The 115343-nt window shown below is 45.3% G+C and carries 90 protein-coding genes (2 of these 90 running past the window's edge); 37 read left to right on the forward strand and 53 right to left on the reverse strand.

Annotated elements, in window-relative coordinates; all coding sequences use genetic code 11:
- From H8S84_RS05470 to H8S84_RS05480, 3 genes are all read right to left on the reverse strand, one after another.
- Positions 1-887, reverse strand: the 5' portion of a protein-coding gene (locus H8S84_RS05470) for a DmpA family aminopeptidase (RefSeq protein ID WP_187066234.1). It extends 250 nt beyond the left edge of the window; only the first 887 of its 1137 coding nucleotides appear in the window; it begins with the start codon at positions 885-887; its stop codon lies off the left edge, out of view.
- 152 nt (positions 888-1039) lie between these two features.
- Entirely contained in the window at positions 1040-1378 is a 339-nt protein-coding gene (locus tag H8S84_RS05475; RefSeq protein WP_187066235.1) for a hypothetical protein, read from the reverse strand.
- 198 nt (positions 1379-1576) lie between these two features.
- Positions 1577-1882, reverse strand: a complete 306-nt coding sequence (locus H8S84_RS05480; protein ID WP_187066236.1) for a hypothetical protein — start codon at positions 1880-1882, stop codon at positions 1577-1579.
- 411 nt (positions 1883-2293) lie between these two features.
- Between H8S84_RS05480 and H8S84_RS05485 the strand changes: the two genes are divergently transcribed.
- The 3 genes from H8S84_RS05485 (at position 2294) to H8S84_RS05495 (ending at position 7352) form a co-directional block, all read left to right on the forward strand.
- On the forward strand, positions 2294-5530 hold the full coding sequence (locus H8S84_RS05485; protein WP_187066237.1) for a T9SS type A sorting domain-containing protein: 3237 nt from the start codon (positions 2294-2296) through the stop codon (positions 5528-5530).
- A gap of 137 nt (positions 5531-5667) precedes the next feature.
- Positions 5668-6834: a putative sensor domain DACNV-containing protein gene (locus H8S84_RS05490; RefSeq protein ID WP_317175425.1), complete on the forward strand. Its 1167-nt coding sequence runs from the start codon at positions 5668-5670 to the stop codon at positions 6832-6834.
- On the forward strand, positions 6831-7352 hold the full coding sequence (locus H8S84_RS05495; protein WP_187066238.1) for a GreA/GreB family elongation factor: 522 nt from the start codon (positions 6831-6833) through the stop codon (positions 7350-7352). The genes H8S84_RS05490 and H8S84_RS05495 overlap by 4 nt, the downstream gene beginning before the upstream one ends.
- A 131-nt stretch (positions 7353-7483) precedes the next feature.
- Here the strand turns inward: H8S84_RS05495 and hemA are convergent, their stop codons facing one another.
- The 5 genes from hemA to H8S84_RS05520 all read right to left on the reverse strand — a co-directional run bounded on the left by hemA (position 7484) and on the right by H8S84_RS05520 (position 13357).
- Positions 7484-8758, reverse strand: coding sequence for a glutamyl-tRNA reductase (gene hemA, locus H8S84_RS05500; protein ID WP_187066239.1), 1275 nt, complete (start codon positions 8756-8758; stop codon positions 7484-7486).
- A gap of 209 nt (positions 8759-8967) precedes the next feature.
- Positions 8968-10032, reverse strand: coding sequence for a response regulator (locus tag H8S84_RS05505; RefSeq protein WP_187066240.1), 1065 nt, complete (start codon positions 10030-10032; stop codon positions 8968-8970).
- 83 nt (positions 10033-10115) lie between these two features.
- Positions 10116-11339, reverse strand: coding sequence for an ATP-binding response regulator (locus tag H8S84_RS05510; RefSeq protein ID WP_187066241.1), 1224 nt, complete (start codon positions 11337-11339; stop codon positions 10116-10118).
- 16 nt (positions 11340-11355) lie between these two features.
- Positions 11356-11802, reverse strand: coding sequence for a response regulator (locus tag H8S84_RS05515; protein WP_187066242.1), 447 nt, complete (start codon positions 11800-11802; stop codon positions 11356-11358).
- Between the two features lie 10 nt (positions 11803-11812).
- Positions 11813-13357: a PAS domain-containing sensor histidine kinase gene (locus H8S84_RS05520; RefSeq protein ID WP_187066243.1), complete on the reverse strand. Its 1545-nt coding sequence runs from the start codon at positions 13355-13357 to the stop codon at positions 11813-11815.
- A 239-nt stretch (positions 13358-13596) separates the two neighbouring features.
- Between H8S84_RS05520 and H8S84_RS05525 the strand changes: the two genes are divergently transcribed.
- Complete coding sequence (locus tag H8S84_RS05525) at positions 13597-14082, forward strand: universal stress protein (RefSeq protein WP_187066244.1); 486 nt, start codon at positions 13597-13599, stop codon at positions 14080-14082.
- 87 nt (positions 14083-14169) lie between these two features.
- On the opposite strand, the gene H8S84_RS05530 is transcribed toward H8S84_RS05525, so the two are convergent.
- From H8S84_RS05530 to ccoG, 4 genes are all read right to left on the reverse strand, one after another.
- Positions 14170-15093 (reverse strand): universal stress protein, encoded by a 924-nt coding sequence (locus tag H8S84_RS05530; protein ID WP_187066245.1) that lies wholly within the window; start codon positions 15091-15093, stop codon positions 14170-14172.
- A 49-nt stretch (positions 15094-15142) separates the two neighbouring features.
- Positions 15143-15874, reverse strand: a complete 732-nt coding sequence (locus H8S84_RS05535) for a sulfite exporter TauE/SafE family protein (RefSeq protein WP_187066246.1) — start codon at positions 15872-15874, stop codon at positions 15143-15145.
- Positions 15875-15876: 2 nt separating this feature from the next.
- Positions 15877-16347: a FixH family protein gene (locus H8S84_RS05540; RefSeq protein ID WP_187066247.1), complete on the reverse strand. Its 471-nt coding sequence runs from the start codon at positions 16345-16347 to the stop codon at positions 15877-15879.
- A 102-nt stretch (positions 16348-16449) separates the two neighbouring features.
- A complete protein-coding gene (gene ccoG, locus H8S84_RS05545; RefSeq protein WP_187066248.1) occupies positions 16450-17856 on the reverse strand; it encodes a cytochrome c oxidase accessory protein CcoG in 1407 nt (468 codons plus the stop codon).
- Between ccoG and H8S84_RS05550 the strand changes: the two genes are divergently transcribed.
- Positions 17855-18010: a hypothetical protein gene (locus H8S84_RS05550; protein WP_187066249.1), complete on the forward strand. Its 156-nt coding sequence runs from the start codon at positions 17855-17857 to the stop codon at positions 18008-18010. The genes ccoG and H8S84_RS05550 overlap by 2 nt on opposite strands.
- 226 nt (positions 18011-18236) lie before the next feature.
- Here the strand turns inward: H8S84_RS05550 and H8S84_RS05555 are convergent, their stop codons facing one another.
- The 6 genes from H8S84_RS05555 to hemN all read right to left on the reverse strand — a co-directional run bounded on the left by H8S84_RS05555 (position 18237) and on the right by hemN (position 26621).
- Positions 18237-19445, reverse strand: a complete 1209-nt coding sequence (locus tag H8S84_RS05555; protein ID WP_187066250.1) for a c-type cytochrome — start codon at positions 19443-19445, stop codon at positions 18237-18239.
- Positions 19442-19636: a hypothetical protein gene (locus H8S84_RS05560; protein ID WP_187066251.1), complete on the reverse strand. Its 195-nt coding sequence runs from the start codon at positions 19634-19636 to the stop codon at positions 19442-19444. The genes H8S84_RS05555 and H8S84_RS05560 overlap by 4 nt, the downstream gene beginning before the upstream one ends.
- An 85-nt stretch (positions 19637-19721) precedes the next feature.
- Positions 19722-21911, reverse strand: coding sequence for a cytochrome-c oxidase, cbb3-type subunit I (ccoN, locus tag H8S84_RS05565; protein WP_222621575.1), 2190 nt, complete (start codon positions 21909-21911; stop codon positions 19722-19724).
- A gap of 143 nt (positions 21912-22054) precedes the next feature.
- Positions 22055-22237, reverse strand: a complete 183-nt coding sequence (gene ccoS / locus H8S84_RS05570; RefSeq protein ID WP_187066252.1) for a cbb3-type cytochrome oxidase assembly protein CcoS — start codon at positions 22235-22237, stop codon at positions 22055-22057.
- 38 nt (positions 22238-22275) lie between these two features.
- Complete coding sequence (locus tag H8S84_RS05575; protein WP_187066253.1) at positions 22276-24678, reverse strand: heavy metal translocating P-type ATPase; 2403 nt, start codon at positions 24676-24678, stop codon at positions 22276-22278.
- A 569-nt stretch (positions 24679-25247) separates the two neighbouring features.
- Positions 25248-26621, reverse strand: coding sequence for an oxygen-independent coproporphyrinogen III oxidase (gene hemN / locus H8S84_RS05580; RefSeq protein ID WP_187066254.1), 1374 nt, complete (start codon positions 26619-26621; stop codon positions 25248-25250).
- A gap of 278 nt (positions 26622-26899) precedes the next feature.
- Here hemN and H8S84_RS05585 point away from each other — a divergent pair, with 278 nt between their 5' ends.
- Complete coding sequence (locus tag H8S84_RS05585; protein ID WP_187066255.1) at positions 26900-27931, forward strand: SDR family oxidoreductase; 1032 nt, start codon at positions 26900-26902, stop codon at positions 27929-27931.
- A gap of 63 nt (positions 27932-27994) precedes the next feature.
- On the opposite strand, the gene H8S84_RS05590 is transcribed toward H8S84_RS05585, so the two are convergent.
- Positions 27995-28879, reverse strand: a complete 885-nt coding sequence (locus H8S84_RS05590; RefSeq protein WP_187066256.1) for an MBL fold metallo-hydrolase — start codon at positions 28877-28879, stop codon at positions 27995-27997.
- Between the two features lie 189 nt (positions 28880-29068).
- On the reverse strand, positions 29069-30751 hold the full coding sequence (locus H8S84_RS05595) for a T9SS type A sorting domain-containing protein (protein ID WP_187066257.1): 1683 nt from the start codon (positions 30749-30751) through the stop codon (positions 29069-29071).
- 649 nt (positions 30752-31400) lie between these two features.
- Here H8S84_RS05595 and H8S84_RS05600 point away from each other — a divergent pair.
- Positions 31401-32279, forward strand: a complete 879-nt coding sequence (locus tag H8S84_RS05600; RefSeq protein WP_187066258.1) for an O-antigen ligase family protein — start codon at positions 31401-31403, stop codon at positions 32277-32279.
- 11 nt (positions 32280-32290) lie between these two features.
- On the opposite strand, the gene H8S84_RS05605 is transcribed toward H8S84_RS05600, so the two are convergent.
- The 11 genes from H8S84_RS05605 to H8S84_RS05655 all read right to left on the reverse strand — a co-directional run bounded on the left by H8S84_RS05605 (position 32291) and on the right by H8S84_RS05655 (position 48530).
- Positions 32291-33043: an ABC transporter ATP-binding protein gene (locus H8S84_RS05605; protein ID WP_187066259.1), complete on the reverse strand. Its 753-nt coding sequence runs from the start codon at positions 33041-33043 to the stop codon at positions 32291-32293.
- A 6-nt stretch (positions 33044-33049) separates the two neighbouring features.
- On the reverse strand, positions 33050-33844 hold the full coding sequence (locus tag H8S84_RS05610; protein ID WP_187066260.1) for an ABC transporter permease: 795 nt from the start codon (positions 33842-33844) through the stop codon (positions 33050-33052).
- A 5-nt stretch (positions 33845-33849) separates the two neighbouring features.
- Positions 33850-36024 carry a glycosyltransferase gene (locus tag H8S84_RS05615; RefSeq protein WP_187066261.1) on the reverse strand — a complete coding sequence of 725 codons (2175 nt, stop codon included), beginning with the start codon at positions 36022-36024 and terminating at the stop codon, positions 33850-33852.
- Entirely contained in the window at positions 36009-38114 is a 2106-nt protein-coding gene (locus H8S84_RS05620; protein ID WP_187066262.1) for a glycosyltransferase, read from the reverse strand. Before H8S84_RS05620 ends, H8S84_RS05615 begins: the two co-directional genes overlap by 16 nt.
- A gap of 154 nt (positions 38115-38268) precedes the next feature.
- Entirely contained in the window at positions 38269-39297 is a 1029-nt protein-coding gene (locus tag H8S84_RS05625) for a glycosyltransferase (RefSeq protein ID WP_222621576.1), read from the reverse strand.
- A gap of 83 nt (positions 39298-39380) precedes the next feature.
- Entirely contained in the window at positions 39381-41393 is a 2013-nt protein-coding gene (locus tag H8S84_RS05630; RefSeq protein WP_222621577.1) for an HAD family hydrolase, read from the reverse strand.
- A 38-nt stretch (positions 41394-41431) separates the two neighbouring features.
- Positions 41432-43078, reverse strand: coding sequence for a glycosyltransferase (locus H8S84_RS05635; protein ID WP_187066265.1), 1647 nt, complete (start codon positions 43076-43078; stop codon positions 41432-41434).
- The gene (locus H8S84_RS05640; protein ID WP_187066266.1) at positions 43078-43455 is read right to left on the reverse strand and encodes a hypothetical protein; all 378 of its coding nucleotides are present in this window, start codon (positions 43453-43455) and stop codon (positions 43078-43080) included. Before H8S84_RS05640 ends, H8S84_RS05635 begins: the two co-directional genes overlap by 1 nt.
- Before the next feature lie 27 nt (positions 43456-43482).
- The gene (locus H8S84_RS05645) at positions 43483-44604 is read right to left on the reverse strand and encodes a glycosyltransferase (RefSeq protein WP_187066267.1); all 1122 of its coding nucleotides are present in this window, start codon (positions 44602-44604) and stop codon (positions 43483-43485) included.
- A 150-nt stretch (positions 44605-44754) separates the two neighbouring features.
- Positions 44755-45570, reverse strand: coding sequence for a glycosyltransferase (locus H8S84_RS05650; protein WP_187066268.1), 816 nt, complete (start codon positions 45568-45570; stop codon positions 44755-44757).
- Positions 45571-45692: 122 nt separating this feature from the next.
- Positions 45693-48530: a glycoside hydrolase family 3 N-terminal domain-containing protein gene (locus H8S84_RS05655; protein WP_187066700.1), complete on the reverse strand. Its 2838-nt coding sequence runs from the start codon at positions 48528-48530 to the stop codon at positions 45693-45695.
- A 595-nt stretch (positions 48531-49125) separates the two neighbouring features.
- On the opposite strand from H8S84_RS05655, the gene H8S84_RS05660 reads away from it, so the two are divergent.
- From H8S84_RS05660 to H8S84_RS05670, 3 genes are all read left to right on the forward strand, one after another.
- Complete coding sequence (locus tag H8S84_RS05660; RefSeq protein WP_187066269.1) at positions 49126-51192, forward strand: M13 family metallopeptidase; 2067 nt, start codon at positions 49126-49128, stop codon at positions 51190-51192.
- Positions 51193-51458: 266 nt separating this feature from the next.
- Complete coding sequence (locus tag H8S84_RS05665; protein ID WP_187066270.1) at positions 51459-52718, forward strand: DUF819 family protein; 1260 nt, start codon at positions 51459-51461, stop codon at positions 52716-52718.
- 71 nt (positions 52719-52789) lie between these two features.
- Positions 52790-53992, forward strand: coding sequence for a C40 family peptidase (locus tag H8S84_RS05670; protein ID WP_187066271.1), 1203 nt, complete (start codon positions 52790-52792; stop codon positions 53990-53992).
- Positions 53993-54085: 93 nt separating this feature from the next.
- On the opposite strand, the gene H8S84_RS05675 is transcribed toward H8S84_RS05670, so the two are convergent.
- From H8S84_RS05675 to H8S84_RS05685, 3 genes are read right to left on the reverse strand one after another with little or no spacing between them, the layout of a single operon-like run.
- The gene (locus H8S84_RS05675) at positions 54086-55159 is read right to left on the reverse strand and encodes an aminotransferase class I/II-fold pyridoxal phosphate-dependent enzyme (protein ID WP_187066272.1); all 1074 of its coding nucleotides are present in this window, start codon (positions 55157-55159) and stop codon (positions 54086-54088) included.
- Positions 55160-55168: 9 nt separating this feature from the next.
- The gene (locus H8S84_RS05680) at positions 55169-56197 is read right to left on the reverse strand and encodes a dipeptide epimerase (RefSeq protein ID WP_187066273.1); all 1029 of its coding nucleotides are present in this window, start codon (positions 56195-56197) and stop codon (positions 55169-55171) included.
- A 39-nt stretch (positions 56198-56236) separates the two neighbouring features.
- Entirely contained in the window at positions 56237-57577 is a 1341-nt protein-coding gene (locus tag H8S84_RS05685; RefSeq protein WP_187066274.1) for a D-alanyl-D-alanine carboxypeptidase, read from the reverse strand.
- Positions 57578-57870: 293 nt separating this feature from the next.
- On the opposite strand from H8S84_RS05685, the gene H8S84_RS05690 reads away from it, so the two are divergent.
- Complete coding sequence (locus tag H8S84_RS05690; RefSeq protein ID WP_187066275.1) at positions 57871-59283, forward strand: MBL fold metallo-hydrolase; 1413 nt, start codon at positions 57871-57873, stop codon at positions 59281-59283.
- 53 nt (positions 59284-59336) lie between these two features.
- Here H8S84_RS05690 and H8S84_RS05695 read toward each other — a convergent pair whose 3' ends face one another.
- On the reverse strand, positions 59337-60203 hold the full coding sequence (locus H8S84_RS05695; RefSeq protein WP_187066276.1) for a pirin family protein: 867 nt from the start codon (positions 60201-60203) through the stop codon (positions 59337-59339).
- A 402-nt stretch (positions 60204-60605) separates the two neighbouring features.
- Between H8S84_RS05695 and H8S84_RS05700 the strand changes: the two genes are divergently transcribed.
- Positions 60606-60983: an anti-sigma factor antagonist gene (locus H8S84_RS05700; protein WP_187066277.1), complete on the forward strand. Its 378-nt coding sequence runs from the start codon at positions 60606-60608 to the stop codon at positions 60981-60983.
- Positions 60984-61034: 51 nt separating this feature from the next.
- Here the strand turns inward: H8S84_RS05700 and H8S84_RS05705 are convergent, their stop codons facing one another.
- Positions 61035-61682, reverse strand: coding sequence for a hypothetical protein (locus H8S84_RS05705; RefSeq protein ID WP_187066278.1), 648 nt, complete (start codon positions 61680-61682; stop codon positions 61035-61037).
- Positions 61683-61828: 146 nt separating this feature from the next.
- A complete protein-coding gene (locus H8S84_RS05710; RefSeq protein ID WP_187066279.1) occupies positions 61829-62194 on the reverse strand; it encodes a hypothetical protein in 366 nt (121 codons plus the stop codon).
- 599 nt (positions 62195-62793) lie between these two features.
- Here H8S84_RS05710 and H8S84_RS05715 point away from each other — a divergent pair.
- Both H8S84_RS05715 and H8S84_RS05720 read left to right on the forward strand, forming a co-directional pair.
- Positions 62794-63426 (forward strand): outer membrane beta-barrel protein, encoded by a 633-nt coding sequence (locus H8S84_RS05715; protein ID WP_187066280.1) that lies wholly within the window; start codon positions 62794-62796, stop codon positions 63424-63426.
- Between the two features lie 10 nt (positions 63427-63436).
- The gene (locus tag H8S84_RS05720) at positions 63437-64141 is read left to right on the forward strand and encodes an outer membrane beta-barrel protein (protein ID WP_187066281.1); all 705 of its coding nucleotides are present in this window, start codon (positions 63437-63439) and stop codon (positions 64139-64141) included.
- Between the two features lie 72 nt (positions 64142-64213).
- Here H8S84_RS05720 and H8S84_RS05725 read toward each other — a convergent pair whose 3' ends face one another.
- A complete protein-coding gene (locus H8S84_RS05725) occupies positions 64214-64954 on the reverse strand; it encodes a (Fe-S)-binding protein (RefSeq protein ID WP_187066282.1) in 741 nt (246 codons plus the stop codon).
- A 2-nt stretch (positions 64955-64956) separates the two neighbouring features.
- On the reverse strand, positions 64957-65802 hold the full coding sequence (locus H8S84_RS05730; RefSeq protein WP_187066283.1) for a hydroxymethylglutaryl-CoA lyase: 846 nt from the start codon (positions 65800-65802) through the stop codon (positions 64957-64959).
- 253 nt (positions 65803-66055) lie between these two features.
- Between H8S84_RS05730 and H8S84_RS05735 the strand changes: the two genes are divergently transcribed.
- From H8S84_RS05735 to xseB, 4 genes are all read left to right on the forward strand, one after another.
- Positions 66056-66448: a hypothetical protein gene (locus H8S84_RS05735; protein WP_187066284.1), complete on the forward strand. Its 393-nt coding sequence runs from the start codon at positions 66056-66058 to the stop codon at positions 66446-66448.
- Between the two features lie 30 nt (positions 66449-66478).
- Complete coding sequence (locus H8S84_RS05740; RefSeq protein WP_187066285.1) at positions 66479-67534, forward strand: hemolysin family protein; 1056 nt, start codon at positions 66479-66481, stop codon at positions 67532-67534.
- A gap of 185 nt (positions 67535-67719) precedes the next feature.
- Positions 67720-69279 (forward strand): exodeoxyribonuclease VII large subunit, encoded by a 1560-nt coding sequence (gene xseA / locus H8S84_RS05745; protein ID WP_187066286.1) that lies wholly within the window; start codon positions 67720-67722, stop codon positions 69277-69279.
- The gene (gene xseB, locus H8S84_RS05750; protein WP_187066287.1) at positions 69272-69535 is read left to right on the forward strand and encodes an exodeoxyribonuclease VII small subunit; all 264 of its coding nucleotides are present in this window, start codon (positions 69272-69274) and stop codon (positions 69533-69535) included. The genes xseA and xseB overlap by 8 nt, the downstream gene beginning before the upstream one ends.
- Before the next feature lie 107 nt (positions 69536-69642).
- Here xseB and H8S84_RS05755 read toward each other — a convergent pair whose 3' ends face one another.
- Positions 69643-71862, reverse strand: a complete 2220-nt coding sequence (locus tag H8S84_RS05755; RefSeq protein ID WP_187066288.1) for a bifunctional alpha,alpha-trehalose-phosphate synthase (UDP-forming)/trehalose-phosphatase — start codon at positions 71860-71862, stop codon at positions 69643-69645.
- Positions 71863-72161: 299 nt separating this feature from the next.
- Between H8S84_RS05755 and H8S84_RS05760 the strand changes: the two genes are divergently transcribed.
- Positions 72162-73250 (forward strand): mechanosensitive ion channel family protein, encoded by a 1089-nt coding sequence (locus H8S84_RS05760; RefSeq protein ID WP_187066289.1) that lies wholly within the window; start codon positions 72162-72164, stop codon positions 73248-73250.
- A 39-nt stretch (positions 73251-73289) separates the two neighbouring features.
- Positions 73290-73889, forward strand: a complete 600-nt coding sequence (locus tag H8S84_RS05765; RefSeq protein WP_187066290.1) for a DUF2179 domain-containing protein — start codon at positions 73290-73292, stop codon at positions 73887-73889.
- Between the two features lie 132 nt (positions 73890-74021).
- Here the strand turns inward: H8S84_RS05765 and glgB are convergent, their stop codons facing one another.
- The 3 genes from glgB to H8S84_RS05780 are packed head-to-tail and all read right to left on the reverse strand — an operon-like array spanning position 74022 to position 81786.
- Positions 74022-76412, reverse strand: coding sequence for a 1,4-alpha-glucan branching protein GlgB (glgB, locus tag H8S84_RS05770; protein ID WP_187066291.1), 2391 nt, complete (start codon positions 76410-76412; stop codon positions 74022-74024).
- Complete coding sequence (gene treS / locus H8S84_RS05775) at positions 76405-79740, reverse strand: maltose alpha-D-glucosyltransferase (protein WP_187066292.1); 3336 nt, start codon at positions 79738-79740, stop codon at positions 76405-76407. The genes glgB and treS overlap by 8 nt, the downstream gene beginning before the upstream one ends.
- 24 nt (positions 79741-79764) lie before the next feature.
- Entirely contained in the window at positions 79765-81786 is a 2022-nt protein-coding gene (locus H8S84_RS05780; RefSeq protein WP_187066293.1) for an alpha-1,4-glucan--maltose-1-phosphate maltosyltransferase, read from the reverse strand.
- 213 nt (positions 81787-81999) lie between these two features.
- Between H8S84_RS05780 and treZ the strand changes: the two genes are divergently transcribed.
- The 5 genes from treZ (at position 82000) to H8S84_RS05805 (ending at position 91169) form a co-directional block, all read left to right on the forward strand.
- Positions 82000-83844, forward strand: coding sequence for a malto-oligosyltrehalose trehalohydrolase (gene treZ / locus H8S84_RS05785; RefSeq protein ID WP_187066294.1), 1845 nt, complete (start codon positions 82000-82002; stop codon positions 83842-83844).
- Between the two features lies 1 nt (position 83845).
- Complete coding sequence (locus H8S84_RS05790) at positions 83846-86272, forward strand: DUF3536 domain-containing protein (protein ID WP_187066295.1); 2427 nt, start codon at positions 83846-83848, stop codon at positions 86270-86272.
- A gap of 2 nt (positions 86273-86274) precedes the next feature.
- Positions 86275-88983 carry a malto-oligosyltrehalose synthase gene (gene treY / locus H8S84_RS05795; protein ID WP_187066296.1) on the forward strand — a complete coding sequence of 903 codons (2709 nt, stop codon included), beginning with the start codon at positions 86275-86277 and terminating at the stop codon, positions 88981-88983.
- Positions 88980-90521, forward strand: coding sequence for a 4-alpha-glucanotransferase (malQ, locus tag H8S84_RS05800; RefSeq protein WP_187066297.1), 1542 nt, complete (start codon positions 88980-88982; stop codon positions 90519-90521). Before treY ends, malQ begins: the two co-directional genes overlap by 4 nt.
- 90 nt (positions 90522-90611) lie before the next feature.
- Positions 90612-91169, forward strand: coding sequence for a thioredoxin family protein (locus H8S84_RS05805; RefSeq protein ID WP_187066298.1), 558 nt, complete (start codon positions 90612-90614; stop codon positions 91167-91169).
- On the opposite strand, the gene H8S84_RS05810 is transcribed toward H8S84_RS05805, so the two are convergent.
- Positions 91150-91986: a murein L,D-transpeptidase catalytic domain family protein gene (locus tag H8S84_RS05810; protein ID WP_230407048.1), complete on the reverse strand. Its 837-nt coding sequence runs from the start codon at positions 91984-91986 to the stop codon at positions 91150-91152. The genes H8S84_RS05805 and H8S84_RS05810 overlap by 20 nt on opposite strands.
- Positions 91987-92191: 205 nt before the next feature.
- Here H8S84_RS05810 and H8S84_RS05815 point away from each other — a divergent pair, with 205 nt between their 5' ends.
- On the forward strand, positions 92192-93499 hold the full coding sequence (locus H8S84_RS05815) for a peptidoglycan DD-metalloendopeptidase family protein (protein WP_230407049.1): 1308 nt from the start codon (positions 92192-92194) through the stop codon (positions 93497-93499).
- Between the two features lie 202 nt (positions 93500-93701).
- Here the strand turns inward: H8S84_RS05815 and H8S84_RS05820 are convergent, their stop codons facing one another.
- Both H8S84_RS05820 and ppk1 read right to left on the reverse strand, forming a co-directional pair.
- Positions 93702-94601 carry a Ppx/GppA phosphatase family protein gene (locus tag H8S84_RS05820; protein ID WP_187066300.1) on the reverse strand — a complete coding sequence of 300 codons (900 nt, stop codon included), beginning with the start codon at positions 94599-94601 and terminating at the stop codon, positions 93702-93704.
- A 328-nt stretch (positions 94602-94929) separates the two neighbouring features.
- Positions 94930-97032 carry a polyphosphate kinase 1 gene (gene ppk1 / locus H8S84_RS05825; protein WP_187066301.1) on the reverse strand — a complete coding sequence of 701 codons (2103 nt, stop codon included), beginning with the start codon at positions 97030-97032 and terminating at the stop codon, positions 94930-94932.
- Positions 97033-97254: 222 nt separating this feature from the next.
- On the opposite strand from ppk1, the gene H8S84_RS05830 reads away from it, so the two are divergent.
- Positions 97255-98196 (forward strand): DUF5996 family protein, encoded by a 942-nt coding sequence (locus tag H8S84_RS05830; protein WP_187066302.1) that lies wholly within the window; start codon positions 97255-97257, stop codon positions 98194-98196.
- Positions 98197-98268: 72 nt separating this feature from the next.
- Here the strand turns inward: H8S84_RS05830 and H8S84_RS05835 are convergent, their stop codons facing one another.
- The 5 genes from H8S84_RS05835 to H8S84_RS05855 form a co-directional block, all read right to left on the reverse strand.
- Positions 98269-98916, reverse strand: a complete 648-nt coding sequence (locus H8S84_RS05835) for a transglycosylase domain-containing protein (RefSeq protein WP_187066303.1) — start codon at positions 98914-98916, stop codon at positions 98269-98271.
- A 267-nt stretch (positions 98917-99183) separates the two neighbouring features.
- On the reverse strand, positions 99184-99507 hold the full coding sequence (locus tag H8S84_RS05840; protein ID WP_187066304.1) for a 2Fe-2S iron-sulfur cluster-binding protein: 324 nt from the start codon (positions 99505-99507) through the stop codon (positions 99184-99186).
- Positions 99507-100514, reverse strand: a complete 1008-nt coding sequence (locus H8S84_RS05845) for an NAD(P)/FAD-dependent oxidoreductase (protein ID WP_187066305.1) — start codon at positions 100512-100514, stop codon at positions 99507-99509. Before H8S84_RS05845 ends, H8S84_RS05840 begins: the two co-directional genes overlap by 1 nt.
- 551 nt (positions 100515-101065) lie before the next feature.
- Positions 101066-103027, reverse strand: coding sequence for a DNA topoisomerase (ATP-hydrolyzing) subunit B (gene gyrB, locus H8S84_RS05850; protein ID WP_187066306.1), 1962 nt, complete (start codon positions 103025-103027; stop codon positions 101066-101068).
- Between the two features lie 253 nt (positions 103028-103280).
- Positions 103281-103913: an SIMPL domain-containing protein gene (locus H8S84_RS05855; protein WP_187066307.1), complete on the reverse strand. Its 633-nt coding sequence runs from the start codon at positions 103911-103913 to the stop codon at positions 103281-103283.
- 126 nt (positions 103914-104039) lie between these two features.
- Between H8S84_RS05855 and H8S84_RS20090 the strand changes: the two genes are divergently transcribed.
- The 7 genes from H8S84_RS20090 to H8S84_RS05890 all read left to right on the forward strand — a co-directional run bounded on the left by H8S84_RS20090 (position 104040) and on the right by H8S84_RS05890 (position 109169).
- Entirely contained in the window at positions 104040-104225 is a 186-nt protein-coding gene (locus tag H8S84_RS20090) for a DMT family protein (RefSeq protein ID WP_230407050.1), read from the forward strand.
- A gap of 283 nt (positions 104226-104508) precedes the next feature.
- A complete protein-coding gene (locus H8S84_RS05865) occupies positions 104509-104973 on the forward strand; it encodes a DUF2267 domain-containing protein (protein ID WP_230407051.1) in 465 nt (154 codons plus the stop codon).
- A 188-nt stretch (positions 104974-105161) separates the two neighbouring features.
- Positions 105162-106094, forward strand: a complete 933-nt coding sequence (locus tag H8S84_RS05870; RefSeq protein WP_187066308.1) for a phosphate/phosphite/phosphonate ABC transporter substrate-binding protein — start codon at positions 105162-105164, stop codon at positions 106092-106094.
- Positions 106095-106350: 256 nt separating this feature from the next.
- Complete coding sequence (locus H8S84_RS05875; protein WP_187066309.1) at positions 106351-106791, forward strand: hypothetical protein; 441 nt, start codon at positions 106351-106353, stop codon at positions 106789-106791.
- Positions 106775-107455 carry an SCO family protein gene (locus tag H8S84_RS05880; protein ID WP_187066310.1) on the forward strand — a complete coding sequence of 227 codons (681 nt, stop codon included), beginning with the start codon at positions 106775-106777 and terminating at the stop codon, positions 107453-107455. The genes H8S84_RS05875 and H8S84_RS05880 overlap by 17 nt, the downstream gene beginning before the upstream one ends.
- A complete protein-coding gene (locus H8S84_RS05885; protein ID WP_187066311.1) occupies positions 107442-107855 on the forward strand; it encodes a c-type cytochrome in 414 nt (137 codons plus the stop codon). Before H8S84_RS05880 ends, H8S84_RS05885 begins: the two co-directional genes overlap by 14 nt.
- 147 nt (positions 107856-108002) lie before the next feature.
- Positions 108003-109169 (forward strand): sigma-54-dependent transcriptional regulator, encoded by a 1167-nt coding sequence (locus tag H8S84_RS05890; RefSeq protein WP_187066312.1) that lies wholly within the window; start codon positions 108003-108005, stop codon positions 109167-109169.
- A 106-nt stretch (positions 109170-109275) separates the two neighbouring features.
- Here the strand turns inward: H8S84_RS05890 and H8S84_RS05895 are convergent, their stop codons facing one another.
- Positions 109276-110196, reverse strand: a complete 921-nt coding sequence (locus tag H8S84_RS05895) for a zinc-dependent peptidase (RefSeq protein ID WP_187066313.1) — start codon at positions 110194-110196, stop codon at positions 109276-109278.
- Between the two features lie 287 nt (positions 110197-110483).
- On the opposite strand from H8S84_RS05895, the gene H8S84_RS05900 reads away from it, so the two are divergent.
- Positions 110484-111074, forward strand: a complete 591-nt coding sequence (locus H8S84_RS05900; protein ID WP_187066314.1) for a hypothetical protein — start codon at positions 110484-110486, stop codon at positions 111072-111074.
- 73 nt (positions 111075-111147) lie between these two features.
- On the opposite strand, the gene H8S84_RS05905 is transcribed toward H8S84_RS05900, so the two are convergent.
- Entirely contained in the window at positions 111148-113556 is a 2409-nt protein-coding gene (locus H8S84_RS05905) for an alpha-ketoacid dehydrogenase subunit alpha/beta (protein WP_187066315.1), read from the reverse strand.
- Between the two features lie 195 nt (positions 113557-113751).
- On the opposite strand from H8S84_RS05905, the gene H8S84_RS05910 reads away from it, so the two are divergent.
- Both H8S84_RS05910 and ald read left to right on the forward strand, forming a co-directional pair.
- Positions 113752-114534: a DUF1573 domain-containing protein gene (locus H8S84_RS05910; protein WP_187066316.1), complete on the forward strand. Its 783-nt coding sequence runs from the start codon at positions 113752-113754 to the stop codon at positions 114532-114534.
- A gap of 240 nt (positions 114535-114774) precedes the next feature.
- Positions 114775-115343, forward strand: the 5' portion of a protein-coding gene (gene ald, locus H8S84_RS05915) for an alanine dehydrogenase (protein ID WP_187066317.1). 544 nt of this gene lie beyond the right edge of the window; only the first 569 of its 1113 coding nucleotides appear in the window; it begins with the start codon at positions 114775-114777; its stop codon lies off the right edge, out of view.

The following is a 115343-nucleotide window of genomic DNA, read 5'->3' on the forward strand; positions in this document are numbered from 1 at the left end:
ATGACATAGTCGCCGCTGCCGTTAGAGGCAATGCCGCCTGTTTTAGCCAATCCCATCATAGCGCGCTTTGCCATACGCTCCAGGTTACGGGCATCGACGGGCGCATCGGTGGCTACCACAATCATGCAGGAACCATCAGCTTTTTCTGTTATCTGCTGCTTAAAAGAAAACTGGTTCAGCTCTTCTCCTACAGGCACGCCGTCTATTTGCAGCACACCTCCAAAATTACTCTGCACCAGCACCCCTACAGTATATCCGCCAAGGCTCGACGGTAGTTTTCGCGAAGAAGTACCAATGCCCCCTTTAAAGCCGAAACAAACTGTTCCTGTGCCTGCTCCAACATTTCCCTCGGCCACAGCGCCGTCCTTCGCCTGCCTGATGGCCTCCAGCACGTGCTCCTCTTTTACATGCCTGCCGCGTATGTCGTTCAGAAATCCGTCGTTGGTTTCGCCAACGACTGCGTTTACCGACTGCACCTGCTCATTTCCAGGCTGTTGCAAAGTATAACTTACCACTGCATTTATACCTGTGCCCACACCTAGAGTATTAGTAAGTATAATCGGTGTTTCGAGGTTGCCAAGTTCCTGCACCTGCGTGGTGCCAGCGAGTTTGCCAAACCCATTGCCTACATAAACCGCAGCAGGCACCTTGTTCTGAAACACATTGCCGCCATGTGGAAGTATGGATGTTACGCCGGTGCGGATGTTGCTGCCTTGTACCAGCGTTGTATGCCCTACCAGAACACCCTGCACATCTGTAATAGCGTTTTGCTTTCCGGTTGGCAGCACACCAATTTTCACACCGTGTTCCCGGGCTCTTTTACGGTTTTGCGCCCATGTTTGCGTTGTTACCAGCACCATCAGAAATAACAGTATTGTAAGTCTCATAACTTTGCTTTGACCGATATAAAAGTATACTATTTTTCTTAAAGGCAAAGAGAAAATGAGCGCAACTGCCTGCCTGGTAGTAGGAAAAGGTATAAAACAAAAGCAGGCAACAGTAATTTTATGCCTGTTGCCTGCTTGTTTGGTTAGTGCTATTATATAGAGTTCCTGTCGATATCTTTGCCAAGGCTTTTTATCTTCTTCATGAAATTCTCCACGGTGTCGTCGGAGTATGTGCCATAAGCGTCAGATATAGTGCCTTTGTGGCCAGTGGTTGTTTCGATTACATAAAGTATGGCCATGTCGTCGGGGTTGCTCTCGCCCTCGAAACGGTAAAAATTAACGATCCGCACCTGCTCGGGCTCAAAAATCTCTTGCCCGTTGATAGTGCACATGTTTCCGTCTTCTGTTATTTTATAGTCTTCGGTGTAGCCTTCCTTGCGAAGTTGGGCCAGTACATTTATCATCGAAGTCAATTCATCTCTGTCCTGCATATGCTTGTTCTATAGTTTTATTTACTAGGTATACGGCCACCTGCAGAAATTGAAGAAAGTGTAATAGCAAGATTACAAAACATCAATCCTAATCTGCAACTGCAACCTAGCTTCAGTTAAATTGGCAATTACTGGTTATCAAATCTATCTGGATTTATTAAACTGAAAAGAGTTTGCAAGCGGTAAGCTATAGATCATTTACCAGTTGTTGTGCATGTTTGTATTTACTTCCCGTATCTTCTGTTCGTGTTCTGCTGTGCTATCTGCTCCGCCGGAATAGTGGCTAATTGCCTGCTCATTATACTTTGCTTGTACTTTGTTCTGGTCTCCTGCTCCCTTTCCATTACCAACGCCTGGGTTTTCAGTGTGAGAGTTTGTTTTGCTAACATTACTTTCTGCCCCGTTCTTGTTTAATCCTGCTGCTCTTAGCTCACTTCTAGTTAGCGAGTATTTCCCAAAGCCAGGTTCATAAGCTTCGTTCGGTTTAAGGTTAAGGCAGGTCATAAGAGGTTTTTCTCCTCTGATACTATGGTTTTGGTTTGTTTTCTTTCGCTTCTGCATACGTCCTCCTACTATGTATGATGTTCTATTTAAAGTTTACGGATGTATAAATAATATGGAGGAATGAGTATCTCTTGATAGAATGGAACTTTGAGCTGGAAACAACTTGGACAATACAATTTAGTCAGCACCTTCATCCAGTAGGGATAGTATAAATTCTACTTAAATAAGAAGCTACGCATTAATAAGTATAATTATAGCTAAAATAATTTAAGTGCAACATAACTATCTCACTATAAGTATACTTTAGAGTTTTACAGCTGCTGCTTATACAGTTTGTGTGTATACGGCTTAGATATAATTTTAGATTATAAATCAGCTGATTTTACCCATTCAATTACCACAACCTACGCTATGGCACAAACTTTACACGCTACATCAATAAGGCAACTATGTTTCATTTTATGCAAAATTGATGCATTTCCTCCAAGAATAACCCTCAAACTACTATTCTCACTGTTTCTACTTGTACTGGCTGCCAACAGCACTTTTGCCCAGTTCAGTGAAGCGTGGGTAACGCAGCCACTTAAAAGCGGGGCTGAGTACAATGATGCATTTGATCAGGCCATCGATAACAACAATAATCTAATCACAGCAACCTTTACTGGTATATCCCATCAAAATACCCGTATTGCTCTTTTTAAATACAGCCCGAGCGGGCAAAAGATATGGAACAGAAGCTACAGCGACGGTGCCTCTATCTGGGACACACCTACAGCTGTCAAGTTAGACAAGAACGGTAACATATACTTGCTTGGTTATAGCCAGATAAATGATACGGAAGGCAACTCTTTTATCGCCAAGTTTTCTGCCTCTGGTGAGCAGGTTTGGACAAAGCCAATAGGCTATAGACGCGGGGAAGAGGGTTTTGAGGTATCCGGTAACGGAGAAGTTTATGTGATAGTAACTGAAGCCGCAGGCACTGGCTCAGAAACGCGTATCAAAAAACTGGATGCAGCCGGCAACACTGTCTGGTCTAAAGATTATATCGGCACAGATGGGAAAGGAGGTTCACCTACTGTCATGGCCTTAGACGGTAACGGTAGCCTTTATGTGGGAGGTACGCTATATGAATTTCCCGGGTATCCTACTTCACCATACTATGTGGCACGCCTGGTAAAGTATAGCACGCAGTCGGGTACCAAAACTTTTACCGGTGAGTATTCCTCGTCAAGTATACAAATCCAAAGTGACTACGAAAGAATGGACCAGGTACTTGTTGCCCCATCCGGAAATATATACCTGGTTACACAGCGCTCCGGATTGTACGTATACCAGACAATACTTTACAAGGTAACCCCGAACGGAGACTTAGACTGGGTAAAAGCCGTAGGCAACACCAATGAGTCTTCTCATATGAAGGCGGTACTAAGTGCAGATGAGCAGGTAACATTGCTTTGCTTAGAGATGAAGTACAGAGATGTGTGGGATTATTTTATAACCGCATTTAACAGCTCCGGACAGCGGCAGTATTATCACACCTACAACGAGTACATCCCCCAGACAAGCAACATACGTCGTGTGGTGCCAACTGATCTAGGGCTTTCGCCGGATGGTAGTGTGGCTGTTATTGGCTCCAGGGATTTTGTACAAAGGCCTCCGGCCTGGTATGTCAGTCCAACTGTTATTGAACCGGCCAGAGAAACTATAATTACCTATAGCACAACCGGAGAGGAGTTGTGGAAAGAAACCAGCAGTAACGAAGCAGGCGCACGCTCAACGGGACATGCCTTAGATTATATGTCTGCTTCAAGCTTTTATATAGCCGGCATACAGGTTAACGACCAGCAATTGGTTTCCGCACGGTATACCAACTGCGCAGGCTTTACTGTAAGCGCCGGCGAGAATAAAACCGTCTGCCAGGGTAGTGAGGTGAGGCTGGAAGCAAGCACTTCGTCTGCCGCCAATTCTTACTCCTGGTCGCCGGCAGCGGGCCTGAGCAGTACCTCAGTGGCCAATCCGGTGGCATCCCCTGGTCAAACCACGACCTATACTGTTACTGCTACCACTGCCGATGGCTGTACCGCCACTGCACAGGTAACCGTTACGGTTACCCCTCTACCGAATGCAAGTATAACTACCACCGGCGCTACAACAGTTTGTCAGGGAGGCAGTGTAACACTTAATGCTAATACAGAAACAGGTATAAGCGGCTACCAGTGGTTTAGAAACGGACAAGAAATAAGTGGAGCCACTGCAAGCAGTTATGCGGCAAGTATAGCCGGCGCATACACGGTTCGCACCTCAAATGGCAACTGCACGCGCACGTCATCCCCTACCGAGGTTTCTGTGATTCCGACTATAGCCAACAACAGTATCATGCAAAACCAGACCGTTTGCACCGGCACTTCTATATTTGTACTAACAGGCGAAACACCATCCGGCGGAACAGGCACTTATGTGTATCAATGGCAAAGCAGCAGCAACGGAACCGATTTTAATAATATAACCGGGGCCACGAACAAAAACTATGAGCCGGGAGTACTGCAAGCCACCACCTGGTTTAGACGCATCGTAACCTCCGGCGCCTGCTCCTCTACCAGCGAAACCACAAAGATCACCGTTAGTACAGTGCCAACCGCAAGTATAAATGTTGCTGGAGCAACCATTTTTTGCCAGGGAGGCAGTGTGCAACTTAACGCGGGTACTAGTGCAGGCATAACAGCTTACCAGTGGCTGCGAAACGGAGCGGAAATTAACGGCGCTACCTCTGCCAGTTATCTGGCAAATACAGCCGGTGCTTATACCCTACGTACCTCTAATGGCAGTTGTACCAGCACTTCTTCTGCTATCGAAATTACTGTGCAATCCACCATTTCGGATAACCTCATTTTTAGGGATCAGACCATTTGTACCGGTACCGGGGCAGCAGTTATCGTAGGTGAAACACCTAAAGGCGGAACGGGCAGCTATACTTACCAGTGGCAGCGCAGCACCAACGGAACAGATTTTACTAACATTGCCAATGCCAACAGCAAGAACTACGAACCCGGTGCAGTGCAAAGCACCACTTGGTTCAGGCGAAGCGTTGTTTCCGGCTCTTGCTCATCTACCAGCGAAGCTATAAAAGTAACAGTAAGCCCAATGCCGTCAGTTAGCATGAGCACTTTTGAGCAAACCTGCCAGTCTGCTGCAGCCTTTGCGCTAACAGGAGGCTCGCCTGCCGGAGGCACTTATACCGGTCCGGGAGTTGTAAACGGAATGTTTTACCCTGCTGAGGCCGGACCCGGTTCGCATACCATCACGTATACCTATACTTCTGCAGCCGGATGCCAGGCCAGTACCACGCAAACTATAGTGGTTGCCAACTGCTCTGTAACAAGTATAGATAAAGATGAGCTCAAGCTTCCGGTTAGCATTTATCCTAACCCTACAAACGGCAAAGTATACTTGGAGATGGAGCTGCCAACCAGCTCTGAAGTAGAACTCAGGGTGACAGATGTAAGCGGCCGTGTGATCTACAGCAAAACTTATAAGCAACAGCTTAAAGTATCAGAAACATTGCTTCTGAACAAGCAGCCAAGAGGCATGTACCTGCTGCAGGTAACGACAAAAGAAGGTACGCTGCAACGCAAAATAATCCTGAACTAAAGTATAGCCGGTGTCTGGTAGCAGCATAATTCATTAGTTATACCAGACACCGGCTTATAAATTGTGCATGCCGTTTAACACCATGGCTACAGATACAACGTAAAGACAGGTGAACATAGTTGAATGCCCGAGCCACTGTGGCTACACAAAAGAACATGCAGGCTATCCGCTCCACCACATACCAGGCAGCTCAGTTGGTTGCACACACCATCGAAGCGCATTTCTCTAAGCTGCTGGAGGCAGAAATGCAAAACCAGTCGGAAGACCTGGCACCTGAGCCACCTGCTGACCATATCGAGCTTATACTTGATACTGCCTTCTGGGCCAGCCTCAGACACGAAGAAGGTATATCACCCAAAATCTCTTTAGCCTACGTATCGCCGGAACAGCTAACCAACCCCATGGTTTTTGAGAATCGTATGCCGCTTGCCTCAGCCATACTTACTAAAATTGCCCCTGGCGTAGAACGGCCGGGCATTCACCTGGGGGTGTGGCACGAAGACAACAGCCTGTACATCTGGGGCACCACCACCTCTATACCCAGCTTATGCATGGTAGTGGATGTGTCGGAGCCGGGTTTGCTGGTGATAAAGCACCGCCGCACTGACGGGTTTGGTAAGTTTGCGAATGTGGCTGTTTTGAAAGGGGATGAAGTAAAGCTAGTTGATGAGCAGGCGGCTCATATTCCTGACTGCCCTTCTGTGCTTACTTCGTTGCTCAGGTTCAGGCCTTCTATCACATTAAACAACAACTACAATGTGCTGGTGCAATTGGCTGTGTCGATGCGTGCGCATAAACGCGGAGGCATGCTGTTAGTGGTTCCTGCCGACTCCGACTCCTGGCAGTACTCTATGGTACAACCGATGCTTTATACGGTACAGCCTGCTTTTTCTGTGCTTGCCAAGCTGGTGCGCGAAGCAGAGAATGATGAAAATAAACTGTACATACAGGAGGCCATCCGCAGAGAAGTTGATCTGATTGCAGGGCTAACTGCCATAGACGGAGCCACTGTTATAAATGACAAGTATGAGCTGCTTGCCTTTGGCACCAAAATAGGTCGCCTGCAGGGAAATGAGTCTGTAAAAGAGATTGTTATAACCGAACCAGTTGTAGGCGGAGAAGCAACCACGGCACATCCGTCAACCAACGGCGGCACCCGACACCTGGCTGCCGCACAGTTTGTGCACGACCAGCGGAACGCTTTTGCCCTTGTCGCATCACAAGACGGCCGCTTTACCATTTTTTCCTGGTCTGTTTGCGAAGAAGTAGTGCAGGCGCACCGTATAGATGCCTTATTGTTATGAGCAGAGCATTTGTAAAAGAAGACGACGCGGGACAGCCGCCGATTATACCGCCACGGGCCGCTTTGCCGCCAGGCGTTACCAACTATGTAACACCCCATGGACTGGAGCAACTGCGCACAGAGCTGACAGAACTGGAGACTGCACGAACAAAGGCAGAAGCCACCCGCGACGATGACGCAGAACGCACCCGACGCTTAACCATCCTTAACGGGCAGATTAGTGCCCTTACTCAGCGTATATCCTCTGCCAAAGTAATAGATCTACGCGAACAGCCTGCCGATGAAGTTCGTTTTGGTGCCACCGTAAGCCTCAAAACTGTAAGTGGTGGCAAATCCGGCTTTACCCGCACTTTTACAATAGTAGGTGTAGACGAGGCTTCTGTGGAAAAAGGACTGATCGCTTTTGTAGCCCCGATAGCACGCGCTGTTCAGGGATTGAAGAAAGGAGAAAAAGCCACCCTGCAACTAGGCAGAAATCAGGAAACAGTAGAGGTTACAGAGATCAAGTATGAGACTTAATCAAGTAAAGTATAACCTCAACCTGCTAAACTTTTAACGCAGTTTTATACTTAGATCAGGTACAAAAGGAAAAGCCCATACATCGTTTCCAACGTACAGGCTTCCGTCTTTCCACCTTTAATATTTTTATACTAGCTCTTCGGGCAGGTTTCCTTTTCCAGGTTAAACAGTGCTACCAGGCTTTCGCTTAATTCGGAAATGTTGCCTCTCTGGCAGGCTGCTTTCAGCTCAACGGCTGGCAGCTTTATGATCTTGTTCAGCATACTTTGCGTAACTGCCTCCACCAACTGTGCTTCCTCGGGGTTCAGCTTTTTAACGTACCGCGCTAACTCCTGCTGCCTTATCTGCTCCAAGTGGTTTTTAAACTGCTGAATGATCGGGGTAAAAGCATGGTCGTTTACCCAGGTCTGAAATTCCGCTATTGCCTCTGCCACAATCTGCTCCACCGCCGGGATAGACGCCAAGCGTAATGCTAAAGCCTCGGTTGTGCGGTTGTGGATGGCATCGATGTTATAAACGGCCACACCAGGAATGTTCTCCAGCACCACATCTATACTTCGGGGCATCGACAGGTCTAGGAAGATTCTTTCTCGGCCGGCAGCAACTGTGTTTTTAATTTTATCTTCAGAGATGAAGAAGCAATCGCCGGGCACGCTGCTTATCACCACATCCGCTTTATCCATTTCTTGCCACACATTCTCCCAGTAAGCTGTGCTTGCTCCCACTCTTTGGGCCAGCTCCACAGCTTTGTGGTGTGTTCTGTTTACAATGGTAATGTGGCTGATGCGCGACTTCTGAAAGTTCAGGCACACATCGCGTCCAATGTCACCCACCCCAATAAGCAGCACGCGTGGTTCTTCGATATGTGCCGTCAGTTCCTCCACCATCTCCACGGTGGCGTACGATACAGAGGCAGCGCCGTCGCGGAAGTTAGTGCTGTTAACTGCTTGTTTGTTTGCGTTGAAAACTGAGTGAAGCAATCGGTGCAGAAAAGATCCCACCGCATTAGACTCAATGGCCCACTGGTAAGCATTCTTGACCTGGTTTAAAATCTGCACATCTCCCACCACCTGCGACTCTAGCCCAAGTGCCACCCTGAACAGGTGCGTCATAGCCTCCTCCTGGTTATTTAGCGCTTTAAAGTATGGGCGTATCTTTTTAGTGGCAACAAAGCCTTTTTCAAGGGCAATAAGTTTTATCAGCTCATTTGTATGCTCCTTCTCAGCAACATAATACACCTCTGTGCGGTTGCAGGTAGACAGCACCATTGCCTCTGAACATGTTGTAAACTCCTTCACTTTATCCAGCAGGTTTCGGCAGCCAATCTCGTTAAGGGCTACTGCCTCTCTAACAGCTATAGGTGCGTTTTTGTAGGATAACGTTAGTGCTCTGAACTTGCCTTGCATCTTTCTTTTCAGTTTAACAGATACAAAATTCGGCAAATAAGGAGGTTAAAAACATGACTTAAGTCACTTTTGGAGATGATCTTGCGCAGGTGGGGTGGTTGGGCCACAATAGCTGTAAAACAACAACAGCCGCCTCTAATGAGACAGCTGCAGTTTATACTTATGTATCAGAAAGAATCTGTTTCAATCTGCCCCTTTAATCGATGGTTCTAGTTGCGCATTTTCCGGAGCTTTTCGCTATTGATGATGGTGATTTTACTTCCCTGGCTTTTGATCAGGTTCTCATCTTTAAAATCTGCCAGTGTACGGATGACAGTCTCTTTAGAAGCTCCTACTATACTTGCCAGATCTTCGCGGGAAATGGATACCTGTGTTGCAGCCTGATCCGGGACTCCGACATACTGCTTCTCTACAAACAGCAATGCCTCTGCCACTCTTTTTCTTACCGAGTTATAAGCCAGCTTTAACAGGCGCTCTTCCCTATCTGCCAGGTTATCAGACAATATTTTAATAAACTGGTTGGCCACTAAACGGTTGTTGTGCAATAGCAGGAAAAAGTCTTCCTTTGAAATTACATAAATCTCAGAATCCTCCATTACAGCAGCAGACTCACGGTAGGCCTTATCCTCTATCAGGTCGAGGTACCCTATAAAATCACCGGCCTTGTACAGGTTTGTAATGTACTCGCGGCCTTCCTCATTTGATTTGTAGGTTTTAACCTTACCCTTGTTTAAGAAGTACAACGCGTTAGGATAGTTTCCTTCCAGAAACAGAGTTTGTTTTTTCTTGTAATGCTGTAGCTTGTGCTTATCCGAGGTAAGTTTCTCGAGGTTCTCCTGCCCTTTAGCCTCTTGCAGAAAATCGCTAAGTCCTTCAGCGTTTTTCTGGAAGCCTGCTTTCAGGCTTTCATTCTTTTTCAAGCGCATCTCTACCGCATCCAGCAGCTCAAGGTCATCGAAGGGTTTGATTAGGTAGTCGTCGGCACCCAGGTTCATGCCTTTTCTAAAGTCCTCTTTCTCTGATTTAGCTGTCAGGAAAATGAACGGTATACTTGCCGTGGAGGTATTGCCGCTCAGCATACGCAATACACCATAACCGTCCAGTTGTGGCATCATGATATCACAGATGATCAGGTCAGGCAGTTCTCGCTTAGCAAGGTCTACACCAACTTTACCGTTCTCAGCCTCCAATATTTCGTAATTGGCCAGCGTAAGAATTTCAGATATGTTTTCACGTATCTCGTGGTTATCCTCTATCAACAATATTTTTTTCATCTGATTTCCAGTTATTGTTTATGTGTCTGGCCACAGCAGTGTATCTATTCTGCCTTAAGCCACAGTAAAGTATAAACTTAGAATTATTCTTGTGGTAACGTTACAGTAAAGGTTGTGCCCTTGTCTAGTTCGCTCTCGTAGTCCAGTTCGCCACCCATAATGTCTACATATTTTTTTACAATGTTAAGGCCAAGCCCGGTACCTTGAATATTGGTCACATTTTGTGCCCTGAAAAATGGCGTAAACAAATGCGTTTTGTCTGCATCTGGAATTCCTATCCCCTGGTCTTCCACCACAATTTTGATGGTGTTGCCATCCAGAGATGTAGTAAAGTTAATCTCCTTATATTCGGCAGAGTATTTACTTGCATTAGACAGCAGGTTAAACAGAATGTTCTTGAGTAGCTGCTTGTCCAAAAGTACGGTGCTATCATTGCGCAGGTGCTTATACTTAATCTTCTGACCAAGTTTCAAAACCCCTTGCGCCTCATCTGCCACCTCTGCTGCAAAAGCTTCCAGATCAAAAGTGGTAGGTACATTATAAATCTTTCCCTCCTCAATGCGGCTGATCGATAAAAAGTCGTTGAGGATGCTGGTAAGGTTACTCACTGCGGACTTTATGCGGTCCACGTGTTTGATGCGTTTCTCGTCGTCGTCGGCTGTTTTATACTTACTGATAAGCGATGCAGATGACAACACTGTACTCAAAGGCGTTCGGAACTCATGAGAAGCGATAGTTACAAACCTTGACTTTAGCTCGTGCAGCTCTTTCTCTTTTTGTAAGGCTTTACGCACTTCCTGCTCTGCTTCGTAAAGGCTCCTATTTGTCTGCTCCAGCTTTTTTATGGCTCTACCCAGCTCCTGCGTACGCTCTTTTACGCGCTGCTCCAGCTCAGAATTCAGGCGCTGAATAACGGCAAGACTTTTAGCGTGTTCAATACTATACCTGATTGAGCGTTCCAATTCATTCGGGCTGATCGTGCCTTTTACAAGGTAATCCATGGCTCCGGCGCGCATTGCCTTTTCGTCGGTTTCACGGTCGCTTTGCCCGGTTAAAAGTATGAATGGCGCTGAACACCCCTGGCTGATTGCTTCCTTTATCAGCTCCAGCCCATCATGTGCGCCAAGGCGGTAATCTACCAGGTAAATGCTGTGCCTACGCTCCGCAATAATCTCCAGTGCCTTGTTAAACGAGCCCGTCCATTCAAGCACATAGTTGCGCCCTGGAATATCTTCAATAATATCTCTGGTAATGATGTAATCATCCTCGTCATCGTCAACCAGCAGTATGCGGATCTTATCAGGCATGGTGTCTATAAACTATCTATAACTTAGGCAGTTCAACAATTTCAAACCAGTACTTGCTCAGGGTTTTCATTACATCTACCAGCGACGTAAAAGTTACTGGCTTAGTGATAAATGAGCTAACACCAAGGTCATAAGTCCTGAGTATGTCTTCTTCGGCCTTGGAGGTAGTAAGCACCACCACAGGTATAAGCTTCAGGCGGTCATCGGCTTTGATTTCCTTAAGTGCTTCGCGGCCATCTTTTTTGGGCATGTTCAGGTCCAGAAGTATAAGCCCCGGCGTTGGATACTCATCCGAATTAGCATATTTGCCACGGTGGTGCAGGTAATCCATCAGTTCCTCCCCGTTCTCTACAAAATGAACGCTGTTCTTGAGGCGGCTTTCTTCCAGCGCATCCCTAACCAGCATACGATCTTCTGCGTCGTCGTCGGCAATCAGTATGATTATTGATCTTTTTTCAGACATAAGATATGCGTTATTCCTCTGGATGTTTTATTGCAAGTGTGATGATAAACCGTGTGCCGATACCCGGCTGACTTTGAGCCGTAATATCGCCTCCGTGCCTGATGGCGATCTTCCGGCAAACGGCAAGGCCAATACCTGAACCTTCATACTTTTGCCCTTCAAGGCGCTGAAAGATATTGAAGATCCTGTCCAGGTATTTTTCATCAAACCCGATACCATTGTCCTCTACATACACCTCAGTTACTTCATCGCCTGGAGTGGCCGTAAGGTGTGCCTTGCGCTGAAGGTTTTTTGCGTAGATGTTGATGATCGGGCTTTCGTTTTCCTTCCTGAACTTAATCGCATTGCTCAGCAGATTCTGGAATAGCTGTCGCATTTGCGTTGGCTCAGCCTCAATCTCCGGCAGCGGTGAGCGGATGATTTTGGTATTTGTCTGCTCAATAGATACCTCCAGGTCCGATATTACGTCTGTCAGTATATCATCCAAACTTACCTTCACAAATGGCTTCGTCTTAGACGTAACCCTAGAGAAGCCCAGCAGGTCATTAATCAGGTTTTGCATTCTGGAGGCAGCATTCAACATACGGTCCACGTAATCTTTACCCTGCTCGCTCAGGTTATCATACTCTTTTGTCAGCAGCCTGTCGCCGAAGGCCTGTATTTTACGCAGCGGCTCCTGCAGGTCATGCGACGATACATAAGCGAAGTCCTGAAGTTCGCGGTTGCTTCGCTCCAGCTCGGCAGCGTAGCGGCGCAGTCTTTCTTCGGTTAGTTTCTGTCTTGTAATATCATGCACGAAGCCAGTGTATACTTTACGCTCTGACAACTGTACTTCGCTTATGCTTAGATAAAACGGAAAAATGGTACCCTCTTTTCGCATACCTGTTACCTCGCGACCAATACCGATAATGCGCTTCTCGCCTGTTACGTGATAGTGGTGCATGTAGCTGTCGTGCAGGCTGCGGTCAGGCTCGGGCATTAACGTGTTTATACTTTTGCCAAGCAGCTCCTCTGCATTATAGCCAAACAATTTAGCAGCCGAGGGATTTACCATTTCAATCATACCGCGCGTATCGATTGTGATGATACCATCCACTGCGCCCTGTATGATAGAGTTTATTTTGTTTTCGCTCTCGCGTAAAGCTGCCTCGGCTTTTTTAAGCTCAGAGATATCATGTACGATACCGGTAAAGATCTGCTTGTCGTGCAGATTCACTTCACTTATACTTAACAGGAAAGGGAAGACAGTGCCGTCCTTCTTCATACCAAGCACTTCGCGGCCTTTGCCAATAATCTGCCCCACACCTGTTCGGTGATAATTTTCTATATACCCATCATGGTTGCCACGGTCCGGCTCTGGCATTAATATCTTTACATTTTTTCCGATTATTTCTTCGGGCAAATAGCCAAATATACGCGCAGCAGCAGGGTTCACAGTTTCAATGATACCTTTGCTATCGATGGTAATGATACCGTCAATAGCAGTGTCAATGATCGCTTTTAACCTTGTGCTGTTATCAAGGCTATGTTCTTGTTTATCTACCGTATCTTTCAAACGTTCAGTAATTTTCTTAAAAATAACTACTTCGCAATTTAATTGCTAAAGAACAATCGGATATTCTCTCTTCATGATAAATATCACCTGCAAGGATGCTCATTGTCATAACGTTACTTGTGGCGGCAGCTTAATTTTACGTTATCAAAACATCCCTGCTGTACCAGTACATATTGCCATTTATGTTGCTTTAAAGCATGTTGGTTTAGGAGCAAAGGGTAAATAACAGGCATAAAATCATGACGAATATACTTGTGTCCACAGACTTTTCTAAAAGTGCCGAGCGTGTTGCGCAGTGTACTGCAGAGCTGGCACAGCTTGCCGGGGCAAGGCTTATACTTTTTCATGTATACCGAGCAGATGCACCGACAAACGAAGAACACGAAGAAGACACCAACAGCGAAAGGTATGTGCAGACAATGCTGGACCAACTCGCCAGAAAGCTACAAAAGCGAACAGGGGTGTCTGTAACGCGTCTTATGAAACCTGCTACCGATGCAAATGATGCCATTGATATTGCTAAGCTTATCAAAGCTGATTTTGCCATTGTATGTGCGCAGCACCTGCCTAAAAGCGCCCACACTTCAGTAACATTTTACGACGGTTTACCTGTCGTATCTGTTCCTAGTTTATACCCTGTAAACGCAGCAGCATTCAAACAACAACTTACCAGCCAGTTCAACTCCCTTGGCTGGTCTTCAGCTGCTTTAGCAGAGGTTGTTTAGCTGTATACAAAGGCACCTGCCATGCCTCATTTTACTCCTGCACCAACCTGCCTGCAACTGATGCAGGTAAGTATGGTAATTTTTCTATTAGCTATTCTCTATGCCAGTAATATTGGCAATCATTGACAGTTGTGTCGCCTGCTTGCTTGTGCAATTAGCACAGCACCCTGAACATGGCTTTTTCTTCTGCTGCCTGAATGTAAGTATAGGGTAGCGTGTATGATAAGCCATCGTTTTGATGTAGTTGCTGCTGAACAATCGCTTTAACAGGAAATTATCCTGCGTGGCAAGTATAAGCATGTTAGCAGATGATTTTTCGGCATAGTCACTGATGCCCTCCAGCATATCTTCTTCTTCTAGTAAACCCAGCTTTACTTTTTTACCGTGCAGTTTCTTTTCGATAGCGCGCATGGCAGCTTTGTAATTGCTTAGTTGCTCCCGCTCTTCTTTGGTGTAAATCTGCACCAGTTTCAGGTTCGCCTCTGCCTGCTCTGCAAATCCAACGATCTGCTGCAACACATGGTCTTCCTGGTCGGTAAAGTCGGTGGCAAACACAAGTGTCTCCAGTTTTTTGTATGTTACGGTGCAAGGCATTACCATCACCGGGCAACTTACCAACTCTATAATTGCGGCGGCGTTGTTCGGATCATTCAGGTTATCTTCCTGGTGCAGCACGCATGTTTCCATGAGTACCATATCCACAGCATTTTGTTTTACCACATCGGCAACGCAATCGCGCAGAAATCCTGGTCGCACCACACACTCATAAGGCACCAGTTTCGCAGTTGGCTTCTGCTCCTGGCTAAGTATACTTTCCCCAAAAGATCTTAGCTGGTGGATGTTGCGGCTTTGCTGCGTAAAGGTCAGGTCCGGTGTCTGGCTGGTGTGGAGCAGCAGTAGCTCTGCTCCCAAAGTGTTGGCAAGGTGCCATGCGTAGCGCAGTAATTTCTTACTCGCCTTGTCAAACTGCACGGGCACCAGCACACGTTTAATGGTTACATTCTTACACATAGTTTAGTAATGGTGAAGGTATAGGTTGTATGATAAATCAGTTTAAATTTTACTCTGTCTTCGCTACTGCAGGCTTTTTGCAGCAGCTCATCTCTGTTTTGTGCGTTGTGGTCTCAATTACTTTCGGGCTCAGGTAGGGAATTCCCAAACCAAGTCCGCGAACAATGAAAAGCACAGCCAGCGACATGCCTATATAAGGCACTGCCCTGTTAAACATGCTGCGCATTTTAAGGCTGATCAGCTTACCTGAAAGAGACACCAGGAACATGAGCGGAAACGTGCCCAGCCCAAACAAAGCCATGTAAAGCATAGCTCCTCCTACACTCGGTGCGCTGATAGCCCCGGCCAGTGCAATGTATACAAAGCCGCAAGGCAACAGTCCATTTAAAAGGCCTACCATAAACAGTGAGCCAAGAGAGTTTTTCTGGAAGTAGTAACCCAGCTTTTGCCTTACCCAGCTCATCAGTTTATCAGTACCAAGTATACTTACTGATTTGGCTTTTAGAGTTGCAGGCAAAACCAGCAGCAGCAGTATAAGCACACCCGATATGATGGATACAGTTTGCTGCAATCCGGCCATCTGAAGTGTTTCTCCGAAGGCCCCTGCCAGTGCGCCTAATATTGCGTATGTTACAATACGGCCGCTGTTGTACAGGAGCCGGCCGGCGTAGTAACGCCAGCCGGAACTCCCGACAAAGGGTAGCGCCATTGCTATAGGGCCGCACATCCCGACACAGTGGAAACTACCAACTAACCCAAAAATAAATCCAGCCCAGATCATGGCTACTTTATTTGTACTGTCTTTTCGGTATAATAGAATTCTTCGCCATCGCTGAAGTTTACACGAACTTTCCATACGCCACTCTCCAGGTCGTTTGTCTCCAGCAACTGGCTTTGGTCACGCCCAAGCTGTAACGACAGCTCCTTGTCCATTTTGTCATCTGACGGGCGGAAGAGTGTAATTGTACCGGTAAGGTTCTTGTCTTTGTATGTGGCAGGCATCTGCAATAAGATAGCATCTGCATCGGCTTTGTAATCCAGCATCACATCGCCTAAAGCCTGCGTGCGCTTCACTTTATCAATCTGGTCCTGGTACTTGATTTCCTGCTCATAGTAATCTTTGCTTACCAGGTCTACATCCTGCTGCATGGCCTTATACACGAACATGGCGATGTAAGCCATGAACAACACGATAGCCACTACAATGGCATAAGGCCACAGGGTGAAGCTTTTATTTTCTTGTGCGGTTTTCATCTTAAATGTCTTTTATACTTTGCTTGTCATTTAGAGCCTGGAGAGACATATTCTTAGAATTATTCTTAGTTCTCTCCTATCGCCGGGAAGACAGTTTATACTTTATTTGGCTGGCCCCAGAAACTTGGTTTCCGTTGTCGTGATCAGTTCATCACCATGGAACACCCCTATCTCTATTTCTGAGTTCATACTTGTCAGTTGCTCCTTTGCGATCTCGGTAAAGAACACACCTTCGGCTATCCCCTGCGCTGGAAGTATTAACTCATTGCCTATCACCTTGATCTTCCCTTCCTTGTCCATCAGCTTCAGGGTAAGCGGCATATCGTGGTTTGTTTTGTTGATGACAGAAATGTTGTACAGGTTCTTGATGTGCCCCTGCGCCGTTTTCTGGTACAACTGCCCCGGCGTACGAAGTATAGTTGCTTCGGCTTCGTCGCGGGTTATAAGCAGCGCTGTGAGTGCCGTTAATAGTATAACCAACACTGCAGTGTAGCCCATTACCCGAGGTGTGAAGAACGTCCACTTTTTACCCGTTTCAAGCGCTTGTTCAGACTCGTAGCGGATCAGGCCTTCCGGCTTTTCGATCATGCGCATGATGTCGTTGCAGGCATCGATACAGGCAGTGCAGTTGATACACTCCAGCTGCTGTGCACTGTTGCGGATATCGATGCCAGTCGGGCAAACCTGCACACATTGGTAGCAGTCGATGCAGTCGCCTTCGGTGCGTTCCTGGTTCTTGCGCAGTTTTGCGCGCGGTTCGCCACGGTTGTAGTCATAGGCTACTACTACTGTTTTCTTGTCCTGCATAACGCCTTGTAAGCGGCCGTACGGGCAAACGATGGTACACACCTGCTCCCGGAACCAAGAAAATACCCAGAAAAAAGCACCTGTAAATAGCAGCAGTGCCACGAAGCCGGCTTTGTGCTCCACCGGACCTTCAGAGATGATCTTTTGCAATTCATCTATCCCTATGATATAAGCCAGGAATAGGTTTGAGATCAAAAAGGAAATCAGCAGGAAGATGGTGATCTTTGAGCCTTTCTTCAGGATCTTCTCCGTATTCCAGGGCATCTTGTCCAAGGCTTTCTGTTTGTTGTAGTCGCCTTCGATGGCATACTCTATCCTGCGGAAAACCATCTCCAAGAATATCGTCTGCGGACATATCCAGCCACAGAAGATACGGCCGTATACCACCGTGAAAAGTATGATAAAGACAACAAGTGTAAGAAAGGCCAGCACCAGCAGGAAGAAGTCCTGGGGCCAGAACAATACACCGAAGATCACGAACTTGCGCTCCACTACATTTAGCATGAGCAGCGGCAGGCCGTTTATCTTGATAAAAGGACCGGCAAACAGTATAGCCAGCAATAGGTAGCTTACATATTTGCGGTAGTTGTAGAGTTTTCCCTTCGGCTTTCTTGGGTACACCCATAAGCGTTTACCCTCTTCATCAACCGTAGAGATATGGTCCCGAAATTCGTCCGGGGCCGTTTGGATTTTACTTGCCATGGCAGTGATAATTTGTGCGGATATTACTCCTGCCTGTTTTAAAAATGAAAAGTTACTTAGTAGAGATCACTTTGATCTGCAAGCACAAAATTCATCATTTGCCCTTTGCAAAAAGATGACGCAGGTCATCTTTGCTGCTGATCTTTGTCAATAGCTGCAGCTAAATTCAGAATGTCTGTCCCCGTAAGCCTCTGGCGAGTGTGTGGAACAGGGTGGCTACCCGCCACTTTGAAAATAAGTATAGATTATTACGCCAAGGGGCTTTGTGTTTGCCTGCATCCTGAAAGTTCTCGGAATAAGGGCATAGAGATAGCTATAAACAAAAAAGTTGCAGGTGTCGTGGCACCTGCAACTTTTTCTTAATCATAGTTTTATTATGCTTACATCTTTTCGCCCTGCGGCTCTTTTGCGTTGGCTGGGTTTGTCCCCTGTATGCTCAGGATATAACTGGATACCTCCAGGATCTGATCTTTGGTTAATTTACCCTGCCAAGGCACCATGCCCTTAGCTGGTACACCAAACTTCACAGTCTTAAAGATGTCGTTCACATCGCCACCGTGCAACCAATACTCATCCGTCAGGTTCGGCCCCACCGTACCCTGTCCTTCCGGACCGTGACAAGCAGCACAGTTTGTAGTGTAAATTGACTTACCAGACTCCAGTGCCGCCGCATCCGACAATACTTCGTAGTTGGTTACAGCATTCGGATCATCGGCGTTCTTTGCAGCAAACAATGCAGCCTGCTGCATCTCCATTTCATACTCTTCTTCCTGTAGCGCACCTGTGCGGAACACGTGGAAGTGCAGCATATAGCCTATACCAAACACAATGGTAACATAGAACATCATTTTCCACCAAGGTGGCAGGTCGTTGTCATACTCCTGTATACCATCAAAGTCATGGTCGGAGTGAATATGGTCTTTTGCTACACCAGTCATTAACGTTGCATCGCCTCGCATCAGGAACAGCACTCTGCCTGCCAATGACTCACGGAAATCCTCATCGTAGATAGAATCGCCCAGCATAGGCACAAAGATGCGGAACAGCATCACTAGCACCAGGATAGTCAGCAGTATGATCACGGCCGCTAAACCAAACGTAAAGAGCAGTACTGGCGGTAAATCCATAAATGCTACTTCTTCTTCCACTACAACAGCTTCTGCGTTTGCATCGGTGGCAGGTGTGGCAGGCTCTGCTACAACAGCCACAGCAGGCTTATCACTCTCGGCTTTAATGTAGGCTATTACGTTGGCAACATCCTCGTCTGAAAGTGAGCTACCAAAGGCAGGCATGGGTATTTTATTGAACTTCTCATAAACTGCCACAGCATCCTTATCACCAGCCTGTACCAGTTCCTGCGAGTTCTTGATAAACTTCACCAGCCACTCATCGCCTCTGCGCTTATGCACATCTTTCAGGGCAGGGCCTACCACATCAGCATCTATACTGTGGCAGGTCTGGCAGTTGCCTTCAAATATGGCTTTGCCTGCAACGGCATCTTGCGCCTGAACAGCCGGAGAGCTAACCAGTAGCAAGCCTGCCACCAGGGCAAGGCTGCTCTTACGGAAAACATTTTTTAAAGAGATCATTGTCTTACTCCTTCCCTTGTAGTGTTCTCATCTTCGTTACCGCAGGCTACATAGCTCATATCCTGCACATGCTTTTTGTCCATGAGGGCCACATACACGATCAGCCCCAGGAAGAACAGAAAGAAAATGCCAAATGAGATCAGCGGATATATTTCGATGCCGTCTATGGCTTGTAAAACGTTCTTATACATTTTTCTAGACTTTTTGACTTCCGGACTTAAGACAAGAGACTGGAGTACTTACTCGCTTGTCTTTTGTCTTAAGTCCTTTGTCAGGTTATTCCTGTGTTTCCTTCACTTTGATATCTGTACCCAGGCGCTGCAGGTAGGCGATCATAGCCACGATTTCAGCTTCTGGTTTCACCTCAATGCCTTCCTTCTTCAGATCTGCCGCTATACCGTTGGCCTGCTTCATCAGCTCCTCGTTGGCATTGGCGATATACTCATCCTCGTAAGGCACACCCAGTTTTTTCAGCGTCTTCAGTTTATCCTCAGTGGTGCTAAGGTCAACATCCTGCTCGAACAACCATGGGTAAGCTGGCATAATAGAACCCGGCGACATGGAGGTTGGGTCCATCATGTGGTGGTAGTGCCAGCTGTGCGGATACTTACCTCCCACTCTGTGCAAATCCGGACCGGTACGCTTGGAGCCCCACAGGAAGTTGTGGTCATACACGAACTCACCTGCTTTAGAATACTCGCCGTAACGCTCTGTCTCCGAACGGAATGGACGAACCATTTGCGTGTGGCAGTTAACGCAACCCTCTTTAATATATAGGTCGCGGCCCTGTAGCTCCAGCGAAGTATAAGGCTTCACACTGGCAATAGTCGGCACGTTAGATTTGATCACGAAGGCAGGTATAAACTCTACCAAACCACCGATCATAATTGCTACTGTAGCGAAAATGGCCATCTGCGTTGGACGCTTCTCGATCCAGGAGTGCCAGTGACCGGCGTTGTTTGATATAGAAGGTACAATTACAGGAGCCTCTGTTCTTTCGTTAGCTACTAAACTTCCAGACTTAGCGGTTTTAATCAGGTTATAAACCATCAGGAATACACCACCTAAGTATAGCACACCACCGATACCACGCAGGTAGTACATCGGCACGATCTGCAACACAGTCTCCAGGAAGTTAGAGTACTGAAGTGTACCCTCTGCTGTGAACTGTTTCCACATTAAACCTTGTGTGAAACCTGCCCAGTACATTGGAATAGCATAGAAAAGTATACCAAGTGTACCTAACCAGAAGTGCGCGTTGGCCAGTTTCTTAGAGTGCAGTTGCGTTTTATACAGGCGTGGGAACAACCAGTACAGCATCGCAAAAGTCAGGAAGCCGTTCCAGCCAAGGGCACCTACGTGCACGTGTGCTACGATCCAGTCGGTGAAGTGCGCAATGGCATTCACGTTTTTAAGCGACAGCATCGGGCCTTCGAAGGTAGCCATACCATAAGCAGTAACAGCTACCACCATAAACTTAAGCACCGGCTCTTCGCGCACCTTATCCCAAGCACCACGCAGAGTAAGTAAACCGTTAATCATACCACCCCAGCTTGGAGCGATTAGCATCACGGAGAAAACCACACCCAGCGATTGTGCCCAGTCTGGCAAGGAAGTATAAAGCAAGTGGTGCGGACCAGCCCAGATGTAGATGAAAATCAGGGACCAAAAGTGGATAATGGAAAGGCGGTAAGAGTATACCGGACGGTTTGCAGCCTTAGGCAAGAAGTAGTACATCAGGCCCAAGAACGGTGTTGTTAAGAAGAATGCAACCGCATTGTGGCCATACCACCACTGCACCAGCGCATCCTGCACACCGGCATAACCAGAGTAGCTTTTCAGGAAGTTAACCGGCATTTCGTAAGAGTTTACGATGTGCAGCACAGCAACTGTTAAGAACGTAGCGATGTAGAACCAGATGGCTACGTACATGTGCTTCTCACGGCGCTTAGCAATCGTACCGAACATGTTCCAGCCGAACACCACCCAGATCAGGGTAATGGCAATGTCAATTGGCCACTCCAGCTCGGCATACTCTTTAGAAGTTGTGATACCCAGCGGAAGCGTGATAACCGCCGAAACGATGATCAGCTGCCATCCCCAGAAGTTGATCTTGCTGAGGATATCGCTGTACATACGTGTTTTGCAAAGACGCTGCAGCGAGTAATAAACACCCATAAAAATGGCGTTACCCACAAAGGCAAAGATCACAGCATTGGTGTGCAACGGCCTTACGCGACCAAATGTGGTATACTGGTTGCCCATGTTCACATCCGGGTTCGCCAGCTGGAAAGCGATGATCACGCCTATCAGCATACCGGCAATGCCCCAGAACACAGTGGCTATACCAAAATCCCGAACGATCTTGTTGTCATAAAAGAACGTGTCGGTTAACCCCCGGTCCGTCCCCCTCGGCACGACCCTGTCGGGTGCATTTTCTAAGACTTCGGCTACATTACTTGACATGTGCGGTGTCCTCTTTAGTTTAAGTGAATTATTGTTTGTTTTGATATTTTATCAATCGACTATAGCTGCAAATTTCCGGAAGTACGCCTCGTTAAAAGATGATGAATGTCACTTCCGGAGGTGATTTATATCAGCAGCAGCATCTAGGCCTTCTTCTCCTTCGGTACCTGCTTAGCTTTAGAGCTGCTTTCGTTGTCGAAGAGCATGCGCACGGCAGGGGTATAGTCATCGTCGTACTGGCCAGACCTCACTGCCCACAGAAAAGCTCCCAGGAACAGCGCAGCCACCGTAATGCTCACAGCGATCATTAAAAAGATGATGTACATGGCTTTTTAATTAGGAATGATGAATTATTGAATATGATTTACAAGCCGGCTCTTTTGGAGGCAAACTTGACGGAAAGGGTAGCAAACACGATCACGCTTAGCGAACTGATCGGCATAAGTATGGCCGAAGCGATGGGTGAAAACAGCCCCTGTACTGCCAGCGTTAGACCAATGGCGTTATATACCAGCGACACAGCGAAAGTGGCAAGTATGATGCTCATCGTCTTTTTGGAGAAGGCCAGGAACTTGCTCAGTTTATCAAAGGCAGTCGCATCTAAAATGGCGTCGCAGGATGGTGAGAAGTTTGTCACGCTGTTTGTTAGGGCTATACCTACATCGCTTTGCTTTAAAGCGCCTGCATCATTTAAGCCATCGCCTACCATCAGCACCTTGTTATGCTGTGCCTGCAGCACCTTGATATTTTGCAGCTTTTGCACCGGCGATTGATTGAATACCAGCTCTGCTTCTTGCCCCAGCAAGTCCCTCAGCCTTTCCTGCTCATGGTTGTTGTCGCCGGATAGTACAGCAATCTTCTTATCAGAAAGATCACCAAGTATGCTTTTAAGGCCCTGGCGATACACGTTGTAGAAAGTATAGTAGCCCAGCACGACACCATCTATAGAAACATACACTGTAGTTTTTAGTGTGTCAGTTGTTTTATCGACAGGTATACCCAGGTAAGCCGCAGAGCCTACACGCACCAGCTGCCCGTTTACTTCTCCGCTTATACCTTTGCCGCTGTACTCTTTAAAGTTATCTACCTGGAAGGGTGCCTCTTTTAAGTTTTCGCTGATGCGCTGGCTAAGCGGGTGTGTAGAGTGGCGCATTACCGAAAGTATACTTCGCTCCTGCGCTGCCGTAAGGGCTTTGCCAGTATAACTTACCTCAGCTGCACTTGGCTCTGTAAGGGTGCCTGTCTTATCAAAAACAACCGTATCAATCTTAGCTAGTGTTTCTACTACCGATGTGTTTTTAAGGAAGAACTTATTCTTGCCGAACACGCGCAATGTATGGCCGTGCACAAAAGGCGTAGCCAGCGAAAGCGCACAAGGACACGCAATAATAAGAACCGACGTGAAAGCGCGCATGGCCATATCGAGGTCGCGAGGCACCCAGAACCAGAGCGTACCAATGGCCACTACAATAGTTACCGCCACAAACCACTGGCCTGCTTTGTTTGCGTAAGTTGCTACGGTTTGTGTTTCATCTTTCGAGAAAGCACTGTCGTTCCAGAGTTGCGTCAGGTAGCCTTGCGATACTTCTTTTACAACTTCTACTTCTACACTCTCTCCTATCTGGCGGCCACCTGCATAGATGATCTCACCTACCACCTTCTCCACCGGATCAGACTCTCCGGACACAAAGCTATAATCAATTAGTGCCCGTCCTTTTAAAAGTATGGCATCGGCAGGTATCAGTTCCTGGTTTCTGACTCTGATGCGGTCACCGATCTTAAGGTTTCTAACAGCTACTGACCTCTCCTCATCTTCGTGCAGCACTGTAACAGACACCGGGAAATAGGAAGTATAATCTCTGTCGAAAGAAAGCGTGTCGTACGTCTTCTGCTGGAAATATTTACCGATCAGCATGAAGAACACCAGTCCTGTAAAAGAGTCCAGGTAGCCAGGGCCGGTGCCGGTTATAACTTCGTAAACACTTACAAAGAAAAGAGCCGTTAGGCCAAACGCTATCGGGAAGTCGATGTTAACAAAACGTTGTTTTAAGCCCTCCCAGGCAGAGGTAAAGAACCCTCTGGCACTGAAGAGCAGCACAGGAATAGACAAGACAAGGCTTAGGTAGCCAAAGAAGGAGCCGAACGTGCGCTGCAATCCATCGGTTACGGCCAGGTAATCGGGAAACGCCAGCAGCATAACGTTGCCAAAGCAGAAACCGGCAATACCTAGTTTGTAGATGATAGTATGACTTTTCTTATTTACCTTCTTTCCATCTGTATCGGCCAGTGTAATATCCGGCTCATAGCCCAAGCGTGCCAGCAATGTTACCACTTCTCGCAGTGTGGTTTTCTGATGAAAGTATGTAAGGGATATTTCTTTGCGCAGGAAATTTACTGTAGACTCGGAAATGCCCGGATTTAGTTTGAACAGGTTCTCCAACAACCAGATGCAGGAGCTGCAGTGCATTTGCGGCACATAAAAGGTTAGCTTACAGATGCTGTCGTTGCGAAAGTTTATAAGCTGTGCCTCTACCCCTTTGTCGTCGAGGTAAGCAAAACGCGCCTCTGACTTTTGCGCCTTTCCGGTAATGCCAGGGTTTTGTTCGAGGTTATAGTAGGTGCAGAGGTTGTTTTCCTCCAGCAACTCGTAAACGGTTTTGCACCCGGCACAGCAAAAAGCCTTGTCGTGTGCAATAATTAGCTCATCGACGCAGGAATCCCCGCAATGATAGCAGTTCTGAACATTGGTTTGGAGTGCGGCTTCCATCTCAATTTTCTTTTAATGGTACTTTACAAAGTTAGATGGAAGCCCTTCCTTAAAAGATGACGAGCATCAGCTTTGGCGTTGATTGATGTCAGTGGAATCGCTTTGCAGTTGCTATACCTTTGTAGCGTTGCAAGTATTGGCTTACACACTATTGCCGGCTTATTGGCTTGTGTAAGCGGTGCAGTAAAAGCCTGCTAAAACTGCAACAATGCCTTTTCAGGCATTATGCTGGAGCAAATGCTCTGCATAAATTTTAGAGTTTAGTTTAGTATATTGGTAGATATTCGGCCTCCCCCCATGGTCGTTTCAAAAGCAGGTTACTTTGTAGCCTGCTTTTCCACATTTAAGGGCTACCTTCCAGATTTTTATTCTTAAGCTACTGCCATGACTTTATACTTCAGACCTGCTTTGTTGCAGCACTGGCTTATACTTTATCTATTTTGGTCTTCCGGTTGTGGTTGCTTAGTTTATACTTAAGTAACAGTAGGTAACACACCAAAAGAGAATACCCCAGCACCAAACAGCACCAGGGCATTTCCCACTAAAACACTATGTCTAACTGTGTATTTTTAGATCGCTTTGCTGAAAACCTGTTGTCCGGCTGGCTCTGTTTGTCTTAGTTTCAGATCGAAGACCATGCAGATATTTCGGGTAAACGCTTTCCCAAGTGGCGTTACCGTTAGTCTGCTGTTCTTGAGCTCTACCAATCCTTCTTCCTGCATCTCATTCAATTGTGCAAAGGCATCATCCGGTAAGAGCGCAAGCAAGCTGTCCTCCAGTTCAAGTTCTCCTTTGCAGGCGATACTAAGTATGGCTTCCTTCAAATCTAGGTCGTCTTCGGTCAGAAAGTGTCCTTTTAGTATAGCCAGTTCTCCACCTAATACAGCCTCTTTGTAAGTCTCTACTTTCTTCAGGTTTTGCATGTAGCCATACTTGGCGTCACTGATGGAGGAGGTACCTAACCCTATCAACAGGTCGGTTTGGCAGGTGGTGTAGCCCATAAAGTTGCGGTGCAGTTCTTTTTGCTCCCATGCTTTGTACAAGGTGTCCTGGGGCAGGGCGAAGTGATCCATACCTATGTCTGTATAGCCTAGCTGCTTAAACTTCCTCAGACCTAATTCATACAGTGCACGCTTCTCCGCATTGTCCGGCAGGTCTTTATCTGAGTAGCTTCGCTGCCCCGGCTTTACCCACGGCACATGCGCATAAGAATAGAAAGCAATGCGATCCGGCATCAGCTCTGCTACCTTGTCTATTGTTTCGCTTACACTTTGCGTGGTCTGGTAAGGCAGGCCATAGATCAGATCAAAGTTCACCGATTCATATCCAATCCTGCGGGCTTCCTCAGTAACGTGCTTTACATTCTCGAACGGCTGAATACGGTTTATCGTGATCTGTACTTTCGGATCAAAATCCTGTATGCCGTAGCTCACTCTTCTGAAGCCAAGGTCGAACAAGGTTTGCAGGTGCGCTGTAGTGGTATTGTTCGGGTGTCCTTCAAAGCTGAATTCCTTCTCCGGATGAAGTATGGCTCCCTCGTAAATTCCCTCCAGCAGCTTGCGCAGGTTTTCCGGTTTAAAGAAAGTAGGCGTGCCGCCACCGAGGTGTAGCTCTCTAATGATGGGCTTCTCAGAAAGCTCCTCCAAATATAGCTTCCACTCAGCAAGTATAGCCTGTATGTAGCCTTCTTCTACGCTGTGGTTTTTGGTGATGCGCGTGTTGCAGCCACAGTAGGTACAAAGCACCTCGCAAAACGGCAGGTGTATGTACAGGCTTATACCTTTCGCGGCATTGGATTCTGAGAAAGTATACTTTACCACTTCCATCCATTGCTTCGCATCCGGCACCGCTTTGTCCCAATAAGGCATAGTTGGGTAGCTGGTATAGCGTGGCGCCGGTACATTATACTTCTGTATCAGATTCTCCTGCTCAATCAAGTTCATTGTTACTGGTAATTTTACTGCAGCAAATTTCACCAGATCCTATCATTGGATTTATGACAAGGCTTATACTTAAAGATGACATTTATCAGTAAACGGCCACAGCACCCCTTACACTCAAATTATCTTGGCATTCACGAGGTTTTGCAGCATAACAAGGCATAGTGTGCCGGATAAGCTGCGTTTATCATACTATGTCTGCCCTGCCTTCCGTATGAACTATAACTATGCGGCTATAGGCGGCAACGCAATGGATAATCAAATTAAAACAAACTTAAACTATGACATTAACACTTAAATCACTAAAAGATCAGGTAATTGTAATTACAGGCGCCTCTAGCGGCATTGGGTTAGCAACTGCACTTAAGGCAGCCAGAAAGGGTGCAAAAGTAGTGCTAGCCTCACGCAACGGTGAGGCTCTTGCTAAGATTGAAGATCAGATAAAACAGGAAGGGGGCCAGGCGATACATGTGGTAGCAGATGTCGGACGCGAGGCAGATGTGCACAAAATAGCAGACGCCGCCATCGGCAGATTTGGAGGCTTCGACACTTGGGTAAACGATGCAGGTGTTTCTATTTACGGCCGCTTAAGTGAGGTTACAGACGAAGACAACCGTCGCCTATTCGACACTAATTTCTGGGGCCTTGTTTATGGTTCGCTTGCAGCTGCCCAGCACCTAAGATCACGTAACGGTGGTGCTATTATTAATATTGGCAGTGTGCTATCGGATGTAGCCATACCTATACAGGGCATGTACAGCGCCAGCAAACATGCCGTAAAAGGCTTTACAGATGCCCTGCGTATGGAGCTGGAAGATGAAAATGCCCCAATCTCGGTTACCCTCATCAAACCGGCTGCCATTAACACACCTTACACAGAGCATGCCCGCAATTACATGGACGAAGAGCCTACGCTGCCGCCTCCGGTTTACCAGCCAGACGAAGTCGCAGATGCCATACTTTACGCAGCTACCCATCCGCAGCGCGACCTCTTTATTGGTGGCGGAGGTAAGATCATGAGCAGCATGAACAAGTACGCACCGAGTGTAATGGATTGGGTTGGAGAGAACATGATGATCGATCAGCAAAAGAAAAAGCAACCTGCACAACACCACGAAGGTTCGCTGCACCATCACGGCCATGATGGCGAGATCTACGGTAACTATGATGGACATGTGCAGAAGAGCGTGTACACCAGAGCTAAGACACACCCGGTAATCACAGGTGTTGCTATTGCCGCTGCCAGTGCCGCTGCCATTGCATTGCTCGGCAAAAACAGTTTAAATAAGCTGGACAGGGATCTGACCAAATAAAAAGTATAAACCATAAAAAAAGCGCTCTGAGTATAGAGCGCTTTTTTTATGGTTTATACTTTACTAGAACAGCTGCAGCTGGTTATCTGCTACTGAAGTTTTGCCTTTGGCTGTTCTGGCTTTTGCTTTTACCGTTGGCTTTTGCTCAAAAGGTATGGCTGGTTCTATATCAATGTCATTGCTGCTGGATATTCTGAACACCTTCGTTTCTTCGTAGCGAGAGGCCACAACTACTTTCGTTCCGGTTGCATGCTCAGTAAACAGATCCTCTACCAGCTTAGGGCAATTATTGTTCTTGGAAAGGTGCGCCAGCAACACATGACTCATATGCTCCGGTTTGTACGCTGTAAACAGGTTTAGTGCCTGCCTGTTAGACAGGTGCCCTTTGCCTCCGCTGATTCTCCTTTTCAGATGGTAAGGGTAATAGCCTTCTGCCAACATCACTTCGTCATAATTAGCTTCCAGAATAGCTGCATGGCATTGGCTGAAGTAATGTATCAACTGCTCACAGGGTGCTCCAATATCTGTAAACACACCAACTTTTGTTCCCTGGTAGGATATCACAAAGCTATAGGGGTCTATCGCATCGTGCAGTTTGGGGAATCCAATAATCTCTAGGTTACCTATTGTTACCGGCACCTGTGCATGAAAAGTCTCTACCGGAAAATTAACTTCTTCAAACCTGGCCCTGCGCAGTGTGTGGGGAGTAATGTACACCAGCAGCTGGTACTTCTTCGCCAGCACAGGTATTCCTTTGATATGATCAGAATGCTCATGGGAAACGAAAATGGCCTTTACCTTGCTCATCGAGAGCTCAAGTCGTGCCATCCGTCTTTCTGTCTCGCGGCAGGAGATGCCGGCATCCACCAGTATGGCTTCCTGATCGTTACCGATGTAATAACAGTTGCCGTTGCTGCCGGAGTTAAGTGATGTAATTTGTAAATGCATGTTAAGACAAAGAGAGCAGACACCAAATTAGCTGCTGCCCATATGATTTAAAGTTAATGATGGTTCAGGAAGATTCAAAAGTAAATCCCCTTAAAGCAAACATTTACTTAAACAAGATATTAAATGGTGCTTATTCCAAACTGAATGAACTGTACAGCTAACTACAAATACCGGTTTGAGGTTCAGGAACTATAGCTTTATTATTTTTTTAACTATTGATCTGTTATTATCTGTCACTTTCAGCAGATATACACCTGATTTAAGATTTGAAAAGTCAAGTGTTCTTTTAACATTTTGAGGAAGGAAGGTCTCCTCGATAACATTTTCTACAGGAACACCATTAAGCGAGAATAGACTAATAAAGATTCTGGCAAGTGAATTAACTTGGAAAGATATATCGAGGTAGGATAATGTTGGTACTGGGAATACTTCTACATGTTCAAAATTAACATCTGCAGCATTTCTTAAAACAGTGGTATTATTCATTCTGTAACTTTGGTTAGTAGTCCAGAGAAGCTCATTTGAATTTGAATTTACAGATCCGGTGCCTGGGGAGTTTAATTGATGCTTAACAAAATGTAGTTTGGTCACATTTCCATCGTCACGGGTTCCAATAACATAAAATTCTTCTTTGTCTATGCTGCCATCTGTTAAGCCATTCTTATTTAAAAATACAGGATATCGTAATGCAGAGCTGCCCCAGCCTGCCGCTGAATAAATTATTTCTCTCTCAGACCAGTTTATAAGGTCCCCTGAGTATCGGAATGCCACTTGTAGTGTATTATCCTGGTTAATATACTCTTCCACTGCAATAAAATCGTTTGTGCTCTCATTGAACCTTGCTACTGTAAACCGTATTGTGTTCTTGTCATTAGTAATAACCGGTTTGTTTGCCGGCCCCCGAACAGTAAAGTAACTATCTATTTTGTCTTTTGTGTATCCTTCTGGCAGTGCTGCAATCCATTCTTTGCCTGACCATGTCTGATATCGTTGCGGTACGATAGCATCCTCCTGTTTAACACGAATGAGTTTAACACCACCTGTACCATCCATAGATGCGTCAATCACATAAATGTAAATATAACCATCGTGAATTATGGAAGAGGGGTGGCGTAACCCCTGAGATAGCTGTTCACCATCAGCGGAGACGTAACCTGCAGATGGCCACGCAACGGGACCTATGTCATTAAAATATTGCGCACTTAAACTAGAGTCTTGTTTCATGCTAGCCCAGTTGCCATTTAAGAATCCGAAGTACGCTTCCCAGCAGTCTGCATAAGGTGTACCTCCGGAATAAGTATCTGGATTACTGCTGTTAATTACGAAACCAGGCCTTACCGTATTCTGATATAAGAAATCATAGATCTTTTCATTCTTATTCTCCCCGTGGCTCAGGGCAAAAACAATATTCCCTCCATTTTGGCCATTAATGATATGAGCAGAAAAAACGCCATTATAATTTCGCCTCCAGTGATGGTTTTGCCAGGAGTTCCGGTAAATATGTTTTGTACTCGCAAGAAACGCTGGATCATAAAATCGTTGCCACCAATGTGACGAGGATGTGGCGTAAAACCTAGGTTTGGAATCTCTTCTGTTGATCTTTATTTTATCATTGGCAGGTACTGCTAAGTTCTGACTGTGATACCAGACAGTTGAGAAGAAAGTAGTAGAAATAACCATAAAACCACTATGCTGAGGTAAAATTACTGGTGGAGCTTCATTCCAGAGTTTTAAGTCCTTGGCTTTGTTTTCGAAAAAGGTATTGTATGTGGATTGATTATATATTACTGTATCGTTATGCTGAGATCTTACCGCAAAGCCACTCAACAACAGCAAAACAGAAAAGTAATATTTTACATACCAGGTCTTCATAGGCACTATTATCTAAATAGTACCATATACATATAATATTAAATTAATGATTCATACTATTATCAAAATATCTTCATATTAATATAGAAGTTGAACTGAATTTAAACGTATAAAAAACAATATATTCAACATCAATACTTGAGTAATTATAGTATAAATTTTGTACTAATGGTCTATTAATGAACATCCAAATAGTCAGAGAATAGCTGTTTAGGATAAGCAGGAATATGGCTGGATAACAAGAAAAATACCTTAATTTTGGGAATTATATAGACACGCTATGAGCAGACAGGAAACGATATTACTTTCTTTATTTACCTTATTTTTCGCTACTCTATACTTTTCACAAATTAATGCTATCAATTTTGCGATAGCTGGGATATTAGTAATTTATACTTTCTCGGTTGGCACGCTAAAAGAAAAAATTGCCTTAGTAAAAGAACGGAAGTATATACAGTGGGCGCTAATCTTTTTTATTTTACTTATAGTAAGTGCATTGTTATCTGAAAACTTTGCAAAAGGCCTGCACTATTTAAAACTAAGGATTCCACTTCTTGTATTCCCCTTAAGTATTGGACTGCTAAATCTGAGGCCTGCTTTCAAAGAAAAGTTGTTATCGAGTTTTGCTTTAACAACTGTTGGAGTATGTGTGGCTTGCTTGCTTTACGGCATCTACAACTATACTTCTAATAACCAAACAGACGCCCTTTACAACGACAACTTTACTTCTCTCCTAGAGCAGCAATCTGTTTACATTGCTCTGCTGATAAACTTTGCAATATTTATAATCGGATATCAGGTTGTTTACAAAAGAACAACATATCCTTTCATACTTACAGTGGGGGGTATTTTTCTGTTATTTATTACCTACCTTTTAGGAAGCAGGATAAACATTGGAGTGCTGGCTATTGTAATTGTAGGCTTTGGATTTTATTATCTTATAAGCAACAAAAAGCTTCTGGAAATTGCAACTCTTTGTTTAGGTTTGATAATGGCTGGCGTTATTATCTACAAAGTACAGCCCCAGATGCTTAACAGGTTTAAAGAGCTTACTTATAACAAGTATGAGTATAGCCATATGGGGGCAGAAAGCCACTATGGGATGGAGCTAACGGAAGACCAATGGAATGGAGCAAACTTCCGGCTTGCTGCATGGCGCTGTGGGTGGGAAATATTTACTGAGAATCCTGTTGTGGGAGTGGGCCTTGGAGACAAAAAGGACAAACTCTTTTCTAAATATGAGCAAAAAGATTTTCGTTTTGCCATTGAAACAGGTAAAAATGTGCACAGCAATTATTTAGATGTTCTGTACGGATTAGGGATTATAGGCTTTGCCATATTTGTTTTCACTTGGGTGATATTACCCTTTATGCATGCGTTTAAGAATAAGAATTGGCTGGCGGTAGTCTTTATCTTTACGCTTGCCTGTGCATGGGTAACAGAGATATACTTTGACAGAAGCTTAGGCGGTATGGTAGCTGGCTTCTTTATCCCGTTTATACTTATTGCCGGGAAAGAAAAAGAATAAAAAAGGACAACCTATTGGTTGTCCTCTATATACTTACTTATTGCTACTTCAGTATCTCCAAAGTAAACCAGCTCACCTTGTTTCATAAAGGCTGCTCTGCTGCAGTACTGCCTGATCACATCCATGGAGTGACTAACCAGGATCACAGTTCTTCCCTTAATCCATGAGCTTTCGAATACCTTTATCGCCTTTTCCTGAAACTTAGCATCCCCTACTGCGAAGATCTCATCCAGGAACATTATGTCTGCGCCTGCTTTAACAGCAATAGAAAAACCTAAACGGGCAACCATACCCGAAGAAAAGAATTTGATTTTTGTATCAACAAACCCTTCGAGTTCAGCAAATTCGATAATCTCATCAAATATAGCGTCAATCTCTTTAATCTTTAGACCAAGAACAGATCCGGATACATAAACGTTTTCCCTGGCTGTTAACTCATGGCTCATGCCTACGCCAAGGTTCATTAACATAGTAGACCCTGTTACATTAATGTAGCCACTATCAGTTGAATAAACACCAGCTAAGAGCTTAACTAATGTAGATTTGCCTGAACCATTTCTTCCTAATAAACCAATGCACTCCCCTTGCATGATCTCCATAGACATGGTTTTAAGGGCAGGTACATATTTAGTTTTAGGCGGATTAAATAAATTAAATAGTCTATGTTTTACTGTATTATGACTATCCTCTGAAATTTGAAAAGTCTTACAGATATTCCTCGCCTTAATAGCAACCGCACGATCAACTGTAGTAGTGTTTTCCATAATAAATTAAAGCTTTTCAGCAGCTTTAGAACCAAGTTTGTTTAGAAGTATGAGACCAATAAAGAATAAAATTAAGGCATATAATATATCAAACCAAAGCAACTCATAGTTTGGATTCACTCCTTGCATTAATACTCTACGTGCATTAATAATTATACCTGCAATAGGATTACCAAATTCAAATGCAGGAAGAGCCTCTTTAAACAGAGAGTGTTTATAAAAAATAGGAGACAAGAAAAATAGGAAAGTAGTGAAAACCTGCCATATTTGAGTAACATCCTTTGCTATAATGTATAGACAAGATAGAATTAGCGACACTCCTAAAGACAATATGAACAAGTTAAGAAACAGCACAATAATCCATATACTATTAAGATTCATACCATTTGAAGCAGGTTCAATAAGATTATAGAAGATTATAAACATTAGTAAATTAAAAAAGAAACCAATGCTGTTACTTAAGAGTGTAGATATATAGATCTCTAATTTATTCATGTTACTGTACTCATACAGGTACTTCTTTGTATTTAGTATTTGTACTGTTCCAGATGTACTCTCTACAAAGAAGTTCCACAAAATCAGTCCAATGAAAATATATGAAGCAAATGCAGGAACATCAGAGCTTAATATAGTTTTGAAAACAATGTAATAAATAGTTACATCTACGATGGGTTTAAGAAGTGCCCAAAATAGGCCCAGTTTGTTCTCATAATAACGCAACTTAAATTCAATTTTAGCTAATAGCCATAATCTTTCTGATTTATTAGATCTTATAAACCAGTTATTTAGTACTTGTAACATTTATTTTAGGCCTTAAATTTATTGTAAATATGAATTGCTTTCTTCCTTAAATAAGGTTGTTGTTTGATGAACGTAAATAATTTGCGAATTAACTTAATTTTATAAAAACTGCCACTATATAGTTGATAATCTATAGTTGGATTATTAACTATATAACCAGGCCCGTTTGCATTTAAAAGATTCGTTATTTCTACAGCATAAATACTATAAAATTCACGATGCTTATCAGCTAACAGTTGATATAGATACCTTTGGTTCTCATGATTAAAGCCTCGAGCCATAGAGTCTTTTCTTACCCTATACATAAATAGTACCTCAGGTATAACAACTCCTCTGAAACCCTGTTTAACCATACTTATCACACTATCATAGTCTTCCATACCATATATAAACTTTTTATCATTGAGTCCTGCAATAAGAAAAGAGGTCCTATTGTAAACAAGGCCGCTTGAATTGATCATATTATGGTAAAGTAAGTATGGTGGTTCTGGGTTAAATGATGGCCATATACCATTTGCACCATCAAAGTACTGTACCCAACTACCTACAAAATGCACATTCGCTTTTCTGGTCAATATTGATATAGCACGAGCATAATACTCTGGATCTACAACATCATCAGCATCTAAAAAAGCAAGGAACCTACCTTTAGCTAATCTTGCTCCAGTATTTCTTGCCTCTGCTAAGCCAGAATTAACCTGTGAAGAAACAATTATATTCTCTTTTGATGACAATGATTTAAGAACACTTAAGCTTTGTTGGTCATCACTACCATCATCTACTATAATAATTTCAATTTCTTTATGCTTTGATGAAAGTATAGATTCAACAGTTTCATTGATGAATTTGCCCATATTGTAGAAAGGGACCACAACAGAAAGTAGTAAAGACTGCTCTTCTTGGAAATCCACCTCTCTTTTAGGAGCAACAGCTCCTATTTCTCGGGTAAATTTATAATTAGTTTCATCACTTATTTTTTGAGTGTGGTTTTCTATTATTCCTAGCTTATCTTCATAATAAGCCTGTGGATCACATTTATTGGCTACAGTAACTGCAGCATTATCTCCTATTTCTTTTATTCTTAATTCGTCTAAATTAAATATAGTTCTTAATTTATTTAAAAAGGAATCATAGTCATCATGATCGAAAAGAAACCCATTTAATTCATCTACAATTAACTCCTTATGCCCACCTTGGTTAGAAGCAAGAATAATTTTTTTACTAGACATACACTCTAAAACGGTATATGGGAGATTGTCTACAGTACTCGGAACTATAACAACCTTTGCAGAACTAATCTCTTCCTTTACTTCATCGGGTGATAAAAGGCCTTTAATTTCAAGTAATCCTTTAGATAAATAATCTGCATAATTTTCTTCTATGTATTCCCCCATCGTACACTTTTTTGCATGATAGTAGAAGTTATTGTCTCCTATTAGTTGTAGCTTATATTTTAGGCCGCTTTGCCAAATATTTTTAAAATATCTTAAAGTTTCTAGAATTCCCTTAGAAGGAGACAACTTAGCTAGAAACACAACTTTGTTCTCCTGAACAATACATTCATTGGGTTCAGAAGCGAAGAAAGGATTATGAATTACATGAATGTCACGATCTATCTGCATTCTATCATGCAGGCAGTCAACAAGATATTGGCTTGGAGATATACAAACATCGGCTGCAACGATGCAATACTTCTCCATTTCCCCTATCCAAAAATAGGGGAGCTTGTAAGTATTAATGTGATTATATTCAAAGTAAAGAAATGAAGGAGCATGGCAAGTAATGACTACTTTCATGTCCTTATATAAACTTTCACCTAGATTTTTCCTTTGTAGTAGGTAATATGCTATTCCATTATATTCTTGTGCTTCTATCCAATCAGGGACACCTTCTTTTTCAGCAAATAGTTTTACTATTTCTGCAAAGGAATAGCTAATCATTGTTTCATACCCCAAATAGGAAGAAGTATCTGAAAAATAAGGTGAAAACTCAATGACTCTTACACCAAATCTGTCCTCCACAGCATAACTCTGCACATACCTATTAGGGAGGAAAATAGTAACATTGTTGCCATTTAGCTTTAGTACCTGACTCCAGTGCTTACAGTACGTACCGATTCCTCCTCCAAATTGTGGTGGTAGTTCAGTAGTGAGTAACCAATAATTTATTTTTTGCTCCATAGGGAAAGAACAGGCCTCTTCAATGTCATAATTTTATAAACTTTTTTCAGCCTTAGTCGTGCTAAAGACGGTGTAGGCTTCAAATGAATAGGTGTGTAGACATCTAAAGGCTTACTGAAAACATACTGCTGAAAGCTCTCGACTCCCTTCTTTGTACAATAAGTATTATTGTTTGTTTTACTGGTAATATGTTTCCCAAAAAGCTTCTGAAGCTCATGATGAGAGTCTGCTTTATTAAATAAGTTTTTAACCCTTAGTTGAGCGTTGATACCTAAAGCTTTACTGACTGACGGTTCACCCATTAGTGACTCGATTTTCTCAACGAATAAATCGGCCATTTCTTTAGGGTCATCAAGTAATGGTAGTAGTATGCCTGATTCTTGATCCACTAACTCTTCTTGCCCACCAACATTTGTTGCTATTATAGGTGTTCCTAAAGACATTGCCTCATACAAAACGGTTGCGATACCTTCCCACTTAGATGGTAAAATCAAAGCATCCGCAGCTTTTATTATTTTCAAACCATCGCTATGGCTTAAATTACCCACAAATGTTATATAACATGTAAGCCGATTTTGATAGATAGCATCTTCAAGATATGATTTCTCGGGGCCATCACCACAAATAATTAATTTGAATTTTCTATTGCGTTTCTTGAGTTTCTTAGCAATTTGGATTAGCAATGGTATGTTTTTTTGCTCAACTAATCTTCCGGAAAAAGCAATAAGAAACTTATCACTAGACTTATTAGTATTTGCAAGACAGTTATCCATCGAAAAACAATTTAGGAATTCACTTTCCTCAATATTAGCTCCTAAATACACAACTTGAGTTTTAGATTCTTCTACTCCTTCTTTGCACATCCATTGTTGTAGATTCTTACTTACAACAACATGCTTATCTAATAAATGAGTATGTTTTGATGAGATTTTAGGGAAACCGCCTTTGTTATAATGTGGCTCTACTACATGATTTATATCAATAATATTTAAATAAGGAAAAGTTCCTCGCAACCATTGTAAGCAAGAGTAAAAAATTTCTGAATGAGATAGTACTAAAAGTTCAGGCTGTCTTGTACTAAATATATACTTTATAACACTCAGATATTGAACTGGGGAGCATAAATTACTTAAATGAAAAACAGCTGTACTACATTCCTTAAACACATCTGTTAGAGGATGATCACTACTTTGAGTTGTGACAACAACAAAATCGTATAGATCAATCATGCTTCTCATCCAGCCTAGAGTAAATTGCTCAACACCACCCAACTGTAGCCAAGGTAGCACAACTGCTATCATTGGCTTCTGTTTTGGGAAAGCATTGGCAGTAATACTTACTTCATGAAATGTTCTATCGAATGATATGTCTAGAAGCTTACTCTTTATGCACTTTTTGTACTTTTTATCTAAGTGCTTCTTAAATAATGCTTCATTTTTTCCCTCATCCCAATTTTTCCACTTTATTCCCGTTTTGGAAGATGTTCTATAGTGAAATAAATATTCAGGAATTGTATATCCCCAGTGGCCATGAGCTGCTAAATTTATCCAAAACTCCCAATCTTCTAAACCTTCTTTTTGTTCTTCATTGAATGGATAATCAAGAACACATTGCTTTCTAAATAAACCACAGAATGCAACATAATTCTTTTCAAGAAACTTTTCCTTCATTTCAAATCCGAATTGCCATTGGTAGTTTTTATCTCCAAAGCCAGTAGACCATGAGTTAACAAAAGAAAAAGCTCTGTTAAGCTCAAGAGTCAATAAAGCTTTTTCTAAATAGCAATTTTCAATCAAGTCATCAGAATCAATAAAAAAGATATAGTTATACTTTGCCAGCTTTGCGCCTGCATTTCTAGCTGCAGGAAGACCTCTGTTCTCACTATGATGATGTACTCGAATTCTTCTATCTCCAGCTTTAAGTATCTTATCTAATATTTCTTTAGTTTCTATTTCATCACTCCCGTCATTCACAATAATCCACTCCCAATCTGAAAAGTTTTGGGTTACAACGGAGTTATATGTTTCCCAAAATATATCAGTTTGGTTGTATAAAGGGGTTACAATACTGACTCCTTGATCAGTAGTCATGTTATTGAAATTGCAGCTCAACTATAAATAATTATAAAATTAAGAAGATTAAGTCACTTTATCGAACAATCAAACAGTAGGATAAATACGACCTAACTTGAAAAGTATAATAATAGATAATTATTGGAATAAGAATGTCGAAATAACTAATGAGTTAACTTAAAACTAAACGCGCTTTTCTACTCTCCTCTTCATTAACATATATCTGAAATGCTTGATTTATACTTCCAAAAAGCTTTTCAGAATCGGGTGCTTTAGTTGTAGAACAGATATCCTGTAGAGCTAAGCAAAACTCTAAAGATGAAGAACTCCATCCAGGCCAATCTAAAGCAGTTTTCAATGCCTCATACTTCAAATGATTAAGCAATTCTGTATCAGCTTTAAGGAGATTTATATAATCAATTATTTTTTTCTCATCATCCTTTTTAGCGACAAAACCGTTAACTCCATTCAAAATATACTCATCATGACCAGTAACATTGTACACTATAGCAGTTCCGCCACAGTGGAACATCTCAAGAGGTGGACCAAACATTCCCTCAACATAGCTCAGTTTAACAATTACATCACATGACCTGTAAATTTCAGCCGTTTTATTAATAGGAACTCTAGAAAAAACTTTATCAACGCCAGGGTATTCATCAACTTCACTGGAAGTCAATAACCACACCTCATCAGCAAGCGACTTTCGGCATAACTCAATAGCTTTGGGAACATTTTTAAAATCTACATTTACTGGGCCTTCTACCAAAACTCTTAAATGAGATTGATTAGTTTTTTCAATTTTATCCCCATAGGGCGTATATATGTCCTTCCTGATTCCATTTAATACTAACCATGATGATGCTGAGTAGTGATAATATAAATGGTTTTTAATCCAGTTAGCTTCAGTAATTACCGGCAAGTTATGTATATAGGTAGAGTCAACTAAGTTTCTAAGAGGCACCTCATCTTTAGGATAGAACCATGATTCTATAGACTGCACAAAATAGGTATAGCGAATAGCGTTGATTCTATAAGCCTCGAATACTGTTTTCCACCAAGTTAGAATAGCAAGATCATAAATTTCACCAGCTGCATCTGAGAACTCTTTAAAATTAAGATTAAGCTTCGCTTCAGGATGCCATGATAAGTTTTCCTCTGTCGCCGGGAACATTGGAACTATATCTACTTGCCACTTCATCTTTAGCTTTAAATATAGAGCATGTTGAAAAATGACATAGGTACCACCACTAATGTCTGGTGAGCCGATTATAAAACAAACTTTCATTTATTAAAAATAGTATTATATTTATCTGAAGAATACTTAGACATTGATTTAAACAATCCTCCCTTTGCAAATTCAGCAGCTGGCCAAATTGATTCTTTGGTAATTTTATCAGGGTTCTTCTTGTAGTCTAGATAATTCTCAAACTTTTTCAATACTGATAATGAAGATTTCTCTTTATTAAATATATTCCGTTCAAATACCCCGAAATTTTCTACATGATATAGGTCTAAGTGCCATTCAAGTTCTTTTTTAGAAGGGAACAGGACCATACGTGAGTGGTGCTTGGCTACCAAACTATCTAATACACTAATATCAACCGATGATTTTGCATATTCAGCACATATGTTTTTATATATCATTTTTATACGTTCAATAACAGGCAAAATATTATCTTTATAAAACTTGACTTCTTGTGAGAAATCTTCTGTTTCAACAGTTATACTTCCATTATCAGCTTTATTGAATGATACTACACTTCCATGATTTGCGGCGAAGAGAACTTCAAATAAGGATCTATTCTCATCATAAATATCCTGAAAAGGCCTGTTTAAATCTTTAGAAAAAAGCAGTCCTGATTTCGTATTGTTATTGTTTGTATTATCTGTTGGTACAACAAGACCAATATAAAGACCATCTACAGCAACTTCTCCATCTAGTATCTTATATATATTATCTTGTATAGTTCCTTTCCATCCGACATCAACAAGAGCAAGTCTATCGGGCTGTTTAACTTCAAACTGTGACAGATAATTTTTAAAATTTTCCTTCTGTTCTACTCTTCTTGATTTATATAAATCATAAAAATCATCAGATATCAATAGCCTTATAAAAGTTTCTGATCTTGGAAAGTCTCTTTCCCTTTTGTGTTTTGATATTGAAAGCTTTTCTGATAGCTGATCTATAGTACTGTCATTAAACCCTAGGCTATACATAAACTCAGCAAAAGAGATGTTTATGTATTGTCTAAATAAATTAAAAAACTTTTCTTTTTCTAGCTTTTCCAGACTAGGCATGAACGTAGATCTACGCGAAGCCATCAAATAATGAGCATTTATTCTAAAAGCATTATTTTTAATGCATGTGTTCTGATAAATGTCATACATTTCTTTTAGAACTTGTCCTTCTCTAGCAAGGAAGAAGGCATCTTTATACCCTTTCGCAACTAGTTCTAGGTGCAGTTTATGGATAAAGTAAAATGATGTTAAGGCAAACTCTCCAAAAAGAGTATTATCATCAGTTGCTAATACAGCATCAATCTTATTTGTAAAGTACTTCGAATTAAAATTACTATTGTACTTACCATGTAATAATTGGGCCCAAGCTCTATCAAGTAAAATAGAATTAATTCCTACATATTCCGCTTGTCTACAATCAGACTCAGCATTGTCCCCTATCATTAAGCTTTGTTGGGGAGCATAATCCTGTAAAATCAGGGAGTATAGCCTTCCTGATCTTTTTGTAAGTAAGTATTCTGAAGAAACAAAAATTTTGTCAAATTGGTCGTCGATCTCATATAAAAGCAAGAATCTTTTGATAAAATCAAGATCTAAATAGAAGTCAGAGCAACATAAAACGGTATAGCCTTCTCGCTTTAACTTTTGTATTGTAGCTACGACATTTTCATCTAAATATTGATTTGTTACCTCAACAGTATACTCTATCTCCCTAGCAATTTTAGTAAAATCCGCTTCAGTAAAACTTGAATCAAAATTATGTTTTAGTGAATTGTAAAGCCACCCGCATAAGTCGTTGAAACGGAACTCTAAGTCATAACCACTTTCACTATTTGCTAAGCATAATTCTCTCTCACCTTGAGCTCTTAAGCCATACATCTGTTCTGATGTATAGTTCCCCAAGCTCAGGTAATTAATTAATCTATTTGAGAAAATTTTCTTTAAATCTTCAGGATGAGATTTTCTATGGATTATTGTATCAAATATATCAAAGATAACTATGCTTTTACCACTTGCTACGATGGTATCATACAGCAACCCGGTATTCTGCAACACTTTATTCATTTTACTAGAATAGAAGAGACTATAAATTATTAATTGTTTGGCTTATAAACTCCAACAAGTCTTTTTGCCCGGTTCTTAAGGCGCATCTTCTGTATTAGCTCTTCTAGCATTTGGATTCGCTGATCATACTCATTTCTTACATGACCAAAATTATCTATATAAGTAGTTAAAGAATTAACTTTAAATGTTAGCTTAGATATTTCGGCTTGATAATGGTCTGCTTCTACTTGATAATTATGTACTGTTGCAATAAGCTCATCTTTTTCCTTGGTTAAGGAATTATTTAGATCTTTTAGGAGGTTTATTTCTGACGAAAGAACTGTGAAAGCGCTATTAACAACTGGCTTGTCATCTTCACACTCTTTAACGTTCTTATCTGTAGCTACAGCTTCCTCTATAATAAGTGGCTCTATGGATTGAGGCAAGGAATTTGAAATAGCTTCTTCTTTCGATGTATTAATTAGAGATAGCAGCTCATTCCTGAACTCTTCTTGAAAGGTAGTAAGTATTTGAGTGATACTATTCAGATAAGATTCTGATTCAGAACTTTCATTCTGCTTCTTTTCTATCATCTGAGTTTGAGCTTTTGTTAATTCACCTATTTCATCTTTAATGCTGCTAAAAAGGCTGTCTCTAGTTTTGAATTCAGCTTCAATACTCTTCATATGGATTTTCTGATCAACAGTCATATCCATAAGTTTGCTTTCTATGTCTCTGATTCTGTTAAAAAGAAATTCGTATATGTGCGATGAGTTTCTTTCAGCTACTTCCTCTTTGTAAATGTTTTCCATTCTAGAAATCTTATTAATAATATTGTTTAAAAGGTACTCCTGATTCTTAACTAAGGAAGTTAAGAAGCCGTTTGAGTGCATTAAATCTTCTACAAAAATAGAATCTAATATATAAGGCAGGCTTTCTGAGCGGCCAGAGTTCTGAGAGTTTATCAGATTTTCTAACTTTTTAATATAGTCTGAGCGCTCCTCTATAAATTTTGTCTGACTGTCTATCCTGTCTAGCAATTCATATTTTGAGTACCAGCTTCTACCCCACACATGTACAGCAAATGTATTAGGTGTTACATATTGTTCAATCTTATCTCTGTCATGTGCTTTATCGTAAGGTAGTGGATAAAAAGCTTCCTTTTCATAAAGTTTAACCCCGGCAATCGTCTGTTCTTTATATCTTTCAAGTCCATATTCTTCCTTCAGAACACTAGTAGCTAGTATAGGACCTGATAAATTTGACTGTTCATTGCCATCAAACACAGAAACAATACGTTCTAAACACTTTTTTATAAAATAGTGACCTTTTACACCACCAATCAGAGCATTATTTACCGAATAGTCTTCACTATGAGTATTTCCACTCTCAAAACCTAGGAAACACTCATGCTGTAGTAATTCATCGAGAGGTTTTATAACTTTAAAGTCTGTATCTAAATATACCCCCCCAAACTCATTTATAACACTAAGTCTAAGGTAATTACTTAAGTTTGACCAATTGTTATTTGTTTTCGCTGTAACTAAATAATTGTTGTCAAAGCAAAAGTTAGATTCATCCCATCTTCTAATTTCCCAATCAGGGTGAAGCTCTCCCCACTCAACAATGTACTCATGATACTCTTTAGGTATTTCACCCCCTCCAAACCAACAGTAATGTATTATCTTAGGTATCATTAAATTAACTTCTTAGTACCAAAAATCTTCTCCTTCAATGTCCCAAGTAAACTCCTACTCTCATAGGTCCGCTTATACCACTCAATATCCTGCTGCAGGCGATCAATATCGTTCAGTAACTTATTAACAATTTGCCTGTTACCTTCTGTCATGCGCCTGTTCAGTTCTAGCTCCGCAGTCAGCTCAGAAATTCTCTGGTCCCGCTTCTCTATTGTATTCTCCAGATTAGTCATGCGTTCTACAAGTAGATGCATAGCTTCCTGCTTCACTTTAACTTCGTTAAGTAACTGCTGCTGTATAACTTCTAAAGACTGATGAATAGCTTCGAGGTAATAAGGGTGCGGTAAGTTTTGGGGTAGGAGTAAAGGTTCGCCCATAAGCAAGAATGTATTGGTACTAATAAATTAAACTGCTGTTTGTAATGAATCGAGATCTGAAGCTGATTTCTTTGTTTGATAGATGCGCTTATAGCCTAAAAAATTCTGCAACATATCGAATTCGGACCTACAAATAGCCTGAGAATGCTGCCCCATCACATCTACCATGTCCCTGTTATTAAAATAGCTGAGAATCTTTACAATCGCTTCAGTTTTATTGGTAAAGATATCCCCATTGAGACCTTTTTTTACTACGTCTTTATTCCCCACACACTCACTTAGAAGTACGGGTTTATGCATAGCTAAGGCTTCCAGAACACCAAAAGACAAGCCTTCAAAAACAGATGTGGAAAGGTAAACATCGGCTTGTGTAACAAGTCGTTTTATTTCTTCTGAAGACACCCATCCTGTTATTTCAATATTACTGGATTTTAAACAGCTTCTCTCCTGCCCTTCCCCTGCCCAAATAAATCTAAACTGCTTAAACTCTTCGAAATAAGAGGCTATCTCATTGAAAAGAGCAGGATTCTTTTGGTTCTCAATTCTGCCAGTTGTAATTACCGTGAAAGTTTCCTGGGTTTTTTTAAAACTTGTAGTTGTAAAACTATTTAATGAGATGCCATTATTCACGTAAACAGATTTTACCCCTAACTTTCCGTATACCTTCTGTTCAGAAGCGGAGCAGCACACCACTTCGCCCCCTATCCTGTGGCCAAACTTTTCGATTTGCTGGTAAAAGAAATTTGTGATTGAGCTGCCTCCAGATAAAAAGGGTGCTCCGTTTGGTGTGTATATAAACTTTTCGATACCAGCCATACGGCAGGCTATACGTCCCAGTAATCCGCTTTTGGAGGAATGGAGATGAACGGCATCAACTAAATTTTTGAGCCTTAATCTTCTGAGTATCTTGTACAACTCAGAAAGCGCCATAAAATCTTTAAGGGGATTGATAGAGCGCTGAGCAGACCTCCAGCGTATGAAACGAACGTTTTTCTTCGGAAATGATTTTTTTACCGCCTCAGCTGAAATCTCATTTTTTCTTTCACCGTGAACTACAATATGTAACTCATCAGGCATTGATTCCGTAAGTGAGCGTACAAATACAGAAACCCCGGCAGCAAAAGGTTCAACTACGTGGACAATAATCATAAGTTTGTTCGTTCAGAGCGATCTAAAAGGGTGCTTTGTGCCTATTCTGTACCGCATCGCAAAACTAATACATTCTTATTAAGAAATAACACTTACCTAATCTTTTTTTTGCAAGAAGTACACACACTCAGGTGTTTATAAACCAACAGTCTACAATCTCTGCTTTATCTTTAAAACTAAAGGATAAGGTGTTAAGAGCAATAGCCTTAGCTTGATTATACCTAACATCTTCAATGCTATATTTTCAGCAAATTTTTTTACGACTTTTATTCGTGCTTTAAGCTGTGATTGCCGCTGAGAAATAGAGATCCCTAGCGCATTTACTTCACATGTTGTCAGCAGTTCGTCTAGTATGGCTCCCTGTGATACTCTTAACATTGTCCAGAAAAAGGCATAATCTTCTACGTACTCATAATCCTCCGGATACATACCTGTTTCCTCTATCAGGCAGCTTCTGAAAATGACTGTCGGATGTATAAATACATTTCGCAGGTGCATCTCCTGCATGATCTGACTATGGACAACAGGGGTAATATAGTTATATTTTATTCTGCCATCAGGAGACTCAAACCTGCACCAGCTCCCAAGTAAACCTACAACAGGATTATTATCCAAAAAGCTTATTTGTTTATAAAAGCGATCATACCTACATGTATCTCCACAATCTAAACGAGCTATATACTTTACTTTAAGATTATTTTGAATCCAGCTAAGACCTATGTTGAGTGCCTTTGTGATACCCCCGTTGACATGACAATTTATTATATGAAAGGGTACGGGATGCCCTGCCCGTTTTGAAACATCAGCTTTGTTCAGGGCTATGCTACTGCCGTCATCAACAACCAGTACTAAGAACTTACCAGAACTATACTTAATGGTGTTTAAAGATTTAACTAAACCTTCTAAATTGTTATAGTAAGGTATAAGTACACAAACATCAAGTACCTCCTGTGTTATATTCTCCATTATTGTACGTAGCTCAAATGCTTTGCAAACGTAAAGCTATCAATTTTAATAGACTAATGTAGTTGTGAGCATGCTCACTGCCTAAGCGGATAAAATACTCTAAGGCAGTGGACAAATAAAAATTACTGCTGCTTACTCTTCTCCATCGCATCATACACCACCTGTAGCACATTGGTCCGGGTGTTAAGCTTACTTAGTTTGGGGTTGTCGCGACTTGGGTTTACACGGTTCGATAGGAACACATACACCAGGTTGTTAACCGGATCTATCCAGGTATAAGTGCCAGTGAAGCCGGAGTGGCCAAAACTTTCTTTTGGTGCCGATGGTGCGGCATTGCTGTTCTGTTCTCCTGGTTTGGCTGGTCTGTCGAAACCGAGGGCGCGGTAGTTGCCCTGGTCGCAGAACTGGCACTTGCTGAACTCTTCCACTACATCGTCGGCAATGTAGCGGCGGTAGCCATACTCGCCATCGTTAAGGTACATTTGCATGAGCTTTGCTACATCGTTGGCGTTGCCGAATAAACCAGCATGGCCGCTTACGCCCCCCAGCATGGCTGCGCCTTCGTCGTTTACAGTTCCGTGCATCAGACTCTTCCTGAAATGCGGATCAAACTCTGTTGGCACAATGCGCGACAGTGGATAGTGCAGGTATGGGTTAAATGTTAGCGTAGTAGCGCCAAGTGGCTCATAGAAATTCTCGTCCAGGTATTTCTGGAAATCCTCATTGGTGATGTTCTGGATCACAAGCGGTGCAAGTATAAACGACAGGTCGCTGTACACGTAACCCGGCTTCTCGTTTAACGGTTTTTCAAGTATGGCCTTGTAGATCTTCTTGTGGTACTTGCGGTGCATGTACAGGTTATCCGCTACCTTGATCGGGAATCGCTTCGAAGGTTCATCTTTAAAAGTGCGCCACTTAAATTTGCCACTCTTCTTTACAGTTTCTTTCCAAAAAGGTATCCAGGCAAACAGGCGGGCCTGATGCGTTAAGATGTCTCTATACTTCAGGTTCTGCAGGTCAGTACCCTGTACCATTGGTAAATAGGAACCAAGTTTATTATCAACATCAAACCTACCTTCACCCTTCAATTTCATAAAAGCTGCCATGGTAGTGCTGATCTTCGTTACGGAGGCAAGGTCGTAGAGGTCGGTGTTTTTTACTTCGGTCTGGTTATCGTAGGTATGGTAGCCAAAAGATTTCTGGTAGATCACCTTGCCGTCTTTTGCCACCAATACCTGTGCTCCCGGAGTTGCTTTCTCGCGTATGGCCTCTGCCACCAGCGAATCAATACCAGCCAGGTGTTGCGACTTTATACCTACCGCCTCGGGCATACTATAAGCCAGACGGACACCACTAGGTGTCTTCAGTCCATCCTCCAGTTTAAAAGCATTGGATACTGCAACAGGTAATTTACCCTTTGCTCCTATCCCACCGAAGACCAGCTGTGCTGCCAGGTCCTGCGTTATCGGTGTTTCCTGGTAAGCTGCAATAACGGCATCGGCTTTGTCCAGACTCTCAATTTTAGCTAAACTGTACACGTTGCCGAACACACTTACAATCGTTGGCTTGCTGCGGATAAGGTCTTTCAGGAACAGGTTCATTTCGGCAGTGATACCGAAGTTACCGGTGCCGGAGCCAGCTTTTAGCTGCAGTTGGTGCACACCGGCTATGATCAGGTTATACTTTGACAATTGCTCTTTTAGCTGCAGTAGTTCTGTGATGGTGGCGGTAGGCTTAAGAAAGAAGGTGTCTACTTTCGTATACCTTGCCAATCCTTGCTGAAAAGCAGTTTCCTTAGCTGCGCCAATGGCAAGTGCAGCAACCTTAAGCGTATCCAGCCTATTGATCGGGAGTATACTTTGCTTGTTGCGCAGCAGCGTAAGCGAAGCCTCCGTTAACTGGCGGCTCAGGTACTGGGCGTAGGGGTTGTTCAGATCGGCAATCAGGTTCTTCAGTTCCACTGGCTTATAGTTGTCAAGCCCTACCCATTGCTTGGCGGCAAGTAGCTTACGTACCCTGAAATCAATCTCTTCCTGTGTTATCTCCTTGTTCTGAATAGCTTTCTTTATCTCTTCAATAGTAGTTTTCACATCCATCGTATTCAGCAGCACATCGTTGCCAGCCAGCAGCGCCTTTACATCCACAATGCCCGGCTCATAAAACTTAGCAACTCCCTGCATGTTCAGTGCATCTGTAAACACAAGTCCTTTATAACCCAAGTCTTTTTTAAGCAGGTCCATTACAATACGTTCAGATAAGGTAGAGGCCAGGTTGGGCGTGTTGTCCAGCACCGGTATATTCATGTGCGCCACCATCAAACTGCCCAAGCCGTTCTTCATCAACTCGCGGAACGGGTACAGTTCTACAGAGTCCAGCCGGATGCGCGAGAAGTTGATGATGGGCAGATCAGCATGGGAGTCTACATTGGTATCGCCGTGGCCCGGGAAGTGCTTGGCATTTGCCAATACATGCTCGCTTTGCATACCCTTCATGTAGGCCAAAGCCTTGCGGGTTACATTATACTTGTCTTCGCCAAAAGAGCGGAAGCCGATTACCGGATTATTAGCATTGTTGTTGATATCAACTACCGGGGCAAAGTTTACATGTATACCTAGTCTTTTGGACTGGCGGGCGATCTCTGCTCCCATTTCATAAATCAGCTGCTCATCCTCTATCCCCCCCAAAGCCATCTGGTACGGAAAGCGGATGGTACTGTCGAGGCGCATGGCCAGTCCCCACTCCGCATCAATCGTAACCATTAAAGGAACTTTGCTCTCGGCCTGGTAGCGGTTAGTCATTTTTGCCTGACGCACCGGGCCGCCTTGAAAAAAGATCAGGCCACCCACTTTGTAGGTCTTTATGATATTGCTGATGGAGTCAATGTGTGCCTGGTTTCGGTTGGAATACACAGGAATCATGATCAACTGCGCGATGCGTTCCTCAGGCGTCAGGGTCTTCATTACAGAGTCTACCCACTTTGACTGAAGGCTTGCCAGGAATGCAGGATCCCTGGCAGCATCAAAAGAGGCTACTATTTCTTTTTGAACAGTGCTTCGCCGGGTTTTGGACTTGCTGCGTTGCCCTTGCGCATAGAGCGAGCAGAAGAGCAACAAGACAGTGAGAGCAAGAGATATAGTATGTTTTTTCAAAACAGCAGGAGGTTTATAGTCAGCAGTTAAGTTGTTATATAATAAGGCAAAAGTAAGCCAAAAAGTGCAATATCATTCTTACAATGTAGCCTTGTTGTAAGGCTTAATACATTTCTCAACCACTCTTATCAGTCCTGAATTTATACTTTAATTGAACTGAGAAGTTGGTCTGATAGTTGTACAATACATAACAGAAAAATAACTTTTACGGCACAAGTTCACGAATAGAAAAAGCAGCGCACAATAACTCTTTTTTACTGTGTAAAATTTTGCTGCAATCTCACCATAATCTATTACATTTAGCCGCTTTAAACTGCTACAATAGCTACGACAGTGAATTAAAAGTATATTTATTTTATCTTAAAACTAAACCGACTACTAACCAAAAATGACAAATCTGACACCTATGAAAAGTAAGAACAACTGGAAAAACCACCTCCGGATTTTACTTTTTGGAGCAGCCATGTTTACTGCCGCAGAGGTCTCTGCACAGTACAAACCTGAAAATGGAACGAAAAACGCCTTTATCGACAAAGCCAATATGGACCTTTCGGTAAAGCCCGGTGATGACTTTTATACTTATGCCAGCGGTGCCTGGTTAAAAAACAACCCGGTTCCGGCAAAAGAAACCCGCTGGGGTAGCTTTAACCTGCTTCGCGATTTCAATATTCAGGCTGTTAAAAATATCCTTAATGAAGCTGCCGCTAATCAGAATGCAGCACCAGGCACTGTAACAAAGCGTGTAGGTGACTTTTACGCTGCCGCTATGGATAGTGCTGCCATCGAGAAGCTGGGTTATCAGCCTATCAAAGCAGACCTGAAGCGCACTGGCAAGATCAAAGACGTAAATGGTTTGCTGAACGAAGCAGCTTACCTGAGAACATCAGGTGCAGGCTCTCCTATGTTCGGATTCTATGTTGGCCAAGACCGCAAGAACCCGAATAACATGGTGCCTCAGCTTAGTCAGGGCGGCACTACCCTACCTGACCGTGACTATTACCTAAAGGATGATGCTCGTAGCAAAAAGATACAGGACGCTTACAAAACATACATCTCTACACTGTTTACTTTAACGGGGGCAGACAAGGCTACTGCAGAGAAGAATGCCGAGACTATCTTTAACCTGGAGAAGAAGCTAGCCACTGCACAAATGGCTCGTGTAGAGATGCGCGACCCTTACAAAACCTACAATAAATTCTCTGTAGCTGATTTCAGCAAAACCACTCCAAACATGGATTGGAAAGCGCTGATGGCAAAGATGAAGGTGAATGGCCAGGACACGATTCTGGTGAACAACCCTAAGTTTTTTGTGGAGCTGGATGGTATGCTGAAGAGCGTACCAACCAAAGACTGGGCTACTTATATGCAATGGAACGTTCTGAAGTCTGCAGCGCCATACTTGAGCTCTGACTTCTCAAACGCGAACTTTGCTTACTCTCAGGCGTTAAGCGGCCAGAAAGTACAGACGCCACGTTGGCAACGCATGTCTCAGCTGACAGACGGTACTATCGGTGAATTATTAGGCCAGCTCTATGTGCAAAAGCACTTTAAGCCGGAGGCGAAAGCGCGTATGAACGAGATGATCGCCAACCTGATCAAGGCATACGAAATTCGTATCAATAACCTGGATTGGATGAGTGCTGCCACTAAAGAAAAAGCACTTGCTAAACTACATGCTTTCCGTCCGAAAGTAGGTTATCCTGACAAGTGGGAAACGTATGATGGCTTAGAAATTTCTCGTAAGTCTTTCTTTGCAAATGTGCGCAATTCAGGTGCTTGGGGCTACAACAAAATGGTTAGCCAGCTAGGTAAGCCAGTAGACCGTGAGCGTTGGGGCATGACACCTCCGACAGTAAACGCTTACTATAGCCCAGTGATGAATGAGATCGTGTTCCCAGCAGGTATCCTGCAGTTCCCGTTCTTTGACCCGAATGCTGACGATGCGGTTAACTATGGTGGTATTGGTGCGGTAATCGGCCATGAGATCTCTCACGGTTTCGACGACTCTGGTAGCCAGTATGACAAAGACGGTACGTTGCGCAACTGGTGGCAGCCTGAAGATCTTGCCAAGTTTAAAGCGAAAGCTAAATTGCTGAAGGAGCAGTATGATGCTTATACTGTACTTGACACAGTGCACGTAAATGGTCAGCTTACGTTAGGTGAGAACATTGGTGACCTTGGTGGTCTGGCTGGTGCCTACGAAGCCTTCAAGATGACGAAACAGGGACAGTCTAACGAGATGATCGACGGCTTTACACCTGATCAGCGTTTCTTCCTGTCTTGGGCACAGGTTTGGAGAGGTAACATTTTGCCAGAGGCCGCTGCCCAACAGATTGTAACGGATACCCACTCACCTGGCCAATTCAGAACTTTTGGTCCGCTTGTAAACATGGATGCTTGGTATGAGGCATTTGATGTGAAGCCAGGCGATAAACTGTATAAGAAACCAGAAGACAGAATCAGAATCTGGTAAGTATACTATAGCTGCAATCAGCTTTAGATAGAAAGAGGGGAATCGACTTAAGTTGATTTCCCTCTTTCCTTTTACCAACAGTCATTTGTATAAGTTGAGCAATAAGTCTCCAAGTATTGATCCGGCAAGTATAGAATTTACCACAACTATACACTACAATTGGTATTACTGATAAAATTGCTTTAGTTTAGGGTTGCGGCATTTAGTCAGAATAGACAGAACTTCTGCATACAGCTGCACCAACTAAACATAAACCTAACACCTCCATGGAGCAAGTCTCTTCGCCAGCCCCACTTATCACCAACGATGCCGTTGTTCTGGGGATTCTGGTTGTCATTCTGGCATTTGTATTTAAAACCTCGTCTAGCAAACACCCTTTCTTCAGGAAATTCTACTCTGTAGTGCCATCGGTGCTGCTTTGCTATTTGATTCCGAGTTTGCTAAACTCCTTTAACATCATCTCCGGAGAGGAGTCAGGATTGTATACTGTTGCCTCTCGTTACCTGCTTCCGGCCAGTTTGGTGCTGTTTACGCTCAGCCTCGATCTGAAAGAGATCTGGAAACTGCGCCATAAAGCTGGCCTGATGTTCATTACCGGAACTATTGGTATCATGATTGGTGGTCCGATTGCTATACTTATCGTTTCCATGTTTGCCCCGGATATTGTGGACGGCGAGGGTCCAATGGCCGTGTGGCGCGGCATGTCTACGATTGCTGGCAGCTGGATTGGCGGCGGTGCAAACCAGCTGGCGATGTTCGAGGTATTTAAACCAGACCCAAACTTATTTTCAGCCGTAATTGCTGTTGATGTGATTGTGGCCAATGTGTGGATGGCGGTGTTACTTTACGGAGCAGGGATAGGTGAACGCATAGACAGATTTTTTAAAGCCGACAGTACTGCCGTAAACGACCTGAAAGAAAAGATAGAGCAACACCAACTTAGCATCATGAAAATTCCAGCATTGGCTGATCTGGCCATGATAGCAGGTGTCGGTCTTGGTATTACGGGAATAGCTCATTTTTTTGCCGATATCATTGCCCCTTGGATAGAACTAAATGCGCCATACCTGGACAAGTTCAGCCTTACATCAGGCTTCTTCTGGATTGTGGTTATTGCCACAACGCTGGGCGTGCTCCTGTCTTTTACAAGAGCCAGAGATCTGGAGGGAGTAGGTGCTACACGTATCGGCAGTTTGTTCCTTTACATCTTGGTGGCTACCATTGGTATGCAGATGGATATTACCGCCATTGTCAGCCAGCCTGGTTTGTTTCTTGTAGGTATTATCTGGATTGTGGTGCACATGCTGCTATTACTACTGGTAGGCAAGCTAGTAAAGGCTCCGTTCTTCTTCCTGGCTGTGGGTAGTCAGGCAAATGTGGGAGGTGCTGCTTCTGCCCCTATTGTGGCAGCGGCTTTCCATCCGGCACTGGCTCCTGTTGGAGTGCTGCTCTCTATACTTGGGTATGCAGTAGGCACTTACGGCGCTTATCTTTCTGGGCTGATGATGCAAATGATTGCCCCTTGATCGAATTAAATTCTGTTAAAAATAGTTATACTTCGGAATACCAGGTATAACACCTGAAACAAAACGTCACTATGAAAAACAGCGCTTTTATACTTCTCTTCGGCACTTTACTCGCCTGTACGTCTACCAAGACCAAGGCGCCGGTTGCCTCTTATGCCACTACTGCTACACCTGCTCCGTCTCCGTTAACTACACACGTTGAGGCGGTACGTAAGCAGTTTGCTCCGGATAAACGCACGGTGCTGTTTGATGTAACGGCTAAAGAAAATGGTGTTCTTTCCGGCGAGACTATTGTTCCAGAGGCCAAGGCAGCGCTTTTAAGCAAATTACAGGCTGCTAACCTGGCATACACCGATAGTATAACAGTGCTACCTGAGGCAGAGTTGGAGGGCAAGCATTACGGTGTGGTAACTATCTCAGTGGCAAATATCCGTTCCCAGCCAAAGCACCCTGCCGAACTGGCTACACAGGCCACGATGGGTACGCCGGTTAAAGTATGGAAAAAGGAAAACGGATGGTACCTTGTTCAGACTCCTGATAACTATCTGGCGTGGGTAGATTATGCCGGCATCAAGCTGATGACGAAGGCTGAACTGGATACCTGGCAGAAAGGCGAAAAGCTGATCTACACAAACCCTTATGGTTTTGCCCTTACCAGCGCCGATAAGCAAAGCGCCACCATTTCAGATCTTGTTTATGGCGATGTAGTGGTGTTGAAGAACAAGACAAAGGATTTTTATGAAGTAAACTTCCCGGATGGCCGCACAGGTTTTATACTTGCCGCAGAAGCCATGCCTTACAAAAACTGGATTGCCAGCCGCCAGCCATCAGAGGAGAATCTGGTTAAAACAAGCAAGCAACTACTAGGCCTGCCATACCTGTGGGGCGGTACCTCTTTTAAAGGAGTAGACTGCAGCGGCTTTACCAAAACTGTATACTTTATGAACGGCATTGTACTGCCACGCGATGCCTCGCAGCAGGTACATGAGGGTGAGTTGGTTGATACCGATAAAAACTGGGATAAACTTCGCCCCGGCGATCTGCTTTTCTTTGGTGTACCAGCCAAAGATGGTAAGCCTGAGCGTGTAGTACATGTAGGCATGTGGATCGGTGGAGACAAAGAATTTATCCATTCTGCAGGCCGTGTACGCATCAACAGCATGAACCCTGCAGCAGCCAACTACGATGACTATGAGAATAACCGCTACCTCAGAACCAAACGCATGAAACCAAGTCAGAACCTGATCGACCTGCGCGCCAGTTCTATTTATTAGTAGCGTTAATTATAAATATAGAATAGCCCCTGCTTAAAACGAGCAGGGCTTTTTGTTTAGCTATTGTACAACTTAACTGATTACGTAACACAGTTATACTTTCCGGGCCACCTTCTCTCCTACTTTATACTTCTCGATCATCTCGGCCAGTACCTCTAAGTCATCAGAAGTATGCAGGCTGTTGATGATAACACGCGTAATCGGCATACTCTCCGGGTCAGGATATGGGAAGCAGGAAATGATTACCTCTTCTTCCAGCGCATAGTATAACCCATGTTCCTTCGTGTAAAAAACCGGGTAGGTATCGAAATAGTCAAATAGTTGATGATGCTTTATGAGCTCCTGAAAGTGCTGCACGTTATACTTTAACTGCATCCTTGCCTGCTCAAACAGCTCCTGTGCATGCACAAACGCATACATATAAGCCGGTGGGGCCGGAGAGCCTGCAATAAAGTATGGGGACTTGCGCAGGGAAGCAATCCTGCTTTCAGTGCCCAGCACCACCCCTCCTGCAATACCCAAGGCCTTTCCCATCGATGCTACCACCACCAGCTCCACATGTTGCTTTACCTGCCTGGCTATCTCCGGAAATGTTCCTGCCCCACTCTCACCAGACAAGCCCAGTAAATGAGAATCATCTACAACTAAGGTAATATGCCTGTCAGTAGGTAACCTGCCAGCCCAATCAAAGTTATACTTGCGTGCTTTCAAGGGGTCAACAGAGTTAACTACAATTACAACCTCTCCTTCAGCATCAGCTATAATTTCTTGCAAAGAGTTTACCCAGCTATCGAAATCGGTGTGGTTTGCATCGGAGGCATTGCGCCACAACGCTGGATGTGCATCAGGTGCATGAATAAAGCGCTGCCCCTGGTCCAGAGTGCGGATAAGCGCCTGCCCTGCCAGGTAACCTGATGAAAAAGTAAGAGCCGCCCCGGCTCCTGCCTGAGCGGCTAATAGGATTTCAGCCTCGTCATACACAGCCAGCTTCAGGTTTGAATTTCTGGAGCTGGAGTAAGTGGTGCCGTAGCGTTTGCCGCCTTCCTGTATCAGGGCCGCTAACTCACGGTTTACGTTCATGCCCAGATAGGATGTACCGCTAAAGTATAGCCGCTCTTTCCCGTCTGCCACCACAGTTCTGCCGGTAAGCTGCTCCACTACAGGCATGTTGTCAGCTTATGCATTTATTAACTGAGGTAGCAGGTAGGCTCCAGTACCATTAGCCTCCGGGTATATCAAGCCGCTATCTGTTACAACCACGCCAGAGGCTATGTCTTCTTTCAAAAGTATGGCACCGTCCATGTCCACGTAATCCAGCATCGGGGCCAGGTGGCCAATAGCTGAAATGCCTACAGACGACTCAGTCATACAGCCGATCATCACTTTCATACCCAACTCACGTGCCTGCTTTATCATACGCAAGGCTGGCGTTACGCCACCACACTTAGTCAGTTTGATATTTACACCATGGAAAAGGTTATGGCATTTGGCTACATCCTGCTCCACAATACAGCTTTCATCGGCCATAAGCGGAAGCACAGAATGCTTGTACACCTCTTTCATACCTTCCAGGTTATCTGCTTTCATGGGCTGCTCTATAAACTCTACACCGAGCTTCTTTAGCTCCACAGCATTGTTTATTGTCTGGTCTACACCCCACGCACAGTTGGCATCTACCCTGAAAATAGCATCGGTATGCTTCCTCAGTTCCTTAACAATCTCCAGGTCCTCATCAGTACCTAGTTTTATCTTATAAATAGGCCATGGTTTTTCCTGCATCTTTTGCACCATTTTCTCAATAGAGTCGATACCGATGGTGTAGTTGGAAACAGGCGCATCAGCCGGATCTAAACCCCACAGCTGGTAAAGCGGTTTGCCCATTTTCTTGCCGTACAAATCATGCGCTGCCATATCAAGGGCACACTGCGTGAATGAGCTATGCTGAAGCGCCGGACGAACCTGCTCCCAAAAGGCAGCCGGGTCTGTGATGGTGGTTGCCTCTATTTGCTGGCGTATTTTCTCGAGGTTCTCCGTCATCCCTTCTATCGTAACACCATAGTATGGATTGCTGGTGGCCTCGCCGTAGCCTTTGTGTTCCCCATCCTGTAGCTCTACAATCAGGGTGTCCTGCACATCGCGGGAGTCGTAGGAAATGGTAAATGTATGCTGCAGTTGCAGGGCAAATGACCGGATCGTTAATTTCATAGTATGGCTTGTTTAGATGATTTTGTAAATCTATTTCGGTTAGTACTTTTCGTGAATCTCGGTCATGATGCGCACCATCTCTTCGCGCACCACGCTGCTTGACTCTTTAAAATTGTTGTTCATAAAACTAAAGAGCAGCAGTTTGCCACTTTTGGTCATAATGTAGCCGCTCTGGTTGTGTACATGCGACAGCGTACCAGACTTGCCGAACACAAAGGGTACATCGGCTTTGTAAATGCTCCGGAAAGTACCTGGCCGGCCTCCCACTGCCAGCATAGGCAACAGTTTGTCTGTTGGCCTCTCCTGCTGCAGCTTTTGTAGTAAAGCGATTATGCTGCGCGGCGTAAACATGTTCATCGACGACAGGCCTGAGCCATCTACCCAAACCGGCTTGTCCGGCAGGTCATGCAGGTAGTTGTTGACAACGTACTTTATACTTTTCTCTACGGCCAGGGTATCGGATATTTTGCCGGAAGCCATCACCAGCAGCTGCTCTGCCAACAGGTTATCGCTTACCTGCAACATACGTTTATACACGCTGTCTGATGGTAACCCGGGTAAAACAGTGGCTGTTTTAGGAATTGGCCGCTTTAGCAGCACCACATCGCGCTTCAGGGTATCGGCCAACAGCTTCACGGTCGTTTCTGCAGAGGTGATAAACGGTACTTCCAGCGAGAAATCGGGTTTAGCGCTTTTAGGATAATAGGTAATGTTGTTGCTTCGCCATTCACGCACAAACGCATCTCCCTGTGGCTGCACCTTTGCCGTATCGGCTTTTAGAGTTGCCTTAAATACAGCAGGCGTTACCGTGTAAGGGCTGTTCTCTTTGCGGTAGAATTTTACAATGTTGCCATGTATAGGAAAGATGCTGCGCTCCGGCTGGTAATAGTAATTGTAATCGTCCCAGCCCCAGTTTGTTGCAAAAGGTGTACTCGCAAGAGGTGCCTGTATGTAGTATAGCTTTTCTTTTCTGTTCTTCAGAAAATCATAGGCAATGGAGTTCTTTAGATCCATATGGGCAAATGTGGGATCGCCGGTACCCCAGAAGAGAAGCGAATCGCCTTTAACCGTATACTTTAGTGCCGGAATGGTATTTCCCAGCATTTTAAGGCTGGCATAAAAGGTAAACAGCTTGGTATTGGAGGCAGGCACAAAATACTTATCAGCGTTGTGCTCCACCACCATTTGCCCCAGCTCCGGATCGTAAAGCGCGAAGCCCACAAAACGGTTTATTCTCTTCTCCGACGCTTCTATTTGTTGCTTTATAGTTGCCGGGCCATACACTTCTGCTGCTGGCTGCGGCTGTTTTTGTGTTACACAGGATACCTGAACAAATATCAAGAAGAACAATGAGAAAAATAAGGAGGCGCGTACCTGCATGTTTGTGCGGTTTATGATTCAGAAAGCTTAAGTAAACGAAAATATAACATATCCGCAAAACTTTTAACCTGCTTATTTTATACTTTGGGTAAGCCAGCTACAGTAAAATTATACTTGCTATACTTTTGGAGCTTTACTGAGCACAAAAGCAACTGTAGTAGAAGCTGTTATTTATACTATTAAACCAAGGACGGTAGTAGGCACCGCTCCAAGAAAATCTGCAATGATGACATAAGTCACCAATATTTGTAATTTTAAGCCTGATATTTACCGCGATGTTTACAACTGACGATATGAAAGTAGAACAGATCTATACCGGGTGCCTTGCCCAGGGCGCCTATTACATCGAAAGCAACGGCGAGGCCGCCATCATAGACCCGCTTCGCGAAATAAAGCCTTATCTGGACAAAGCCACCGAGAACGGAGCCAGCATAAAGTATGTGCTGGAGACGCATTTCCACGCTGACTTCGTGTCGGGCCACCTGGACTTAGCCAAAGCAACCGGTGCTCCTATTGTGTTTGGCCCAAACGCGCAGCCAACATTCAATGCACACATTGCAGCTGACGGAGAAGAGCTAAAAGTAGGCGCTGTAACCATAAAAGTACTGCACACGCCTGGCCATACCATGGAGTCAACAACGTATCTGCTGAAGGACGAGCAAGGAAAGGACTACGCCATTTTTACCGGTGACACCTTGTTTATTGGAGATGTTGGCCGCCCCGACCTGGCTGCAAAATCTGACCTTACAACCGAGCAGCTGGCAGGTTACCTGTACGACTCTTTAAGAACCAAGATCATGCCTCTGGCAGATAATGTGCTGGTGTACCCGGCGCACGGCGCCGGCTCTGCCTGTGGCAAGAACATGAGCAAAGAAACCTTCGACACGCTGGGTAACCAGAAAAAGACAAACTACGCCCTGCGCTCCGACATGACCCGTGAAGAATTTGTGAAAGAGGTAACAGACGGATTGATGCCTCCTCCAAACTACTTCCCATTTAATGTGCAGCTAAACAAAGAAGGCTATAACAGCATCGGCAATATACTTGAGCAAGGACTTACAGCCTTATCGCCGGAGGCATTTGCAGCGGCAGCAGCCGAAACCGATGCCCTTATACTGGATACACGTAAGCCACAGGAGTTTGCCAAAGGCTTTATAACGAACTCACTTTTTATTGGCATAGACGGAGGATTCGCTCCATGGGTAGGTGCACTTATACTTGACCTGAAGCAGCCTATACTTTTTGTTGCTGATGCCGGACGTGAAGAGGAAGTAGTGACCAGGCTGGCACGTGTCGGTTATGATAATACCATTGGTTACCTGCAGGGTGGATTTGAGGCCTGGAAACAGGCAGGCAAAGAAGTGGACACCATTGTTTCGATACCGGCAGATGAATTTGCTGCACGTTATGCCCAGGATGCAAGTATAAACGTGGTGGATGTGCGCAAGCCAGGCGAATTCCAGGCAGAGCATATCGAAACGGCTGTTAGCAGCCCACTTGATTTTATTTACGATAACATGGCAGCCCTGCCAACTGATAAAACACTTTACATTCATTGCGCTGGCGGTTACCGCTCTATGATCGCCGCCTCTATACTTAAGGCACGTGGGTACGTGAAACTAATTGATGTACAGGGAGGATACGGAGCCATTTCTAAAACAGATATTCCACGCACAAACTTTACCTGCCCCAGCACAGTGAAGTAGATTGCCTTAAAACAAAAGAGCCTGATGATTTAGTGATCATCAGGCTCTTTTGTTTACTCTGTGTAAAAGCCCATTTTGCCCATCTGGTAATCGCGCATGGCTTGCAGTATTTCGGTTTGCGTGTTCATCACAAATGGCCCATGAGACACCACCGGCTCCTTTATAGGCTCTCCGGCCATCAACAAAATGCGGGTGTCCTCTTTAGCCTTAAGCGAAAAGCTGCTTCCGTCGTTGTTCAATACAACAACATGGTGCCACTCCACTAGTCCAAAGCCTTCGTAGCTCACCTGCCCATCCAGCAAGTATAAAAAGGCACTGTGAGTTTCCGGAATCGGAAAAGTATAGCTGGAGCCGGCTTGCATAAAAATACGAAGCGAAAGTATAGGTACAGCCGTTTTAATGGGACCTCTTGTATCCTGAAACTCACCGGCTACTACACTTACCGAAATTTTTCCTCCTTCGAGCTCCAGTTGCGGCGTATCTTCTGCCTGTAGCGCTATGTATTCCGGCTGCTGCATCTTATGTGACTTCGGAAGGTTTACCCACAGCTGAATAATTTCCTGCACACCTCCCCTTTCCTCTATATCCTCTGGAGGCCGCTCACTGTGAATGATTCCTAATCCGGCATTCATCCACTGAGTTCCGCCTTCATACACCACGCTGTCGTTGCCGCGGGAGTCGCGGTGGTGAACGCCACCTTTGTACACAAACGTAACCGGTGAGAAGCCACGGTGCGGGTGCGGACCAACACCAGATTGCTTAGGCACTGTACCTTCCGGAAGTTTGGCAACATGATGGTGCAATAACAGGAACGGGTCGAGTTGCTCTACCTGCTGCGTAGGAAAAGGCTGCCGCACGGGCATGCCTCCCATATCCACCATGTCTGCATAAAGTATGCGGTTAACTGTTCTGGCTTTCATATTATGTTATCAAACCTAACGCTCTTTTCCATACTTGCTATACCTAAACTGGTTGCGGTGCTTTATACTTGTCCAAGGTTTTCGGTTACATGAAGTAAAAAAAATTTCTAATTTAAACAGATGAATTATTAATCATACTTAGTTTTTAGCCATATGTTGGATATTATTGATGTTACAAGATAAACGTTTGAACTACTATTCGATAGAAAAGCAGTGCAAAACACCCATAACAGCCTTTAAAGGACGATTTAAAATATATATCCAATAAAGTAAAAATTATATTAAAATTATCCATATATTTAATAACTACTGACGCCATACTGTTTAATATTACAGCAGTTTTAATGATGGATGATATGGGACTTGTGAGATGTAGTAAGTTTATAGCGAGCAGCAAAATCAATGGAAAGGTTTACAGCAGAGGTTAATCAAGTTGAGAATGTCGTAATGGTAAGGCTATCTGGTGAACTGGATGCCAACACGGCCGTGTCTGCGGATGATGCCTTGCAGGAAGCTATTGCCACCGCACCTTCAAAAGCCCTGCTTATTGACTGTACCGATCTGCATTACATTTCTTCTGCCGGCTTAGGTGTTATACTTTCATCGTTGCATGCCTGTAAGCAAAACAATATCCAGGTTATGTTCTGCGGTCTCCAGCCAAAAATTATTAACGTATTCTCTATACTCGGATTACAAAAGATCATAGATACAGCCCCGACAGAAGCCGATGCATTAAAGCTTTTAAACAACGACTCTGGCACATCAATCGATAAACCCTGAGCACCCGCTACATTTGGTTGGATACTCAGGGTTTTATAGCTGTTGTTTTACTTAAAAATCGATTCTATAGCTTTCATTATTATAGTATCTGCGGCCACGGTTCCTGTCGCTGTCTCTTTGCGAGGCTCTGTACCCTCTCCCGTAACGGTAGTTCTCGTTGTCTCTGAGAGAACGCGGAGATTGCCCACTATAATTGCCGCCGCCGTATCCTGAAGAAGAAACATCATGATCGGAGTTACCGCCGTACCCACTCATCGCACCATATTCACTGGAGCCCCCGAAGTCTCCGTGAGAGCTATAATTTGATCCACCGAAGGCAGAACCGCTGTATCCACCCAAACGTCCGGATCCATACCCCTGCATGCGCTGGCTATCACGTTCCCGTTTCATTTCTTCTATTTCGCTGTAACGGCTATCTGAGCTGTTTCCGAAACTGGGTATACCGTAGCCCTGCCTGATGTTATCCAGGTCGTGATGGCTATTGCCTACGTGGCTGTAGTAATCGCGCTCCATATCATAGTCGCGGTGCCGGTAATTTTGGTCATCGTCGTGGCGGTAATGCCTGCTCCCACCACCTTCGTACCTGCCTTCAGAATCACGATGGCGGTCTCTGCTGTAGTGGCTGCTCTGGTAGTTATTATCCCAATCCGAATTATGACGGCCCCTGCCGTAGTTATGGTCATGATAGTCTCGTTTCATAGCTGATAATTTAAATGTTGTGCTTTTTTATAAACGCAGTGCAACTGCAACGGTTGGGGTGCGCCAGCAAAGCAGACACGAAAAAGGCCCGGTTTCCCGGGCCTTATACTTATGAAAGATGTCTGGATAATTATCAGTCCCAAAAGTTAATCACGCGGGCCATAGCCGGTGGTACGGTAGCCATAGGTGTTACGGTTGGAGATATTGTAACCGGAGTCAAAAACTTCTTCCTCGCTCTGTGGCAAGTTGTAATAAGTACCTCCTACCTGGCGGTTCAGACGACTTGAGCCTCCTTGGTAACGATGCCTAATTTGCTGCATCTCGTTTCTCTCAGAGAATCTAGCTGGTTTCTTCTCCTGTTCAGTTGGTTTGTTTTTAAGCGCTTGGTTCCAAATGCTCTTGTTTGGGTTGTAAAGGTCTCTGTATTCAGAATTTTCACCACTAAAACCTGACTCGTAATCCTGATGATGTACATCATAAGGATTATAGCTGTTCTGATAATTTCTAGACATAGCTTTATACTTAACTAATTTAACAATTACTTGCACTATAAACGTTTTAAAAGCGTAGTAGTTCAGCTCATAAGCGTGCCAAATCAAAGTTCTTTATAAAATCCATATCTCTTGTATCATCACCTGCTTCAGGTTGGATGGTTCTTATTATTTAAAACGTAAATGTTTAAAGTTTGGCCACTAAATTCACATACAAATACTTAGTAATTAACACCTTAACCACAAATCATTTTAATATCAAAGATGTAAGGCCGTTACTTTAAGTTTACCATTTAAGACAGTCAGAAACTGTACATTCTTATTAAATTATAATTTAGAATTAAGGCAGCAATTAGACAGATGGGAATAGTTTTGCAAGAAGTATACTTAGCAAAGCATCTTGTTAGCTCCCAGTACTTTCAATCTATACTTTCTGGTGTGGGCTATACCTGGTGATGGTGCGCAGCTCCTGCATTTCCAAAAGGTAATTTGCCTGCCGCTGCACCATCACAAAATCAACACGGAAAAGAGACTGGTTACAGGTTGTATAAAAAATTTAATATATAGAGAAAGGATATTTTTACTACCTTGGTTTTAATTCCAAAGCTATTTAAACAACAATGAAAAAGTTATTCTTATCTGGCCTGCTGGCGCTGCTTGGCACCGGGGCTTTCGCACAAACTTCCGCTGGTACTATCTCCTTGGGAGGATCTCTGGGCTTGTACAGCGGTTCTATGGACGAAAACACAAGTGAGAGAAAGACATCCTCTTACAGCATTTCACCTTATGTAGGATATTTTATAAAGGACGGTCTTGAGATAGGTATAAACACACGTTTAAGCTTTAACTCCAGCACTACAGAGACAGAGGGATCAGGTCAAGAGTTTAAAACCAAGAGCTTTGGTTATGGCATTGGGCCACATATTACCAAGTATATATCTGTTACCGATAAGCTATACTTTACAGCGAATGGTGGTTTTGGACTTAGTGGTTTAAGAACCAAAAACCCGGAGCTAGACGAAGAATTGATCTCCACTACGTCAGGCTACTACATAGCGGCAAGCCCTGGGTTAACGTATTTTGCAACTACAAAACTCGGTTTCTCTGCCTCTATCGGTAATATAGGTTATGTCAGTTTTACATCAACAGACAAGCAAGCACAGCCTGAAAGAGAGACTAACTCCAGCAACTTTGACTTTAATTTCTCTCCTGCCACAGCCACTCTTGGTATCCGTTATTTTATAACCCGCTAAACACAGAGCCATGAAAAAAATCTTTTTAACGGCTTGTTTGGGTTTACTTACACAGTTCTGCTTTGCACAATTGCAGAAAGGCACCTGGACAACCACCGGCACAATAGGCTACAGCCAAAGCAACGATAAAAAAGATGCTTTAAATGATAGCCAAATAAAGTTCGAAAGAGATTATAAAAGCCTGCAGTTACTACCTAGTGTCGGCTATTTTATAAATGACAATGTTGAAGTAGGATTAACAGGAGGCTATAAAAACTCTGAAATGTTTGTAAAGTCAACTTCTGTAAGGTTAACTGAGGCCTCTACCTACGGTACAGAAAGTTACTCGGCTGGCGTTTACACCCGTTTGTATAAGTTTCTTTCAAACAACTTCGCACTGTATGGCCAAGCCAATGTAAATTATATATCCTCCGATGTCTCTTATTTATTTGAAGGAGAAAACGCCTTTAACAAATACATGTATGCCAATAATGTTGCTTTAAGAAATGTATCAGTAAGCATAAGCCCCGGCGTATCTTTTTTTGTGCATGACAGAATTAGCCTTAATGCTATATATGGTGCCTTAAGCTATGACAAGTATAACAACGATCACAAAAAAGAAGAAATGTTTTTCGGGCAGAATAAAATATCGGAGTACAGTACGAGCAACTATGACTTGAGGCTTGACCTGAGCAGCCAGTCTTTTAACCTTGGAGTTAGCTTATACTTTCGCTAATTGCTGTCCTACACCAACAAAAAGCCCTGGCAACTTATACTTGCCAGGGCTTTTTGTTAAGTAAGATTATGTTTACCAGCCACTTGCCAGTACATCGGCAATGTGCATGGTTTTAATTGGCTTCTTCTGCTTGTTTATATAAGCCTGCAGGTGCATCAGGCAACTGCTGTCTGTAGAGATGATATAATCAGCGCCGGTAGCCAGGGCATTATCAACTTTCTGTTCAGCCATGGCTGTGGAGATCGCCTCAAACTTAACAGCAAACGTACCGCCAAAGCCACAGCAGGTTTCGTTGTCTTCCATCTCAACCAGTTCAAGTCCCTGCACATTATCTAACAAGGCACGCGGGCCGGCTTTTATGCCGCACTCCCGCAATGCGCTGCACGAGTCATGATACGTATAGCGGCCTTGCAAGGCAGCACCCTCTATGTTGGTTACTCCCATCACATCTGTCAGAAACTCTGTCAGCTCGTACACCTTCTTCTGCATGGTGCGGTACTTTACCAGGTTCGATGATTTTACAAAGATATCCTGGTAGGCATTGCGCACCATGCCCACACATGAGGCAGAAGGCGCTACAATGTAATGCGATGTCTCGTTCGAGAAGTCATCCAGAAATTTGATAGCCACCTCACGTGCCTCATCAAAAAAGCCGGCGTTAAAGGCAGGCTGTCCGCAGCAGGTTTGGTTAGGATTATAATTTACCTCACAACCGATCTTCTCCAGCACCTTTACCATGTTCATACCAGTCTCCGGAAAAAGCTGGTCTACGAAGCAGGGTATAAAAATATCTACGATTATTCTTTTTGCCATAATTAAGAAAACACAGCATTAGACTCTGCCAGTGCGGCATTGAATGCTGCTTTGTTCAGGTTCAAATTTAAGCCAATCTTTTCGAAGTATGCGACTAAATTTTCGGTAGCCATATTGCCTACCAGTTCGTCTTTGGCCATAGGGCATCCGCCATACCCGCGCATAGCGCCATCAAACCTTCTGCAGCCGGCATTGTAAGCGGCCTCCACCTTCTCCTGCCAAGTAGTAGGCGTGGTATGCAGGTGGGCACCAAACTCGATGTCTTTGAACACAGGAATCAGGCTCTCGAAAAGGTAAGTAATGTTTTCAGGGTTAGACACTCCAATGGTATCAGAAAGGGAGATGATTTTAACCTTCAACTTATGCAATTCCTCCACAAATCGGATCACTGTTTCTGCATCCCAGGGGTCATTGTAAGGATTACCAAAACCCATGGAAATGTATGTTACCAGTGTTTTGCCGTGCTTGTGGCAGATGTCCTGTATCTGGGCCAGTTGCTCCATGGCCTCGGCTATACTTTTGTTTGTATTGCGCTGCTGAAACGTTTCCGACACCGAAAGTGGAAAACCAAGGTAATCAATCTGCTTATGCAGCGCAGCATCGTCGGCTCCGCGCACATTGGCGATTATAGCCAGCAGTTTCGTATCCGTTTTTTCCAGTTCCAGGTTGGCCAGCACTTCTGCCGTGTCACTCATTTGCGGTATGGCCTTTGGCGAAACAAAACTGCCGAAATCCAGTGTATCAAAACCCACCTGCAGCAAGGTGTTCAGGTAAGCTATCTTTTTCTCGGTAGGTATAAACTCTTTGATGCCTTGCATGGCATCGCGGGGGCATTCTATTATTTTCATCGTTTATGGGTTCTGAAGCGTTTGCCGGTAAGCGGCTATACTTCAAATATACAAATTAACTCCTGCATCTACTCAAATCACTAGTGCCGGGTTTATTATTTATACTTCTCCAAACCACTGCTTATACTTTAGCTTAAAGTATGATTAATGAAGATATACCCTACCCTGCTGAAGTACAGCAACTTTTTGTAATTGCATATAAAAACGCTAAGCTACCGTATATAGGGCAAACAGACATTTGATACCCCATACTATGGAAAACCTTATTGCTTACCTCGACGAATCGCTGGTTCCGCTGGAGAACAAAATACAGGAGTATCTGGAAGTGGAAAAAGAAATAAGGCTACTTGAAGTTAAGATCCTGACACTGCAAAACAAAGTGGCAGCCGCTGATGAGCCTGAACAAACTGAAAGCCAAGCAGATGTAGGTACAGAGGAAACCGAACTGGGGCAACACCAACAGCAGATGGATAAACTGCTACAGCGTTATCAGAACCTGCAAAACGAAGTGATAGGCATGCTGCCTGAGAAAAATAAGTTCGTAGAGATAAATCTGGGTTATGGTCCAAGTATGGTAGGTTATTTCACCGTGGATCTAGAAACACACCAGGAACTGCCGGAGCCTGTGCTACGGGTAGTACATTAGCCAATACATCTGTCAAGAAACAAAACTTAAATGGGCCTACTCATTCTATATCTTACCATTGCCTTATTCTTCTCCTTCCTGTGCTCTTTACTAGAGGCATCGCTGCTGAGTATATCGCCTTCGCATGTAAATATCATAAGCAAAGAACACCCTTCGCTTGGTGAAGACCTGCAGCACTTTAAAGACAATATAGACAAGCCACTGGCAGCTATACTTACCCTTAATACATTTGCGCATACCATAGGGGCTGCCGGTGTGGGTGCGCAGGCGCAGCTGCTTTGGGGAGATGAGTACCTCACGGCTGTTTCCATTGTGCTTACCATCATCATACTTGTTTTTACCGAGATCATTCCCAAAACCCTTGGAGCCAACTTCTGGAGACAGCTGACGCCTTTTACTGTACGCACGCTAAAGATCCTGATTTACTCTCCTCTTTATCCCTTTATTATACTTGCCCAATTTATAACCAAGCGTTTTAAAACCGATAAGAACCGCAGTGTACTTAGCCGCGCAGATTTTACGGCCATGGCAGAGCTTGGCATTAAAGAGGGTATCTTCAAAAAAGGTGAATCCCAGATCATTCAGAATCTGCTGCAATTAAATAACATCCTGGTGCGCCATATCATGACGCCCCGTACCGTTATTGTGAGCGCACACCAGGATATGTCTATAAAAGACTTTTTTAAGGAGTTTCCAGACCTGCGTTTTTCCAGGATACCTGTTTACAAAAATAACCTGGATGATATAACAGGATATGTTCTGAAAGATGAAGTACTCTACAAGCTAATTGACAACCAAGGCGACAGCAAGTTAAGCTCCATTCTAAGAACCATGCAGGTCGTATCTGAGCACATGCCTATTCCCTCCCTGTTTAGCCGCCTGATGGAAAAGCAGGATCAAATTGCGCTGGTAGTAGACGAATACGGCGGTACTGCAGGTCTGATAACAATGGAGGATATCATAGAAACGCTGTTAGGGATGGAGATAATGGATGAGATGGACCAGATAGCGGATCTCCAGGAGTGGGCTAAGATTAACTGGGAAAAGCGCGCCAAGCGCATGGGCTTCAAATCAGACAAACAGTAAAAGGCAGCCCTGCAGTTATACTTGTAGAGCAGGCTGTTGCTTGTCTGGGTGTTCAGGAGCCTACATTTCAACCTAGCGGCGCAATATTTACGTCATCCCTTTAGCCAGATAATCTAAAAAATCCTATCTTCGAATCGGAGGAGCCGGTATCTACTGGCATAGCAGGAGAAGAACACGTAGCAGCCATGTCCCAGATCTTTTTCAGACAAACTATCACGTACGAGGAGCAAAATGCGCCACTGTCGCTTTTTGAGCTGCACCAGCAGATCAGGGAGGAACTGGAGCTGGCATTTCCGGAAAGTTACTGGGTGGTGGCCGAGCTGGCGCAGGTAAACGTAGACAGGCGCAAGGGCCACTGCTATCTTACCTTGGTAGACAAAGGCGATGATGCTCGGCAAATTCTGGCTCAGGCTAAAGGCACTATCTGGGCGTCGCGTTACCAGATGCTAAGTCGCTACTTCGAAGAGAAAACCGGCCAGCCGCTACGAGCAGGGCTAAAGGTGCTGATGCAGGCATCGGTGCGTTTTCATGAACTGTACGGACTTAGCCTGGATGTCTCCAACATCGACCCCAACTACACCATTGGCGACCTGGCAAGGCAGCGGCAGGAGACGCTAAAACGGTTGGCTGCAGAAGGCCTCTTAGAAGCTAATAAAGAATTAGAACTGCCCCTGGTGCCGCAGCGCCTGGCAGTTATTTCGTCGGCAACAGCTGCCGGTTACCAGGACTTTGTGCACCAACTGCAAACAAACAGCTACGGTTATACTTTCGAAACTACGCTCTTCCAGGCAGTAGTGCAGGGCCATGAATCTCCGAAATCTGTAGCGGCTGCTTTTGAACTGGTGGCAAAGTATAAAGAGAACTTCGATGTGGTTGTGCTGATTCGCGGCGGTGGCTCCCAAACCGATTTAAGTTGCTTTGATGACTATAAAATTGCCGCAGCCATTGGCCACTCGCCTTTGCCGGTGCTAACTGGTATTGGGCATGAACGCGATGAAAGTATAGCTGACCTGGTAGCCCACACAAGGCTGAAGACCCCTACTGCCGTTGCCGGCTTTTTGATTGACCGCTTCCAGGAGGCTGAAGAACTGGCGGAGGACCTTTATGACAGGATACGCATGTTCTCGGCGCAGCAACTGAAAATGACCGAAGACAGACTTGAACGCCTGCACCTGCGCCTGAACAACACCACCATGCAACTGCTGCAGGGCAACAAAGAGAGGTTAGAGCAACTCTCCAGGGGATTTCTGCTAAAGCCAAAGGCCTACCTGGAGCAGCAGCGGCACCAGATCAGCGACCTGGAGAAAGATATCAACTCCGAGACAAAAGACCTGTTGCACGAGCGTGAAAAGTACCTGCAGGAACTGTCGGTTTGTGTGGAGGGCAAAAGCCAGCGCTGGCTGCACATGAAAGAGCATGATCTCAACACCTTAGTGCATTGCCTCGAAACCGAAGCAAAAGACAGATTGCAGAAAAGCCAGATTGCTTACTCCAAGTATAGCGATAAGTTGGAGTACAGTGCGCAAAAGAAGCTGCAGCAGGAAAATCACCGGCTAAAGTTACTGGAGATGAGCATCGAAGCCAATAACCCGGAGAGGCTGCTTTTACGCGGATATACCTTAACTTTGCTTAACGGCAAGATCATCAAAAGTACAAGCGAGGTGAAGAACGGTGATGTAGTGGAAACAAGGATGCAGAATGGCACCCTTCATAGTATGATTGTAAACATTGACACGGATGAATAAGAACCTGAACGAAATGACGTACCGGGAAGCTACCCAGGAGTTAGAAGAGATACTACGCGCCATCGAAAACGATTCTGTAGATGTGGATGAACTGACGCAGAAGGTACAGCGCTCGTCGCAGCTGATTAAACTTTGCAAGGAGAAACTAAAGAAAGCCGAAAAGGCAATTGACCAGGTATTTAACGAAGAGAACTGCGAACAGCCAACTAAACCTGGAGACTCTAAGCCTTCAGCTGGCGGCAATACGCTTTTTTAACCGCAAGTGTACATGGCCTAAATAGGCGCACTGATAAGCCAGATCTAAAGTATAAAAGCCGCTGCAAGTTATGTTGCAGCGGCTTTTATACTTAGATTTTATCAATTTTACGATCCGGTCATCATGGCATCGGTAGCCTGTTCAGAGCTGGAATGGCGGAGTAGCTTCGACAGCATCCAGCGAGCCTCCTGGCATGTATCCAGGTGGTATTTGGCGACAGAGCTGCCGTTACCGATTTTCACCGTGTAAGCCTCTCGTGGCATGGCTTTAAAAACATCTTCGTCTCCCCAATCGTCACCTACGGCCAATACAAACTCATGCGGATATTTGCCAAGCCAATAGCTTGCCGCTTTGCCTTTATTTATTTCCTGTGCCTTTACTTCAACTGCCATCTGCCCGTCCAGTACCTGCAAGTTGCTGTTGGTAGCTAAAAAGTTAAGGTGGCTTACCAGTTCACGGGCACGCAGTTCGCCAAGGCCGGTTTCTACTTTGCGGTAATGCCACACCAGCGAGTAGTCCTTCTCTTCTATAAACGAACCGGGGGTACGGTCTACGTAAAGCTCCAGAATCAAACGGATATCACTTTTCCAGTCGTCCATTAGGCTAAGTACAGTTTGCCAGCCGGCATTCTTTTGCTTTATCCAGACGCCGTGCTCGGCAATAATATCAATATTCAGGTGGCCCAGCCACTCTTCCATGTTGTCTTTTTCGCGGCTGCTCACTACAACTACTCTGTTTTTAGGGTCGCTGCCTAACCTGTCCAGCAGCTCAATCAATTCCTCCGACGGGTTTGCCATCAGCGGCCTGTTGGTGTAATCTACCAGGGCACCGTCATACTCCAGGAAGAACAGCCTCGAACTCGCCGAAACATACGAATCGGTAAGCTCCTGGAAAGTGGCAGAATCCAGGTAAGTGGTAGCCATAGAAAGCTGCTTGATCTTCACATAAGATAGCCTGTCCATGAACATCGACACCCAATGATGTATGTTGTAGCGCTTGATGGTCTCCTGCATGCTGGTCATGTGCACTTTCTGCTCCTCTACTGGCATCGTAAGCGCCTGGTGCAGCGCCTCCACCATCTGGTCAATGTCGTTTGGGTTGATGAGCAAGGCATCTGACAGCTCTTTAGAAGCACCGGCCATTTCGCTAAGTATAAGTACACCGGTTTGGTCGTGCTTGCTAGCCACATACTCTTTACACACCAGGTTCATGCCGTCGCGCATCGGTGTAACCAGCGCTATATCGGCCATGCGGTAAAAAGCAGACAGTGTTTCGAGTGGGTAAGAGCGATAAAAATATTGAATAGGGTTCCAGTCGATGTGGCTATACTTGCCGTTTATGCGGCCCACCATTTCGTCCACCTCCTCTTTCAGCTCTTTATACTTCTCCACCTCGTCACGGCTAGGCACTACCAGCATCACCAGTGTTACCTTGTCATGAAACTCGGGGTACTTCTCCAGGAACTTCTCAAAAGCATCTAAACGCTGTGGAATTCCTTTAGAGTAATCCAGTCTATCAATGGAGATAATGAGTTTTTCTGCTTTTAAGTTGCTGCGGTAAATACGCTCACGCTTGGCTACCTCTTCCGAAACAGCTGTCTGGGCATACTTTTCATAATCAATCCCCATCGGAAAAGAGTCTACCAACAGCGATCTGGTACCAGTATTAATCCAACCGTGCATGCTGCCGTAGCCTACCAGCCTGTTCACAGAGCTCAGGAAGTGGCGCATGTCATCATACGTATGGAAACCAACCAGGTCGGAACCCAACATTCCTTCCAGAAGCTCTTTACGCCATGGCAGCAGCCTGAACACCTCGTAACTCGGAAAAGGGATGTGTTGGAAAAAGCCTATGGTACAATCAGGCAGTTTTTCGCGGAGCATAGAAGGCAACAAAAGCAACTGGTAATCATGCACCCAGATCGTATCATCAGGGCCAGCGTGCTTTACGATTTCGTCGCAAAACTTTTGGTTGGCGTTTTTATAGGTCTCCCAAAACTGCTGATCGTAAACGGCATACTGGCTAAAATAATGAAAAGTAGGCCAGAGCGTTTCGTTGCTAAAGCCTTCGTAATACTCTTTTATTTCGGCTTCAGTCAGAAAAACAGGGAACATGCTTTCCTTCTGCAGCTCTTTTATAATCTGCTGCTGCTTATCTGCTTCCTCTACCACCTTGCCGGGCCAGCCTATCCATAAGTTGTCTCCTTCTTTATAGATAGAGCCTAAGCCTGTCGCCAGTCCACCCTCGCTTGTTTTAAATTGTAGTTCACCCTCCTTCTCCTGGAGTTTAACGGGAAGTCTATTTGATACAATGATCAGTTTTGCCATGTAAGCCTTGTAAGTGACGCAATCTGCTTAAACCGTGTGGTGCATAACCGTTAAACAGTGCTCCTATTATTTCTTCTGTTAGATTTAGTCGCTGATTAATATTACGCAAAGAACCTTACAAGCGTTTTCTATATATAGAACTTTAACTATAAATAATCGGCATTAAACTTACATAACATTGGTCTTCACATTAAACACAACCTCAAACCATTTTCCAGAGTAAGTTTAGGCCATGGACTATACTTGCTGCAGTAGAGACAAACGCCGCTGCGCTGGTTGTTGATCTCGTTTACTTCTCAATGGATAAAATTTCAGATTTCTTTTATCAGCTGGATGATATGGCACTGGGGTTATGCATCATACTTGCTGCCCTGATAGTGGGTATACTCATAAAGTATACTTTGTTTAAGCTACTGAGAAGCTATAACAAACAAGAAAATCCGTTGCTGGTACGGTCACTTACGCTGCACCTGAACCAACCGCTTTCATTTCTGATCCCGCTGTTGTTTCTGTCTGTTGCAGTGCCATTATTGCCGTATTCAGACAAAACCATTTACGTACTGAAGCGGATAATCGAAGTACTGGATATACTTGTGTTTGCCTGGGCACTCATAAAGCTTACTAATGTGGCCAGAGACATTGTGCGGCAAAAGTACCAGGTAGACAAACCAGACAACTTTAGGGAGCGTAAGCTTTACACACAGCTGCAGTTCCTGCGCAAACTTACCATTGTGCTGATTGCATTCGTAGCAGTTTCGATGATCCTGCTGAGTTTTGACGCTGTTAGAAAACTGGGTACAGGTTTGCTTACTTCTGCTGGTGTACTGGGGATAGTTGTAGGTGTGGCTGCTCAGAAGTCTATAGCCAACTTACTAGCCGGTTTACAAATTGCGTTTACGCAACCCATACGGTTGGATGACGTGCTGGTGCTGGAGGGTGAGTTCGGCCGGGTAGAAGAAATTACATTGACCTATGTAGTGCTCAGGCTCTGGGACAACCGTAGGCTTGTTCTGCCCCTAAATTATTTTATAGATAAACCCTTCCAAAATTGGACCCGCACCGGTTCCGATATACTGGCAACTGTTTACCTTTACACAGACTATACCGTACCCATTGATGCCTTACGAACTGAATTCGAGGCTATACTTGCCGGTACAGAGCTATGGGACAGGCGGGTATCTGCGCTTCAGGTTACCGACTCGAAAGAGCATACGCTGGAACTGCGTGCGCTTATGAGCGCCAACAACTCCGCTCTTGCCTGGGATCTGCGCTGCCTGGTACGGGAAAGGCTGGTGCAGTTTATTCAGAAAAATTACCCCGATGCACTTCCGAAACTGAGAACGGAGGTAACCGGTCCTGCTTTGCATACTTTATCAAAACATTCTTAACTTGAAGTATAAACATACTTGCTTCGTTAACCACCTAACATGAGTTTATTTGAAGGAATAGATCCTACTATTGTTGAATGGGTCATTATCCCGGTACTGATTTTCCTGGCACGCATCTGCGACGTTACCCTGGGCACACTGCGCATTGTTTTCATATCCAAAGGCGACAAGATCATTGCTCCCATACTTGGTTTTCTTGAAGTTCTTATCTGGCTAATCGCCATTACGCAGGTAATGGAAAACCTGAACAACTTTGCCTCTTACCTGGCCTGGGCCGCGGGTTTCGCAACCGGTAACTTTCTGGGACTGCGTGTAGAGCAAAAGCTGGCGCTTGGGCAAATGGTTGTGCGCGTAATTACTGTAGAACCAGCTGATAAACTTATTGATCGGCTTAAAGGCCACGGATACCGCCTTACATGTATTGATGCACGAGGCACCAGAGGTAAAGTAAACCTGCTTTTCCTGATCGTAAAGCGTAAGAAACTGGATAAGGTAATCGACATCATCCGGGATTATAACCCACAGGCCTTCTACTCGGTAGAGGATGTACGTTCTGTTTCTGAGTTTGAAATTCCGCAGGAAGAAAGCAAACGCCAGATAGGATTCAGAAAGCTGTTCCCACTTCGTAAGGGGAAGTAATATTGGGTTGGAGAGATGGACTAGTATTTTGCTCCTCTATTCCCTGCCGCAAGTATGGCTACCGTGTAGAAAAACAAAGAGACGCAGTGTGATGCGTCTCTTTGTTGCTAATTTCTTATATTTCTAACAAAATCATCCTCTAAACTGAAAGTATACCACAGCCAATGGCGGCAGCTTAAGTATAATGGAGTTGTCGCGGCCATGGAAAGACTCCGGTACTGCGTGGAGTGGTTCTGTGTTTTGCACATTGCTGCCCCCGTAGCGGCCATCGTCGCTGTTAAATACCTGTATATATTCTCCTAAATGCGGCACACCCAATTTGTAATGCTCATGCAATGCAGGCGTAAGATTACACACAACCAGTAACTCCTCCATTGGCGTTGCACCTTTGCGGATAAAGCTAATGACAGAGTTGTGCGCATCATGATAATCTACCCACTCAAAACCTTCCGGCTCAAAACCACGGGCATAAAGTGCTGGCTCTGCTTTATAAATGTTATTCAGATCGCGAAGTGATTCCTGTATGCCTTGGTGATAACCATATTGCAGTAAGTGCCAATCTAAGCTGCTATCGTGGTTCCATTCAGTAGACTGGCCAATCTCGCCGCCCATAAATAGCAGTTTAGCACCCGGGTGCGCGTACATGTAGGCGTACAGCGCACGCAGGTTTGCAAACTGCTGCCATTCATCGCCTGGCATCTTGCGCAGCAAAGCTCCTTTACCATGCACTACCTCATCGTGCGACAACGGCAGCATAAACCTTTCGGAGAAGGCATAAACCAAGCTAAAGGTAATTTCACCTTGGTGGTGGCGGCGGTAGATCGGATCTTTGGAGAAGTAATGCAGCGTATCGTTCATCCAGCCCATCATCCATTTCATATTAAAGCCTAAGCCTCCGCTTTCTACTTTACCTGTTACTGCAGGCCAGGCCGTAGATTCTTCTGCTACCGTCTGTACATCCGGAAACTGATCGTGCACTGCCTGGTTAAACTCTTTCAGGAATGAGATAGCCTCCAGGTTTTCGCGTCCGCCGTGCTCGTTTGGTATCCACTCTCCTTCTTTGCGGCTGTAATCTAAGTATAACATCGAGGCCACAGCATCTACACGCAAGCCATCGGCATGGTATTTATCCAGCCAGAAAAGCGCATTGCTGATCAGGAAAGAACGTACCTCGTTTCGACCATAGTTAAAAATGTAGCTGTTCCAGTCAGGGTGATAGCCTTTTCGCGGATCGGCGTGCTCGAAAAGGTGCGTACCGTCGAAGTATGCCAATCCGTGCTCATCTGATGGAAAATGAGAAGGCACCCAGTCAAGTATAACACCAATGCCATGCTGGTGCAGCACATCGATCAAATGCATGAGGTCCTGCGGCGAACCCAGCAAGCTATGTGCGGCAAAATAACCGGTTATCTGGTACCCCCAAGAGCCACTGAACGGGTGAAACATGATAGGCATCAGCTCCACGTGCGTGAAGCCCATATTTTGCACATATGCCGGTAGTTCCTCAGCCAGCTCACGGTATGTCAAAGGCCGGTTATTGTCTTCTGCTTTGCGACGCCAGGAGCCTAAGTGCAACTCGTACACACTGTAAGGCTGTGGCTGACCTGTCAGTTCTTTGCGTCGCTGCATCCAGGTATCGTCCTGCCACTCATACTTTAAGTCACTTACCACGGAAGCAGTCTGGGGAGGCACTTCACGGGCAAAGGCAAACGGATCGCTTTTCTCTACCTGGTACATGTTGTATTGCGACCTGATATGGTACTTGTACAACATACCTTTACTTACTTCAGGTATAAAGCCCTCCCAGATGCCGGAGCCGTCATGGCGTACAAACAGCTGATGGCTATCGCGGCTCCAGCTGTTAAAATCGCCCATTACCGAAACCTGTTCCGCATTAGGGGCCCATACAGCAAAGTAAGTACCTTGCCGGCCGGCATGCTCCATTGGGTGCGAGCCAAGCTTTTCATAAAGCTGGTAATGCCTTCCCTCTTTAAACAGGTACACATCAAACTCCGAGAGCTGACTAATCGGGTATACCGCCCTTTGCTCCTGCACCTGCGCAGGTGGCTCTACAGGAACAACTTCCTCAGGCATTGCAGTAGTTGGTACAGTTGCCATCTTTCTTGTTGTCTTAGACTTAGCAGCTGTAGTTACCTTTGTTTCTGCCTTTCCGGCTTTAGATTTACCAGTTCCGGCAGATTTCAGTTTAGGTTTTTGCACTGAGCCGTCTCCTGTGGCAACCGGAACTTCCACATCTTTTGCTGCTGTTCCGGTCTTCCTGCTTTTTGCAGCAGACTTAGTAGCAGTATCCTTTGCTTTTGAGGCTGCCTTACCCTTAGCTGGTTTAGAGGCTGTCTCGTTAGCCGGCTCTGTTACCGGTGCGCCCATCTCTGCCACAGGTGCTTCTTTCTTTTTCCGTGTACCGGATTTCTCCGCTGCTGCACCTTTGGCTTTTGCATCGGCTCCGCCAGCTGCATTCATACTTCCTGTCTCGGTTGTTTTGTCTAGTTTCTTCTTAGCCATTACTATACTTCCTCATGATGTATTTAATGCCTCTGATCGGGATGAGCACCCAATCCGGACGGTTGTTTAATTCATATCCTAGCTCATAGATCGCTTTCTCCAGCAGGAACGTCTGTATCAGTACTTCAAAGTCTTCCTCGTTTGGAGGAACTACGCCTGTACCCATGGTTCTGCCCAGGTAATTGTGCATAAAGAAATTGCTGGCGTAGTGGTACCACTGCTCTGCCCATGCCTCCAGGTACTCTGCCTCTTCTTTTCGCAGGCCTTCTTGCTGGAAATATGCGCTGTAGGCAGCATAATGGAACGAGCGGATCATACCGGCTACATCGCGCAGTGCAGATCGCTTTAACCTGCGCTCGCTAAACGAACGGGCTGGTTCTCCCTCAAAATCGATAATGTAAAAGTCCTTACCCGTAAATAGCACCTGCCCCAAGTGGTAATCGCCGTGGGTTCTTATTTTCAGAGTGTCAATCTTCTTGGAGAAAATCAGTTTTAGTCTTTCCAGTATCTCTTCACGCATTTGCAGCACTTCTTCTGCCTCTACACGAACATTTTCTGAGAGTTTATTCAGGTGCTTTGCTAAGCTATCGAAGTTTACGCGCACCAGTGAGATAAGCGATGAGTACAGTGAACGCTGGTAGTGCAGCGAGAAGTTGTCCGGCACAAAGTCTTTATTATCGTAGATGTTGCTAAGCGCCAGGTGCATTTCGGCGGTGCGCTGCCCCAGCAGCTCGATGCGCTCAACGTGGGCTCCTCCCAACTGCATCTGTATCTCATCAGGGATATCTGAAAATGCCAACGGACGCGAAAGCGAACCTAATGCCGGTTTCAGCTTCATGCGGTCGTTTTGGGTACGGATGCGCTCGAACATACGCTTAAGAGAATCTCCTACGTAGCTCCAGGCATCGCCCTGGTTTGGCACCAGTTCCTGCAGCATCATCAGCACCATCGGGTTCTGTCCCTGCTCGTGCTCTTCCAGTGTACCTAAAAAGCGCGGCACATGCTCAAAGCCAACTTTATCCGTCAGCACCTGCACCACCTCCACATCCGGGTTAATGATACGGTCCAGCTTACGGTATACTTTCAGGAACAGTGAGTTGCCGAATACGATAGATGTATTACTCTGCTCCGCTGAAAGAATTTTGGATGAGAGAGTATTACCCGCTTCGTTCATCATGGAGCTAACCTCACGGTGGCTGAAGCCTACAAGCTCTGCACCGTCTGCTTTGATGCGTTTGCGTTTTACCAGCATCTGCAGCAGCATCTGCCTGAACTCTTCATTGAACAGGGCATCATAAAGTATACCCTCCTGCCCATTCTGCACTACCCGCGCCACCACACTCGCTGCATTAGAGTTGCTGATCTCGTCGGCCTGCTCTCCGGTTGCAAACGCAATTGGTAGCTGGTAAAGCTCTGGTAATCCTTCGTTATAACTAACCTCTATTAGCAGCAGCGACGCCGCCTGCCGCCCAAAAGGCATTGGCAAATCTTTGACGATCTGCATGCGCTGCACCGTACGGGCTTTGCCGCCAAACCAGCGGCGCTGCATGATGTAAGATGGCAGCACCCGGTTTTCGAGAGTTTTTATCGTTTGGCTGGTAAGCTGCTCTTTTAAAGAACTGATCTGCACAGCCGGCCTGCTTTGCTGGTCCACTGTTTCCTGGCCAGCCTCCTGTGGCCTAAGCTCCATCCAGTAATAGCCGTGTCCACCAATGGTAAACAGGTAGTTCTCATCCTTTATGCCCGGAAACTTGTTCTTGCTGAACACCTCTACCGGCACATGCCCTTTGTACTCATTCAGATCCAGTTCCACTGCCTCCGGAAAACGCGACAGGTTGGCAATTACAAGTATGGTTTCGTCTTCATACTCACGTATAAACGCCAGCACTTTAGAGTTAGATGGAGAAAGGAATCGTATACTTCCGCGGCCAAAGGCTTTGTAGCGCTTGCGCATGTTAATAGTGCGGCGCATCCACCAGAGCAGCGAATTAGCGTTATGGTTCTGCGTGTCCACGTTAACCGATTCATACTTATACTCTGGATCTATGATCACTGGCAAATATAACTTCTGCGGATTGGCATCGGAGAAGCCGGCGTTGCGGTTATCATTCCACTGCATCGGCGTACGCACGCCATCACGGTCACCGAGATAATAGTTATCACCCATACCTATCTCATCGCCATAGTATACCACTGGTGTACCACGCATCGAGAAAAGCAGAATGTTCATCAGTTCAATTTTGGCGCGATCATTTCCCAGCAGCGGGGCCAGGCGGTGACGAATACCAAGATTAATGCGTGCCTGCGGGTCTTTGGTGTATACTTTATACATGTAGTCGCGCTCCTCATCGGTTACCATCTCCAGCGTCAGCTCGTCGTGGTTGCGCAGGAACATGGCCCACTGGCAGCTTTCGGGTATGGCCGGTGTCTGGTTAAAGATGTCGATGATCGGGTAACGATCTTCCATCTTCAAGGACATAAACAGGCGCGGCATGATCGGGAAATGGTAGTTCATGTGGCATTCGTCGCCGTCTCCAAAGTATGATGCTGAATCCTCTGGCCACATGTTAGCCTCTGCCAAAAGCAGTTTTCCGGTATACTTTTGGTCTACATGCGCGCGCAGCTTTTTTAGGAAGTCGTGCGTCTCGGGCAGGTTTTCGCCGTTGGTGCCTTCGCGTTCAAACAAGTATGGCACAGCATCCAGACGGAAACCATCCACACCCAAATCAAACCAGTAATCCAGCACCTTAAACACCTCCTTCTGTACGGCAGGGTTGTCGTAGTTCAGGTCGGGTTGGTGCGAGAAAAAGCGGTGCCAGTAGTATTGTTCTGCCACAGGGTCCCAAGTCCAGTTGCTTGGCTCATAGTCGGTAAAGATGATGCGAACGTCTTTATACTTGTTCGGATCATCGCTCCAAACATACCAGTCTCTGTACTTAGAGCCTTTCTTGGCACGGCGGGCCCGCTGGAACCAAGGGTGCTGATCGGAAGTATGGTTGATAACCAGCTCTGTAATTACCTTTAACCCACGGCGATGCGCTTCCCGCACAAAGGCTTTAAAATCCTGCATGTTACCATAGTTAGGATTTATACTTAGGTAATCTGCAATGTCATACCCGTCGTCACGGAGAGGTGATGGATAGAAAGGCAATAGCCAGATGGCTGTTACACCTAGATCTTCCAGGTAATCCAGCTTTTGCATCAGGCCTTTAAAATCGCCGATGCCGTCGCCGCTGCCATCTTTAAAGGCTTTGATGTGCAGCTCATAAATAATGGCATCTTTATACCAATGGATGTTGTCGTCTAGTTCGAATTTCTCGTCTGCCATAGTGTTGGTACAGGGTGGTTTAGCTTATTCGTTTGTAAGGTGATCAGATGGTAACCAGTTATCGTCTAAATTATCGTGTCCCATGCCGGGGTTGGCTGTTTCTATGCGGAATACGTGCACCGGCATTTCATGCGGCCTTAACTCCACGTAGTTCCATTCGTCGTGCCAGGTATACTTGCGCTCCGTTAACAGATCGTGCACCAGGTAATGCTGCCCCTGGGGTATGTTCAGTTTCCAGATCGGCACTTTTACCCAGCCTGCCTGTGTATTGTGCGGGTCCAGGTTTACAACCATCAGCATCTTGTTCTTCAGATCGTCGCTCCATTTTGCATAGCACAGCAGGTTAGGATTATCGGTATCGCCAAAGATGATATTCCAGGTGGTTTGCAGCGCCGGGTTTACCTTGCGGATCTTGTTGATGAGCGTGATCACCTCCCGGATCTTGGTCATTTTGCCCCAGTCCCAGTGCTTTACCTCATACTTTTCAGAGTCTAAATACTCTTCCTTGCCGGGCACTGGCGTAGCGATACCGAACTCATACACCGGCCCATACAAACCGTAGTTAGACGACATGGTAGCCGCCATTACCACGCGCGTAATATGCGCCGCTTCGCCTCCCTCCTGCAGCGCCACCGGGTTAATGTCCGGAGTATTGGGCCAGAAGTTTGGACGGTAGTATTCCCGTAAATCAGTTTGAGTTAGTTCTGTCATGTACTGCTTCAGTTCGTCAGCAGTGTTACGCCAGGTATAATAAGTATAGGTCTGGGTAAATCCGATCTTAGCCAGGCGTTCCATCACACGTGGCCGCGTAAAGGCTTCGGATAAGAAGATAACCTGCGGATGGTTTTTATGAATATCAGCGATCACCCACTCCCAAAATGCAAAGGCTTTGGTGTGTGGGTTATCTACTCTGAAGATGAACACGCCCTGGTCAATCCAGTGAAGCAATACTCTTCGCAACTCCTTCCAGAGGTTTTGCCAGTCTGGCGTTTCAAAATTCACAGGCAGCACGTCCTGGTACTTTTTAGGTGGGTTCTCGGCATACTGCACCATGCCATCTGGTCGCCATTTAAACCACTGCGGATGCTCTTTTACATAGGGATGGTCTGGTGAACACTGGATAGCAAAATCAAGGGCTATTTCGATGCCATGCTCTCTGGCATCATGCACAAACTGCCGGAAATCATCCAACGTACCCAGCTCCGGAAGTATGGCATCGTGGCCTCCTTCTTCGCCGCCAATAGCCCACGGTGATCCAGGCTCTCCAGGTTCTGAGGTTACAGAGTTGTTCTTGCCTTTTCTGAAAGCGCGGCCGATGGGGTGTATAGGTGGCAGGTAAATCGTATCGAAGCCCATTTCAGCGATGCGCGGCAGCAAACGCGCTGCATCTCCAAAGGTGCCATGACGACCACCTTCCTGCGCTGCTGATCTCGGGAAAAACTCGTACCAGGTGCTGAAAAGTGCTTTCTGCCGCTCTACATCCAGTTGCAGGATTTTCTCATAGGTGCTCACGTTACTGCGCTCACAGCATGCATGCATCAGTTCGCTTACATCGGGCCCGGTGGCAAGGGCAACGGCATCGGCCACAGAAGTTACATTGCGTAACTGCTCTGCCCACTTCCTAAGCCGTTTCTGCTGGCCGGGTTTGGATGTGGCTGCGGCATTTTCTAGATGCTCTGCTCCGATCATCAGCTCCACGGCTATATCCTGGTTGGCTTCATACTTCTTCTTCAGGCCTTTCTGCCACGAATAAAAGTGATCTACCCAGCCTTGCACACTGTACTCGTAGCGGCCCATTGAGTCAGGCGTAAACGAGGCTTCCCAGCGGTCATTGCCCAGAAACTTCATCGGCACCTCTTCCCACTTTTTCCGTCGGGTGTGCCTGTAAATAAGCTGGGCTTTTACTTCATCATGTCCATCAGCAAAAACATCGGCTGTAACGGTGAGCTGTTCTCCCACCACGCGCTTGGCGGGATATCGTCCGCAATTGATCTGCGGTTTTACATTTTCTATGACAACACGTTTGGTTCCTTCTAGTCCTTCCATGTAGTGATTTCTTCTTAAGTTATGTAGGTACTGTGCTGGTTAAAATATGTTTCGGACAATATTTTAAATCATATTATATGTTTCGTAACTGCACCCGATGCTCCTGTAAACGGACCTGCTGCACTACACTTACCATACCGCTCTATTTGCTAAAAATCCACAACTTATTGCTTAAAAAGCCAGTTAATACGTGCTGTAAAAAACCCTACAAGTATGTCTATTCGGAGAGAAATAGGAGCAAAGTACAACCCCGGCGAAGGAACGCTGTACACAGTGTGGGCACCTGATGCAGCAGATGTGAAGGTTAGATTGCACAAACCAAAACCACAGGATATTCCTTTACAGCAAGAAGCCTTCGGTTACTGGACAGCATTGGCAGAAGAAGCAACACCGGGTACACGCTATACATTTTTGCTTGATGAGGAGAAAGAAAGACCAGACCCCGCTTCGCTTTCACAGCCAAACGGCGTACACGAACCCTCAGAAGTAGTAGACCACCACAGCTTTTCCTGGACAGACACAAAATGGAAAGGCGTGCCGCTGCAGCAGTATATTATTTACGAGTTACACGTGGGCACCTTTTCGGAAGCAGGTACTTTTGAAGGCGTTATTGAAAAATTGCCGCAGCTCAAAAACCTGGGCATAACGGCTATCGAGCTAATGCCGGTGGCGCAGTTCCCGGGCAGCCGCAACTGGGGTTACGATGGTGTATTTCCGTATGCAGTGCAAAACTCCTATGGTGGCCCCGATGGTTTAAAGCAGTTGGTAAATGCCTGCCACGCACAGGGTATGGCCGTGATACTGGACGTAGTATATAACCACCTTGGCCCAGAAGGGAACTACCTCCGCGACTTTGGTCCATACTTCACTAACAAGTATAACACTCCCTGGGGCGAGGCCATTAACTTCGACGACGCCTACTCTGACCCCGTACGCAACTTCTTTTTCCAAAATGCCCTGATGTGGTTCCGGGATTATCACATCGACGCGCTACGCCTGGATGCGGTACATGCCATTTACGACAATAGTGCTAAGCATTTTCTGCAGGAGCTGCAGGAGCATGTGCACCAGCTGGAGGAGCAGGAAGGCCGGGAGTTTATACTTATAGCTGAAAGCGACCTGAATGATGTACGCCTTATCAACCCGACAGAGCGTGGCGGTTACGGCCTGGCGGCGCAATGGAACGATGATTTTCATCATGTGATCCACGCGATGGTAACTGGTGAGCAGGAAGGCTACTATGTCGGCTTTGGAACGGCAGAGCAGCTGGCAAAAATAATGACCCATGCTTTTGTTTATGATGGCCTGTACTCGGAGCACCGTAAACGCACGTTCGGTAGTTCTACAGCCCGTAACATGGCCCAACAGTTTGTCGTGTTTTCCCAGAATCACGACCAGGTAGGCAACCGTATGCTCGGAGAACGACTCTCGCAGTTGGTAAGCTATGAGATGCAGAAGGTAGTAGCTGGCTTGGTTATACTTTCGCCCTACCTGCCTATGCTGTTCATGGGGGAAGAGTATGGAGAGCAGAACCCGTTTTTATACTTTGTGAGCCACGGAGACGAAGACCTGATTGAAGCAGTGCGCAAAGGCCGGCGCGAAGAGTTTGCGTCTTTTGCCTGGCAAGGCGAGGCACCCGACCCGCAAAGCGAAAAAACATTTAAGCAGTCCAGGTTACGGCATAGCTATACTTCCGACGCAAACCAACTGCACTTGCGCGAGTACTACAAGCGGCTCATCCTGCTCAGAAAATCATCTCCTGCGCTTGCTGCACCTGATAAAGATAAAGTAGAGGCATACATGGATGAGCACGAGAAGGTGCTGCACTTAATCCATTTTACAAAACCGCCGTATATCTATTGCTTATTTAACATAAGTACCGCACCAAAGACGGTAAAACTCAATCAGGAAAAATTTAACGGAAACTGGCTGGTATTGCTCTCCTCTGCCGACCCTATGTGGAGTGGAAAAGGACATTCATTGCCTCAGGAGTTGCAGGGGCAGACGGAGATCACAATACCGGCAGAATCTATACTTATACTTCAGGAACAGAAATAACATGGAACAATACATATGCATACACGGCCACTTTTATCAGCCACCACGCGATAACCCATGGCTTAACGAAGTAGAGTTGCAGGAATCTGCGGCACCCTACCACGACTGGAACGAACGCATCACAGACGAGTGCTATGCCCGAAACTCTGCCTCCCGTATTCTGGATGACAAAGGCAAAATAGTAGACATCACCAACAACTACAGCAACATCAGCTTCAACTTTGGCCCTACTCTGCTGGAGTGGATGGAGAAAAATGAACCTGACACCTACCAGGCCATACTGGACGCCGACAAGCAAAGTATGCAGCATTTTTCCGGTCACGGCTCGGCTTTAGCGCAGGTATACAATCACATTATCATGCCGCTGGCCAACGAGCGTGACAAGCATACACAGGTAATATGGGGAATCTATGATTTCAAGAAACGCTTTGGCCGAGACCCGGAGGGCATGTGGCTGGCAGAGACCGCTGCAGATACGCCTACTTTAGAGGTATTGGCACAGCATGGCATTAAGTTTACCATTCTCTCTCCTTACCAGGCAAAACAATTCCGGAAGATCGGGGAAAAGGAATGGCATAACGCTGAGGGAGCCAACATAAACCCACGCCGTCCATACTTGTGCAAGCTGCCCTCTGGCAAAGAGATCGTGCTTTTCTTTTACGATGGACCGGTTTCCCAGGGTATTGCTTTTGAAAGGCTGCTAAACAGCGGTGAGTCATTTGCCAACAGGCTGGTAGACGCATTGGACCATAAAAGCAAAGAACCGCAGCTGATGCACATCGCCACCGACGGCGAAACGTACGGCCACCACCACCGGTTCGGAGAAATGGCTCTATCATACGCAGTGCATCATATACAGGAAAAGACCCAGGCTCAAATAACGGTTTACGGAGAGTACCTCGAAAAATTCCCGCCAACGTACGAGGCACAGATCATAGAAGAAACTTCGTGGAGCTGTGCCCACGGTGTAGAACGCTGGCGCAGCAATTGCGGCTGTAATACCGGAGGCCATGCCCACTGGAACCAGGAATGGAGAAAGCCCCTGCGCGAGGCGTTCGACTGGCTTCGGGATGAACTTGCACCGCTTTACAGCGAGGAGATCGGGAAACTTGGTGCTGACCCTTGGGCCACCCGCAACGACTATATCCAAGTGATCATGGACCGGTCTGAGGAGAATGTGGAGAATTTCTTCGAAAGCCATACTACCAGGGAGCTGACCCAGGAGGAAAAAGTGCGCTTTCTGAAACTGATGGAAATGCAGTACCACACCCTGCTAATCTATACCAGCTGCGGATGGTTCTTTGATGAAGTGACTGGTATTGAAACGATGCAGGATGTATTTTATGCGGCACGCGCTATACAACTGGCAAAAGAAGTAAGCAGCAAAGACTATGAACAGAAGTTCCTGGAGTACCTGGAGAACGCAAAGAGCAATCTGAAAGACCAGGGCAACGCAGCAAAAGCCTATCGCAGCTTTGTTGCCCCTACTATTATCGATCTGCTGCGCGTGGGGGCGCACTATGCCATCTCCTCACTTTTCGAGAGCAAGACCGATACAGAGCAGGAGCTTTATAGCTTTAAGGCAACCTCAGAAGCTTATGAGCTGCAAGAGGCCGGCAAGCAGAAACTGGTAACAGGCCGCGCCAACATTAAATCAAAAATAACTTGGGAAGAGGTAACCATAACCTTTGCGGCATTGCACCTCGGAGACCATCAGTTATTCGGGGGGGTGCGCGAATTTATGGATCATGATAGCTACGAGAGCCTTAAAGCAGAACTGAAAGCGGCCTTTGAAAGGGGCAATGTAAGCGAAGTGATCATGTTGCTGGACAAACATTTTGAGTCGCACAGTTACTCTTTCTGGCACCTGTTTAAAGACGATCAGAAGAAGATACTCGATCAGGTACTGGCTACCACCATGCAGGGCGTAGAAAACGATTTCCAGCAACTGTACGACAATAACTACCCGCTTATCTCGGCCATAAAAACAATTGGCATGAAACTGCCTCGTCCTTTGCAAACCACGGTAGAATACATCGTAAATACTAAGCTGCTGCGCGAATTTGAAAGCGAGACACCGAACACAACTGAGATAAAAAGGCTGCTCGAAGAGGTGCAGCGCATGCGTGTCAGGCTAAACTACAGCCAACTGGAGTTTGCCGTTACCAACCGGGTTGATGAAATGATGAAGAAGATACAGCAAGAGCCACATAACATGGATACCATGAACGTGCTAATTGAATTGCTTGACGTACTGGAGGGATCTAAGCTGGAAACAGATTATTGGCAGGCACAGAACATCGCTTTTTATATGCAGCAAAACGGCTATTTAGACCTGAAAAAACGAAGCGAAAACGGTGATACCGAGGCTGCCGCATGGTGCCATCAGTTCGAAAAACTATACCAGAACCTTAACCTTAAAGTATAAGCATGGCATACATTCCGTCGGCTACGTACCGGTTACAGCTATCGCCTGGCTTTACCTTAAAGCAAACGCTGCACCTGCTCCCCTACCTGCAGGAGCTGGGCATCAGCACCATTTACGCGGCTCCTATCTTCTGTGCAAGGCCCGGCAGCGAGCATGGCTACGATGTAACGGCTCCCTACAACATTAACCCGGCCTTAGGCACGCAGCAGGAGCTGAAGCAGATAGCCGAAGAACTGAAGAGCAGAGGCATGGGATGGCTGCAGGACATTGTGCCCAACCACATGGCCTATCATCCGGAGAACGTGTGGTTGATGGATGTGCTGGAAAAGGGCCCGCAGTCAAATTTTTATACTTTCTTCGACATCGACTTTAAGCACCCGGACTTTGCCGGGCAGGTAATGGTGCCTTTCCTGGGAGATAAGTTGGATAAAGTGTTGGAGGAAAAGCAACTGAAGGTGGAGTTACAGGAAGATGGTCTGAAGATAGTATACTTTGAGAATGCCTATCCCTTAAGCCTTTCCACCTACCATACCTTGTTTCAAAAAGCTCTGAAGAGTTCCAGCGAACCGGGTATCACACCGCTTACAGGTCAGTTTTTGGAGGAGCTGCAACACTTTGAAGAGGAAGAAACCATTACCCCTGCTGCCTGGACAAACTATAAAAAGAAGCTTTATACTTCGGAGCTGCTAAAAAGCGCTTTGGTTAAAGTTACTGCACAGATAAATAAAGATGAGGAGCAACTAAAACAACTACTGGACCAGCAGCACTTTATACTTTGCCATTGGCAGGAAACGGAGAAGCAGATCAACTACCGTCGCTTTTTCACGGTAAACGACCTCATCTGCCTGCGCATGGAAAAACAGGATGTGTTTGTACAGTACCACCAGTTTATACAGCAGTTGTGCCATAACAACACCCTGCAGGGCCTACGGGTAGACCACGTGGATGGCCTCTTCGACCCGAGTACTTACCTGAAGCGTTTGCGGGAACTGGCAGGGCCAGAGAAGTATATTATTGTAGAGAAGATACTGGAGGGCGAAGAGCAGTTGCCGGAGCGTTGGCCGATTCAGGGCAACAGCGGCTACGACTTTCTCGCTTGGGTTAGCAACCTGTACACCTCCGGCAGTGGCCGCCGCAAACTAACGGAAGTCTATCGCCGCCTGGTGCCGGATGCGCCTACTAATTACGAGCAACTGGTATTCAACAAGAAAATGTTCATCCTCAAAAATCATATGCAGGGTGAGCTGGATAATTTGTTACGTGTGCTGCAGGAGCGGCACCTGATACCTTTGTCCGATGCCGAAGTATGGCGCGAAGCATTGGCCGTTGTACTGGCAGCCTTCCCCGTGTACTGCATTTACGGCAATCGGCTGCCGCTTTCTGCAGGTGAGATGGAGGTAGTAGATAAAGCCTTTGCTGAGGCACAGGAGCAGGCTCCAAAGCTACAGGAGCAGTTACAGCACCTGCACTCCCTGTTTACCCTAACACCCGATGATACAGCTGATACAAAGCACCACAAGTTATACTTTGTAATGCGTAGCCAGCAGTTTACAGGGCCTTTGGCGGCTAAAGGCGTGGAGGATACTACCTTCTATAACTATAACCGCCTCATCTCGCTGAACGAAGTAGGCAACAGTCCGGATATCTTCCATTTGGAGACGGAGGAATTTCATGAGCGGATGTTGTACCGGCAACGGGTATACCCGCACTCACTAAACGCCACTGCCACCCACGACACCAAACGCGGAGAGGGTGCCCGCATGCGCCTGAACGTGCTAAGCGAACTACCCGAAGAGTGGGAGGAGCATGTAAAGCAGTGGATAGAGATCAGCAGAAAGTATACTTCAGAACCTACGGCCAACGATTTATACTTCATCTTCCAGACCATAATTGGCGTGCTATCATCAGAGGGTGAGGCCGGTTACAGTCTGATAGAGCGCCTGCAGACTTACCTTGAAAAAGCACTGCGTGAAGCCAAGGTAAACAGTGACTGGGCTGATCCGAATGAGACTTATGAGCAAGCTGTAAAGGATTTGGTACGCCAACTGCTGGAGGAGAATTCCGGCTTTATGAATTCCTTCCTGCCATTCTTCCGGAAGGTGGCGCACTACGGTTGGATCTACGCGCTCTGCCAAACGCTGCTTAAGATCACCTGCCCAGGCGTACCAGATATTTACCAGGGAACGGAGCTCTGGGACCTGAGCCTGGTAGACCCAGATAACCGCCGCCCTGTAGACTACAGGCTGCGGCAGCACCACCTACTCCGTATCCGCCAGCATGAAAACCAAAACACCTACCAGTTACACCGCGAACTGTTGCAAAATTGGGAAAGTGGAGAAGTAAAGCTGTACCTGATCTACAAAGCGCTGAATGCACGGCATTATTTCCAGCAGTTGTTTAGCCACGGCGAGTACATACCGCTAAATGTAACTGGCAAGTATAAAAACCATGCACTAGCCTTTGCACGTCACTTTAAAAATGAGTGGGCTATTGTAGTTGTCCCGTTGCTGTTAACAAAACTGGTTTCGAAAAGTAACCTTCCGTTGGGTGCCGAAGTATGGGAAGACACAGCCATTGAAATTCCAGAGGACGCGCCTTCGCAATGGAGTTTCGTGTTTGGCAAAGACACGTGGCAAGGCAGCAACACAATTCCCCTGGCAGAAATTTTTAAGACATTTCCGGTGGCATTTTTAACAGCAACAGCATCATGATCATACCTAAACGCAGCAGCGGCTTATTGCTGCACATCACCTCCCTCCCATCCCGCTTTGGTATAGGCGACATGGGGCCTGAGGCTTATAAATTCTGCGACCTGCTGGTAGAGGCCGGGCAACGTTACTGGCAGATATTACCGCTAAACCCAACCGAGCATGAGTATGGAAACTCGCCATACAGCAGTCACTCTGCTTTTGCCGGTAACCCGCTGCTCATCAGCCCGGAGCTTCTGCAGCAGGATGGTTTGCTGCAAACCAAAGATCTCGAGACAGATCAAAGCTTTCCGGAGGATAGGGTAGATTTTAAGGCTGTTGCCAAGTATAAAATTGCGCTGCTCAAAAAATCCTATGCGTTTTTTAAATCCGAGTTGCCCGATGTGATCTGGAAGGATTTTACGCAGTTCCAGAAAACGCACCGTTCCTGGCTCGACGACTTTGCACGCTTCTCTGCCTACAAAGCCCACTTCCACCATAAAAGCTGGGTAGAATGGCCGCAGGAAATAAAGTACCGCGAAGAAGGTGCCATGCAGGAACTGGATGATGAGCTTTCGGAAAAGATAGAGTTTGAGGAGTACCTGCAGTTTCTGGTGTACAGGCAGTGGCAAAAGCTGAAAAACTATTGCAACCAGAAGGGTATAATTTTTCTGGGAGATATGCCTTTTTATGTGAGCCACGACAGCGCCGATGTATGGGCAAATCCAAAGTATTTTAAGCTGGACAGAGACGGAAACCCAACGGCAGTATCCGGAGTGCCACCAGACTACTTCAGTGAAACCGGCCAGCTTTGGGGTACTCCAGTGTATGACTGGGAAGTACTGCAAAAACACCATTTTGACTGGTGGATACAACGCATCGAGCATAATCTTCAGCTTTTCGGTCTGCTTCGCCTCGACCACTTCAGGGCTTTCTCTGCTTATTGGGAAGTGCCTGCAGGAGAAGAAACGGCTATTAAAGGCAACTGGGTAAAAAGCCCCGGGGATGAGATTCTCAAGATCATCAAACAAAAGCACCACCCCATGCCAATCATTGCCGAAGACCTAGGTGAGATAGACCAGCCGGTGCGCGACCTGATACATAAGTTTGACCTGCCCGGTATGTTGGTGCTGCTGTTTGCCTTTGGCGATGATATATCCAATAACCCGTATGCGCCGCACAACCACAAAGTAAATAGTATTGTGTATACCGGCACCCACGATAACAATACAGTACGGGGCTGGTACGAAAAGCAGGCCAGTAAGGAAGACAAGCACCGCCTGAGCGAGTACAGCAACCACAAGTTAAATGCCGATAATGTAGCCGATGTGATGATGCACCTGGCGCTGGGTTCGGTGGCACAGTTGGCTATACTTCCGGTGCAGGATGTGCTGCGTTTAGGTGCAGATGCAGTGATGAACGTACCTTCTACGATAGATAAAAACTGGGAGTGGCGCCTGAAAGACAAGCAGTTTGCACAGCAACAGGTAAAGCATTTACTTGAGATGACAGCCATCTATGGCCGCTGCGACACCGAAAAAACAAGTATAAATAATCTGTAGGCAAGGTATTGGGAAAGTGGATTTAAAAACATACTTTAGGGTGAGTATCTGCTAAAGATATTGTTAGGCTTACCACTAAAACCTTAAACTATGGCACACTCCACCACCCAGATCGAGTTGGGTTCTAAAGCCCATCACTTTGCCCTTTTAGATACTGTTTCTGATAAGCTTGTTTCCTTAGACGATATAGCCTCTCCAAATGCTACCGTTATCATGTTTATCTGCAACCACTGCCCTTATGTAAAACACATTTTACCAGAGCTGGTGCAGCTGGCAGACGAGTATCAGCAAAAGGGTATAAGCTTTGTCGCCATCAGCTCTAACGATGCGCAGATACAGCCGCTCGATGGACCGGAGGAGATGAAAATGCTGGCTGACGAATTGCAGTTTCCCTTTCCGTACCTCTACGACCAAACCCAGATGGTAGCACGCCATTACATGGCTGAGTGTACTCCTGAGTTTTTCGTGTACGACGGGCACAAGCGCTTAGCCTACCACGGCCAGTTCGACGGCTCCAGGCCAAACAACGACGTACCGGTAACCGGCCAGGACCTGAAACAGGTGCTGGATCTTTTACTTGACCACAAGCCGGTGAACATGCAACAACAGCCCAGCGTAGGCTGCAGCATTAAGTGGCGGGTTCAGTAGGCGGAATGTCTTTCTGATTTTCCTTTACCAGTTCTGCCATGGCAGTTACGTGGTCCAGGTACTGCGAAGTATAGGCATCGTACTCTGCGTGTATGTACATCGCTGTACCTCCTACCACTGTTTTAATAATATCCTCGTGTTCTTCCATAGGTATAGCCGGGCAACCAAGGCTGCGCCCTAGTCTGCCAGCCTGTGCTATAAAATCCTCGGTGGCATACTCTGCTCCGTGCATTACTATACAGCGATCTTTGGCATTGGAGTTAAATTCCTTGTCTAAACCCTCCAACTTAAGCGACAGGCCATGTTTGCCGTAGTAGGTGCCTTCGGTTACATAAAATCCTATGCTGCTCATGTACGATTCGCTCTTGTTAGAGAAGTTCTCGGCAAACTCATCCCCGGAGTTGCGCCCATGCGACACGTAGGTATTATGCAGCAGTTCTTTCTTGTCCAGGTCCACTACCCACAGCCTCTTCTCATTCGATGATTTAGAAAAGTCCACGATGGTAAGTATAGCTTTATCAGCGATTTCGTCGCGGTGCTTCATGTTGTAGTAACCGGTAAGTGCTTTTTCGAACACCTCCAGCCTCATGCCTGTTTCCTGTAGCCCTATGTGGTTGTAAAGGTTAAAGGCAACCTGGTTAAACTTTACTACTTTATATTCGGAGATACGGGCTTTGGTACGTTTCGAGTCTTTTAATGAAGCTGACGAGGCACCTCCTACCGGCGTGGCCATAGGGGTTAGTACCAGCGGTGCGAACAATGGAAGTATGCCCTTTGCCAACCTTCTTCGTATATATCTTAACCTGGGCTTTCTCATAATAATAGCTTTATAGTTTTACCTTTTTACGCAGTGCTATCCACACGGTTAAGTTCTGCAGCTATTGCCGGCTCACCTGAACTGCCAAGAGAGACTTGGAAGTATAAAAGGCATCATTTTTGCGTATCTACCTGTGTTATAACCACATCAACCTTAGTAATCATACATGCTTTTTAAAAGAAGTAACCGCTTAAACATACTCTTTTTGTCTTTCCTGTTATTGATCGCTGCCAGTTGCGGCGGTCCGCAAACACTGCGTACTGTGTTTAAAGACCAGACACCTTATGAGGCATATGTATCTAAACTAAAAGATGCTAAACTAGACCAAACTGCACTTGGCCAGGACTGGCTACGGGCCGGCGAAAAGGCACTACAGGATTCGATAACCGTTACTTTACCCTTTAAAGAAACCGGGTATTTCTCAGCTGATAAACCCAAGGCTTTAGGCTACAAAATTGATGCAAAGCGAGGAGAGCGCATTGTCGTAAACCTGGAAGTAAAAGCACGCCAGGCCATGCAGGTTTTTATGGATATGTTTGAAGGTACCGCTACTCCAAAACATGTGGCTTATTCTGATACGGTAGTAAACACGCTGGTATATGAAGTGGAAAACGACAGTCAGCATATTTTGAGGGTGCAGCCAGAGCTCTTGCGCAGCGGGCAGTATACAGTTACAATAAAGTCGGAGCCTACGCTTGGCTTTCCGGTGGCGGGCAAAACCAGCCGCAACATTGCCAGCATCTGGGGAGATCCGCGCGACAATGGGGCCCGCTCACACGAGGGGGTTGATGTGTTTGCCAAACGCGGCACACCTGTAGTAGCTGCCAGTCCTGGAATAATTACCCGTGTAAACACTACTCCCAGAGGCGGTAAGGTAGTATGGCTGGCCGACTACGACCGGCGCCAGAATTTATACTATGCCCATTTGGATAGCCAGGCGGTAACAGCAGGACAGCGTGTGGAAAAAGGGGATACACTTGGTTTTGTGGGCAACACAGGGAATGCCAGAGGAACCAACCCACACCTGCACTTCGGTATTTACCGCTATGGTCAAGGCCCCACTAACCCCTATCCCTACTTGCACGAGAATAAAACATCCGCGCCACCTGTACAGGTTGATGCAAGTAAAATTGGAAACTGGGTACGGGTATCGGCTAGAGCAGCCAATGTGCGCCAACAGCCATCCACGAAATCTAAAGTATACAAACAACTACCACAGCATACGCCTCTTTTTGTGACAGCTGCCTACGCCAGTTGGTTCAGGGTAGAGTTGCCAAACGGCACAGAAGCATATATCGCCAGCAGTTTAGTAGAGACAGCCGCCAAACCGATCAAGTATGAGAAACTGGCTGCCCAGGCCGACCTTCTGGACGAAGCAAGTATAAAAGCCCCTGCAAAAGATAGTTTAGGTGCAGGCAGTAAAGTGGCCGTGCTGGGAGGTTTCAATGGCTATACGTTTGTAAAATCAGAGACTGGTGAACGAGGCTGGGTGCGGAAAGAATCTCTTTTGTAAGCAAAGCTGCAATTGTAGAGACAGGTCACAAATAAATTTGTGCTGTCATATCGACCTTTGGGAGAGATCTTTATAGAATTTTCTCAGTTCTAATTTTGAAGAGATCTCTCCCAGAGGTCAAGATGGTAACATTACGTAAGCTGACAGCATTGGGGGAGTGGCCAGTCTTTACAAAAGCAGAAGGTGGTTATACTTATATTTTCTAAGCTAATCCGCTGATTACAAACCGCTCCGGGTGGTTACGTTCGTAAAGGGCATGCAGAATTCCATCTTTCAAGCCAACGGCTGGCACGATCATACTTTCCAGCTTGGCCCACTTCATGGCAGAGAGGTATATTTCTGCGGCAGGAAGTATAACATCGGCACGATCTGGGTTTAGCAGTAACTTAGTTAAGCGGTCATCCATGCTCATGCCTGCCACCATCGCCGAGACTTCCTCTATTTGTTTCCGGAAGATAGGTTTGCCTCCTGATTTACCTGACAGCTCATAAATCTTGTTTATGTTACCGCCAGTGCCGATGGCACGTGACAAGTGGTACTTTTTAGAATTGACCTCAATCCATTCGCGCATATTGTTCCACAGTACTTCGGAATCTCTGCCGTGCATGTGCCTGATGGTGCCCTGCTCAAAGGATTGTGATGCTATCTTCTCCCGGTTTACATAAATATTGAATTCCGTACTGCCCCCACCCACATCAATATGTAGGTAATTGCGTTCATCCAAAAAGTTAATTATTACTTTGTTGATCAATTCTGCCTCTGCTACGCCATCTATCACATCTATATTCATACCTGTTTCCTGGTACACGCGCTCCAGAATCTGGGGTGCGTTTAAGGAGTTGCGCATGGCAGAGGTGGCGCATATCATGAAATGGTTTACGTCGTGTACATCTATCAGCAGTTGCAGGGCGCGCAGGAGTTTTATGAACTTCTCAATTTTATACTCGCTGATATAGCCGGTATTAAATACATCTTCGCCAAAGCGGATCGCGTAGCGGATGTATTCAATCTTCTTGAAAATAACGTTTCCATTCTGGTTCAACACACTTGAGATTTGACATCTGACAGCATTTGAACCAATATCGATAGCAGCTAACTTCAAAAATCCGTGATTTTAACGTGAATGATATGCTCGTAAATATACGCAGAAATATAGTAGTATGGGGACTAGTATTGGAGGTTTGTATAGAGTAAAGCTTGTTTTATTCTTATGGAGAAGATGCTCCTTTGGTGTTGCTTTATTTGAAGGAGATGGAGGGATGACAATCATTTTAGTGGCATCACTTCTGGTATAGCGATCTACATTACAAAAATCTACTAAACCATAGCAACTTAATCCTGAGAAGCCAGTGCAGTGTATCATTTAAAAGCAGAAGCCGGAGCAAATATAAATTTGCTCCGGCTTCTGCTCCTAGTCCTTTTATACTTGGCTACACTAACTCTGCCACAGGTGCTTCCACGTAATTTTTGTTGTAAAAGATTTTGTGCACATCCACTATCTCCTCGTTAGCCAGTGTGCGTTTTTTGATGTATGTGCCGTCCTCTCTCATAATGTAGGAGTTCTGGTTGTCCAGCAGGTTGTAATATAAAACGTTGATTGCTTCGCGCTTCAGTTCCTCGTTTGCTATCAAGAATAGCGCCTCAATTCTGCGGTCAAAGCTACGTACCATGCAGTCGGCACTGCCACCGTATAGTTTCGGGTCGCCGTTGTTGTGGAAGTAATATAAACGGGCATGCTCCAGGTACTCGCCCACTATACTTTTCACCGTAATATTCTCGCTTAGATCTTCGCGGCCAGGGCGCAGGCAACATATACCACGCACAATCAGTTTTATAGGCACACCTGCTTTAGATGCCTTGTACATCTCGTCTATGATCTCCTTGTCCTCGAGTGAGTTTATCTTGATCACGATACCGCTCTTGAGTCCTTTCTTCGCATTCTTGGCCTCATGCCGGATCAGTTCGATCAGGTCGTGGCGCATATCTTTTGGAGAAGTCATCAGGTACCTATAATCGTTTGGCCTAGAGTGGCCGGTGATTACATTAAAGAATTCCGATACGTCGTGGGCGTATACTTCGTCGGTTGTCAGCAGGCTCACGTCTGTATATAGCCTGGCGGTTTGTTCGTTGTAGTTACCGCTGCCAATGTGTACGTAACGCGTTACCTTCTCCCCTTCCTTACGGATAATCATCATCATTTTGGTATGCGTTTTATACTTGCTGATACCATAGATCACAAAGCATCCGGCCTTCTCTAGTCTTTCGCCTTCGCGCAGGTTACGCTCCTCGTCAAAGCGCGCCTTTACCTCAAACAACACCGACACGTGCTTGCCGTTTTCAGCGGCCTTCAATAAAGCGGCTGTAACACGGCTTTGGTCTGCCAGACGATAAATAGTTTGCTTTATTCCCAGCACCGATGGGTCTTCGGCAGCACGCTCCAGCAGCTCTACCACAGGCTCCATGCTGTTGTATGGGTGGTGCAGCAGCACATCATGCTCCTTCAGGTACTCAAACAGATCCACGCCATCGCTCGGCAAGCTTAGCGGCGCCACCGACGAAGGTTGCTTAAAGCCTTTGTCCTTGAACTGACGGTGGTTGATGATCTGCCACAGGCTGCGCAGGTCTATCAGATTGCTAATGGTGAAGATGTTGGCATTATCAATTGTCCAGCGCTCTTTTAGCACCTTCAACATGAACTGCGATGGGTTACGCTCAATCTCCAGCCTTACTACACGGCCCTTTTTGCGCGTTTTCAGCTTCGACTTGATCTCCTGCACAAAGTCTGCCTCCAGGTCGTCAGATTCTTCCAGAGTAAAGTCGCCGTTACGGGTTATACGAAACAGGTTCACCGACACGATCTCCACGTTACGGAACAGCTTCTTTATCTTCCAGCGCACGATCTCCTCTATCGGCACAAAAATGATCTTATCCTTGCGGTTGAGCTCGTAAAAGCGAGCCAGGTTCTGGGGTATCTGCACAAACGTTACCCGGTCCTGTGCCTTCTGCTCTTCGGTGGTGCGGGTTACCACACCAAAGGTAAGCAACTGGTTCATTAGCAACGGAAAGCCATGGTAGTTGTCGAACACCATGGGTGTGAGTAGCGGGTAGATCGTGTTTTTAAAGTATGAGTCTACTTTTTTCTGTTCTATCTCCGTCAGCTCACTGATCTTCAGTATATCAAAGCCATGCTTCTCGCAAAGCGGCTTTATTTCGCTATTAAAGGTAAGGTACTGGTCGTTCACGAAACGGTGCGCGTAGTCCAGCAACTTCTTACGGAAAGGCAACTCCCTAAGGCCAGAGTAGTCGGTGCGTTCTTTGCCGTAGTCGAGGTAATTGTACAAGCTGCCCACCCTGATCATGAAAAACTCGTCGAGGTTAGACGAGGTGATGGCCAGGAACTTCAATCTATCGAAGAAACTTTTATTCGTATCACGTGCCTGATCAAGCACACGGTAATTAAAACGCAACCAGCTCAGGTCGCGGCTAATATATTTACTTCTCTTTATCTGATCAGAAACCTTGTTGATAAGCATGTTTCCTAGGATTAGGGCTTTAATTTATGTTGGAAAGACTAAGATACTACTAAACACAAAATATAACGAGAAAGTATAGGTATTCCTCCATATTGACAGGCAAAATAGATTTTAAAGCATGATTTGAGTGCATCAGCCCTCGCAATAACTTCTTAAACTCATTCTTAACACAAAACGCTGCATACTCTCGTACCATAAATTCAGGATAATGCCCGATAAAATATGGCTACAAAAGCACCAAACGCACTTAAAAATCCGGACTTTCCGCCGCTACCACTCGAAGAATGGGAGTCAACAAAAGACACGCTGCATCTATACTTTCAGATTATTGGCAAGATAAGGTTAGAGCAAATGCCGCGCCGTAACCATTGGTGGAATGTAACGCTGTACGTTACCTCGCGCGGAATGGGTACGGGGCCTATCCCGTACAAGTTTTATACTTTTGAAATCGACTTTGATTTTATTGACCACCAGCTGGTAATGCGCACCAGTACCGGAGCAACTGAGAGCCTTGCCCTGCAGGACGGGCTAAGCGTTTCTAACTTTTATACTTCAGTAATGAAAGCGCTCGATGTGCTGGGTATACAGGTAGATATTTTAGCTGAACCCTACGACAATAAAAGTAAAATACCCTTTGCCGAAGATTACCAGCATGCTACGTATAACCCCGAACAGGTTAACCGCTATTGGCGCACCCTGGTTACCATAGACCAGGTGATGAAAGAATTTAGCGGCCGCTTTTATGGCAAAACCTGCCCGGTGCACCTGTACTGGCACCATATGGACCTGACGGTAACCCGCTTCTCTGGCAAAAGTATACCTGTCCCCATAGAGGCCAGCGTGGTAGAAAAAGATGCTTACTCGCACGAGGTGATCAGCTTCGGTTTCTGGCCTGGTGATGATAAGGTGCGTTTTCCGGCTTTCTACTCATACACGTTCCCATCGCCAGATGGCCTTGAACTGGAAAAGCTTTATCCTAAATGCGCCCAATGGGTAGACTCGAACGGTAGCCCTATGGCCCTATTAAACTATGAAGAACTGCGCCTGCTGGATAACCCACGAGAGGCCCTGCTTAACTTCTTCGAAAGTGCTTATATAGCCGGAGCAGAACTGGCAGAATGGCCTGTGGAGGAGTTAAGGACTATACCGTTAAATGAGTTGTAGCTAATACAGTTAATCCTTTGCAGCTTCAGAAATTGGCGCATTGTTATATTATTGTGATATTGTTGAATAGTATCATTCCCTGTCATAAAAAATGTCGCTGTTGTCCTTCGGGGTATACTCTCCTGACAGTAGTTTTCGTATTCTGCCAACACGCTCTAGGTTCGCTTCTCTTTTGCTAAAGTAATGGTAATTAAAGGGTGCTCTAATCATGGCAATCAGGGAGAGGTACTCATCCCACGTTAATTGCCTAAAGTTTTTATGAAAGTAGAATTGCGCTCCATCTTCAAAGCCTTTAAGCGGAGCTCCGCCTTTCTCGCCTAAGTATACTTCATTTATGAAAAGCAGAAGGGTTGTGTCTTTTGGCGTTAGCGGATCAAAGGCAAAGCGGGCTATCAACGTTTGCTTCACTTTGCCAATGCCAGGCTTAAAGTTATCGAAGTAGTACATTTTAACCAATCCCTGACTTAAAGTTGTTACACCTGTACCAGGAGTCTCAAAATCAAAGCCCTGATGGCTGTAAAACCCCGGATCCTGAACTTTTAGTAGCGCCTCCAGTTGTTCATCGGTCAAATCATCCAGCCGAAGCTTTATTTTATCTGATGACAGTGCAGTAACTACAATTTCCTCTGTTTCTGCCCGCGCGATAAGTACTACTGCCGTATAATAGACTACTATTATTAATAGCAAAACACCTATCCCTACTGCAAATTTATTTTTCATTTTTAAGTTTGGTTTTAGATTTAATATGAAGTACAACCCTATGCAGGAGTTCATCTTCTCTGCTCTGGCTCCCTTCGATTGTCAGTTTTACTACTATATGCTGTGTCTGTTTTCATATTGCGGTTAGCTTTGTAAACGCATAGGCAGTAGCTGCATGTATATACAAAATCTAATATAGTATAAATTGATTACACTTATGCCTGGGCTAAATATAAAAGCCACACTTCTTTGCGAAGTATGGCTTTTATAATTTCTCAAAATTTAAACTTATGCTTCTGGCATCAATCTTACAATCAATCCATCAAGCTCAGGGTTTATCTTCAGCTGACAGGAGAGGCGGCTGGAACCAGTTGAGTTAGGCAGAGTTTCCAGCATATAGGCTTCGTCGTCGTTTGGCTCTGGCAGTTCGCCACTTTGCAGCACCTCTATGTGGCATGTGGCGCAGATAGCCATACCGCCGCAGATGGCAGGTACATTCAGTTCATTTGCTTTCATCACCTCCATCACCGAAAGGCCCATGTCTGTGGGTGCCTCTAGGGTAACGCGGCTGCCATCGTGCAGTTCTACGTGTATGTTTATCGCATTCTCCATTAGCTTAGCTCCTGTATGCCGTTAACGGTGGTGTACTTCAGTACAAACTTTTTGTCCGGGTAAATAATATTGTAAGCACTTTGAGCCATCAGAGCCGCCTCATGGAAACCGCAAAGTATAAGCTTCAACTTGCCCGGGTAAGTGTTGATGTCGCCGATGGCATATACTCCCTCTATATTGGTTGAGTAGTCGAAGGTATTTACCACAATGGCACCCTTCTCCAACTCAAGCCCCCAGTTCTCCAGCGGTCCCAGTTTAGGTACTAGACCGAATAGCGGAATAAAGTAATCGGTCTCAATTTTATGCTCGGTCTCGTTATCGATCATCACGGTAACGGAGTCAAGTTTACCGTTGCCGTGCACATCCGTTACGTTTGATTTGAGCAGCAGCTTTATGTGCCCTTCTTCGGCCATACTCAGCACCTTCTCCGCCGACTCTGGTGCACCTCTGAAGGTAGAACCTCTATGCACTAACGTAAGCTCTTCAGCAAGGCCAGCCAGATAGATAGTCCAGTCCAGGGCAGAGTCGCCGCCTCCGGCTACTACAATGCGTTTGCTGCGGAACAACTCCGGGTCGCGCACCATGTAGGCTACACCTTTACCCTCAAAGTTTTCCAAGCTCTCAATGGCTGGTTTGCGTGGCTCAAATGAGCCCAAGCCACCAGCAATTACCACTACCTTACAGGCAATTTTAGTACCCTCCGATGTGGTCACGATAAAAGAGCCATCCTCCTGCTTATCCAGTTCCTCTACACGCTCTCCTAGTGTAAAGGTCGGGTGAAAAGGCTCTATCTGTTTCATCAGGTTTTCTACCAACTCTCCAGCAAGTATACTTGGGAAGCCTGGTATATCGTAAATTGGTTTTTTAGGGTATATCTCGGCCAGCTGGCCACCAACTACCGGAAGGGCATCCACTACGTGGCAGCGCATCTTTAGCAAACCTGCCTCAAACACGGCAAACAAGCCCACCGGGCCTGCCCCTACGATACATATATCTGTTGTTATCATTAGTAATTAACTTTTGTGTTTAACACTAACTGTCGCGGTAAAATTACAAGCCACAGCTTAGCATCCTAGTACTTTCGATCAGGATTTTCAGGGTTAACAGATAGCAGGATGATCCTTAAAAACCTGCTCCCATAGCATAACAATAGCTATGTTTTAAGGTTCTGTTTTTTGCAAATTTTAATGTATATACATGGGATTCTCATGTCAGCTGTTAATTAATCTGCAGTACTGGGCCCAACCACCCCTGGCCCCTCCTTGTCTAAGGCGGGGAATTTGATATTACTTTTCGCTGAAGTACAAGCGCTGTTGTTCCTGCTTAACCTCCCTCCACACAAGATCCTTTAATGATAAAAGGTAATTGCTTGAGCTATGTTAATGACGGATAAAATAGTAAGTAATGATTCCCCGCCTTAGACAAGGAGGGGCCAGGGGTGGTTGGACCGGTACTACAGATAATCCTGTCCATTCTCTTATTCTGAAAAACACCAGTAAAGAAAAAGGCCAGCTGTTGTAGCTGGCCTCTCTATGAAGTATGAATTTATAAGTTAGTATTACACGTCTACGCGGGCATACTTAGCATTGCGTTCGATAAAGTCACGACGAGGACCTACCTCATCACCCATCAGCATTGAGAACAGATGATCTGCTTCGGCAGCAGACTCGATAGTTACCTGCTTTAAGCTGCGCACGCTTGGGTCCATGGTAGTTGTCCAGAGCTGCTCCGGGTTCATCTCACCAAGACCTTTGTAGCGCTGCACGCCTACGCTTTCGTCCTTGCCTTTACCAAGCTCTGCAACGGCTTCCATACGGTCCTGCTCACTCCAGCAGTAACGCTCTTCTTTGCCTTTCTTCACTAAGTATAGCGGAGGAAGTGCAATGTAGATATAACCGTTCTCGATCAGTTCTTTCATGTAACGGAAGAAGAAGGTAAGTATAAGTGTACGAATATGCGATCCGTCCACGTCAGCATCCGTCATGATGATGACCTTATGGTAACGCAGCTTCTCCATGTTCAGGGCTTTCTCACCTTCTGCAGTACCAAAGCTCACACCCAACGCTGTAATCATGTTCTTGATTTCTTCGTTTTCGTAGATGCGGTGCTCTTGTGCTTTTTCCACGTTCAAGATCTTACCACGCAGCGGAAGTATAGCCTGAAACTTACGATTACGGCCCTGCTTCGCAGATCCACCCGCAGAGTCACCCTCTACCAAGTAAATCTCACAGTTTGCAGGCTCGCTATCGGAACAGTCGGCTAGTTTACCTGGCAAACTAGTGCTCGAAAGTACGCTCTTGCGCTGAACCATCTCGCGGGCCTTACGGGCTGCGTTCCGAGCCTGTGCAGCAAGTATAACTTTCTGCACGATCATGCGCGCCTCTTTCGGGTTCTCCTCCAGATACTCGTTTAGCATCTCGCCTACAGCCACATCCACCGCACCAGAAACCTCTGAGTTACCCAGTTTAGTTTTGGTCTGTCCTTCGAACTGCGGCTCTGCCACCTTTACAGAGATAACGGCTGTTAAGCCTTCTCTAAAGTCATCGCCGGAAATATCGATCTTCACCTTGTCCAACATACCCGACTTATCGGCATAAGCTTTTAAAGTACGGGTAAGGGCGCGGCGGAAACCAGCTACGTGTGTACCACCCTCAATGGTGTTGATATTGTTTACATACGAGAAGATGTTCTCGGTGTAAGACGTGTTGTACTGCAAAGCAATCTCAACAGGAACACCGTTTTTCTCGCTCTCTACGTGTATCGGCTCCGGAATCAGGTTCTCACGCGTCTCGTCCAGGTAAGCCACAAATTCTTTCAGGCCACCTTCCGAGAAGAAAGAGTCTGCGTTTACCGGCTCACCTTGTTCGTCTAGTTCGCGCAGGTCCTGCAGGTTAATGCGTATGCCTTTGTTCAGGAACGCCAGTTCACGCAAACGGCTGGCAATAGTGTCATACTTATATTCTGTGGTGGTAAAAATTGAAGCATCCGGCTGGAAGGTAACAGTTGTACCTGTTTTGTCGGTTGTGCCAATCTCGCGCACTGGGTAAGCAGGCACGCCGATGTTGTAATGCTGCTCAAATATTTTACCGTTGCGGTGCACCGTTACGTGCAGGTCTGTAGAGAGTGCGTTAACGCAGCTCACACCCACACCGTGCAAACCACCTGATACTTTGTATGTGTCTTTATCAAACTTACCACCAGCGTGCAGTACCGTCATTACTACCTCAAGGGCAGAGCGGCCTTCTTTCTGGTGAAAGTCTGTAGGAATACCACGGCCGTTATCGGATACCGTGATGGAATTGTCTGGATTTACGGTTACGTTAATGGTATCGCAATGGCCGGCAAGGGCCTCGTCAATCGAGTTATCTACAACCTCCCAAACCAGGTGGTGCAAACCTTTGATACCGATATCGCCGATGTACATGGCCGGGCGCTTACGTACGGCTTCGAGCCCTTCCAGTACCTGAATACTATCTGCTGAATAATTGTTATGCAATTGTTTTTCTTCCACTTCACTCATGTGTATTAGGGTAGATTTAATAGGTAAAACTACCACTTTTATTTGGTTTATGCTATACTTTTTAAGGGTGGATTAATGCAGTAATCATCATGTATCTTACACACGACCATTAGACGTATCACAACCCACTTATTCTGAACAAATTAACGCCTACTATAGTGCCTTAAATGAGCACCTAAAACTACAAATAACACAAAAAGGCTACCCACCTGAGCGGACAACCTTTTTAATTAAAATGACAGGGAAAGTATACTTAGTTTAAACGGGCTTTAACCTTCACGCGCGACACCATTCGCCGGTTGATGTCGTAGTACTCCGGTCCGTAGGGCGTGACATTATCTAATTCCTCGATACTCACAATTTTATAAGTCTGATTATCGCCGCTCAGGTGCTCTATTTTTTGCTTGGCATTCTCCACTGCTTTCTCCATCATCTCCTGCTGCAGCTTTGTCTTCCTGGCTGGGTCTATGTAAGTGCCCATTACATTAATACTAAAAGGCAGGTCAGTTTTTAAAAGATCCTTCACCAACCTATTGTAAAGGGTGCTGTCGGAGGCGGTAAGTAAGTAACTTATACTTGTGTGCATGTCGTTGCGGCCAGGCCTGCGGTTCATTTCCTCGGGCAGGTAATTTACATAGATATTTTCGCTGAGCTTAACCATAGAAGGAACTTGCTGTTGCACTGAATCTACCCATTTTGCAAAACCATCCCGCTTAGTCATCGGACCATTATAGGATAGGTTTAAACGATATCCTGACTCTGGCGAAGGCTGCTCAAATTCACCAATTACCTCCACGAAATTTTCTTCAGCTTCCACGGGTTCGCAGCCGCTAAATAATGCCGCCCCTATCAAAAAAGCAGCACTAAATTGAAATAGTCTTTTCATAGTTTACAATGGGTTATATATAGCAAATTTATAACGATTATCGTGCCATGTAATTTGCATTGCAAAAAAATAATTTCAGGCAGTAAAACAGTTAGCATTTTCCTGTTTAGCAGTTATATTTTGATTATGAAAACGATTATTCTGATGCTCATCTCTAACATTTTTTTGACCTTTGCTTGGTATGGGCACTTTCGTTTTAAAGATGTGTCGCTGTGGAAGGTTATACTTATCAGCGGTCTAATCGCCTTCTTCGAGTACTGCTTTCAGGTGCCGGTAAACCGTATCGGGCATGGGCAATTCATGACCTTTTAGCTGAAGACCATATAGTAGGTGATTACCTTAGTCATGTTCATCGGCTTCTGGGTTTTATACCTACGCAAAGAGGTGAAATGGAATTATATAGTTTGGCTTATACTTATTCTTGTCACCGTGTTTTTCGTGTAAAAAATGGTAAGGCTATTTCCTTTTTAGCTAATGTTCATATTTATAATCTCAGCGTCAGGCCACTTTGCTTATCAAACAGGAGCTTACACCTTATACTTCACCCTCTTCCCGATTAACTGATAACTCTCTTACATCAGGCTCGTTCATTTAAATGGACAATCTTTTTAAACTAGAAAAGGAGGTTAAAATGGCTATGAACTTTGAAAATTATGTAAAGGACGCGAACACCTGGACAAACAAGCTCTGCAACTACCTGGGCATTGAAGATGAAAACAAGGCTAACAGAATATTCAGAGCAGTGTTACATGCCATACGTGATCGTATTCCTACTGCAGAAGCCATTCACCTGGGTGCACAGCTCCCTATACTCTGGAAAGGCGTTTACTATGATGGGTTTCATATGCACAGCCCTGTGCGCATACGCCACGAAGATGAGTGGCTGGAGTTTATCCGTACTAAAGATGCCTTTGCCGACAAAGCCGACTTCCCTACGCTAGACCACGCATACTATGCTTTTCAGGACGTGATGAAGTTTTTGCGTGACCACATTTCCGAAGGACAGTACGACCAGATTGCACAGGCACTGCACTCTGAAATCACAGTACCCATGGCATAGGTAGCAGGTGTGCAAAAAATATACAAAGGTCTGGCAAGTGTCAGGCCTTTTTTGCTGCTGCCAGTATAATCAGAGCTACAGATGCGCGTTAATCTCTCAACGAATTATGTTGGTAGAAACACTGCGCTACCGCCTAAATACGTATACATTAGCTATCTTTGTACATAGAGTGCTATGGAACACAAATTATGAAAAGCTCCCTCCTACTACTTTGCATGTTGCTTATACTTTGGCCTTTGCAAAGCACTGTGTTTGCGCTGGCTCCAAAGGCCAAGAGGGTGCTTGTGGTAGCCACTTATACCTATGGCGACAACGACAGGCTAGCGAATATACAACCCATAGCCCTGCAAATGGCCAAAGCCTTAAATGCTACGCTGCGGCTTAAAAGCTATCCCTCTGTTGGTGAGTTAGTGGAAGCTATGCGTAGAGGCGAAGCTGATGTGGCTGTGATGAATACCTTCGGCTATCTACTGCTGCAAACCGACTCTATACCACCCGTCATCCCACTTGCCGCCTTAGAAGTACCGGAAGAGGCATTAAACGCCTACACTTCGGGGCTTTTCGCAAGCAAAAAGTCGGGCATTACAAGTATAAGCCAATTAAAAGATAACCCACAGGCTTACTCCCTGGTATTTGCCGGCAGGCACTCCACATCAGGTAATCTGATACCGAGGCTTTACCTCAGTTCTTTAGGAATACATAACCCCGAAGAGCAGTTTGGGCAGGTAGATTTTTTGAACAGCCACGCTAATGCCCTGCAGGAGGTAATAGGCGGCAGTTCAGATCTAGCAGCTTTGGGCACCGGAGAGTATAAAAAGCAACTGGAAAGCGGTAAGTTAAAGGAGAATGATGTAAAGCTGCTCTGGAAATCTGAGGGTATACCGCAAGGCCCTATCGTCTGCAAAGCAACAATGCCAGCCAGGCAACAGAAAAAGCTGCTCAAGGTGCTGCTGCTCGCCCACGAGAAAAATCCTGAAGCCATTGTACAGCTAAAACGCGCCTGGACCGAAGCCTGGGAAGCCGATCATTTTGTACCAGTATCTGAGAGTTACTATAAAAATATAATTGAACTAGCCGGCAGCAGAGATAACCTCCGGAAGGTGCTGCAGCAGCATTTGTAAATGCACAGCTATTGCTCCGGCCGTATTTCGGTAGCAAGACTTCGGGTTTTACAGCAACTGATCCCGAATGCAGGAAAAGATTTGTGGCTGCGGCCGCCTTTTTACTCCCAGCCTATCTGCTAAACTACTTCCCATTGCTTTTGCACATCCCGCCTTGCAGCCGTACCTTTGCTATATGCAGTGCATCAACACAGCTTCAGTACCACCATACTATCCAAAGTATAAAAAGTATAGCCTTTCTTTACCTGGCAAGCCCATGAAATACATCCTTCTTATAATCAGCCTTGCACTTGCCATACTTTGCAGCTGCAGCCAGGTCCAAAGTCCCGAAGAGCAGCAGGAGACGTTGGAGCAGAATGTGTTGGCCGTACACGATACGGCCATGGCTAAAATGGAGGACATTTTTAAACTGCGCAAAAGCCTACGCACCCTCCGCGATACCCTGGAGACACAGACGCAACCAGACTCTGCCATACTTAATAACCTGCAGCAGCACATACAACTGCTTAACCGTGCCGACGAAGCCATGATGGGATGGATGCGCCAGTATAAAGCTCCGGCTGCCGACATGCCAAATGAGCAAGCCATAAACTACCTGCAGCAGGAAATGGTTAAGATAAAGAAAGTACAAACCCTTATGGACAGCACCATCAATGCTGCCCAAGCAACCTATAACTCCTATGATCAGAATAAATAAAGCATCGCTGAGACAGTATACATTGCCTTTAGCAACTGCCTTGAGTATCGTCTTTTTTACGGCCTGCGATAGCAGCACTAATGAGGGTACACTGCCAATTTATGGAGAGCGTGAACCGGTGGAGCGTACAGTAGATGGTAAAACAGTAGTTGATACAGTTTACCACACTATTCCCGATTTTGCCTTCGTAAACCAGGACAGCCAGCGCGTAACCCAGGAAACAGTAGCAGGCAAAGTATACATAACAGACTTTTTCTTCACAAGCTGCCCTACCATCTGCCCAAAAATGAAAAGCCAAATGTTACGGGTATATGAGGCTTATAAGGATAACCCTAATGTAGTGCTGCTCTCACACTCCATAGATCCTACACACGATACGGTGGCCGTTTTAAAAGACTATGCTGACAGGTTGGGAATAGAGACGAACAAGTGGCACCTGCTTACCGGCGACAAAGACAGCATTTACGCCATTGCCGAAGAGTACCTGGCTGCCGCGCAAGAAGATGCCGGTGCTGCAGGAGGCTTCTCCCACTCCGGCGATTTTTACCTCATAGACCAGCAGCGTAGAATAAGAGGCCACTACAACGGTACTTCAGAAAAAGATGTAGACCGATTGATAAAGGATATCCCGGTGTTGCTGAACGAAAAAAATGGCCAGAAATAAACTTATAACGATAGCTGCGGCAGGCTTGTGTCTCACCACCTTTACCCAGTGCTTTACAAACAAGAAGAACGAGGGGCAGCGTCTTTATGAGGCCAACTGCCAGAGCTGCCACATGGAAGACGGAAGTGGCCTTCGGGGTGTGATCCCTCCTATTGCCGGTGCCGACTACCTGGAGAAGCACCGCGACGAACTGCCCTGCCTGATCCGGCATGGTATGGAAGGACCTGTTACTGTAAACGGCAAGGAGTATAACCAGGCCATGCCGGGTGTAGACTTGCGCGAAGACCAGATCACCAACCTGCTTAACTACATCCAGACCAACTTTGGCAATAACAACCAGCGCTATACGATGCCGGAGGTGGAGCAACTGCTGGAGGCGTGTCCGCCTAGCAGGAAGTAGTGGTTGTGATCATGCCAGGCTTCAAAGTATAAACTTGTAACCTCCCCCGCTCTAATCCAGTTAAAACTGAAATCCTACAGCAATGCAGCCGCAACCTTGACAAGCGGTTGTTTATTTCATATACTTAGCTGACATTTAAATAAAACTATGCCCAAAATTCTGATTATAGACGATGAACGGGCCATCCGAAGCACGTTAAAGGAGATTCTTGAGTTCGAGAATTATACTGTAGACGAAGCCGAAGACGGTGAAAAAGGACTGCAGTACCTGAGCAAGAACAAGTATGACGTGGTGCTCTGTGACATTAAGATGCCTGGTATGGACGGCATTGAAGTGCTTGAGAAAGCCATGGAAATCACCCCGGATACGCCCTTCATCATGATATCGGCGCACGGCACCATAGATACTGCCGTGGAGGCCACCAAAAAAGGCGCCTACGACTTTCTGCAGAAACCACCGGATCTGAACCGCCTGCTGGTAACTGTACGTAATGCGCTGGATAAATCGAACCTGGTAACGGAAACGAAGATCCTGAAGAAGAAGATCTCCAAAACCTACGAAATGGTAGGCCACTCTCCTGCCCTTACCAGGGTAAAGCAAGCCATCGAAAAGGTAGCCCCGACAGATGCACGCGTTCTCATTACCGGACCTAATGGATCTGGTAAGGAGTTAGTAGCCCGCGCCATACATGAGCACAGCAACCGCAGCAACGGACCTTTGATAGAAGTAAACTGCGCTGCTATACCAAGTGAACTGATAGAGAGTGAACTGTTTGGCCATGAGAAAGGCTCTTTTACCTCTGCTGTAAAACAGCGCATTGGTAAGTTTGAGCAGGCCAATGGCGGCACCCTGTTTCTGGATGAGGTAGGTGACATGAGTCTGTCGGCGCAGGCCAAAGTGTTGCGTGCCCTGCAGGAGCATAGAATTACCCGTGTTGGCGGCGATAAAGATATTCAGGTGGATGTGCGCGTATTGGCGGCTACAAACAAGAACCTGCTGGAGGAGATTGAAGCAAAGAACTTCAGAGAAGACTTGTACCACCGTTTAGGGGTTATCCTTATTCACGTACCGCCATTGAACGAACGTCGCGAGGATATCCCGGATCTGATAAACAAGTTTCTGAATGATATTGCCAACGACTACGGCAACAAGCCAAAAACCATCACACAAGATGCCTTGGAATACCTGAAAGAATTGGACTGGCGAGGCAATGTGCGTGAGCTGCGCAATGTGGTAGAGCGCCTCGTGATCATGAGCGGAACTGAGGTTACCCTTGATGATGCCAAAGCCTATGCAAGACCGGTAGTGTCTTAAGAGGCTACAATTTATATTTAAAAGGCCACTGCAACTTAGGTTGCAGTGGCCTTTTCTTTTTTCATGCTTAGTCCCAGCTCTGCCAAATGCTGAACAAGCAAAAAGTCTATGCCGCCTTACTTTTGTCTAAGCAGCAGTTTTTATATTTCTCACCGCTACCACATGGGCAGGGCTCATTGCGGCCGAGGCGCTTACCGTAGGGGTTAAGCAGTTCTCTAAAGTTAAGCCTGAAACGGCGCTTCGGGTTCTGCTTGAATATCTTTGTAAGCAACTCATAAAGCTTGGGGTGTTTCTCTGCCAGCTTATCCGGTTTCTCGAAGAAGTACTCTGTTACCACAGCAAAAAACTCAGCCTCGCTGGTAGCGCCATAACTGTCAATGTCAGAGTTGCCTGTTTTTATGCTTTTGATCTTACGATACATCAGTTCCTGCCACGGCTGCACCAGTTCTGCCGGCAGGTAAGCTTCAGGGGTTCCATCTATCTCCCCATCGGCCTGGTCAAGCATATGGGCAAATTCATGTATACCTACGTTCTTGCGATCTGCCATGTCGTTAAAGCCACGTTCAAGAGCAGGCTTAGACAGTGTTACATAATGGTCGTTCTGGAAAGGATTTACCCGCCCCAGTGTTTCCGACACCGCCTCCGTGTCCTGATCTTTAAATCGCTGTATACTTCCCGGAAATACAAATACCTCTCCCAGGTTATGGTACTCCCAGTCCTGGAAGCCAAAAATAGGTATGATGGCACTAGAGGCAACAAGTACTTTGGTTAGATCATCAACCTCTACCTGTATACCCGTAACTCGTTTCTCTGACAAGAACAGCTGCAGCATCTTTTCGAAGCGGTTTCTGTCTTCATCGGTTTTCAAAGTATGGTAAAAGCCTACTCTATCTGTTAAAATCTTGCGCCACTCCACCGGAAAGTCCTGATTAAGCACTTTCTTGCGCCTTCGCTCTTTGCGAGTGGCCCATCTATAAAAAAGCAGGCACATGCCTGCTACCAAAACAAAAAACACAATGTATCCCATGGCATGTATAAACGTTCGGAATGGAAGAAAGATGTTCTACCCCGGCCTGACGCAGCTTAATTTCAACCTAACAAAAGTATAAATCCACATCGGTTTGGCATTAATGAAACAAAGTAAAAAGAATATAGTTACAGGGGTACACTGCAGCATTTTAATACTGCTAACGCCTTGCTGGCAGAGCGTTTATAATTGCTTTCCGTTATAAGAAACAGCCAAAAGAAATTACAACAAATCATATATTATATGCGTTTGTTTATTAAATTTAGCTTCATATTCTGAGAACCTACATGAGATACCTGCTAAAGTATGGTGCAGCCCTTTCTTTTTTGGCTATAGCTTTTAGCTCTTGCCGTGAGGAGCCAAATTACCCTGATGCACCCGAGATTGAATTTAAACGGGTTGATGTAAACTACACAAAAGAGTTTGGTATAACTACCGCTAATATGACCATTGTAGTAGGCTACCAGGACGGCAATGGGGATCTGGGTCTGAGGCCGCTTGTAACTACCCCAGGAAGCTCTGATCCTGACAGCAAGGCACCATTCAATTCAGGTTCTCCTTACCAAAATAATTTTATAGCTGATCTGTTTATCAAAAAACCAGTGCAGGGAAGCCTAAAAGACTCCGCATTTGTTAAATATCAACTCCCAGTAGCGGGTTTTAATTTTAGTGGGCGCTTTCAAAGGCTTACAAACGACGAGCGGGCAGAGCCATTAGAGGGTGAGATCAGGTATACGCTGAACAGTATCACTGATGAGTTCTTTAATCCGGGTGATATCATCAAATTCCAAATCTACATCTACGACAGAAACTTACCCGTACCCAATAAGAGCAACATTGTAGAAACAAGACCGATAAAGCTGACTTTTAAGGAATAACGGTTGTTGCAAAGTATAAAAGAAAACCCCGTCAATCTGCATTGACGGGGTTTTCTTTTATACTTTGATATACTTAGTAGATCTTTGGAAAAGCCTCCGGATCTGCCTCATTCAGCATTTCGTAAACAGTCTCGAACACATCCTCTGCGTTTGGCTTAGAGAAATAGTCTCCGTCTGATGAATATGGAGGGCGGTGCGCTTGTGCCGACAGACACTGCGGTTTAGAATCCAGCCATCTCCAGGCTCCCTGCTCGTCAACTACCTGCTGCATCATAAATGCTGTAGCTCCGCCTGGCACGTCCTCGTCTGTAAACAGCACCCGGTTCGTTTTGCGGATAGAGTCTGTAATTACATGCTCGATGTCGAATGGCAATAACGTCTGCACGTCGATTACTTCGGCAGAAATACCAAACTCCTCTAGTTGCTTGGCAGCCTCCATTACAATGCGGCACATAGAGCCGTAGGTAACAATGGTGATGTCTTCGCCTTGCTTCAGAATCTCCGGTCTGCCAATCGGCACTGTAAATTCAGCAATATTGTTTGGGATACGCTCTTTTAAACGATAGCCATTCAAACACTCAATAATAAGGGCCGGCTCGTCAGACTTCAGCATCGTGTTGTAAAAACCAGCTGCCTGTGTCATGTCGCGCGGCACCAGCACGTGCATACCTCTGATGCTGTGCAGGATCATACCGATCGGTGAACCTGAATGCCAGATACCCTCTAATCTGTGGCCACGTGTACGCACAATAAGCGGAGCCTTCTGGCCACCTTTGGTGCGGTACTGCAAACAAGCTACATCATCTGATAAAATCTGGATAGCATACAGCAGGTAATCCAGGTACTGAATTTCTGTGATCGGGCGCAGGCCACGCAATGCAGCGCCTATACCCTGGCCAATGATCGTGCACTCACGGATACCTGTGTCGGTTACGCGTATCTCGCCATACTTTTCCTGCAAGCCTGCAAAAGCCTGATTTACGTCGCCTATAAAACCTACGTCTTCGCCGATGGCAAACACACGCGGGTCGCGGGCAAGTATAGCATCGAAGCAAGCCTGTAGCACTTCGCGTCCATCCACTACAGGTGAGTTCTCGTCAAATTCAGGCTTTACCTCCTCTACCAGCAGCGCCGACTCATCGGACTGGCTGAACAAGTATGAGTTAAAGCGATCCGCGTTCTCGCCCATCGTTTGCTCCAACCACTCCACCAGTTCGCGTTTAGCCTGGTTACGCTCATCGCGCACATAGCGCAGGGCACGGCGCACGGCTCTAACCGCATCGCTGCGAATTGGGGTGCTTACTTTGCGAAGCTCTTCTGTGATAGTGGCAACTTCTGTGATGTGTTCGCTAGCAGTAGCCAGATTTTCCAGCAGATGCAGCGCCTCTTCATGATTTGCTTTAATGTCATTAGCAAAAGCATTCCAGGCATTACCTCTGGCAATTTTAACAGCATCTTTCGCCTCCGCCTCAATGTTATCTAATTGTTCTGCGGTAGCTAACTCGTTATTCAGTATCCACTCACGCATCTTTTTAAGGCAGTCAAAATCAGCCTCCCACTCTAAGCGCTCTTTTGACTTGTAACGCTCATGAGAGCCTGAAGTAGAGTGCCCCTGTGGCTGCGTAAGCTCTTCTACGTGCACTAGTACCGGCACATGCTGCTCACGGCAAACGCGCACAGCTGCCTCGTACGTTTCGCAAAGAGCTGCATAATCCCAGCCTTTTACTTTAAATATTTCGTAGCCTTGCTCTCCTTCGGCGTTGCGCTGGAAACCGGCTAATATTTCAGAAATGCTTCCTTTGGTGGTCTGGTACTCGGCTGGCACAGAAATACCGTAACCATCGTCCCAAACTGAAACCAGCATAGGCACCTGCAGCACACCACCGGCATTTATCGCTTCAAAGAACATCCCCTCTGAGGTAGAGGCATTGCCAATGGTACCGAAAGCAACCTCGTTTCCGTTTACTGAGAAGTTATTCTGGCCCTGTAGCTCCGGGTTATGACGATACAGTTTAGAGGCATAGGCCAAACCAACCAGGCGCGGCATTTGTGAAGCTGTAGGAGAAATATCGGAGCTTGAGTTTTTACGCTCTGTCAGGTTGTTCCACTTGCCTTCGTCGTCGAGTAAGCGGGTACCGAAGTGGCCGTTCATGGCACGGCCGGCTGTTGATGGCTCTGCGTCTACATCGGTGTGGGCGTATAACTGGGCAAAATATTGCTGCAGCGTTAACTCTCCAATGGCAAACATAAAGGTTTGGTCGCGGTAATAGCCGGAACGGAAGTCGCCGTTCTGAAAGAACTTAGCCATTGCCAGTTGCGCTACCTCTTTACCGTCTCCAAAAATACCGAACTTAGCTTTGCCCATGAAAACCTCCTTACGGCCTGCAAGGCTGGCCTGGCGGCTTTCCCACGCAATACGGTAATCGGTTAATATTTCTTCAGCTGTTAGTCTCTGAGTTATAGATGCTTCAGCAGTTTGCATGTTTTCTATTTTAAACCAAATGAATTTGTTGCAGTCAAAAGTACAGAAGATTCGCCTAAAATCAAATTAAGGCCTATTTAGCACTAAATTGGCACAATTGTAGCACTATTATTTTTGTTAAAAGATTTTATATATTTGCCTTATCCGGGTTAATCCGAAAATATTTTTACTAATTTTTTTGCTTTCTTTAAGCACATGAAAAGAAATCTTTACTTATTATTGCTACTTTGCTTTATATTTGTTGTGGGCACGGCAAATGCGCAGGGCGAACTCAAGTTTGAAAAAGAGACGCACGATTTCGGTACAATTGCCGAAGGCACCCAGGCTGCTTACGAGTTTAAGGTTAAAAATGTAGGCAACCAGCCTGTAATTATTTCGGCGGTACAGCCCTCTTGCGGTTGCACCACTCCTGATTGGACCAAAGATCCGATCTTGCCTGGTAAAACAGGGGTAATTAGGGCAATGTACAACAGCACGGGCCGGCCGGGTCCGTTTCATAAGTCCATCAGCGTTACGTCTAATGCAGCAACTCCTAATCAGGTTTTGTACATAAAAGGCGAGGTTGGACCAAAAGATTTGAAAACTAGCTACACGCCGGAACAAAAAGCAATGTCGCCGCGTTTGGCAGTTGGAAGCACAAGTTATAACTTTGGAAAACTTGAAAAAGGCCAAAAAGCAGTAGCTAAATTCACGGTAAAAAACACCGGAAAACAGCCGCTGGTTATACAGGGTGTAAAGACAGCCTGTAATTGTGTAAGCTTCCAGGTTTCGCAACCATCATTAAAGCCCGGACAAACGGCAACTTTGGAACTCACTTACGTTCCGATGATGTTAAAGGAGCAAAATGAGGTAGTAACCATAATTTCGAATGATATTGTAATGCCAGACCTGAAGCTAACGCTAAAGGCAAATGTAGTAGAGAGTCTGGCCTCAAAAAATATGTTAAGGGAGGGCAATCAGCCGGTACCTTTCAGATAGTTTTTTTCATAGTTTTATTTTGTACTAATGGCAGTGATTTTATCGCTGCCTTTTTTCATTTATAGAAGTCTGTGTTCGTACATGCTTCACAAAAACAATTGCACTCTTTTTTTGTATTTTCTTCTTAGTTATCAACCACTTAACAAGCTCTCGTTAATTGCCCTTTTATTTCCATTAACTTATGGTATATTTGCGCAACTTTAACAAAAACCAACACATTTACTATAAATTAAGAACGACATGATTATTGGTGTTCCTAAGGAAATCAAGAATAACGAGAACCGTGTAGGTGTTACTCCTGCTGGTGTAGTAGAGCTGGTGCGCAATGGCCACACAGTTTATGTACAGGCTACTGCCGGTGAGGGTAGCGGTTTCTCAGATGATCTGTATGAGTCTGCGGGTGCCACTATTCTTCCAAGCATTGAGGAGGTTTACGGCATTGCTGAGATGATCATTAAAGTAAAAGAGCCAATTGAGTCTGAGTACAGCCTGATCAAGGAAGACCAGTTGTTGTTCACTTACTTCCACTTTGCATCTTACGAGCCGCTAACACACGCAATGATCAAGCAAAAGGCTGTTTGCCTTGCTTACGAGACAGTAGAGCGCGCTGACAGAAGCCTTCCTTTGCTTGTTCCAATGTCAGAGGTTGCCGGCCGTATGTCAATTCAGGAAGGTGCTAAATACCTTGAGAAGCCACTTAAAGGCCGTGGTATCCTGCTTGGTGGCGTACCAGGTGTGCGTCCTGCCAAAGTTATGATCCTGGGTGGTGGTGTAGTAGGTACAAACGCTGCTAAAATGGCTGCCGGTAT

This window comes from Pontibacter cellulosilyticus (genome assembly GCF_014306105.1).
Classification (GTDB): domain Bacteria; phylum Bacteroidota; class Bacteroidia; order Cytophagales; family Hymenobacteraceae; genus Pontibacter; species Pontibacter cellulosilyticus.

What these genes read in the sequence shown, in the direction of transcription:
- H8S84_RS05475 (WP_187066235.1), bottom strand. Translation starts at nt 1,378, where the DNA reads ATGCAGGACAGAGATGAATTGACTTCGATGATAAATGTACTGGCCCAA.
- H8S84_RS05480 (WP_187066236.1), bottom strand. Translation starts at nt 1,882, where the DNA reads ATGACCTGCCTTAACCTTAAACCGAACGAAGCTTATGAACCTGGCTTT.
- H8S84_RS05485 (WP_187066237.1), top strand. Translation starts at nt 2,294, where the DNA reads ATGGCACAAACTTTACACGCTACATCAATAAGGCAACTATGTTTCATT.
- H8S84_RS05495 (WP_187066238.1), top strand. Translation starts at nt 6,831, where the DNA reads ATGAGCAGAGCATTTGTAAAAGAAGACGACGCGGGACAGCCGCCGATT.
- hemA (WP_187066239.1), bottom strand. Translation starts at nt 8,758, where the DNA reads ATGCAAGGCAAGTTCAGAGCACTAACGTTATCCTACAAAAACGCACCT.
- H8S84_RS05505 (WP_187066240.1), bottom strand. Translation starts at nt 10,032, where the DNA reads ATGAAAAAAATATTGTTGATAGAGGATAACCACGAGATACGTGAAAAC.
- H8S84_RS05510 (WP_187066241.1), bottom strand. Translation starts at nt 11,339, where the DNA reads ATGCCTGATAAGATCCGCATACTGCTGGTTGACGATGACGAGGATGAT.
- H8S84_RS05515 (WP_187066242.1), bottom strand. Translation starts at nt 11,802, where the DNA reads ATGTCTGAAAAAAGATCAATAATCATACTGATTGCCGACGACGACGCA.
- H8S84_RS05525 (WP_187066244.1), top strand. Translation starts at nt 13,597, where the DNA reads ATGACGAATATACTTGTGTCCACAGACTTTTCTAAAAGTGCCGAGCGT.
- H8S84_RS05530 (WP_187066245.1), bottom strand. Translation starts at nt 15,093, where the DNA reads ATGTGTAAGAATGTAACCATTAAACGTGTGCTGGTGCCCGTGCAGTTT.
- H8S84_RS05535 (WP_187066246.1), bottom strand. Translation starts at nt 15,874, where the DNA reads ATGATCTGGGCTGGATTTATTTTTGGGTTAGTTGGTAGTTTCCACTGT.
- H8S84_RS05540 (WP_187066247.1), bottom strand. Translation starts at nt 16,347, where the DNA reads ATGAAAACCGCACAAGAAAATAAAAGCTTCACCCTGTGGCCTTATGCC.
- H8S84_RS05550 (WP_187066249.1), top strand. Translation starts at nt 17,855, where the DNA reads ATGGCAGTGATAATTTGTGCGGATATTACTCCTGCCTGTTTTAAAAAT.
- ccoG (WP_187066248.1), bottom strand. Translation starts at nt 17,856, where the DNA reads ATGGCAAGTAAAATCCAAACGGCCCCGGACGAATTTCGGGACCATATC.
- H8S84_RS05555 (WP_187066250.1), bottom strand. Translation starts at nt 19,445, where the DNA reads ATGATCTCTTTAAAAAATGTTTTCCGTAAGAGCAGCCTTGCCCTGGTG.
- H8S84_RS05560 (WP_187066251.1), bottom strand. Translation starts at nt 19,636, where the DNA reads ATGTATAAGAACGTTTTACAAGCCATAGACGGCATCGAAATATATCCG.
- ccoN (WP_222621575.1), bottom strand. Translation starts at nt 21,911, where the DNA reads ATGTCAAGTAATGTAGCCGAAGTCTTAGAAAATGCACCCGACAGGGTC.
- ccoS (WP_187066252.1), bottom strand. Translation starts at nt 22,237, where the DNA reads ATGTACATCATCTTTTTAATGATCGCTGTGAGCATTACGGTGGCTGCG.
- H8S84_RS05575 (WP_187066253.1), bottom strand. Translation starts at nt 24,678, where the DNA reads ATGGAAGCCGCACTCCAAACCAATGTTCAGAACTGCTATCATTGCGGG.
- hemN (WP_187066254.1), bottom strand. Translation starts at nt 26,621, where the DNA reads ATGAACTTGATTGAGCAGGAGAATCTGATACAGAAGTATAATGTACCG.
- H8S84_RS05585 (WP_187066255.1), top strand. Translation starts at nt 26,900, where the DNA reads ATGACATTAACACTTAAATCACTAAAAGATCAGGTAATTGTAATTACA.
- H8S84_RS05590 (WP_187066256.1), bottom strand. Translation starts at nt 28,879, where the DNA reads ATGCATTTACAAATTACATCACTTAACTCCGGCAGCAACGGCAACTGT.
- H8S84_RS05595 (WP_187066257.1), bottom strand. Translation starts at nt 30,751, where the DNA reads ATGAAGACCTGGTATGTAAAATATTACTTTTCTGTTTTGCTGTTGTTG.
- H8S84_RS05605 (WP_187066259.1), bottom strand. Translation starts at nt 33,043, where the DNA reads ATGGAAAACACTACTACAGTTGATCGTGCGGTTGCTATTAAGGCGAGG.
- H8S84_RS05610 (WP_187066260.1), bottom strand. Translation starts at nt 33,844, where the DNA reads ATGTTACAAGTACTAAATAACTGGTTTATAAGATCTAATAAATCAGAA.
- H8S84_RS05615 (WP_187066261.1), bottom strand. Translation starts at nt 36,024, where the DNA reads ATGGAGCAAAAAATAAATTATTGGTTACTCACTACTGAACTACCACCA.
- H8S84_RS05620 (WP_187066262.1), bottom strand. Translation starts at nt 38,114, where the DNA reads ATGACTACTGATCAAGGAGTCAGTATTGTAACCCCTTTATACAACCAA.
- H8S84_RS05625 (WP_222621576.1), bottom strand. Translation starts at nt 39,297, where the DNA reads ATGAAGTGGCAAGTAGATATAGTTCCAATGTTCCCGGCGACAGAGGAA.
- H8S84_RS05635 (WP_187066265.1), bottom strand. Translation starts at nt 43,078, where the DNA reads ATGATACCTAAGATAATACATTACTGTTGGTTTGGAGGGGGTGAAATA.
- H8S84_RS05640 (WP_187066266.1), bottom strand. Translation starts at nt 43,455, where the DNA reads ATGGGCGAACCTTTACTCCTACCCCAAAACTTACCGCACCCTTATTAC.
- H8S84_RS05645 (WP_187066267.1), bottom strand. Translation starts at nt 44,604, where the DNA reads ATGATTATTGTCCACGTAGTTGAACCTTTTGCTGCCGGGGTTTCTGTA.
- H8S84_RS05650 (WP_187066268.1), bottom strand. Translation starts at nt 45,570, where the DNA reads ATGGAGAATATAACACAGGAGGTACTTGATGTTTGTGTACTTATACCT.
- H8S84_RS05655 (WP_187066700.1), bottom strand. Translation starts at nt 48,530, where the DNA reads ATGAAGACCCTGACGCCTGAGGAACGCATCGCGCAGTTGATCATGATT.
- H8S84_RS05660 (WP_187066269.1), top strand. Translation starts at nt 49,126, where the DNA reads ATGAAAAGTAAGAACAACTGGAAAAACCACCTCCGGATTTTACTTTTT.
- H8S84_RS05665 (WP_187066270.1), top strand. Translation starts at nt 51,459, where the DNA reads ATGGAGCAAGTCTCTTCGCCAGCCCCACTTATCACCAACGATGCCGTT.
- H8S84_RS05670 (WP_187066271.1), top strand. Translation starts at nt 52,790, where the DNA reads ATGAAAAACAGCGCTTTTATACTTCTCTTCGGCACTTTACTCGCCTGT.
- H8S84_RS05675 (WP_187066272.1), bottom strand. Translation starts at nt 55,159, where the DNA reads ATGCCTGTAGTGGAGCAGCTTACCGGCAGAACTGTGGTGGCAGACGGG.
- H8S84_RS05680 (WP_187066273.1), bottom strand. Translation starts at nt 56,197, where the DNA reads ATGAAATTAACGATCCGGTCATTTGCCCTGCAACTGCAGCATACATTT.
- H8S84_RS05685 (WP_187066274.1), bottom strand. Translation starts at nt 57,577, where the DNA reads ATGCAGGTACGCGCCTCCTTATTTTTCTCATTGTTCTTCTTGATATTT.
- H8S84_RS05690 (WP_187066275.1), top strand. Translation starts at nt 57,871, where the DNA reads ATGAAAGTAGAACAGATCTATACCGGGTGCCTTGCCCAGGGCGCCTAT.
- H8S84_RS05695 (WP_187066276.1), bottom strand. Translation starts at nt 60,203, where the DNA reads ATGAAAGCCAGAACAGTTAACCGCATACTTTATGCAGACATGGTGGAT.
- H8S84_RS05700 (WP_187066277.1), top strand. Translation starts at nt 60,606, where the DNA reads ATGGAAAGGTTTACAGCAGAGGTTAATCAAGTTGAGAATGTCGTAATG.
- H8S84_RS05705 (WP_187066278.1), bottom strand. Translation starts at nt 61,682, where the DNA reads ATGAAACGAGACTATCATGACCATAACTACGGCAGGGGCCGTCATAAT.
- H8S84_RS05710 (WP_187066279.1), bottom strand. Translation starts at nt 62,194, where the DNA reads ATGTCTAGAAATTATCAGAACAGCTATAATCCTTATGATGTACATCAT.
- H8S84_RS05715 (WP_187066280.1), top strand. Translation starts at nt 62,794, where the DNA reads ATGAAAAAGTTATTCTTATCTGGCCTGCTGGCGCTGCTTGGCACCGGG.
- H8S84_RS05720 (WP_187066281.1), top strand. Translation starts at nt 63,437, where the DNA reads ATGAAAAAAATCTTTTTAACGGCTTGTTTGGGTTTACTTACACAGTTC.
- H8S84_RS05725 (WP_187066282.1), bottom strand. Translation starts at nt 64,954, where the DNA reads ATGGCAAAAAGAATAATCGTAGATATTTTTATACCCTGCTTCGTAGAC.
- H8S84_RS05730 (WP_187066283.1), bottom strand. Translation starts at nt 65,802, where the DNA reads ATGAAAATAATAGAATGCCCCCGCGATGCCATGCAAGGCATCAAAGAG.
- H8S84_RS05735 (WP_187066284.1), top strand. Translation starts at nt 66,056, where the DNA reads ATGGAAAACCTTATTGCTTACCTCGACGAATCGCTGGTTCCGCTGGAG.
- H8S84_RS05740 (WP_187066285.1), top strand. Translation starts at nt 66,479, where the DNA reads ATGGGCCTACTCATTCTATATCTTACCATTGCCTTATTCTTCTCCTTC.
- xseA (WP_187066286.1), top strand. Translation starts at nt 67,720, where the DNA reads ATGTCCCAGATCTTTTTCAGACAAACTATCACGTACGAGGAGCAAAAT.
- xseB (WP_187066287.1), top strand. Translation starts at nt 69,272, where the DNA reads ATGAATAAGAACCTGAACGAAATGACGTACCGGGAAGCTACCCAGGAG.
- H8S84_RS05755 (WP_187066288.1), bottom strand. Translation starts at nt 71,862, where the DNA reads ATGGCAAAACTGATCATTGTATCAAATAGACTTCCCGTTAAACTCCAG.
- H8S84_RS05760 (WP_187066289.1), top strand. Translation starts at nt 72,162, where the DNA reads ATGGATAAAATTTCAGATTTCTTTTATCAGCTGGATGATATGGCACTG.
- H8S84_RS05765 (WP_187066290.1), top strand. Translation starts at nt 73,290, where the DNA reads ATGAGTTTATTTGAAGGAATAGATCCTACTATTGTTGAATGGGTCATT.
- glgB (WP_187066291.1), bottom strand. Translation starts at nt 76,412, where the DNA reads ATGGCTAAGAAGAAACTAGACAAAACAACCGAGACAGGAAGTATGAAT.
- treS (WP_187066292.1), bottom strand. Translation starts at nt 79,740, where the DNA reads ATGGCAGACGAGAAATTCGAACTAGACGACAACATCCATTGGTATAAA.
- H8S84_RS05780 (WP_187066293.1), bottom strand. Translation starts at nt 81,786, where the DNA reads ATGGAAGGACTAGAAGGAACCAAACGTGTTGTCATAGAAAATGTAAAA.
- treZ (WP_187066294.1), top strand. Translation starts at nt 82,000, where the DNA reads ATGTCTATTCGGAGAGAAATAGGAGCAAAGTACAACCCCGGCGAAGGA.
- H8S84_RS05790 (WP_187066295.1), top strand. Translation starts at nt 83,846, where the DNA reads ATGGAACAATACATATGCATACACGGCCACTTTTATCAGCCACCACGC.
- treY (WP_187066296.1), top strand. Translation starts at nt 86,275, where the DNA reads ATGGCATACATTCCGTCGGCTACGTACCGGTTACAGCTATCGCCTGGC.
- malQ (WP_187066297.1), top strand. Translation starts at nt 88,980, where the DNA reads ATGATCATACCTAAACGCAGCAGCGGCTTATTGCTGCACATCACCTCC.
- H8S84_RS05805 (WP_187066298.1), top strand. Translation starts at nt 90,612, where the DNA reads ATGGCACACTCCACCACCCAGATCGAGTTGGGTTCTAAAGCCCATCAC.
- H8S84_RS05810 (WP_230407048.1), bottom strand. Translation starts at nt 91,986, where the DNA reads ATGAGAAAGCCCAGGTTAAGATATATACGAAGAAGGTTGGCAAAGGGC.
- ppk1 (WP_187066301.1), bottom strand. Translation starts at nt 97,032, where the DNA reads ATGCTTATCAACAAGGTTTCTGATCAGATAAAGAGAAGTAAATATATT.
- H8S84_RS05830 (WP_187066302.1), top strand. Translation starts at nt 97,255, where the DNA reads ATGGCTACAAAAGCACCAAACGCACTTAAAAATCCGGACTTTCCGCCG.
- H8S84_RS05835 (WP_187066303.1), bottom strand. Translation starts at nt 98,916, where the DNA reads ATGAAAAATAAATTTGCAGTAGGGATAGGTGTTTTGCTATTAATAATA.
- H8S84_RS05840 (WP_187066304.1), bottom strand. Translation starts at nt 99,507, where the DNA reads ATGGAGAATGCGATAAACATACACGTAGAACTGCACGATGGCAGCCGC.
- H8S84_RS05845 (WP_187066305.1), bottom strand. Translation starts at nt 100,514, where the DNA reads ATGATAACAACAGATATATGTATCGTAGGGGCAGGCCCGGTGGGCTTG.
- gyrB (WP_187066306.1), bottom strand. Translation starts at nt 103,027, where the DNA reads ATGAGTGAAGTGGAAGAAAAACAATTGCATAACAATTATTCAGCAGAT.
- H8S84_RS05855 (WP_187066307.1), bottom strand. Translation starts at nt 103,913, where the DNA reads ATGAAAAGACTATTTCAATTTAGTGCTGCTTTTTTGATAGGGGCGGCA.
- H8S84_RS20090 (WP_230407050.1), top strand. Translation starts at nt 104,040, where the DNA reads ATGAAAACGATTATTCTGATGCTCATCTCTAACATTTTTTTGACCTTT.
- H8S84_RS05865 (WP_230407051.1), top strand. Translation starts at nt 104,509, where the DNA reads ATGGACAATCTTTTTAAACTAGAAAAGGAGGTTAAAATGGCTATGAAC.
- H8S84_RS05870 (WP_187066308.1), top strand. Translation starts at nt 105,162, where the DNA reads ATGAAAAGCTCCCTCCTACTACTTTGCATGTTGCTTATACTTTGGCCT.
- H8S84_RS05875 (WP_187066309.1), top strand. Translation starts at nt 106,351, where the DNA reads ATGAAATACATCCTTCTTATAATCAGCCTTGCACTTGCCATACTTTGC.
- H8S84_RS05880 (WP_187066310.1), top strand. Translation starts at nt 106,775, where the DNA reads ATGATCAGAATAAATAAAGCATCGCTGAGACAGTATACATTGCCTTTA.
- H8S84_RS05885 (WP_187066311.1), top strand. Translation starts at nt 107,442, where the DNA reads ATGGCCAGAAATAAACTTATAACGATAGCTGCGGCAGGCTTGTGTCTC.
- H8S84_RS05890 (WP_187066312.1), top strand. Translation starts at nt 108,003, where the DNA reads ATGCCCAAAATTCTGATTATAGACGATGAACGGGCCATCCGAAGCACG.
- H8S84_RS05895 (WP_187066313.1), bottom strand. Translation starts at nt 110,196, where the DNA reads ATGGGATACATTGTGTTTTTTGTTTTGGTAGCAGGCATGTGCCTGCTT.
- H8S84_RS05900 (WP_187066314.1), top strand. Translation starts at nt 110,484, where the DNA reads ATGAGATACCTGCTAAAGTATGGTGCAGCCCTTTCTTTTTTGGCTATA.
- H8S84_RS05905 (WP_187066315.1), bottom strand. Translation starts at nt 113,556, where the DNA reads ATGCAAACTGCTGAAGCATCTATAACTCAGAGACTAACAGCTGAAGAA.
- H8S84_RS05910 (WP_187066316.1), top strand. Translation starts at nt 113,752, where the DNA reads ATGAAAAGAAATCTTTACTTATTATTGCTACTTTGCTTTATATTTGTT.